The organism is Cupriavidus sp. 05T42 (assembly GCF_056396345.1).
Window position 1 is genome coordinate 1 of record NZ_JBFTLH010000011.1, and the last position, 114731, is coordinate 114731.

Consider the following 114731-nt stretch of genomic DNA (forward strand, 5'->3'; position numbering starts at 1 on the left):
GGCTGCGGCGGCGGCAGGCTGATTGGGTGGCATCGGTCCGCCCTACGCGTCCACCAAAGTTCGGCGCGGAAGGCGGCATGAAGGCGCGGGGCCCGACCGGCGCCGATCTTGCGACAGTTACGTAGTCGGCCACGGTGGTGGCCAGGGCGTCGATCGGCACCGCATGGGGCGTGTTGCCCCGGCCATTGCCGGGCGGCTTGCCCGGTGTGATCTGATGCGCTTTGGCCCACGCGCCGGCGTCAAACGGACGCATGTGCAGTTCGCGCAGCGGCTTGCCGGCGGCTCCTCGGTGCGCGTCCATGACGGTCCGCGTCCATTGCACGTCGGAGTAGCCAAACCAGACAATGCCAGCCTGCGTAGCATCGGCGATGCCGATGCAGCCAGCCAGTTCCACGTGGACGGCGTCACTGCAGGGCTTGAGCGACCTCGAGCTTTCCGTTATGCCGGCCTCCGCAGGAAAGCTCGTGTAGTAGCCCTCCTCCGTGATCCAGTACCCCGTCATCCAATCGCGCTTTTCGTCGTACACGTACAGATAGCCGCAGCGCAGCAGGCGGGTGGTGTAGCGGGCGCTGCCATGCAGCGTCAGGTCCTGCTTCTGGCCTTTGCCGACGCTACGGGCGGAATCTTCCACCTTCAGTGGCGCGGTCACCGCCGGCAGGCCCATGTCGATGGGTGCGACGGCATAACGCACGGGCAGGATGAGCAGGCCACGCTTGTCGCAATAGTTGCACTTCTTTTCGATGGCCATAGACGTCAAATCCCCAAGGTTCGCGTGTGCGAGGTATCCGCAGACAGCAAGGCATTACGCCTTGCGCGCTGCAAGATAAACGCTCTTCTTTGGAAGGGGGAATGCCTTTGACGGTGAATTCAGCCGTTCCTTGTCCAGGATCGACCGTCACGCCACATTGAGACTTGTCTTATGTGGCAACCACATTGCGTGTGCTAGAAGCCGCGAATCGACTAGGCGACCGCGGAAGCCGGCAAGCCGAATTCCTCGCCCAGCGCCCGGCGGGCGGCTTGCAGCGCGCGGCGGGCTGCCGCGGCGTCCTGGCCCAGGCGCAGCAGGCCGGGCAGGTGATGGGGGGCCTTGAGCAGGCCGATGAGGATGGCGCCGATATCGGTGCTGCCATCGGCGCCCATGCCGGCCACGGCCAGCGGTGGCACGGGGCGGTCGGCCGGGTCCACCACCACGCGCAGCGCGGTGAAGGGCAGGCCGTGCGCGCGGGCTATGCGGGCGGCGATGTGCGATTCCATGTCTACCGCCAGCGCGCCGTGCAGGCCATGCAGCGCGGCCTTGTCCGCCACGGTGGTCACGGCGGTGTCGGCGCCGGCCAGCAGGCCGGGCACCGCCTGCGGCAGCGCGCGGCGTAGGGCGGCGCTCCAGAACGGGTCGGTGCGGAACGATTCGGCGCCCGCGCGCACGCCGGTGGCCACGATGACCGTGCCCGGCGGCAGCGTCGGGTCGAGCCCGCCCGCCACGCCAAAGCTGATCACCCCCGCGAAGCCGCCCGCGCGGCCATGCTTCAATGCCTGGTCGAGGGCCCGCGCCAGCGCGGCGTCACGGCGGCCGTACAGCGTTTCGATACCGGGGCCGGCTGCGATCTGCGCCTCGAAGCGCATGCCGCTCACCGCCAGCACCGGGGCGTGGGCGGGGCTCACAGGCCCCACGCCACGGCGTGGTTACCCTCGCGCAGCAGGTTGCGGAAGCGCGCCAGCGCCCACAGCGGGAAGAAGCGTGCATAGCCGTGGTAGCGCAGGTAGAACACGCGCGGGAAGCCCACGGCCGTGAAATACGGCTCGTCCCAGAAACCATGGCTGGCCTGCGTGCGCAGCAGGAATTCCACGCCGCGCACCACCGCCGGATGGTCGCCGGCGCCGGCTGCCATCAGGCCCAGCATGGCCCAGGCGGTCTGCGAGGCCGTGCTCGGCGCGCGCTCGTAGCCGCGATAGGCGATCTTGTAGCTGTCGCCCGACTCGCCCCAGCCGCCGTCCGGGTTCTGGATCGACAGCAGCCACTTGGCCGCGCGCTGCACTTCGGGCGCGTTGGCGCCGATGCCGGCGGCGTTCAGGCCGCACAGCGCGCTCCACGTGCCATAGATATAGTTGGTGCCCCAGCGGCCGAACCAGCTGCCGTCCGCTTCCTGCTCGTCCAGCAGGTAGCGCAGCGCGCGCGCGGCGGGCTCGCTGTTGGCCGGCATCTGGCCGAGCTGGCAGAGCATGGCCAGGCAGCGCGCCGAGACATCGGCCGTGGGCGGGTCCAGCAGCGCGCCGTGGTCGGCGAACGGGATGTTGTTCAGGTAGAGATGGGTGTTCTCGGGCTCGAAGGCGCCCCAGCCACCGTTGCTGCTCTGCATGCCGACGACCCACTCGCAGGCACGCGCCACGGCGGTCTTGTAGCGGTCGGTCCGGTCGCCCTTGTCGGCGCGGTCCATCGCGGCGGCCACCACGGCGGTGTCGTCCACGTCCGGATAGTGGGCATTGGCGTACTGGAAGGCCCAGCCGCCGGGCCGCACGTCCGGGCGGCGCACGATCCAGTCGCCCTTGAGGTCGAGTTCCTGCAGCGGCACCAGCCAGTCCAGGCCGCGCACGGCGGCGGCGATGGCGCGCGGCTCGCCCACTTCCAGCAGCGCGTGGCTGGCCAGCGAAGTGTCCCAGACCGGCGACAGGCAGGGCTGGCAATAGGCTTCATCGTCGCGGACGACCAGCAGCTTGTCGATCGAGCGGCGCGCGATGGCGCGGTTCGGGTCGCTCTCGGGCACGCCGAGCACGTCGAACATCAGCACCGAGTTGACCATTGCCGGGAAGATGGCGCCGAGGCCGTCTTCGCCGTTCAGGCGCTCCACGGTGAACGTGCGGGCGCGCTCGATGGCCCGCGCGCGCAGGCTGCGCGGGAACAGCGGCTCGGCCACGCGCACCACGGCGTCCAGCGCGCGGAACACGCCCACCCAGAGCGGGCTCTGGTGCGGCGCGCGCGCCGGCAGCCGGGTGGACTGGGCCGGGCGCAGGAACAGTTCGTCGATGCCGATCTTGCGCGGGTTGCGCGCCCGCGGACGCAGGCTGTTCAGCACCAGCAGCGGCACGATCACCGTGCGCGCCCAGTACGAGACCTTGGAGAGATGGAACGGGAACCACTGCGGCAGCAGCATGATTTCCACGGGCATCATCGGCACGGCCTGCCACGGCATCACGCCGTACAGGGCCAGCAGGGTGCGCGTGAAGACGTTGCTCGCCTCGGCGCCGCCCATCCCGTGGATGGCGGCGCGGGCGCGGCGCATGTGCGCGGCCTCGGGGTCGTCCCCGGCCATCTTGAGCGCGAAGTAGCCCTTCACGCTGGCGCTGATGTCGGAGGCGCCCGCGTGGAACAGCGGCCAGCCGCCATCGGCGTTCTGGATGCGGCGCAGGTAGTTGGCGATCTTGCCCTCGAGCACCGGGTCGGCCTGCTCGCCGAGGTAATGCACCATCAGGATGTATTCGGCCGGGATGGTGGCGTCGGCTTCCAGCTCATAGACCCAGTGGCCATCGGCCTGTTGCTGGGCGAGCAGGGTATCCACGGCATGAGCGATGCCGGCGTCGAGCGGGTCCGGCAGGGCAGGCTGGGCGAGCCGGTTCACGCTGGCAGCCAGCGCGTCGGTGGTGGCGAATTCGGGGCGGGTGATCGTTGCGGCCTGGTTCATCAATTCTGGGGGCACTTCTCTCTCTGCGGATGGCGCGCCGGGCGGCGGCCCATCCTCTTCCATATTAGGTGTGTCGGGTCAGGCAATGGCATGCCGGAGCAGGATCCACACGAGCTTGGCCTTGGGCACGCGCACACGCGTGCGCGGCGGCTGCCAGCCACGCGCCAGCAGGCGCGTGAGAATGCCGTGGTAGACCTCGAACATGATGCGCGGCGAGCGCACCACGCGCGCCGGGCAGCGCGCCATGATGGCGGCGGAGGCGTCGTAGTGAGCCTGCGCTTCCCGCGCCAGGCCCTGGCAGACCGTGCCGATGGCGGGGTGATGGATCACCGCGTGCGGCGTGCCGATCGGGATGCCGGCGGCGGCCAGCGCCTCGGCGGGCAGGTACAGGCGGCCGATGCCGGCGTCCTCGTCGATATCGCGCAGGATATTAGTCAGCTGCAGCGCGCGGCCCAAATGGTGCGCCAGCGCAATGCCGGGTGCTTCGTCGATGCCGAACACGCGTACGGCCAGCCGGCCCACGGCGCTGGCCACGCGGTCGCAATAGGTGTCCAGCGTGGCGGCGTCCGGCGCGACGATGGTCGACACGACGTCCATGATCATGCCGTCGATGACGTCGCAGAAGTCTTGCTGCTGGAGGTTGAATGCCTGAATCTGCACATTCAGCGGCTCAAGTGCGGCGGGCGCCCGGCCGGCGTAGCAGGCGGCGATGTCCGCGCGCCATTGATCGAGCGCGGCCAGACGGTCGGCGTGCTGGGTGTCGCCATCGGCAATATCGTCCACGGCGCGGCAAAACGCGTAGATCTCGAACATGGCCTGCCGCTGGGAGGCGGGCAGGATGCGCATGGCCGTGTGGAACGAGCTGCCCGATGACACGGCGGCTCCCGCGAGCGGGGCGCCTGGCGTTGCGATTTCAGTACCGGCCACGGGTTTCCTCGGCACGCTTGTCGGGTCCGCGGGGCCTGTCAGACGCCGTCCGGTGGACTGCCATGGAAACTGCGGGATGGCGCTGTGCGGACGGAGCCGCGGGCGGGGCGCGGATTCGGAGTTTTTTGAAGTCGGGCGATTATAACAACTTCATTGCAAGCGAGCGATGTGGCGAAATCCGCACTATATGTGGATGGACGATCACTCTTGCGGCGTGGACTCGCGAACCGGCGCTGCCCGGCGGTGCATCGGCCAGATAACCTGGGCGGCCTCGCCGTCCAGGCGGTAGGCGTGGCAGGTATCCAGCACCCAGGGCTGGGGCAGCGGGGTGCTGCCGTGGAGCTTGGTGTGCCAGGGCGTTTCCTCGCGCTGGATCGACATCATGGTCTGCATCGCCGTGGTGGCCAGCGGGCCGAGCAGGTCGGTCAGGTGCGTGCAACCGCGCACGCCGGCCAGCCGTTGCCGGGCTGCCTGATGAAAGCCCTTGCCGATGCGCAGCCCGATCAGGGTGGCGTAGGCGGCGTTGATCTCGGCGCAGTAAGGCGTGGGGCCGGTCTCGGTACGGGCGGCGAAGTGGTGGATCACCATGCCGGCATCGACGGTCATGGTCAGGTGCATCCGGTGCAGGTGGCCGCCGGCGGGCAGGTCGGTGAACGGCAGCTCGGTGGCGACGGCGGAGATGTCCTGCATCTCGGCCTCGATGTCGTAGCGCCCATCGTCGCGCAGGTAGCCGCGGCACAGGATGCTGCGGGTATGCCGCAGCGTACGGAAGGGGGGCGTGGTGGCGTCTGGTACGGCGTTGGCCATGGTCGTCATCCTTGGGACTGTGGGGGTCTGTCAGGGATGATGCCGTTCCCGGGGGGGTGGGGGTCCCCCCCAAGAACGGGTGGCCGGGGGGCGGTCAGAAGATCTGGCGCACGCCGATCGTGACGCCGACCATGTTCTGCTGGCCAGACATGGTCGGGTACTTGAAGGCGTAGGCCGTGGCCAGGCCGTCGAAGCTCAGCCCGCCGTTGTGGGCGTAGCCGACCGACATATAGACGTCGGTGCGCTTGCTGAAGTTGTAGGTGGTGGTGAAGGTGACCTGCTGCATATTGGGCGGATTGGTCTCGGCCGCCGTGGCCGTGGCGCGCGCGCCCTTCACGTCCGCGTAGTAGTAGGCCAGCGAGAGGCCCCAGGCCGGCGTGGCCTGGTAGTTCACGCCCGCCCACCAGTAGTCGTCACGCAGCAGCGTGGCGCCGCTGGCGAACTCGCCCTTGTTGTAGCGATAGCCAAGCGTGAACTTGAACGGGCCGGTGTTGTAGAGGCCCGCCGCGCCGAGCTTGGTCATCTTGCCCGGTGCGCCGACCTGCGCCGCCGGGCGCCATTCGTCGGCAGCAATCGCCAGGCCCAGGCCGGTGCCGTTCAGGTACATCAGCGAGGCGCCGTAGCCGGTGTTGTCCTTGAAGTTGCCCGGCACCTCGCCGGCGCCGCCGTTGGCCAGGGCGATGGCGGCGTTCTGCACGGCCACGCCGGTGCCGAACGAGAAGTGCGCGGCGGCCTGGATCGGGCCCCACTTGCCGATGTACTTGGCCATGTTGTCTTCGCGGTAGTTCAGGCCCATCCACCAGATGCCCGGCTCGTACGTGGCGGCGAAGCGCATCGGCGCGAAGTTGGCCATGCCCTCGAAGAACGAGGTGTACTGGCGGCCGAAGGTCAGCTTGCCGAAGGCATCGTTCTGCAGGCCGACGAACGACTGGCGATTGAACAGCGGTACGCCCTGCAGGGAACCGCTATCCCACTGGAAGCCACTTTCGAGCACGAACAGCGCCTGGTTGCCGGCGCCGAGGTCTTCCACACCACGCAGGCCCCAGCGCGAGGCGGACAGACCGCCCACGGAGGGCATGCCGACGCGGCTGCCGCCCTGGTTGGGCGTGGCGGCCGAGGCGGCGACCCGGTTGACGTACTCGATGGAACCATCGACCACGCCATACAACGTGACGCTCGTCTGCGCATGGGCCGTGATCGCGAGCGGGGCCAGCGCTGCCAGGGTAATGAACTTCCGTTTCATGCTTGAGGGTCTCCTTATCGTTCTAGGAACCAGCGCATTGGCTGGCTGCGCGTCCGCTTTCACGGCGCACGCACAGTAAAGCGCGGATGCCCTTCAAACCTGCCCACTCCCGATGGGCGGACTGTGGCATTTGCGCACTACCCATCCGTGCAGACCCTTACCTCCTTCGCACGCTGTCTTGCCCAACGTCGCCCAAAAAAATCCGACCCTGAGGTCGGAGTAAAGGCCATCGCCGGAACCGACATCCAGCGATGGAGGGCCTGTTCAGGAAAGCTTCAGCGGTACAGCGGGGCCGCATGCCGGGCGGGTACCACGGCCCAGACGGCAAACGGTTCGAACGGGGGCACGCGCCGCACCCATTGCGTGGCGCAGGTGCCGCAGCGATACCGGCATTCGGCCGCCCCATGGGGCCGGGGCGGCTCGTTGACGCCGTCCCGCGCCAGTTCGGCATGCGGGGTATAGCGGCGGATGTCCTGGCGCAGGTCGTCGCAGTCGCCACACATGTCGGGCGCGACGGCTGGCGATGTCGATGGCGCTGCCACAGACGTCGCCGGGGTGTCGTCGCGCATCGGACGGCTGCCCGGCGCGCGGCTCCATCGCTGCACGCTGGCCCAGTAGAGCGCGCGCAGGGCGCGGTCCGTGGTGCCGGCGGCGGTGCGCCGGCCGATCTCCAGATGCCCCTGCTGGAGCAGCCCCTGCTCCGCGCCGCAGGCCAGGCAGACCAGTTGCCGCCGGCCTTGCGCCTGCCGGATCCACTGGTCGAGCAGCCGCGCGCGCGAGGCCGCCGCATCGCGGCTGGGCATGCCATGCCGCGCCAGCGTGCGGTCCAGTTCATCGCGCACCGCGCGCACCTCCGCGATCAGGGCGGACAGCTTCGGCTGGAGGCGCCCGGCCGGTTGCGGCGCGGCGCCGCGTTGGGTTGCACTCGCCATCACAACGCTCCGCTCAAACCTTGGCGGAAGAACGCCAGACGCTGGCGGCGCCTTGCGCCAGCCCGGCCGCGATTTCGGCCGTATGCTGACCGTGCGTCGGGATGGCGCCCGGCTGGCGCGCTTCGCCGTCGAAGCGCGGCGCCGGCGCGGCCTGGAGCCGGCCTTCGCTCTCCACATAGACGCCACGCGCCACGTTGTGCGGGTGCCTGGCCGCTTCCTCGGGGCTCAGTACCGGGCCGAAGCAGACGTCCGTGTTCTCCAGCAGCGCGCTCCATTCGGCGCGGGTGCGGCTGGCGAACAGTTCCGCGAAGTGCCGGTGCAGTTCCGGCCAGCGCTTGCGGTCCCACTGCCGTGCGAAGCGCGGATCCTCGGCCACGCCGAGCTTTTCCAGCAGCAGCGCGTAGAACTGCGGCTCGATCGACCCGACCGTGATGCAGTGCCCGTCCGCGCAGCGGTAGGTGGCGTAGAAATGCGAGCTGTCGAAGATGTTGTCGCCGCGCTGGCCGGTGACGAAGCCCTTGGCCTGCGTGGCGAGCAGCAGTTGCAGCATGTGCGCCGAGCCGTCGACGATGGCCGCATCGACCACCGTGCCCTTGCCGGTAGCGCGCGCGTTGAGGATGCCGGACAGCAGGCCAATCGCCAGATACAGCGCGCCGCCGCCGATGTCGCCCACCACGGTGATAGCGGAGGAGGGCGGCTCGACCGGCCCGCCGTTGTAGTACAGCGCGCCCGACAGCGAGATGTAGTTGTTGTCGTGCCCGGCGGCCTGCGCCATCGGGCCGGACTGGCCCCAGCCGGTCATCCGGCCGTAGACCAGGCGGGGATTGCGCGCGTGGCAGGCATCGGGGCCCAGGCCCAGGCGCTCCATCACGCCGGGGCGCATGCCTTCGATCAGCGCGTCGGCGTCCTCGATCAGGCGCAGCACCAGTTCGCGGCCTTCCGGCGTCTTGAGGTCGGCCACGACCGAGCGCTTGCCGCGGTTGATCACGTTGCCTGCGGGGGGTGGCGTGCCCGTACCCGTGCCCGCGGGCAGGCTGCGTTCCACCGCGATCACATCCGCGCCGAGGTCTGCCAGATGCATGGCGCAAAACGGCCCGGGGCCAATACCGCAGATTTCCACGATCCTGATGCCAGACAACATGTGTTTCTACCGTTGGATGAAAGGAGGGGCCTAGGTTACGGTCAGGCCCTCCCACCCCCTCCCCCCCGCATCGGGTAGGTAGCGGGGTCAGTCCAGCCGGGCGCCCGTGCTCATCACCAGCCGCTGTTGCACCGGGTACATCGCCTCGTAGTTGGCCAGCGCCTGCTTGCTGCTGTTGCCGATCGGCTCCATGGCGATGGCGCGCATGCGGGCGCGGATCGGCTCCGAGGCAATCGCGGCGCGTGCAGCACTTTCCAGCTTTTCGACGACCGGGGCGGGCGTGTTGGCCGGCACCATCATCACCACGCGGCCGGTGACCTGGAACTCCGGATCGGTCAGGCCGGCCTCGGCCAGCGTCTGCACGTTGGGCAGGCCGGGCAGGCGGCGGTCCGACGCCACCGCCAGCACCTTGAGCTTGCCGGTTTCGACGAACGGCTTGGCGGCGAAGGCGGAGACGAAGGCGAGGTCGATCTGGCCGCCCACGAGGTCCTGGATCATCGGTGCCTCGCCCTTGTAGGCTACGTGCGTGATGTCGGCCTTGCGCGTGCGGGCCAGGTGCGAGCTGACCAGATGGCCGTAGGAGCCCACCCCCCACGAGCCGAAGCTGGCGTGGTGGTGCGCGGTCCAGTCCAGCAACTCCTTCATGTCCTTGGCCGGCACGTTCGGGCTGGCCACCAGCAACACGCCGGCGGTGCAGATCTCGGTGACGAAGGCCAGTTCCTTGCGGGTGTCGTACGGCAGCTTCGTATACAGGAACTGATTGTTCAGGATCGCCTGGGTCAGTGTGATGCTGACCGTGTAGCCATCGGCAGGTGCCTTGGCCACCACATTCGTGCCGATCATGCCGGACGCGCCGGGACGGTTTTCGACGATGACCGGCTGGCCGAGGCGCTTGCCCATGTCATCGGCCAGCGCGCGCGAGACAATGTCGGCGGCGCCGCCCGGGGTGAACGGCAGGACGAAGGTGATCGGGCGGTTGGGGTAGGGCGCTTGCGCCGCCGCGGCCTGGGCGAGGCATGCCAGTACGAGCATGCAGGTCTTCTTGAACATCGTGTCTCCTGGTCGGCGCGGTCAGGCCGCGCATCGTGATTTTTGGCGCTGCGGCGGGAAGGGGATCCCTGCCGCCGACGCCATCATGCACGGCGCCTGCGCGTCACGACCCACCCGGTCCGGGTGGACGTTGGGGAGGCCCGGGCCCCCGTGCGCGCCGGAAACCCAGGCGCGGCGCGGCCTACAGACTGACCCCGATGGTCCGGGTGCTGGCGCGTCTCTATAATGCGGGGTTCCCATCGCGCAGAATCCTGCCTGGGTGACGAGCCCGGCACAATCGACACACATGTCTTCGTATGACCCGGCGCCGAAGCCATTGTCGGAGGCTTCCGCGCGCAACTTCGAGCCCATCGCCGGTACCAAGCTGGTACCGCCACGGCCCGCCCGCCGCCCGCTGGCGCGGGAGGCCCTTGCGGCGCGCCTGCTCGAAGCGCGGCACAAGCGCTGCGTAATCGTTCAGGGGCCGGCCGGGTGCGGCAAGACGTCCGCGCTCGTCAGCTGGCGTCAGTCGCTGGTGTCGCTCGGCTTCGAGGTGGCGTGGCTGTCCTTGTCCGAGGAGGACGACGATCCGGCCCGCTTCTTCGATTGCCTGCTCGCCAGCATCGGCTTGATCGATGCCGACATCGTCCGCGACGCGGCGTCGCTGGTGGGCGACGGCAGCGATGCCTCGGCCATCGAGCATTGGGTGGTCACGCTGATCGAGGCCATTGCCGCGCAGCCCCGCGACCTCGTGCTGATCCTGGACGATGTGCACCTCCTAGAGGACGCCCGCATCTGGCAGATGCTGCAATGGCTGTTCGACTATGCGCCGCCGCACCTGCACATCGTGCTCTGTTCGCGCGCCGCGTTGCCGCTCTCGCTGGCGCGGCTCGATTCGCAGGGACTGGTGGCCACGCTGGACCTGCGCGACCTGCGCTTCAGCCCCGAGGAGTCCGAAGCCTACCTGCGCGACCAGCTCGGCGAGATCTCGCCGCGTGACGCGCGCCGCCTGCACGAACTGACCGATGGCTGGATTGCTGGCCTGCAGCTGTTCGCGCTCGACATCAAGGCCAAGCACGGCACCGGCACGCCGGGCTTCTTCCCCGGTTCCACCAGCACGCTGCGCGACGCCAGCGCCTTTGCCGATTATTTCGAGCACGAGGTGCTGCGCCAGCTCGGCACGGACGACCAGGAACTGCTGACCTGCGTGGCCATCTGCAGCCGCTTCTGCGCGCCGCTGTGCGCCACGCTGGTGGGCGAGCCGCGCGCCGTGGCGCGCATGACCACCCGGTTGGTGCGGCTGGACAGCAGCAACCTGTTCATCATCCAGGTCAGCGGCCACGACCATGAAAGCTGGTATCGGCTGCACCCGCTGTTGCGCGAGGTGCTGCTGGCGCGCGTGGCGCGCATGCCGCAGGCCCGGCAGCATGCGCTGCACGCGGCGGCGTGGCGCTGGTTCGAGCAGCGCGGGCAGGTGGAGGAGGCGGTCCGGCACGCGGTGATGGCCGGCGAGGCCGGCGCGGCGGCCGACGCGATCCAGACCTGCGCGCCCGAGTTGCTTGCGCGCGGTAGTTTCCGCCAGTTGAGTGGCCTGCTGCGCCTGCTGCCCGTCGCGCAGATCGAGTCGCGCTTCGCGCTGCAGCTGATGCAGGCCCACGTGGATTTGCGCTCGCTCAGGCTGGACGCCACCGCGCGGGCCATCCCCCGGCTGGAAGCCCAGGCCGCCGCGCTGGGCGCCCGCGAGCGCTTCGCGGTCATCGTGCTGCGCGGGGCCATGGCGCTGATGCGCGACGATATCGGCGCAGCAGTGGCCCTGCTGCCCGAACTCGAAGCCGCCCCGCCCGATGCCGACGATTTCGTGCTGACCTCGCGCGCCAACGTGCTGGGCTGGCTGCACATGCATCGGGGCGAGTACGAACGCGCCCGCCAGATACTGGCCGATGGCACGCATCACGGCGGTGGCGGCATGCTCAGCAACCTGATCGGGCGATGCCTGTCCGGCCTGAGCCTGTCGATCGAAGGCAGGATGCTCCAGGCCGAGCCCGTGTTCCGGCAGGTGCTGCACGAGGCCGACCAGCTTGGCGCCGAGTACGTCGGCGTGGCCCACATGGCGGCGGTGCTGCTGAGCGAGACGTTCTACGAACTCAACGAGATCGACGCCGTCTGCACGCTGCTGGAGCGGTGGATTGGCCAGCTGGAAACGGTGTCGGTGCCGGATGCGACGCTGCGCGCGCTGCTGATGCTGTCGCTGTCGCACCGCGTGGCTGGCCGGCGGCTGGAGGCCGCGGCCTGCCTGGACCGCCTGGAGGACTACGCGGTGCGCAACAACCTCGACCGCCTGCTGGTAATGGCGCTCAACGTGCGCTCCCGCTGGCAGTTGCGCGAAGGCGAGACCGATCTGGCCGAGGCGACCATCGAGCGCGTGCGCAAGCTGGCCGCCGTCAACGCGGGCCGGACCGATGTGTGGGAGATCGCCGCGCACGCGCAGTTGGCCTGCATCGGCCTGTGCCTGCATCGGCATGATTTCGACGGGGCGCTGGCCCGGCTCCACCCGATGCTCTCCAGCCCGGTGCTGGCGTCGCGCGGCCGGCATGGCGCCATCGTCCATATGCAATGCGCGGTGGCCGAGAACGGCCGGGGCAATGGCCGTGCCGCGCGGGAACATCTGGTCGAGGCGCTGCGCCTGGGCCACCGGCTGGGCCTGCTGCGCAGCCTGCTCGATGCCACCTCGGGCGGCGTCACGCTGCTGCGCACGGTGCTGGCCGAAGGCACGCTCGATCCCGTACTGGCGTTTTATACGAAGCGGCTGCTCGAGGCATCGGGCCGCTGGCGCGAGCGCGAGGCGCCCGCCGCGCCGGCCCGCCGCTCCGCGCCGATCAAGGCCCTGAGCGAGCGCGAGACCGAGGTGCTGACCTTGATCTCCCAGGCGATGTCGAACAAGATGGTGGCGCGCACGCTGGCAGTCTCGCCCGAGACCGTGAAGTGGCACCTCAAGAATATCTTCATGAAACTGGGCGTGAGCGGACGCGACGAGGCGGTGGCGCTGCTGCGCGACCTCGCCGCCGATGCGCCCGCCAGCGGCAAGCCGTCCGCCAGCCGTCCGTCTTCCCAGTAGTTCCGCCGTACCGCTGCACCGCCACCCCCCACCCCCCCGTACCGGGGAGGGGTGACGCCGTCGCACCGCTGTAACGTCCAGATCCGTGGGCGGGCGTCCTTCCGGCATCTCTTTCGGCATGCCCGCCTGTTTGTCCGTCCCATCGCATTTAGAGGTTCAGCCATGAAAGCTGCGGTATTCCATCGTCCCGGCCAACCCCTCAGTATCGAGGACATCGCCATCGCCAAGCCCGGCCCGCGCGAGGTGCTGATTCGCACCCGCGCCGTCGGCGTCTGCCATTCCGACCTCCATTTCGTCGACGGCGTGTTTCCGCACCCGGCGCCGGTGGTGCTGGGCCATGAGGCCGCCGGCGTGGTCGAGCAGGTGGGCTCGGAGGTGCGCACCGTCAAGCCGGGCGACCACGTGGTGACCTGCCTGTCGGTCTACTGCGGCCACTGCGAGCACTGCCTGACCGGGCACCTGTCGCTGTGCGAGTCCCCCGACACCCGCCGGTCCAAGGGCGACGAGCCGCGCCTGGCCTACCAGCACAAGCCAATGCCGCAGTTCGCCAACCTGTCGGCCTTCGCCGAGCAGATGCTGGTGCACGAACACGCCTGCGTGGCGATCCGGCGCGACATGCCGCTGGACCGCGCCGCGCTGATCGGCTGCGCCATCACCACGGGCACCGGCGCGGTGGTCAACACCGCCAAGGTGGCGCCCGGCGAGACGGTTGCCGTGATCGGCTGCGGCGGCATCGGGCTGGCCGCGATCAACGGCGCGGCGCTGGCCGGCGCCGGGCGGATCATCGCCATCGACATGCTCGACAGCAAGCTGGAACTGGCGCGGCAGTTCGGCGCCACGGACCTGATCCAGGCGAAGGACATCGACGTGGTCGCGGCCGTGCGGGAGCTGACCGGGCAGGGCGTGCACCACGCTTTCGAGTGCATCGGCCTGAAAGCCACTGCCGAGCAGGCCTTCGGCATGCTGCGGCGCGGTGGCACCGCCACCGTCATCGGCATGATCAAGCCGGGCACCAAGCTGGAGATCGATCCGTTCCATCTGCTGTACGAGCGCCGCATCCAGGGCTCGATGATGGGGTCCAACCGCTTTCCGGTGGATATGCCGCGCCTCGTCGATTTCTACATGGCGGGCAAGCTCCATCTCGACCAGATGATTTCACGCCGCCTGCGGCTCGAGCAGATCAACGAAGCCTTCGACGAGCTGCGGCGCGGCGAACTGGCGCGCTCGGTGATCGTGTTCGACAGCTAAACCGCCCCGCACGTCCGCGCGGGGCTGCATTCCCACGACGATAAAACGAGGAGACAACCATGCAACCTGCAGCAACCGCCGTCGCCGAAGACGCGCCCCCCGCGCGGACCCCCGCCCAGGACACCGAAGCCTGGCCGTTTGGCGTGCGCCGCTCCACCCCGACGATCGGCGCCGAGATCACCGGCATCGACTTCGCCCGGCCGCTCGATGAAGAGACCCACCTCGCCCTGCGCCGCGCGCTGCTGCTGTACAAGGTGCTGTTCTTCCGCGACCAGCACATCACGCCGGCGCAGCACGTGGCCGCCGCGCGCCGATTCGGCGAGCTGGAGGTCCATCCGATGATCCCGCACCATCCGGAGCACCCGGAGCTGGTGGTGTTCGGCCGTGACGGCAGCGCGCGTGGCCGCGAAAACCTCTACCACTCCGACGTGACGTGGCGCCAGGTGCCGTCGATGGGCTCGATGCTGCGCTGCGTGAGCTGCCCGGAGGTGGGCGGCGACACCATCTGGGTGAACATGGTGGCGGCGTACGAGAACCTGCCGGACGAGATCAAGACGAAGATCGCCCGACTGCGCGCCGTGCATGACGCCATGCCGACCTTCGGCCAGGCCCTCTCCGACGCCAAGGTCGAGGAACTGCGCAAGCTGTATCCGCCGATGGTGCATCCGGTGGTGCGCACCCATCCGGAGACTGGCGAGAAGATCCTGTTTGTCAATGAAGGCTTCACCACCCATTTCGACAACTTCAGCAAGGTGCAGCCGTACCGCATCGGCTCTGATTTCCGTCCCGCAGAGCTGGACCTGCTGCAATACCTGTTCCGCCAGGCCGCCGCGCCCGAGTATCAGGTGCGCCTGAAGTGGGAGCCGGACACCATCGCGCTGTGGGACAACCGCTCCACGCAGCACTATGCGGTGCAGGACTACTTCCCGGCGCCGCGCCATATGAACCGCGCCACCATCATCGGCGACCGCCCGGTCTGAGCGCGCGGGGCAGGGAATGAAAAACGGGGCGCATGCCGCAGTGGCATGCGCCCCGTTCTCATTGGAGCGAGGGGATCAGAACCCGCCGCGCCCACCGCCGCAGATGATGGTCTGGCCGGTGACGTAGTCGGACTCGGGGATGCAGAACATGAAGACCGAACCGGCGGCTTCCTCGGGCGTGCCCGGGCGGCCCAGTGCGATTTCCTTGCTGGCCTGCACGATGCGGTCCGGGTTCACGCCGACCTTGATGTCGCGCCCTTCGATGCTGACGGTCTTCTCTTCGGCGGTCGGCTCGGTCAGGCGCGTGGCGATGAAGCCGAACGCCACGCAATTCACGTTGACCTTCATGCGGCCCCACTCGCGGGCCAACGTCTTGGTCATGCCCATCACGCCGGCCTTGGCGGCCGAGTAGTTGACCTGGCCGGCGTTGCCCTGCGTGCCGGAGGTCGACGAGATATTGACCACCTTGCGGAACACCTCGCGGCCGTCCGCCGCCTCGGCCTTGCTGGCCTCGCGGAAGTAGGGCTGGGCGGCGCGCAGCAGGTTGAAGGGCGCCTTGAGGTGGCAGTCAAGAATCGCGTCCCACTGCTCGTCGCTCATCTTCTGGATCACGTTGTCCCAGGTGTAGCCGGCGTTGTTGACGATGATGTCGATGCCGCCGAACGATTCCAGCGTGGCCTTGACGAGGCGGTCGCCGAAGTCCGGCGCCGTGACGTTGCACGGAAAGGCCAACGCCTGGCCGCCGGCGGCGCGGATCTCCGCCACGACTTCGTTGGCCGGGGCGGCGTCGAGGTCGTTGACGACCACGCTGGCGCCCTCATTGGCGAATTTCAGCGCGATGCAGCGGCCGATGCCGCGTCCCGCACCGGTGACGATGGCGACCTTGCCTTCCAGTTTCCTGCTCATGGTGTGACTCCTCTTTTCTCTTGTAGATGGGTAGCGTCAGTTCTTGCCGTAGAGCGTGACCACGCACGCACCGCCAAGACCGAGGTTGTGTTGCAGGGCCAGGCGCGCGCCTTCCACCTGGCGCTTGTCGGCCGTGCCGCGTAGCTGGTGGGTCAGTTCGTAGCACTGGGCCAGCCCGGTGGCGCCGAGCGGGTGCCCCTTCGACAGCAGGCCGCCGGACGGGTTGGTCACGACCTTGCCGCCATAGGTGTTGTCGCCGTCCATCACGAACTTCTCGCCCTCGCCGGTGGGGCAGAAGCCGAGCGCCTCGTAGCTCAGCAGCTCGTTCTGGGCGAAGCAGTCGTGCAACTCGCATACGTCGATGTCCTGCGGGCCGATGCCGGCACGCTCGTACACCTGCTTGGCGGCGGCGCGGGCCATATGGCCGCCGACGTAGCTGATCATCGAGGGCGGATCGAACGATTCCACCGGGTCCGTCGTCATCGACTGGGCCACGATGACCACATCCGAACGCAGGTTGTGCTTGCGGGCAAAGCGCTCCGAGACGATCAGCGCGGCGGCGGCGCCGCACGTCGGCGGGCAGGCCATCAGGCGGGTCATCACGCCGGGCCACATCACCTTGTCGTTCATCACGTCTTCGGTGGTCAGCACGTTGCGGAACAGCGCCAGCGGGTTGTTGGCGGCGTGGCGGCTGGCCTTGGCGCGGATGGCGGCAAAGGTCTCCATGCGCGTGCCGTAGCGCTGCATGTGCTCGCGGCCCGCGCCGCCGAAGCTGCGCAGGGCCTGGGGAATGTCCGTGACGTCCTCGGTCAGCTTCTTCAGGATCGGCTGGAAACGCGCGCGCGTGGGCGGGCGGTCGTCCCAATGGGACTTCAGCGCGCCGGCCTGCATCTGCTCGAAGCCGAGCGCCAGCACGCAGTCGGCATCGCCCAGCGCCACGGCCTGGCGGGCCAGGTACAGCGCGGTGGAACCCGTCGAGCAGTTGTTGTTGACGTTGACGATGGGAATGCCGGTCAGGCCCACCTCGTACAGCGCGGTCTGGCCGCAGGTGGAGTCGCCGTAGACGTACCCCGCATAAGCCTGCTGGACCAGCTCGTAGCCGATGCCGGCATCGGCCAGCGCGCGGCGCACGGCTTCGGCGCCCATGTCGGTGTAGCTGGCGCTCGCGCCGGGCTTGGCGAACGGGATCATGCCCACGCCGCCGATGATGACTTTCTCGCTCATATCTATCCTCTCTCTATAGGGGGGAGCCGCCCGCCGTTACAGCTTGCGGGCAATCAGGTCGCGCATGACCTCGTTGGCGCCGCCCACCACGCGTGAGACGCGGTAGTCGGTAAAGGCCCGCGCGATGGGGTACTCGAGCATGTAGCCGTAGCCGCCATGGAGCTGGACCATATCGTCCAGACACTTCCACAGCGTCTCGGTGGCGTGCATCTTGGCGATGGCCGCCTCGTTCACGGTCAGCTTGCGGCGCAGGTGCTCGCCGAGGTAGTAGTCGACCATGGTGCGGATGGCCACGGCATGCGCCTTGGCGTCGGCCAGCTTGAAACGGGTGTTCTGGAAGTCCCAGATCGTGCCGCCGAAGGCCTTGCGCTCCTTCACATAGTCCACCGTGATGCCAAGCAGGCGCTCCAGCGCCACGGCGGCGTAGAGCGCGATGATCAGGCGCTCCTGGGCCAGCTCCTGCATCAGGTAGCCGAAGCCCTGGTTCACCTCGCCCAGCAGGTTGCTGGCCGGCACGCGTACGTTGTCGAAGAACAGTTCGGCGGTGTCCGCGGCGGGCTGGCCCACCTTGTGGAGCTTGCGGCCCCGGCGGAAGCCCGCGCGGTTGGTCTCCACCATGATCAGGCTCACGCCCTTGGCGCCGGCCGCCGGATCGGTCTTGCAGATCACCATGATCATGTCGGCGCTCGTGCCGTTCGAGATGAACGTCTTGCTGCCGTTGATGACCCACTCGTCCCCATCCCGGACTGCCGTGGTGCGGCAGGCCTTGACGTCGGAGCCGCCACCGGGCTCGGTGATCGCCACGGCGAGGATGGTCTTGCCGGCGCAGATGTCGGGCAGCCAGCGCTGCTTCTGTTCCTCGGTGCCTAGCCGCGCGATGTAGGGCGCGACGATGTCCGAGTGCAGGGAAAACCCCGAACCCGAGATCCCGGCGCGGTGCGTTTCCTCGAGCACGACCGCCGAGTGGCCGAAATCGCCGCCGCCGCCGCCGTATTCGGTGGGGATGGCCACGCAGAGCAGTCCTTCGCGGCCGGCCTTCAGCCAGCTCTCGCGGTCCACGCGGCCGTCCGCGTCCCACTGCGCCTGGCGCGGGGCGCATTCGCGCTCGAAGAAGCGCCGCGCGCTCTCACGGAGCATTTCGTGGTCTTCACGGAAAACGGTACGGGTTACTTCCACGGCACACCTCCTCTTCTGGTTATGGTCGGCGCGGCGTTGGGGGCACGCGCGGCCTGACGGAGATGATGGAGGGGGGGAAGGGGGGTGCGGCCTCCCCGGTTTGGGGAGGGGCGCGGCGCCGGGGGGCAGGGCGGTGGCGACTACCCGATTCGGGGAGGGGTGGTGCGCAATGCGGCCCCGCATCATTTCGCTCACCGCAGGCAGCCCGGGAGCCGCCAGGCGCTTGTCAATTCCGAACAGGAGAGTCTTCGTGGAAGTCGTTCGTAATGTTTATCGTGAAGATCACGAGCAGTTCCGCACCACCGTGCGCCGTTTCCTCGAGCGTGAATGTCTGCCGCGTCAGGAATCCTGGCTGGCCGACGGCATCGTCGACCGCGAGACCTGGCTGAAGGCCGGGCGCGAAGGCTTGCTGGGCACGTCCCTGCCGGAAGAGTATGGCGGTGGCGGTGGCGACTTCGGCCACGCGGCGATCATCGCCGAGGAAATGGCCGACGTGGGCGTCAGCGTGAGCTTCGGCCTGCATTCGGACATCGTCGCGCCCTACATCGCGCGGCTGGGCACGGAGGAGCAGAAGCGGCGCTGGCTGCCCGGCGTCTGCGCCGGCGAGACCATTCTCGCCGTGGCGATCACCGAGCCCGGCGGCGGCTCCGACGTCAAGGCTTGCCGCACCACGGCGGTCCGGGACGGCGACGAGTGGGTCATCAACGGCAGCAAGACGTTCATCTCGAACGGCTTTATCTCGGACATGGTGATGGTGATCTGCAAGACCGATCCCGCCGCCGGCGCCAAGGGCGTGAGCCTGATCATGGTGGAGACCAACCGCGAGGGCTTCCGCCGGGGCCGCAAGCTCCACAAGGTGGGCATGCACTCGCAGGACACCGCCGAGCTGTTCTTCGACAACGTGCGCGTGCCGGCCAGCAACCTGCTGGGCGAGGTCAACAAGGGCTTCGGCTACCTGATGCACGACCTGGCGCAGGAGCGCTTCATCATCGCCGTGGGCGCCGCCTCCAAGCTGGAGCGTCTGCTCGCCCAGACCGTCGAGTATGTGAAGGATCGCAAGGCCTTCGGCGGCACGATCTGGGACTTCCAGAACACCAAGTTCAAGCTCGCCGATATCAAGGCGAATGCCGTGGCGCTGCGCACGATGGTGGACTACTACCTCGGCGAGCACATGCGCCGGGGCCTCTCGGGCGAGGAAGCCGCGATCGCCAAGCTGTACTCGACGGAGGTGCTGTGGAAGTGCATCGACGACATGGTGCAGCTGCACGGCGGCTACGGCTACATGCTTGAGTACCCGATCGCCCGGGCGTTCGTGGACATGCGCATCGCCCGCGTCTATGGCGGATCCAATGAAGTCATGCGTGAACTCATCACGCGCAAGATGTAAGCACAACAAGACCAGCGAGGAGACAAGGCAATGTCAAAGCATGCAGTGGTTGCCGGGGTCGGCATGATCCCGTTCAAGAAGCCCGGCCAGAGCGAGTCGTACAGCGTGATGGGCGCCACGGCGGCGAAGCTGGCGCTCGAGGATGCGGGCCTGCCGTACGACAAGATCCAGCAGGCCTTCGTCGGCTACGTCTATGGCGATTCCACCTGCGGCCAGGCCGCGCTGTACAAGGTGGGCGTGACGGGCATTCCCATCGTCAACGTCAACAACAACTGCTCGACCGGCTCCAGCGCGCTGTTCCTGGCGCGCCAGGCCGTGGAGTCGGGCGCGGTGGAATGCGCGCTGGCGCTGGGCTTCGAATTCATGCAGCCGGGCGCGCTGAAGGGCAAGTGGGATGACCGCGAGGGTCCGCTCGATGGCTTCACCGCGATTGGCGGCCACCTGATCCAGGACGCCGTGGATGCCGGCGTACCGCGCGCGCTGACGCTGTTCGGCGGCGCCGGCCGCGAGCATATGGAGCAGTACGGCACCAAGCTGGAGACCTTCGCCCGAATCCGCGCCAAGGCCAGCCGTCACGCCGCCAACAACCCGCTCGCTGTGTTCCGCGACGTGGTGACGCCGGAAGACGTGATGAACGAGAAGGTGATGTGGCCGGGCGTGATGACGCGCTCGATGGCCTGCCCGCCGACGTGCGGCGCTGCCGCCGCCATCGTCTGTACCGAAGCGTTCGCGCGCAAGCACAACCTGCGTACCGACGTGCGCATCCTGGCGCAGTCGATGACCACCGACGTGCCGGACAGCTTCGCGCCGCCGTCGATGATCCGCCTGGTGGGCTTCCACATGGCGCAGAACGCCGCCAAGGCCGTCTACGAGCAGGCTGGCGTGAGCCCGTCCGATATCCAGATCTGCGAGCTGCACGACTGCTTCGCGCACAACGAGCTGCTGACCTATGAGTCGCTCGGGTTCGCCAAGGTGGGCGAGGCCGAGAAGATGGTGATGGACGGCGACAACACCTACGGCGGCAAGGTCGTCACCAATCCGTCGGGCGGCCTGCTCTCCAAGGGCCATCCGCTGGGCGCTACGGGTCTCGCCCAGTGCTACGAACTGACCAACCAACTGCGCGGCACGGCCGACAAGCGCCAGGTGGAGAACGTGCAGCTCGCGCTGCAGCACAACCTCGGCCTGGGCGGCGCCTGCGTGGTGACGCTCTACGGCCGCGGCTGAACCGTCCAATCGAAGAGGAGACAAGAACATGGCAGACAAGAGCATGATCGGGCTCGGCCTGGGCAAGGGCTCGATAGAGGTCGAGAAGGGGCGCCTGCGCTTCTTCGCCAAGGCCATCGGCGAGACCGATGCGATCTACACCGACGAAGCCGCCGCGCGGGATGCCGGACATCCCACGCTGCCGGTGCCGCCGACCTTCCTGATGTGCCTGAACAGTGACGTCTCGGCAGGCGTGGACCGCATGGGCCTGCTGAAGCTGGACCTCGCGCGCATCCTGCACGCCGAGCAGGCGTTCGACTATCACCAGATGGCCTACGCCGGCGACACGCTGCATTTCGAAACCACCGTGACCGATGTGTACGACAAGAAGGGCGGCGCGCTGCACTTCGTGGTCAACACGACGCGTGTGACCAACCAACGTGGCGAGCACGTGGCCGACATGCGCGGCACGCTCGTGGAACGCCGTGGCTAAGGAGACAACGACCATGCAAGCCCCCCGTTTCAACGATGTGAAGGTTGGCGACCAACTCCCGCCGCTGGCCCTGCCGGCGATCAACCGCACCACGCTGGCGCTGTACTGCGGCGCCTCCGGCGACCACAACCCGATCCACATCGATCTGGACTTCGCCCGCAAGGCGCGCATGCCGGACGTGTTCGCGCACGGCATGCTCTCCGCCGCCTACCTGGGCCGCCTGCTGACCGGCTGGGTGCCGCAGACGCAGGTGCGCAATGTGGCCATCCGCTTCACCGGCATCACGCACCTGGGCAACCAGCCCACCTGCACCGGCGTGGTGACCGAGAAATTCGAGGCCGATGGCGAGCAGCGCGTGAAGGTGGCGCTGCGCTGCGCCAACCAGTATGGCGAGGACAAGCTGCTGGGCGAAGCCATCGTCGCCCTGAAGTAAGCCGGCTCCCCATCGCACCCCAGACGAATCGATACAGGAAGAACAGACATGAGCAAACTCGCAGGCAAGTCCGCCATCGTCACCGGCTCGGGCCGTGGCATTGGCCGTGAAGTGGCGCTGAAGCTGGCATCCGAAGGTGCCCGCGTGGTGGTGAACGACCTGGATGCCGATCCGGCCGCCGAAGTGGTGGAGCTGATCCGCGCGCAGGGTGGCGAAGCCGTGGCATGCGTCGGCAGCGTCACTGCTCCCGATTTCGCCGACCGCCTGGTCAAGACAGCCGTCGAGCACCACAAGGGCATCGACATCATCATCAACAATGCCGGCTACACCTGGGACAACGTCATCCAGAAGATGACCGATGAGCAGTGGTATGCCATCCTTGACTGCCACCTGACCGCGCCGTTCCGCATCCTGCGCGCCGCCCAGCCGGTGATCAGCGCCGCTGCCAAGGCCGAAGCGGCCGAGGGCCGCGAGGTGTTCCGCAAGATCGTCAATATCTCGTCCGGCGCGGCTGGCGGCAACCCGGGCCAGTCGAACTACTCGGCAGCCAAGGCCGGCATCCTGGGCATGACCAAGACCCTGGCCAAGGAATGGGGCCGCCTCAAGGTCAACGTGAACGCAGTGGCCTTCGGCCTGATCGAAACGCGCCTGACGCAGGCACTGGCCGGCGACCAGAGCAAGACCGTCACCATCGAAGGCCGGGAGATCAAGGTCGGTGTGCAGCAGGCGATGCTCGACGGCGTGAGCCGCATGACGCCGCTGGGCCGCGCCGGCAAGCCGGAAGAAGCGGCTGGCGCCGTGTATCTGTTCTGCACGCCGGAGTCGAACTTCCTGTCCGGGCAGGTCGTCTACTGCGGTGGTGGCCCCGGCGGCAATTTCTAAGCCCGGCTGCACCCGGAAGACCCACAGAGCGGCCCGACAAGAGGCCGCTACCGCCCCTCTCGGTTGGTGACGGAGACACATCGCATGTACATGACACAATCGCTGCACAGATCGCTGCAGCAACGGCCGGACAAGACGGCCGTGCGTTTCCAGGGCCGCAGCCAGACCTATGCCGAACTGGCCGACCGCGTGGCGCGGCTGGCCGGCGCGCTGAAGAAGCTCGGCGTGACCGACGGCGAGCGCGTGGCGATGTTCTCGCTCAATTCGGCCCGCTATATCGAGTACTACATGGCCGTGCCGTGGGCCGGCGCGGCGCTCAATCCGGTGAACACGCGCTGGAGCGCGGCCGAGATCCTGTATTCGTTCAATGACTCGGGCACCGCCGTCCTGATTGTCGACGACCCCTTCACGGTCGTCGCCCGCAAGGTGGCCGCCGAATGCCCGACGTTGCGCCACGTCATCTACGCCGGCGACGGTGAGACGCCCGAGGGCATGCTGAACTACGAGGCACTGGTCGCCGACAGTGAGCCGGTGGAGGACGCCTACCGCCACGGCGACGACCTGGCCGGCATCTTCTACACGGGCGGCACCACGGGCTTCCCGAAGGGCGTGATGCTCAGCCACACGAACCTCGTTTCCTCGGCTTGCAACCAGCCGATGACGGGCACTTTCGACGAAACCATCGTGATGCTGCACGTCATGCCGATGTTCCACCTGGCGTGTTTCGCGGCGATCAACGCCGTCTTCCTGGTCGGTGGCACGCACGTGCCGATGACGGCTTTCGATCCGGGCCAGATGCTGGAGACCATTGCGCGCGACCGCGTGACCTCGGTGCTGCTGGCGCCGACCATGATCCAGATGGGGCTCGACTGGCGCGAACAGAATCCGCAGCGCTCGGCCGATCTCGACCTGTCGTCGCTCGGCCTGATCCGCTACGGCGCTTCGCCGATGACGCCCGCGCTGCTGGCCCGTACCCGGGCCGCGTTCCCGAACGCGCAGTTCGCGCAGGGCTATGGCATGACCGAATTGGCGCCGGTGGCCACGCTGCTCGGCCCCGAGTATCACAGTGAGGCCGCCCTGGCGAGCGGCAAGATGCACTCGGTGGGACGCCCCGCGCCGATGGTGGAAGTGAAGATCGTCGACCAGCAGGGCCGCGAGGTGCCGCGCGGCACGGTGGGGGAGATCGCCGTGCGCGGCCCCAACGTGATGCTCGGCTACTGGAACCAGCCGGAAGCGACCGCGGAGGCCGTGCGCAACGGCTGGATGCATACCGGCGACGGCGGCTACATGGACACGGACGGCTTCGTGTTCCTGGTGGACCGCATGAAGGACATGATCATCAGCGGTGGCGAGAACGTCTATTCCGCCGAGGTGGAGCGCGCGCTGGCGAGCCACCCGGCGGTGGCGCAAGTCGCCGTGATCGGCGTGCCGCACGAGAAGTGGGGCGAGTCCGTGCATGCGGTGGTGGTGCTGAAGGCGGGCGCGGAAGCCACGCTCGAGTCGATCCAGAACCATTGCCGGGAGCTGATCGCGGGGTATAAGATCCCGCGCAGCGCCGAGTTCGTCGACGGCCTGCCGCTGTCCAGCGTCGGCAAGGTGCTCAAGAACGAGCTGCGCAAACGCCACTGGAAGTCGTAGACGTCGATGGTCGCGTCTCCCTGCATCCTGCCCAAGATCGTGCCGCCGCGCCCCGCAAGCGACGCGATCTCGCGCGATCGGCTGATCGGCCGGCTGCAGGCCGCCAGCGACCGCAAGCTGGTGCTGCTCACGGGCGGCGCCGGCTTCGGCAAGACGACGCTGATGGCGCAGTGGCGCCAGCGGCTCGACAAGGCCGGCGCGCGCGTGGCCTGGCTCACGCTGGCCATGCAGGATGGCGCATTGCCGACGTTCCGCGCCATTCTGGCCGGGGCGCTCGGGCACGCGGGCCTCGCCATCGAGGCTGGCGAAGGCGGGGAGGGTGGGGAGGGCAGCGAGGCGTTGATCGCGTCGCTGCTGGAAGTGCTCGCGCGCACGCCGGCCGACCTGTACCTGATGATCGACGATTTCCATCATGTGCAGGACCCCGCCACGCTGACGCTGGTGCAGGCGTTGACCGACGCCATCCTGCCCGGCCTGCATCTGGTGATCGCCTCGCGCACCGTGCCTGCGTTGCGGCTCGGGCGCCTGCGGGCCATGGAAGAGTTCGTGGAAATCGACGGGGCCGAGCTGACGTTCGACTTCGACGAGACGGCGGCTTTCCTGACGGCGCGTGCCGGCGTGCCGGCCAATGCCGAGGTGGCGCGGCAGGTGCACGAGATTACCGAAGGCTGGCCGGTGGGCGTACGGCTGGCGGGCCGCACGCGCGACGCCGCCTGCGATAGCGCCGGCGATATGCCGGCCCGCGTGGGCGACGGCGGCAACCTGGAGGCTTACCTGTCGGAGGAGGTCATCGACGAACTGCCGGCCGAGTTGCTCGACTTCATGCTGCATGTGTCGGTGCTGCGCAGCTTCCAGGCTGACCTCGCGGCATTCGTCACCAGCCGCGACGATGCCGCGACCCTGATCGACCAGATTCTGGGGCGCCACGTGTTCCTGCGGCGCGTGGACCGCCGCGACGAGCTGGCGTGGTATCGCTTCCATCCGATGTTCGTCGCCTACCTGGACAAGCGCCGGGCGCAGGCGGGCATCGACCCGAAGCCACTGCACCGCCGCGCGGCGCTCTGGTTCGTGCAGCAGGGGCGGTTCGCCGACGCGATGCGCAGCGCCGCGCTCTGCGACGACCTGGAGCTTGCCACGCAGCTGGTCGATGGCGGGCTGCCGCCGGCGCATTCGCTGGCGCACCTCGGCGTGGTGGCGCGCTGGACCGAAAGCATAGGCGGCAACCGCATGGCGGCCCATCCGCGCCTGTTGCGCATGGGCGCGTGGGCGTCCGCGCTGACCGCGCGCATGGACCTTGCCGAACGCTGGCTCACGCGTCTGGAGACCACGGCGGAAGCCGACGGCCTGGCCGAAGACCCCATCGAGCTGCGCCATCGGCTGCTGCTGCGCGCCGTGCTGGCCACCCATGGCGACGACGAGCCCAGCGCGCGCGCCGCCTTGCAGGGGCTGGATGCGATCCCGGCGCGGTCGCTGCCGGGTGGGCTGGAGGATGTTGAACTGGCGGTGCGCCTGCACTGGCTCTCGGCACAGGGCCACCATCTGGCGGCGCGCTGCCTGTACAGCGCCCCGGCGGCACGCGCCACGCGCACCGGCCGTGGCGAGCTGGCGCTGGTGGCGGCGGCCGCGGCGGCCAACGTGGCGATGCGCGAAGGCAACGCACTCGAGGCGGAGCGCATCGGCGCCGCCGCGCTGCGCCGCGCGCGGACCATCCACGGCAGCGGGGCGCTCTGCGCGACCCTTTGCGCCGGCGTGGTGGCGCAGGCATGGTTCGAACTCGACCGCCTGGACGAGGCGTACGCCGCGCTGGCGGCGTGCCGGGTGCGCCTGCGCGGGGCCTCGGCGGAACTGAAGGTGCGCGCCGCGCGCGTCTTCGGCCGCATCCAGGCCCTGCGCGAGGCCCCGCAGGATGCGCTCGCCTACTTCACGCGCGCGGAGGCGCATTTCCGGGCGACGGGCATGGATCGCGGCGTGGTGGCAATGGTCGCCGAACAGCAGCGGCTGGTGCTGTCCTATGGCGACCGCCGTCACGCGCAGGCCCTGCAGGCGGTGCTCGACGGCTACGCGGCACGGCATCCGGGCGATGGCATTCACGATGTGGAGATTGGCGCGACGGCGGCGTTGGGACGCGCGCGGCTGGCGCTGGCGCAGGACGCTCCGCAGGAGGCGCTGTCCGCGCTGGAGACGCTGCGACGGTTTGCTGCCGTGCGCGGGTGCGAGCGCCTGCAGGCCGTGGCCGACCTGCTACAAGCCCGCGCGCTTGAAGCGCTGGGCCGCAGCGCACAGGCCCAGGCTTGCGCGCAGTCGGCCGTGGCCACGTGCTACCGGCTCGGGCTCCATCGCACCTTGATCGAGGAGGGCGCCGGCCTGCACCCGATGCTGCTGCGCGCCGCCACGCATGGTGGCGCGGCGCTGGTCGACCATGTGCGCGCGCTGCTGGGCGAGTCGGGCGGTGTCTCGGCGCCAGCCATGGCCCCCGCGCCCGTTTCGACCGTTTCGACCGCTTTGCCCGCCTCACCCCCGCCGGCACCCGCCGCGCCGGTGCGCACCATCGCCGCCACGCCGGGACTCACCCGGCGCGAACAGGAGGTGCTTGCGCTGCTCGAACAGTCCATGTCGAACAAGCGGATTGCGCTGACGCTGAACATCAGCGTGCAGACGGTCAAGTGGAACCTCAAGAAGATCTTCGTCAAGCTGCAGGTGACCAGCCGCTACGAAGCCATCGTCGCGGCCCGCAAGCTCGCCACCTGCGAGCAGTGAGCCGGGCATCCTCGTTTCAAACACCCGAAGTCCAACCCTCAGGGAGACACAGCGCATGTATCAGCTCGACCATTTCTATATTGGCGGCCAATGGGTGGCGCCAGCGGCGGGCGCCGGCCGCTTCGACATCGTCAATCCGGCCACCGAGGCGGTGATTGGCCACGTGGCCATGGGCGGCGCGGCCGATGTCGATGCCGCCGTGGCGGCGGCCCGGGCGGCCTTCCCGGCCTGGTCGGCCACCACCCGCGAAGCCCGCGTGGACGTGCTGACGCGGCTGATCGCGCTGTACAAGACGCGCATGGACGATATCGCGCTGGCCATCCACCACGAGATTGGCGCGCCGCAATGGCTGTGCAAGGTCAAGCAGGCGCCGCTCGGCCTGCAGATGCTGGAGTCGGCGCTGGCCGCGCTGAAGGAAGCGGACTTTACCCGGCAGCTGGGTGGCACCGAGGTGGTCAGCGAGCCGATTGGCGTGGCCGCGCTGATCACGCCGTGGAACTGGCCGGTGACGACGATCGCCACCAAGGTGGGTTCGGCGCTGGCGGCGGGGTGCACGGTGGTGCTGAAGCCGTCGGAGCTGGCGCCGCTCGATGCGCGGATCTTCGCCGAGATCGTGCACGCAGCCGAGGTGCCGGCGGGGGTCTTCAATATGGTCTATGGCGATGGGCCGACGGTCGGCGCGGCGCTGTCGCGCCATCATGACGTCGATGTGATCTCGATTACAGGCTCCACGCGGGCCGGGATCGAGGTGGCGGCGGCTGCCGCCGGCACGGTCAAGCGCGTGCTCCAGGAGTTGGGCGGCAAGTCGGCCAACGTGATTCTGGACGATGCGGACCTGCGCGCGGCGGTCTCGGACGGCGTGATCAGCTGCATGATCAACTCCGGCCAGACCTGTGTGGCGCCTACGCGTATGCTGGTGCCGCGCCATCTGCACGAGCAGGTCGTGGCCATCGCGGGGGCCACGGTCGCCGCGCTGAAGGTGGGCGACCCGACGCAGCCCGACAGCAAGGTCGGTTCGATGGCCAACCGGGCCCAGTTCGAGAAGGTCCAGCGCCTGATCGGCATTGGCATCGAGGAGGGCGGGCAGGTGGTGGCGGGGGGTGTCGGCCGGCCCGAAGGGCTGGCGTCGGGCTATTTCGTGCGGCCGACCGTCTTCGCCAACGTCCGCAACGACGCCACCGTGGCGCGCGAGGAGATCTTCGGCCCGGTGCTGGCGATCATTCCTTATGACTCGGAGGAAGAGGCGATTGCCATCGCCAACGACACCGAATATGGGCTCGCCGCCTATGTCTGGTCGGGCGATCCGGCCCGGGCGCGCCGCGTGGCGGGACGTCTGCAGGCTGGCATGGTGCGGATCAACGGCGCCCAGCCGCACAGCGGCGCGCCATTCGGCGGATACAAGCGGTCTGGCAACGGCCGCGAGTTCGGCAGCTACGGGCTGGCTGAATATATGGAGGTCAAGGCCATCGCGGCCTGACTGGCGCCTGCTCCGGGTCTGGCGCCGGCTGGCGTCGGGCCCGATCTGAGACAGGGGCGCCGAAGATTTCTGTCCCGGCAATGCGCGTAGTCATTCCCGCGACATGGAATATGGGTATGCGAGAACTAAAACAGATGCCCCGGGAAACGTTCCCAAAGCCATACATTATCAAGAGTGCAAAAAGCAGAAAGCCCCGCCAGTGGCGGGGCTTCCCAGGCAAGATATTGCCGGGCGCTTCAGGCGGTTATCAAACTGCCTGAATCTTCGTGGCCTGTTCGCCCTTCTGGCCCATTGCCTTGACGTAGCGGACCTTCTGGCCTTCCTTCAGCGACTTGAAGCCATTGCCTTCAATCGCCGAGAAATGCGCGAACAGGTCGTTGCCGCCTGCGTCCGGGGTGATGAAGCCGAAGCCCTTGGCGTCGTTGAACCACTTAACGGTACCGGTTTCCATATATCTTTCCAACCTTGAATTTCAGATGAGCGTAATCGCCCGACGAGGCATGATCTTCGCAACAGCCCGCGTCGAAAAATTCGTTAGAGGGCAGTGCGCATGCGAGGACCCATTCTGCCGGTTTTTTTTCGCGTGTCAATCGGACTAAGCCCCTAACGGTATTTCGGCATGCAAACAGCAGATATTAGAGTTTTCTACATCGAACACGGTTTTGTCTGACATCTCAACACCTTGGACGATGGTAAGACAGGGTTATCCGCATACCGAGTATCGATAGTCGGTACGAATTCGCGCGATTCCGTTCCGCCGGGCAGTTCGGTGGCCCCCTTCCCGCCATGGCGCCGAATGCTTCAAACTCCTGTACTCCATATGGACTATGGCATTTGGCGGAGGATGCCACGACAATTGCCGCCAATAGAAAACAACGTCGTCTGGACACCAGGCGGCGCGCGCCCAAGGCGCAATTTGAACGTAGAACGGGGATTTTCATGTCAATCGAGCCATAGCCTGGCCGACCGGACGTGCATGCGCGCGTCGCCAGGGTCGGCCTGCCTCGGTCCACATCGGCCCATATCCGGGCTGGACGGACTCCCGCCACAATTTTTCACAATCCATTCCCAGCGAATGCCCTAGCATCGCCCCTTGCCCGGCACATTAGGGAAAATCCCGTATCGATGGCCACGGGGACGGGCATCGCGCGGGCAGCGCCGCCAACGGCGCGCCCAAGGCATAACAGAAGAAGCGGATAACAGCCAGTGAAGCAAGTGCAACGTTCAATCCGGGGACTTTTCGGCCATGCCGGCGATGCCGGCCAGGCGCCGTCACGGGCCGCCGCCCCATGGCAACGCGCCATGGCGGTCGTGGCGGTGCTGGCGTCCGCGCTCGGCGTGGTGCTGGGCACGCTGACGCCTTCGACGGCGGTTCAGGCCCAGCCGGCGGCCGATCTGGCCCGGCCGGCCGCGCCCAACGTCGCCTTCCATTACGGCAGCAAGCCCCCCGTGGACGCCCTGCAGGCCTTCGACGTGGCCGTGGTGGAGCCCGACAGCGGCTTCGATCCGCGCCGCGTCTCCACGCCGCAGACGGCGTGGTTCGCCTACGTGAGCCTGGGCGAGGTGCTGCCCAGCCGGGCCTACTTCCCGGACATCCCCAAGAACTGGCTGGTGGGCAGCAACGACGCCTGGCAGGCCCGCGTGGTCGACCAGGCCGCCGACGGCTGGCCGGCATTCTATGTCGACAAGGTCATCGCCCCGCTGTGGGAGCGCGGCTATCGCGGCTTCTTCCTCGATACGATGGATTCCTATCACCTCGTGGCCAAGACCGACGCCGAGCGCGCCCGGCAGGAAGCCGGCATGGTGCGTGTGATCCAGGCCATCAAGGCCCGCTACCCCGAGGCCCGGCTGCTGTTCAACCGGGGCTTCGAGATCCTGCCGCAGGTCCACAGCCTGGTCTACGGCGTGGTGTTCGAATCGCTGTTCCGGGGCTGGAACCAGGCGCAGGGCCGCTATACGGAAGTCAGCCAGCAGGACCGCGACTGGCTGCTGGCGCAGGCCCGCGTCATCCGCGAGCAGTACAAGCTGCCGGTCATTTCCATCGATTACTGCCCGCCGACCGACCGCCGCTGCGCCCGTGACACCGCGCGCCGCATCCGCGCGCTCGGCATCACGCCGTACGTGACCGATTCCGGCTTGCAGACCGTGGGCGTCGGCCAGATCGAGGTCATGCCGCGCCGCGTGCTGGTGGTGCAGGAGAGCGAGCCCGGCGTGGCCATCGACAACACGGAAGGCGTGCGTTTCGTCTCCATGCCGATCAATTACCTGGGCTACCGGGTGGACTTCGCCGAGACGCGCGATCCGTTGCCCGAGATCGGCCCGGACCGCTATGCCGGCGTGGTGGTCTGGTCCAACGGCTATTTCACCCAGCAGCCCGGCCGTTTCCTGGCCTGGGTGGAGAAGCAGATCGCCCAGGGTGTGCCCGTGGTCTTCATGAACGGCTTCGGCGCCCCCGTGGCCGGCTCGCTGGCGCGTACGCTGGGGCTCAAGCCGGTGAAGGGGCGCGTTTCCGGGCCGGTGTCGATTGTGTCGAAGGACCCGATGGTGGGCTTCGAGATGCCGGTCGCCCCGGACCGCACGGAGGCCGTGCCGGTGCAGGTGCAGGACGGCGCCGCCAACACGCGGTCGCTGCTGCGCATGCGATCGGGCACGCTGACCTTCGACGCCGCTGCCATCACGCCATGGGGCGGATACGTCACAGGCCCATACGCGGTGCGCCAGAACGTGGCGACCGACCAGGACCGCTGGACCATCCAGCCGCTCCAGTTCCTGCGCGAGGCGCTGCGCCTGCCGCAGATGCCCGTCCCCGATTCCACGACGGAGAGTGGCCGCCGCCTGCTGACCATCCATATCGATGGCGACGGCTTTGCCTCCAAGGCCGAGATCCCCGGCGGCGGTTTTTCGGGCGAGGTGCTGTTCCGCGAGATCTTCGACAAATACCGCCTGCCAATGACGATGTCCGTGATCGAGGGCGAGGTGGGCAAGTCGGGCATGTACCCGAAGCTGACGGCCGAGCTGGAGCCGATCGCCCGCAAGATCTTCGCCCAGCCCTACGTGGAAGTGGCCAGCCACACCTACTCGCACCCGTTCGAGTGGGGCCGCACCGTGCCTGGCCACGAGAACGACGCCCGGATCCAGGAGGGCGACGAGGCCTATCACCTGGCGATTCCCGGCTACAAGATGGACCTGAACCGCGAGATCGGCGGGTCGATCGACTATATCAACAAGGTGCTGGCGCCCCCGGGCAAGCCGGTGAAGATGGTGCTGTGGCCCGGCGACTGCCAGGCCCCGCCCGAGGCGCTCAAGCTGACCGAGCAGGCCGGCGTGCTGAACATGAATGGTGGCGACACCATGATCACGCGCAGCAACCCGAGCTGGACCGCGATTGCGCCGCTGGGCATCCACAAGGCCGACAACACCTTCCAGGTCTTTGCGACCAACCAGAACGAGAACATCTACACCAACCTGTGGCACGGCCCGTACTACGGCTTCGAGCGCGTGATCGAGACCTACGAGCTGACCGAGAAGCCGTACCGCTTCAAGGCCGTGAACATCTACTACCACAGCTATTCGGGCACCAAGGTGGCGTCGCTGCGGGCGCTGCGCAAGGTCTATGACTACGTGCTCACGCAGCCGCTGCTGCCGATCCATTCCACCGACTACGTGCTCAAGGTCATCGACTGGCAGGGCATGGCCGTGGCGCGCGAGCTGGGCGAGGGCGCGAATGGTGAGAATGGTGAGATGGGCGCGCCGGCCGCCGGGGCCTGGGTGGTGCGGGGCGATGGCAACCTGCGCAACCTGCGCTGGAACGGCACGGGCGTGCCGGACGTGGCCACCGCGCGCGGCGTGACCGGCTCGTCGCCGGCGCCGGGCGGCGGTACCTACGTCCACCTCGACGGCGGCAATGCACGCTTTCAGATCGTGCCGGCCGCCACGCGCGCCGTGCCCGAGATCCCCGAGGCCAACGGCCTGGTGCGCGACTGGCAGCGCGACGGCCAGGTCACGCGCTTCCGTTTCAGCGGCTACTACAAGCCCTTCTTCCGGCTGGCCAACGCCGGCCAGTGCAGTGTGACGGTCGACGGCAAGCCCGTGGCCGGTGTGCGCGAGCGCAACACGCTGCGTATCGATACCCCCGCGGTGAATGATCCGATCCATGTCCAGCAACAAGTCGAAGTCCGCTGCGCCGGCTGAGCGCGAGCGGCTGTTGCCGCCCGCACTGGTCCTGACCTTCACCGCCATGGTGGGGGTGGGGCTGGCGCTGATGTTCCCGCGTGAAACGCTGCGCGAGCGCCTGCTCGGCCAGGGCCGCACCGTCGACGGCCTGACCGTGGCCTACCTCGAGGCGTGGTCGCGCGTGGCCCCCAACGACACCAGTTTCATGGGTGTGCTGGCGGAGCAGTACGCCCGCAGCGGCCGGCTCGATGACGCCGAGGCCATGCTCGCCCGCATGCAGGCGGTGCAGGGCGCGGACCTGAGCGGCCCGATCCTGCGCACCCGGATCGAGATCTCCCAGCAGCGCGCCTACGCGGCGCTGCCGGAGACGCCCGAGCGCGCGCGGCGGCTGGCGATGATGAACGACCTGCTGAAGGACGCCACCACGCCGGCGCAGATGCGCAAGTGGTCGCTCGCCGATCTGCAGGCGCTGGCCACGCAGTCGCGCCAGATCGGTGCGGCGGACCCGGCCGGCAAGCTGTTCCGCGAACTGGCCTTGCGCGACCCCGGCAACGCGGACTTCTACAACAAGCAGCTCGCCGGCATCGCGCTGGCCGGCGGCAACTATCGCGACTCCGCCCAGGCGCTGTTCGACGCCCAGGCGCGCGCCAAGAACCTGTACGAGCAGCGCACGCTGTTCCTGCAGGCGCTGCAGACGCTGCAATCGGGCAACCTGCTCGACGAAGCGCTGGCGGAAGCCGAGCGTCGGGGCGGCAAGCTGCTCGACGATGCCGAGGTGCTGCGCTACCTGACCAAGCTGGCGCTGGCGGCGGGCAAGCCCGAGGTGGCGGCGAAGTACGTGGAGCGGCTGCTGAAGCTGTCGGCCAACAAGCCGATGGGCGCGACGCTGCTCGCGCAGGCCCATCTGCGCCGTGTCTCCGACACCGAGCCGTGGCTGGCCCGCGAGGTGGTGTTCCTCGACGGCCCGCGCGGCGTGAAGCTGCGCGACAAGCTGGCGGCAGCCGGCGAACTTGGCGTGCGCCACGTGGCGGACACCGGCAATGTCTCGCAGGCCGACGCCCAGGCGGCGGCCAAGGCCGAAGTGGCGGCTGCGGCAGCCGAAGGCAAGGCGTTCAATGCCGACGACTACGATCTCGCCTATCGCGTGTTCCTGGCCGCCGGCAAGCTCGACCAGGCGCAGCGCGTGGCGCAGACCGCCGTGCAGAAGCTGCCGAACGAGCCGGTCTGGCGTGAGCGGCTGGCGCAGGTGGCCGAATGGAACCGCCAGCCGATGATCGCGCTGCAAAGCTGGCTCCAGTACGCCCAGGCCACCAACGACGAGCGCGCGTGGAACAACGTCATGCGGCTGGCCCCGGGCCTGTCCGACGACCGCGCCTATCTGGCGGCGCTGCGGCACCGCGCCGGCGGCGGCGACCTGAAGACCATCGACGAGGTGGTGGCTGCCTACGAGCGGCTGGGCGAGCCCGAGGCCGGCATGGCCTTCCTCGATTCCCTGAGCAGCGGCCCGCACGCCCGCGAGGTGATGGAGCGTAACGCGCAGCTGGCCGAGCGCGCAGGCCGCGACGGCCGTGCCTTCGAGCTGTACGGCCAGCTGCAACAGCGCTTCGGCCCCCGGCCCGAGTACGCGCTCAAGCGCGCCAATATGCTCTACGTGGGTGGCCGGCTGACGCAGGCCATGGACGCGATGCTGCCCGCGCGCGCCAAGGCCGGCCCGCGCGACCTGCTGTACTGGCGCACCTACACGGACCTCGCGCGGCTGACGCAGCGCGACGACCTGCTCGCGGACGGTTACCGCCAGATGATGATCGCGGTTAGCAACACGCACGACGACCATTGCATGACGATGCCGCCCGGCGCCGCGCGCAACGACTGTCTGGCCGAAGTGCGCGATACCGAGGAAGCCGATTTCTCGAACCTGATCCAGTACTACGACAAGACGCCGATCGATGCCGGCCGGATTGCCGAGGCCGGCTGGCGCAAGGGCGGCAAGCGCGAGCAGCTCGAACTGGCCATCTATTACTACACGCGTGCCCATGCCTACGTGCGCGTGGAGCGGCTGTTCGCCAGCCTGACGCCGGAGCAGAAGCGCGACGCCGAAGGATCGGCCACGTTCCTGATGCGCCGCGCCGAATACTGGCGCCTGACCGGCGACCGCGAGCACGCGCTGGCCGACCTGCGCCACGCGGTGGGCCAGCCCGATGCGGACAGCGAGACCTTCGCCGCGCTGCTGTGGGCGCTGGTCGACATGGGCACGGACAGCGAAGTGCGCGCCGTGATGCTGCGCCTGAAGCCCGAGGCCGAGGACGATCCCGGTCTCTGGGGCGCCTACGCCGCCGGCGCCATGCGCTTCCAGGACGGCCGCACGGCGCTGCACTACCTGCACAAGATCCAGATGGGCAAGAGCGCCGATCCGCTCTGGCTGGGCCTGCTGGCCGATGCGTACGAGGCCATTGGCCAGACGCAGATGGCGTGGCGCATCCGCAAGCAGGCGTGGATCGACCTTCACAAAGCGTGGTCGCCTGCCGGGCTGCAGGGTGCCGATGCACCGCAGGCCGGCGAGGAGGACGACGCGGCCACTGACCCCGAAGACGAGGAAAACGCGCAGGGCGCCCCGGCGCGCGCGGACCTGCGCCGCCAGACGGTGGCGCTGGGCCAGGTGTTCGCGTCGGGCGATGTCTCGCGCAGCCTCGTCATCGAAATGCTGCGCCGCGACCGCGCGGAAGTGGCTGCGCGCCGTCAGTCGCCGGGGGATCTGCCGTCGGTCACCGGTGCGTCGAAGCTAGGCGAGGTGCCGGGCCTGCCGCCGCTGGTGGTGGCGCCGCCCGCCGAACTGACCGAGCGCGAGCGCCGTCGCCAGAGCCTGATCTCGGCCGCCAGCCGCGAGGTGGCGCTAGCCTGGGCGATGTCGTCGGAGTCGAACGAGCTGGCCCGCGCGTGGCTGGCGCGGCAGTACGTCAAGACGCTCCAGCGGCCGGCGTACGCCGAAGTGTCGATCGCGCTCGACAACAACGACCTGAACGCGCTGGACCGCATCATGGAGCGCCAGGCGGGCCGCGTGCCCGTGGCGAGCCAGATCGAGGCCAATCGCCAGCTTGACCGCATCTCGGCCGCGCAGACCCAGGCGTTCGAGACCCAGGAGCTGGCCCGCACCGACGACACCCTGCAGGAGACCCTGCAGGATGCGCTGCTGTTCAACGCGCAGGCCATCGAGCCGCGCGTGACCTTCCAGCACCAGAAGCCGCTCGAATACTTCGAATACAGCCTGGGCGCCGGTGCCCGGCTGTGGGACGGCTACGCGGTGGGCCTGCGCGGCGTGTTCCGCGACCAGCGCAGCACCGATCCGACCCAGCTGGCCAACGTGCCGGCGGGCGACCGCCGCGCCGAGCTGACGCTGGACTACCGCGACTCGCAGAAGCGCTGGCTGGTAGGCGTGGGCCGCCGCGACGGCCTGGAGAGCTTCACCACCGCGCGCATGACCGGCCAGTGGAATCTGGAAAGCCGGGTGTCGTTCACGACGCTGGCCGGCTACAACCAGCAGGCCGACGAGTCGTCGCAACTGCGCGTGGGCGGCATGAAGGATGTGCTGGGCGCAGGCGCCACGTGGCGACTGGGCCTGCGCGAGTTCATCAGCGGACGCTTCGAGTACAGCCATTTCTACGGCCAGGACCGCAGCGCGCTGGGCCATGGCCTGCTGTTCGACGTGGAGGCCGGCTACCGCATCCGCACGCAGTATCCGGACTACACGGTGCGCGCCGTGGCCACGCGCGGCATCTACACCCGCAACAGCGGCACGCTCACGCCGGCCCTGCAGCGGCTGATGCCGGCCGATGACGACGAGGCGAACACCGCGTTCTACATGCCGCAGAGCTTCACGCAGACCGGCGTGCTGTTCGGCTTCGGCACCGATCTGCTCGCCGAATACACGCGCAAGTGGCGGCCGTTCGCGGAGGTGGGGGCGCTGTACGACTCGCGCGCCGGCCACAACTTCCACGGGCAGGCAGGCCTGGCCGGGTCGGTGTTCGGCAACGACCACCTGGCGCTGTATATCTCGCACGACACCGCGGCCCGCACCAGCGGGACGCCGCTGACCGAGGTCGGCCTGCGCTATCGCTGGCTGTACTGACGATTGACGACGAAGGTTTTCAAGGTAAACGAGGGGAATCCCATGAAAAAGACAATGACTGGCAAGGGCCGCATCGGGCGGATGGCAGCATGGATCGGTGCCGTTGGCGCGGCACTGTGGCTGGCGGGTTGCGCGGTGACGGATGTGGGCCGTGCGCCGCAAATGTCGCCCGGCGACACGGTGGCGGTGCTGCCGATTGTCAACTACACCGAGACGCCGCAGGCCGGCCTGCGCGCCGAAGCCATCGCCGAATCGCTGCTGAAGACCGGCGGCATCGCCAACCTGAAGCGCTACCCGGCTTCGCTGAACCCGGAAACGCTGTTCGAGCCGGCCGAGCGCGAGTCGGTGGGCAAGGCGCTGGAATGGGCCCGGGGCGAGCGCGCCCGCTACGCGCTGACCGGCGCGGTGCAGGAATGGCGCTATAAAGTCGGCGTGGATGGCGAACCGGCAGTGGGCATCTCGCTGCAACTGATCGACGTGGCCAGCGGCCAGGTGGTGTGGTCGGCCACGGGCAGCGACAGCGGCTGGAGCCGCGCCTCGCTGTCGGGCACCGCGCAGAAGCTGCTGCGCCGCCTGCTGGCACCGCTGATGCAGGGTTGATCGCGTTTTCGGACGCTGTAGAAAAGGACAGGTGACACGCGTGGGGAATTCTGCGGAAAAAAGGCGCCAGGGGCAGGGGATCGGCCTCGGCGGGCGCTATGCGCGCTGGCTGGCGCCCGCGGTGAGCGGGCCGGCTGCGGTGCTGGAGTTGATCGCCACGATGGTGGTCGCGATGGGGCTGGCCTATCTGGTGCTGCCGCAGAACCCGCTGCTGCTCGGCATGGGCTTTCCCTGGGCGTGGCTGCTGCCGGTGATCCTGGCGCTGCGCTATGGCACGCTGATCGGCGTGGGCTCGGTGCTGATGCTGCTGGGCGGCTGGTTTGTCTTCGAAGCGCTTGGCAGCTACACCAGCGCGTTCCCGCGCATGTTCTTCCTGGGCGGCCTGCTGCTGGTGCTGATCTCGGGCCAGTTCGGCGATGTGTGGGGCACGCGGCTGGCGCGCGCTCGCGCCGTCAACCGCTATCTGGACGAGCGGCTGGCCGCGCTGACCAAGAACCACTACCTGCTGCGCATTTCCCACGCGCGGCTGGAGAACGACCTGCTGGCACGCCCGACCACGCTGCGCGACACGCTCTCGCAGATGCGGGCCGTCGCCATGGGCGACGCGGCCCGGGGTGGGGTGGACCAGCCCGAGACCACGCTGCCCGGCGCGCAGCCGATGCTGCAAGTGGTGGCGCAGGCCTGCCAGATCGAAGGCGCGGCGCTGTTCGCGTGTGATGGCGAGCGCATCTCGCCGCAGGCCGCCGCGAGCATCGGGCCGGCCTTCGAACTGAACCTGGACGACCCGCTGGTGCGCCATTGCCTCGACACGCGCGAGCTGGCCCACCTGCGTTCCTCGGGCCTGCAGCAGGACGCCGAGACCCGCTACGTGGCCGTGGCGCCGGTGCTGGCTGGTTCCGACCGCCTGATCGGCGTGCTGGTGGTGGAGCGCATGCCGTTCCTCTCGCTGACCTATGAAAACCTCCAGCTGCTGATGGTGCTGATGGGCTACTACGCCGATGGCGTGGAGCACGGGCAGGCCACGCACGGCATCCAGGCGCTGATGCCGGCGATTCCGTACGCGTTTGCGCTCGACTACGCGCGGCTATCGCGGCTGCGCCAGGAAACCGGCGTCGAAAGCTCGGTGGTGGCGCTGGTGTTCGACCTCGACGAAGCCCGCGACGCGCTGTTCGAACAGGTGGTGCGCAGCCGCCGGGCGCTGGACGTGGCCTGGCCCGCGCGCAGCCCGCGCCAGCGCGCCATGCTGACGCTGATGCCGCTGTCCGACAGCCAGGCCGTCTCGGCCTATCTGGTGCGGATCGAAGACATGCTGCGCGCGCAGTTCGGCACCGATTTCGCCACCTCGCACATCGGCGTGTACTCGCTGACCGTGCCGGCCACCGGCGCCGAAGACGCGCTGGTGCGGCTGTTGCAGCGTTGCCAGATCGATGGCGCCACGGCGACCGATGCCACGGCGCCGCGCTCGGTGGCCCCCGGCGTGGTAGCTGGCGCCGCCGGCAACAACGCTCCGGTGCCGGCTTCGGCCGGCACGCAGGCGGGCTGACGCATGGGCAAGCTGACCTTCGGCGGCACCGCCTTCCAGATCGCCGCGCTGGCGCTGCTGTTTCAGGGCGGCACGGGCCTGCCGCTGCTGCTGGCATTTTTCGCCCTGCAGGCGGCGGCCTCCGGGTTGCTGGGGCTGGCGCTGTGGCGTCTGCTGCCGCGCCGCTTCCGCGCGCCGTTTGCGTGGACCTACGCCTACCTCGCCGCGTTCTGCTTCTTCGTGCCGCTCGGCGGCACGCTGGTCTGCCTCGGCAGCCTGCTGTTCGCGCGGCTGTTCCCGGGCCGGCGCGATGCGTCCGGCATTGCCTCGGTAGCGCTGCCGGCCTTCGTCACCCACCTGATCCAGCGCGTGACGCACGGTGGCGGGGCGCGCCTGCGCGCGCAGCTTGGCAATACCCGCGCGCCGCTGCCGGAGCGCATGAACGCGCTGGTGGCCATGCAGTCCATGCCCACGCGCACGGCCAGCCCGGTGCTGCGCGAACTGCTGGCCGATAGCACGGACGATATCCGCCTGCTCGCCTACGGCATGCTCGACGGCGCCGAGAAACAACTGACGCAACAGATCTTGGCCGAACTGCCGCGCCTGGAAGCCGCCGACACGCCCCAGGCGCGCGGCGAGATCAACAAGCGGCTGGCCGACCTCTACTGGGAACTGATCTACCAGAACCTGGTACAGGGCGATGTCTACCGCTATACCGCCAGCCAGGTGGAGCGCTACGCCAGCGCCGCGCTGGAGACCGACGACACCAACGCCGCGCTCTGGTACATGCGCGGCCGGCTGGCGCTGACGCGCAATGCGCCGGCCGAGGCGCGCGCGTGGCTCACGCGGGCCGAGTCGCTTGGCTTCGCGCGTGAGCGCGTGCTGCCGCTGCTGGCGGAAGCCGCCTACCTGGAACGCGACTACGCCGCCGTGCATCGCCTGATGGCGGCTTTCGACAGTCCTTCGCCGCTCCCACTGGTGCGGCCCCTGTTGCGGTACTGGCAATCATGAGTGAAATACTGGTCAAGGGAACGTCCGCCGACGTCATGCTGCTGCTGGAAGGCACGTTCCCGTATGTGAGCGGGGGCGTGTCCAGCTGGGTCAACCAGATGATCCGCGCTTTCCCGGACATCCGCTTCGGCATCGTCTTTATCGGCAGCCGCCGGCAGGACTATGGCGAGATGGCCTACGCGCTGCCGGACAACGTCGTGCATCTGGAAACCCATTTCCTGTACGACTTTCCGCCGCCGCCGATGGTGCACGGCAGCGCGGGCGACCCGAAGGCTTTCGAGAAGTCCGACGCGCTGCACGAAATGCTGCGGGAGCCCGGCAAGGAGCAGGAAGCGGGCGAGCTGATCCGCGAACTGATGCCGGCGCTGCGCGAGGGCGGGGCGCTGTCGGAAGATGCCTTCCTCTACAGCCGCCGCGCCTGGCAGACGATCACCGAGCAGTATCGGCAGTTCTGCACGGACCCGTCGTTCACGGACTACTTCTGGACCATCCGCATCATGCACAAGCCGCTGTGGCAGCTGGTGCGGATTGCCGACTCGCTGATCCCGGCGAAGATGTACCACACGGTGTCCACCGGCTACGCGGGCTTTCTGGGCGCGATGCTGCGCTACCGCAGCGGGCGGCCGCTGCTGGTGTCCGAGCACGGCATCTATACGAAGGAACGCAAGATCGACCTGTTCCAGAGCCAGTGGATCCGGGACAACCGCAACATCTTCGAGCGCGACATCTCCCAGATCAGCTACTTCCGCGAGCTGTGGGTGCGTTTCTTCGAGACGCTGGGCCGGGTCTGCTACGACGCCGGCGACGAGATCGTGGCGCTGTACGAGGGCAACCGCCGCCGCCAGGTGGCCGATGGCGCGGTGGAAACCCGCACGCGCAATATCCCGAACGGCATTAACCTGCCGCGGCTGTCGGCGCTGCGCACGCAGCGGGCGCCGGGCGTGCCGCCGGTGCTGTGCCTGATCGGCCGCGTGGTGCCGATCAAGGACATCAAGACCTTTATCCGCGCGATGCTGACCGTGGTGCGCGAGTATCCGGACGCCGAAGGCTGGATCGCCGGCCCCGAGGACGAGGATCCCGAGTACGCGCAGGAATGCCGCAGCCTGGCGGAAAGCCTGGGGCTCGGCCAGAAGGTCAAGTTCCTCGGCTTCCAGAAGATCGACGAACTCCTGCCGAAGGTGGGCGTGCTGATCCTCAGCTCGATCTCGGAGGCGCTGCCGCTGGTGGTGCTCGAGGGCTTCGCGGCGGGCGTGCCGTGCGTGACGACTGACGTGGGCTCGTGCCGCGAACTGATCTTCGGCCTGCCGGGCGAGGATGCAGCGCTGGGCGCGGCGGGCGGCGTGGTCCGTATCGCCGATCCGGCCGCACTGGCTGGTGCCGCGCTGGAACTGCTCACCGACCCGCCGCGCTGGCAGGCTGCCCAGGCGGCCGGCATCTCCCGGGTGGAGCGCTACTACACGCAGGAACAGATGGTGGGCAGCTATCGCACGCTGTATGCGTCGCTGATGGACAAGCCCGATCACGCGGGGCGCACGGATGGGGTCGCGCCCGCCGGCAATCCGGCAAAGTGCCCCGTGCACGGAGGACGCTGACATGGCCGGGATTGGTTTCGAACTCCGCAAGATGCTCCGGCGCGACAGCCTGTCCGGCATGCTGAGCGCCTACGCCTACGCCGGCGTGATCAGCTCCGGGCCGTGGGTGCTGTCGATCCTCGGCATCCTGCTGATCGGCCTGCTGAGCATCGGCTTCGTGATTCCGGGGATGCTGATCACGCAGTTCCAGGTGTCGGTGACCTACCTGATTGCCTGCAGCCTGATCCTGACCGGGCCGATGCAGCTGTCGTTCACGCGCTTCACCTCGGACCGGCTGTTCGAGCGGCGCGACCACCTCGTGCTGTCGAACTACCACGCGGTGGCGCTGCTCTCCACCGGGCTGGCCGGCGCCATCGGCGTGGGCTGCGCGGTCTGGGCGTTCCCGGAGCAGTCGGTGCTGTACCGGCTGCTGATGATCGCGGGCTTCGTGATCATGAGCAATATCTGGATCGCGGCGATCTTCCTGTCGGGCATGAAGCAGTACAAGGCCATCGTGTGGACGTTCTTCGTCGGCTACACGATCACGGTGCTGGGCGCGCTGGCGCTGCGCTCGCGCGGGCTGGAGGGGCTGCTGGCCGGCTTCGTGGTGGGGCAGCTCTGCCTGCTGGTGGGCATGATCACGCTGATCTACCGCAACTACACCAGCCAGCGCTTCATGTCGTTCGAGGTGTTCCAGAAGCGCTACGCCTATCCGAGCCTGGTGGCCATCGGCCTGTTCTACAACCTCGGCATCTGGATGGACAAGTTCATGTTCTGGTACGCGCCGTCCACGGGCCAGCAGGTGATCGGCCCGCTGCACGCGTCCATCATCTACGACATCCCGGTGTTCCTGGCCTACCTCGCCATCATCCCGGGCATGGCCGTGTTCCTGGTGCGTATCGAGACCGATTTCGTCGAGTACTACGACGCGTTCTACAACGCGGTGCGCGGCGGCAGTTCGCTCGAGCACATCGAGGACATGCGCAACACGATGGTCCAGACCATCCGCCTGGGGCTGTACGAGATCGTGAAGGTGCAGGCCATCGCGGCGCTGCTGCTGTTCGTGGTCGGGCCGTGGGTGCTGCGGCTGCTGGGCATCTCCGAGCTGTACCTGCCGCTGCTCTATGTCGACGTGATCGGCGCGAGCTTGCAGGTGGTGCTGCTCGGCGTGCTCAACATCTACTTCTACCTGGACCGCCGGCGCGAGGTGCTGCTGCTGACCGGGACCTTCGTGGTGCTGAACTTCGTGCTGACCCGACTCACGCTGGAGCTGGGCCCGGCCTGGTATGGCTACGGGTTCGCGGTGTCGCTGCTGATCGTGGTGGCGCTGGCGCTGTACCTGCTGGACCGCAAGCTGGAGCGCCTGGAGTACGAGACCTACATGCTGCAGTAGGGCGGAGCGGGCAGGGGAGGGTTGTTGTAGCTTTTACACGCGGCGGGGCGCTTGCGTGCGCCTCGCCAGCCATCGTTTCAAACGTGCCGGCCCAATGTGGCCCAATGTGGCCCTATGGCTGCGCTTGCCGCGCGCCATCCCCCGCCGTCGCGGCGGCGCCGCAACACTGGTGCATGCCCCCCGAACGGAGCCTCGACGCGCCATCGTGCGTTTGGGTAACATGACGCGGCCGCGCCACACATCGGCGGTAGTCATCAGAGGGATGTATGAGAATTGCCTCCGTGGAGGACGACCCCAGCCAGGCCGCACAGATCCGACAACTGCTCGAGGAGGCCGGCTTTACCTGTACGAGCTTCGCCGCCGGATCGGATTTCCTGCGCGCGCTGCGCGACCAGGTATTCGACCTGCTGGTCATCGACTGGCAACTGCCCGACATGAGCGGCTACGAAGTCGTGAACTGGGTGCGCCAGCATGCCGGCCGGCTGCCGCCCATCCTGTTCCTGACCAGCCGGATCGATGAATCCGACATCGTCGCCGGCCTCGCCGTGGGCGCCGACGACTACCTGGCCAAGCCGGTGCGCCCCGCCGAATTCGTGGCCCGGGTGCGTGCGTTGCTGCGCCGCGCCTATCCGGCGGTGCCTCATGACGATCAACTGCTGCGCCAGGGCCGCTATGTAGTGGATGCGCGCCGTCGATCCATCACGCTGTCGGGCACGCTGGTGGAACTGTCGCCGCGCGAGTTCGATCTCGCGCTGTTCCTGTTCCGCAATATCGGCCGGCTGCTTTCGCGCGAGGTGATCGAGCAGGCCGTCTGGGGCCGCGCCATGGAGGCCGGCTCGCGCACGCTGGACACCCATATCTCGCGGCTGCGCATCAAGCTGGAGATGCGGCCCGACAACGGCGTGCGGCTGATGTCCGTCTACTCGCACGGCTACCGGTTCGAGGAGGCCAGCACGCTGGCCGCAGGGCAGCCTGATGCGTAGCCAGGCGCCGCCGTTGCCCCGGTATCTCGACGGCCTCGAGAACCTGCCCGAGGCCACGGTGATCGTCGATATCGACGGTGGCATCCTCGTGGCGAACCGCCGCGCGGTGGCGCTGGCGCCTGCCATGCTGTCCGGCATCGAGGATCTGGCGGCGGGCGCATCCCTCGATTTCCCTGATTTCCCCGAAGATGCCTATGGCGGCCTCGCGCCGCCGGGCCTGCCGGACCTGATCGAAGCGCTGTTCCCGGTGCCGGGCCCCGGCCTCGCCTACTGGGACGGGCTCTGCGCGGTGCTGGATTCCCACGCGCCGGTCATGTCGTCCGACGATTCCCAGGGCGTGGAACTCGCCACCGAGGACGATCGCCGCTTCCTGCTCCACGGCGCGCCGCTGCAGGGCGAGGCGGGCTGCCCGCCCGGGGCCATCGTCAGCCTGATCGACATCACCACGGTGCGCCGCGCCGAGCGCCAGCGCGCCCAGATGCTGCATTTCCTGTCGCACGACATGCGTTCGCCCCAGGCGTCGATCCTGGCGCTGATCGACATGCAGTCGCGGCCCAACCGCGCGCTGCCGCCGGAGGTGCTGCTGGCCCGCATCGCCGAGCACGCTCACCGCACGCTGGCGCTGGCCGATGACTTTATCCGGCTGGCGCAGGCCGACTCGGAGCGGCTGGAATTTGCCGAGGTGGAGCTGACCGGGCTGGTGCTGGATGCCACTGATGAACTCTGGGCGCTGGCCAAGGCGCGCGGCATCGAGCTGCAACTGAGTCTGGAGGCGGAGGGTGAGACCCTGCGTGCCGCGCCGGTGCTGCTGGTGCGCGCCATCGCCAATCTGGTCAGCAATGCCATCAAGTTCGGGCCGCCGGGCAAACCGGTGTCGGTGCGATTGCGGCGCATGGGGCCGTTCCTGGCGGTGGCGGTGTCGGATTCCGGCCCTGGGATTTCCTACGCGGATCAGGCACGCCTGTTCGAACCGTTCCGCCGCGTGCATGCGCCGGGCGCCGATGCGCCGGGCGGCAGCGGGCTGGGGCTGGTGTTCGTGAAGACCGTGGCAGAGCGGCACGGCGGCCGCGTCATGGTGGACAGCGCCGCCGGCGCCGGGGCCACCTTCACGCTGTTGCTGCCGTTGCGCCGCCGCGCCGGCTGATCCGGCCGCGCCGACACAATTGTTGGCAATCGGCAGAGCCGAACTTGCCTACGATGGGTGGGGCCACGGACTCCGCATCCGAGGCTTTAGTGTCCGCGCTGGCCTCGGCGCGGACACGGCTTTTTTTACTTCGCCATCCCCGGTGCAGGCGCCGGCGTGGCGGCCGGCACCGGTGGGGTGGGTTCGGGCTTGGCGCCGTCGGCGTCCGGCTTGGCCGATGCATCGGGGGAAGCCGGCGTATCCGGCTTGATCCGCTTCGGCACGTCCGAAGGCGTGCCCTCATCCTCATCGTCATACGACGGCAGATCGTCGCCGCCCTGGCCCAGCAGGTAGCGGCGGCGCTGCAGATAGCCATCCCGCACGAAGGAATACTTGTCCAGCGCCGCCAGCGAGAGCAGGTCCGTCGCGCCGAGCAGGTTCGTCCGCACGTTCACCACGTTGAGCGCGAACAGCGAATTGCGCCATGCCGGGTCGAGGTAGTGCGCTGGGTCGAGGTAGAAGCTGCCGGCCAGCCCGATGCCATCGCGCACCGTGCTCGGCCCGAACAGCGGCAGCACGATGTACGGCCCCTGCGGAAAGCCCCACACGCCCAGCGTCAGCCCCAGATCCTGCGAATGGCGCTCGATGCCGGCCGCCGTGGCGATGTCGATCAGGCCGCCGATGCCGAGCACCGAGTTGATCGCCACGCGCATCAGCGTCTCCGCCGCGGCGGTGCCCTTGCCTTGCAGCAGGTTGTTGGCGAAGTTGCCGACGTCGGCGAGGTTCGAATAGAAGTTGGTCACGGCCAGCCGCACCGGCTCGGGCGTCACGGCCTTGTAGCCCTTGGCGACGGGCACGGCCACGTACTGGTCCACCGTGTCGTTGACCTTGAAGGTCACGCGGTTCATCGGCTCGAGCGGATCGTCGGGGTTGGCTTGCGGACCGGAGGCGCAGCCCGTGATCAGGGCGGAGAGGGCGGTAGCGGCCAGCACGCTGGCGATCCGCGAGCGGCCCATCGAGCGGGGAACAGAGGGGGAAACCGGAAGATGGCGGGCGCCGGGCATGAGCGGGAGACGGGAGAGCATGGTGAGACGGTTGGTCTTTCTTGATTTCTTGTGGTTATGGGGGCCGGCCGCCGGTACTTCAAGGGCGGCGGCAGGCAACAATACCGCATCACCGCCACTTACCGCCTGGTATTCCCGTTGTCTGCCCCATGGTGGTTATCGGCGGAATTCCCCAGCGTCGTAGCCACCGTCAAGGGGGGTAGCGAGGGGCCGAGCGGGTCATGGCGCCCCACCGGCGCCCGGCGCGGCCGGCCCATCAGGATCGGCTGGAAGAACACCGCGCCCGCCAGCGTGGTCACCAGCGCCAGCGCCAGCAGCTTGCCCATGCTCGCCGTGCCCGGGTGGTGCGACAGCCAGAGGCTGCCGAACGCCGTGGCCGTGGTGGCGGCGCTGAACAGCACCGCATGCGTCAGGCTCGATTGCAGCAGCTTGGTCTTGCCGTTGCGCCACGCAATCACGTAGTAGATCTTGAACGCGACGCCGATGCCGAGCAGCAGCGGCAGCGCAATCACGTTGGCGAAGTTCAGCGCGATGCCGAACACCACGCACAGCTCCAGCGTGACGATGCCGGACACCAGCAGCGGAATCAGCGTGCGCAGCACGTCGCCGATGCGCCGCAGCGTGATCCAGAGCAGCACCGTGATCGACAGCACGGCCCATAGGCCAGCATGGCTGAACGCGGTCATGATCGTGTCCGCCGAACCGCGGATCGCGATCGGGCCGCCCGTGGCATCGGGCTGCACGCGGGCCATCACGTCCAGGAAGTGGTCGAGCGCGGCGGCGCGCGCGGCCTCGTTCTTGACGCCTGGCGGTGGCAGCTTGGGCGTAACGCTGAGCAGCGCCTTGCCGTCCGGGGCCAGCCAGTCGCGCAGGAGTTCAGGCGGCAGGGTCTGCTGCGACACCGGCTCCGGCTGCAGCGAACGTTGCAGCGTGGCCAGCGCAAGCCGCAGCGGCAGGGCGATGGCGCGCTCGGCACGATCGCGCGTGGCGGGTTCGGCATCGGACAGCTTCTTCAGGGAACGCGACAGATGCGCGGCGGCTTCCGCGCCCGGGCCGGGATGATCGAGCGCGGCCAGGTCGAGCTGGCGCGAGGCGTTGCGCAGTGATGCCACGCGCCGCACATCGTCAGCCGGCGCGGATGGGGTTTGCGTCAGCGCCGGCATCATCGTCTTCGCCAGCCCGGCGATGATCGCCAGCTTCGGCGCCTGGTCGTCAGGGATGAAGGTGCGCAGCGTGACCACGCGCTCCACCTCGGGCAGGGCCTTGAGCTTGTCGGCGGTGCGCTGGGCGGCGGCCAGGGACGGGGCCAGCACCTTCACGTCGTCGGTGCCGGCCTGCGGGGCATCCTTGAGCGCCAGCAGCGTGGACATCGACTCGGAATGCGGGTCCTTCAGGTGCAGCGGATCGAAATCGAACTTCAGGTGCGGCAGCAGCGGGGCGCCGCCGATGATCAGCACCAGCACGCCCACCAGCACGCCCTTGCGATGGCGCTCGAAGAACGCATCGGCCGGGGCCAACCAGCCGAAGCCGGGCAACTCGGCTTCGCCCTTGGGGCGCAGCACGCGGATCAGGGCCGGCAGCAGCGTGAACGTGGTGGCGTAGGCGATGAACATGCCCACGCCGGCGATCTTGCCCAACTCCGCCACGCCCCGGTAGTCGGTGGGCAGGAAGCAGAAGAACGCGGCGGCAGTGGCGGCGGCGGCCAGCGTCAGCGGCGTGCCGACGTCGCGCGCGGTCAGCCGCAGGGCTTCGTCGAGGTCGTCGTGCTCGTGCCGCTCGGCACGGTAGCGCACGCCGAACTGGATGCCGAAGTCCACCCCCAGCCCGACGAACAGCACGGCGAACGCCACCGAGATCATGTTCAGCGCGCCCACCATCATCAGGCCCAGCGCGGCCGTCATCAGCAGGCCGGCCACCAGGCTGGCCAGCACGGCCACGATCAGGCGCGCGGAACGCAGCGCCATCCAGAGAATGCCGATGACCACCACCAGCGTGAGCAGGCCGTTGAGCACGGCACCTTCGCTCACGGATGCGAATTCGTCGTCCGCCAGCGGCTGCGGGCCGGTGAGACGGACGGCGGCGCCATAGCGCTGGTCGAGCTTGAGATCGGCGGCGGCGCGACGGATGGCCTCGCTGGCGCCGGCGCCGGCCTTGAGGTCGCTGAAGTCGAGCACCGGCGACAGCGTGACGAAGCTGAACGCCCGGCCATCGGCATTAGGCTTCAGGCTGTCGTCGACCAGCCCCATCCAGGACAGCGCCACGGGTTTGTTGGCCAGCACGCCGTCCACGGTGGTGGCGCTGGCCGCCAGCAGCTTCTCCATATCGCCCAGCTTGATCTGGCCCAGTTGCAGCGGCAGGGTCAGCGTGGTGGTCAGCAGGTCGGACAGCCCACGCAGCGTGGGGTCATGGGCGAGGTTGTTGATCAGCGGTCGCGCCTGGGTGAGCTTGGCGGCCATGTCGTTGACCGAAGCCGTATCGGCGAACAGCAGGCCGTTGCGCTCGAAGAAGGCGCCCGCGCCGGGCTGGCCTACTGCGCGGAAGCGCTGCGGCTGCTGGCGCAGGGCGTCGGCCAGCTCGTTGGCGGCGGCGTCGGCCAGTTCCTTGGCCGGGGCCTGCACCACGGCCAGGATCATTTTGTCGCGCTGCGGAAACGCGTCGCTGATGGCCGCGTCGTTCTGCGCCCACGGCGCGTCGGACTCCAGCAGGCGGCTGATATCGGTATTGATGGCGAAGTTGCGCGCCATGTAGACGCCGCTGGCAATGGTGAGCAGCAGCGAGACGCCGATCACGGTCCAGGCGCGAACGGTGGAAAACTTGACGATACGGGTCAGCGTGGATCTGATCATTTGCGTGGGGTTCTGGCACCCGGCCCGGCCGGGGCGCACGGAGGCGGCAGCCCGGAGTATAGCCGCTGGCAGCGGCTTCTCCGCACCCGCCGCGGTCCGGCCGCGCCGCGATCCGCTATATACTGGGCCGACTGGCCCTGTGGTCGATTATCCCTGCATCGGAGACTCATGAACCGACAATTTCCCAGCGCCATCATTGCTCCCGCGATTGCCCCCGTTGCCGTGGCGATTGCGGCCGTAGCGATGATCGGCACCGCGCACGCCCAGACGTCACCTGACAAGCTCGTGCAAACCGCCGTCGAAGGCGTGATTGCCAAGATCAAGGCCGATCCCGAGACGCGCAGCGGCGATCTGGCAAAAATTACCGCCGTCGTGCAGCGCGAGTTCCTGCCTTACACGGATTTCGGCCGCACCACCCGCCTCGCGGTCGGGAATGCCTGGAAGCAGGCTACCCCTGAACAGCAAAAAACACTCCAGGAGCAATTCACGGCCCTGCTGGTGCGCAGCTACGCGGTTTCGCTCTCGCAACTGCGTGACCAGAGTCCCAAATTTACCTACAAGCCGGCCAAGGCTGGCAGCAGCGCCAACGACTCCGTGGTGGCCACCCGCGTGCTGAACAATGGCGACGAGATGCTGATCGACTACCGCCTCCAACGCGGCAACGACGGCTGGAAAATCTACGACATCAATATGATGGGCGCGTGGCTGATCGAGGTGTACCGCAAGCAGTTCGCCGACATCGTCGCCCGCGACGGCGTGGACGGCCTGATCAAGTATCTGACCAATCACAACGCCCGGGCGGCGGCTTAATCGGTCCTAGGTAGCTTGAGCGGTGAAGGGCGGGCCTCGGTGGCCGTCATCCCAGCAATTGGGGATGATGACCCCGGAGCCAGCCGGTCACGTCATCCAGTAGTTCCGCGGCGCAGGCGATACATTCGCGCACGGCGGACAACGGCACCAGATCCCCTGAATAGTCGGAAAGGTTGCGCTGTTTGCGCAGTGCATCAAGCACGATAAGCCGCTCGGCGGGCAGGCTGATGGTCAAGGCTCAGTCCCAGCAGATTCTCCAAGGTCATCGTCGTTGCCGATCAGGAAAAGCTTCGGTTTCGCAACCACATCCACGACGAACGGATCCCGGCGCTGGACGAGTGATTGCCATTCCTCCGCGGAGAACACCTTTGCGTTGATCTCGCGGGCGAGCGACGACTGTACCGGATACAGCAGCTGAACACTGTCCCGAAAGGTAATAGACCCGATGATGGCGACGTCGATGTCACTGTCGGCCACGTCACGGCCCGCTGCCACGGAACCGAAGATGAACGCCGCCTGGATTGAGGCGGCGACTGGCGCGAGGGCAAGCGTCAAGGCCTCGACTGCGCCGGACGTCTTGCGCATGATCCCGGCCAGTTCCTCGAACACCGGGGAAGCCCGGTTCGCGCGATAAAGCACCTGGTTGCCCTGGGGCGTACGCGTGAGGATGCCGGCTTCCGCCAGCTTGCTCAGTTCTTTATGGAGGGTGCCGGGCGCCGTGCCGGTCAGGCGGGCAATCTCTCGGACGTGATACGACGCCTCCGGGCGCAGCAGAAGCAGGCCCAGAACACGGCGCCGGTATTGGCTGAAGAGGGTGTCGGAAAGAGATTGAAGCATTTTCGGCTACGATTGTAGCCAAAAATGCTTCGACTGCGGGATTGCGCTCAATGCGTCGCTTGCACGGCTTCGGCGCGGCTGCCCTGAGCCTTCTTCAGGTTGCCGATCTCGGCCAGCTTGATCTCGACGTGGCGCGAGAACACGTAGTCGGCCGGGCGTTGCTTGTCCAGCGAGATGTCCGGGGCCATGGCGCCGGTCGTCTTCACGCCGCGCAGGGTCACGCCCAGCGCCTTGAGCGGATGCGAGAACGTGTCGGCCACGGCGGTGGCTTCGAAGCCGCTGTGGACCATGCAGTCGGCGCACTTTTCATAGTTGCCGACGCCATAGGCGTCCCAGTCCGTGTCTTCCATCAGTTCCTTGAAGGTCTTCACGTAGCCTTCGCCCACCAGGTAGCACGGGCGCTGCCAGCCGAACACCGTGCGCGCCGGGTTGCCCCAGGGCGTGCACTTGTAGGTCTGATTGCCGGCCAGGAAGTCCAGGAACATCGTCGACTGGCTGAATGCCCAGTTCTTGCCCGCACGGCCGCGCGACAGGATGTCGCGGAACAGCTGCTTGGTCTTGTTGCGGTTCAGGAAGTGCTGCTGGTCCGGCGCGCGCTCGTAGGCATAGCCCGGCGACACCGTGATGCCGTCCACGCCCATCGCCTTGACCGAGTCGAAGAACTTGGCCACGCGGTCCGGCTTGGCGTCGTTGAACAGCGTGCAGTTGATGTTCACGCGGAAGCCGCGTTCCTTGGCCATGCGGATGGCTTCCACGCAGCGGTCGTACACGCCTTCCTGGTTGACCGAGTGGTCATGCATCTCGCGGTCGCCGTCGAGGTGGATCGACCACACGAAGTACGGGCTCGGCTCGTACTGGTCGATCTTCTTCTCCATCAGCAGCGCGTTGGTGCACAGGTAGACAAAGCGCTTGCGGGCGATGATGCCGCGCACGATCTCGGGCATGTCCTTGTGCAGCAGCGGCTCACCGCCGGCGATGGACACCACGGGCGCGCCGCACTCGTCCACGGACTGCAGGCATTCCGCCACGGACAGGCGCTGGTTCAGGATGGGATCCGGATAGTCGATCTTGCCGCAGCCGGAGCAGGCGAGGTTGCAGCGGAACAGGGGTTCCAGCATCAGGGCGAGCGGGTAGCGCTTTTGCCCGGAGAGGTGCTTGCGAGCAATATAGGCGCCAACGCGGGCGACCTGCAGAAACGGAATGGCCAAGGGGTGCTTCCTGTGAGGGTTCGGCGGTGCGGTTCAGCCTGCCGCCGTCTGGTCGGCGAGGCGCGCATCGCGCTGTTCGGTTGTCTTGCTGGCGGGTTGTGCCAGTGCTGTGTCGGCCAATTCGGCCGGCAGGCGGAATTCCGCGTGTTCCACGATGCCTTCCATGGTCGATACCTCGACCGGCCCGAGTCGGCGTAACGCCGCGATCACGTCTTCCACCATCGCCTCGGGCGCCGAGGCCCCCGCGGTAATGCCCACGACATCGGCGTCCCGAACCCAGGCGGGATCCAGCTCGCTGCCATCGGCAATCAGGTAGCTCGGCACGCCGCTTTCCGTGCCAATTTCGCGTAAACGGTTGGAATTGGAGCTATTTGTCGCCCCGATCACGAGAATCACATCCACCCGCGACGACATCTCGCGCACCGCACTCTGGCGGTTTTGGGTGGCGTAGCAGATGTCGCGCGTGTTCGGCCCGACCAAATTGGTGAAGCGCGCCGCGAGCGCCGCAATGATATTACGGGTGTCGTCCACGGACAACGTGGTCTGCGTGATATAGGCCACGGGGGCATCTATCGGCAGGTCCAGCGTGGCGACTTCCGCTTCATTCTGGACCAGGATCACCTTGCCGGGGATCTGGCCCATCGTGCCTTCCACCTCCGGGTGCCCGGCATGGCCGATCAGGATCACGTGACGGCCGGCCGCAGCATACTGGCGGCCCTGGGTATGCACCTTGATGACGAGCGGGCAGGTCGCGTCGATGGCGTGCAACGCTCGGTGCCGGGCGTCCGCCACGACTTCCCGCGAGACTCCGTGGGCGCTGAAGATGGTGACGGCGCCACCGGGCACTTCTTCCAGTTCCTCGACGAAACGCGCGCCTTTCTGCCGCAAGCCTTCCACCACGTGCTTGTTGTGGACAATCTCGTGCCGGACGTAGACGGGAGCGCCATGCTTGACCAGCGCGCGGTCGACGATCTCGATCGCACGGACCACGCCGGCACAGAAGCCCCGAGGCTGGGCGAGTATTACCTGCATAGGGACGGCCCCCCGACCCACTGACGAATATTCAACATTTTCTTATCTTGGTATGCCGGCATCACTTTCCGGCTCACGGTGGTTACTATATACCGGTGCAGAAATTTCTGTCTGGCACGTTGGCTGCGGCCAACACGGGCTTTTGGGTCACAATGCGCGTGGTTTAGGGCCTTAACGGCCCAAAATGGCAATCTGTAGACAGGGGAACTGAAATTAACAATTGCATTTTGGTGACAGGCGCGTCGGGTTTTCTTGGCTCTTCTGTGATGCGGCAGGCCCTCGACCGGGGTTTCCAGGTCCGGGTGCTGGTGCGGGCCACCAGCCCGCGTGCCAACCTTGCCGGGTTGCCTGTGGAGGTGGTGGAGGGCGATATGCGCGACGCGGCGTCCATGTCGCGCGCGATGGCGGGCGTGCGCTATCTGTTCCACGTGGCGGCCGATTACCGGCTCTGGGCGCCCGATCCCGAGGAAATCGTCCGATCCAACGTGGATGGCACCGTCACCGTGATGGAAGCCGCCCGGCACGCCGGCGTGGAGCGCATTGTATACACCAGCAGCGTGGCCACGCTCCGGGTGGCCGGCGCCACGGCGCCCGTGGACGAGACGGCTGCCATGGCCGGCCACGAGGCCATCGGCGCCTACAAGCGCAGCAAGGTGCTGGCCGAGCGCGAAGTGGAGCGCCTGGTCGCCGAGGGTTTGCCGGCGGTCATCGTCAATCCGTCCACGCCGATCGGCCCGCGCGATGTACGGCCGACGCCCACCGGGCGGATCATCGTCGAGGCGGCCACGGGCAAGATCCCGGCGTTCGTCGATACCGGCCTGAACCTCGCCCATGTCGATGACGTCGCGACGGGCCACTTTCTGGCGCTGGAGCGCGGCAAGATCGGCGAACGGTACATTTTGGGTGGTCAGGACGTCACTTTGCAGCAGATGCTGCAGGACATCGCTGGCATGACCGGCCGCAAGCCGCCCACCGTGCAACTGCCGCGCTGGCCGCTGTACCCGCTGGCGCGGGTGGCCGAGACCGTGGCGCGTTTCACCGGAAAGGAGCCGTTCGTGACCGTTGACGGCCTGAAGATGTCCCAATACCGGATGTTCTTCACGTCGGACAAGGCGCGGCGCGAACTTGGCTACACGCCGCGGCCGTATCAGGAGGGGCTGCGTGACGCCCTGACCTGGTTCCGCGAGGCCGGCTATCTCAACTAGCACTATTAGATACAGATAGGGCGATCGCGCTCACGAGCGGATCGGCGCCTGGGCGCGGCCTTTCCACTGGCCGCCCCGGCGTAGCCAGTAACGGCGCGCCGAATCCAGCGTCGCGCCCAGATAGAACAGCGCGGTGAGCGGCAGCAGCGGTGCCAGCCAGGCCGGCTGCCGGTATTCTCGCAGCATCGGCCGATAGCTGACCGCCATCAGGATCCACGCCAGCCACGCCGGCCACAGCGCGGCGCCACCGGCCAGCGCCAGCACGGGTGGGGCCAGGTAGGTCAGGATCATGCCGAGCGTGGCGCCGGCCAGCATCCAGGGCGAGTAGTGCAACTGGGTGTAGGCGCTGCGCGCGATCATGTTCCAGAGGCTTTCCCAGTCGTCGTAGGGACGCAGCGAGATGCTGTCGTCCGCCAGATCGAGCCGGATCGGGCCGCCTTCCTTGATCCGCGCCGCCAGGCTGCAATCGTCGATCAACTCCCCGCGAATGGCATGGAAACCGCCGATACGGGCCAGCGCCGAGCGCCGCGCCAGCATGCAGCCACCCGCCGCCGCCGCAACGCGGCTCGACGGGTCTGCCACCCGCGCGAACGGGTAGAGTTTGGCGAAGTAGAAGACAAAAGCCGGCACGATCATGCGTTCCCAGGCTGATTCACAGCGCAGGCGCACCATCAGCGAAACGAGATCGCGGCGCTCGTGCTCGGCGCGGGCCACCAGTTCTGTCACCGTTTCCGGGCCATGCCAGATGTCGGCGTCGGTGAGGAAGGCGAAGCCGGCGTCCGGCATCTGCACGTCGGCGGCGGCCAGCCCCTCGGACTGCGCCCAGACCTTGCCGCTCCAGCCGGCAGGCAGGTCGCGTGCCGCCACCACGGTGAGCTGGTCGGCCTTGCCGATCGACAGCGCAGCGGCGCGGGCGATATCGGCGGTGCCATCGCTGCTGTGGTCGTCCACCACGATCAGGTGAAGCCGGCCCGCGTAGTGCTGGCCCAGCACGCCGGTCACGGCGCGGCCGATCACATCGGCCTCATTGCGGGCGGGGATGATGCCGACGACGGGCGGCCACGCGGCCGGGCGGGGGGAGGGCGCGGGCTTGCGCACGCGCCAGAAGCCGGCGCGGGCGAAGACCAGCACGCACCAGATCAGCAGGACCAGCAGGGACAATCCAAACGCCATGGCGTGCGTCAATTCCAGATTCATTTGAGAAAGCGGCGCACCAGCCGGGCCAGCCGGGGCACCGTGGTCGGGCGCAGAAGCCGCGCATCATACCCCGCCATGCGCCGCGCGTCCTCGGCCAGGCAGAGGTCGATCATGGCGCCGGGGGAGAGCGTCTGGCCCAATGTGTCGGCGGCGTTCATCGGAAAATTCGCATCCTGGGCGGCGCCGTCCACATCCACGTCAATGCCGCGCGCGATGCCGATGCGCTCGCGGATCAGGAAGAACCAGACCCGCCAGACCTTCCAGGCGAAGGCGGGCTTGCGCCACCACGGCAGGCTGGCGCGGTACCACGCCACCCAGTTCGCAAAAAACAGGATATGGCGGCCTTCTTCCTGGATCACGGGCTCAAATGTCTCGACCAGCTCGGCCGGAAAGAAGCCGGAGTCCTTGGCGGCGGCGAACAGCCCGAACGCGGCGAAGCTGTCGATGCACTCGCTGTAGCCGGTCACCAGCCAGCCCCATTCGGGGTCGGCGGGCGGCAGGTACTCGGGTTCGGGCGCCAGCGTGATGCCATACGCCTCCACCAGCTTGGCCAGCACCACCTTGTGGCGCGCTTCCTCGTCGGCATCCATCTCCAGCGCGCTGCGCAGCAGCGGGTCGCGCACGGTGCGGGCATAGCTGTGCACGCGGATGGACGCACGGCCCTCGGTCTGCACGGCGATGTCCCAGATCGGCAGCGAGGTCACCCGGCGCAGCGCATCGGGCGGCAGCACCGGCCAGTCGATCACGGACGGTTTGTAGGGGTTGTGGGTCTGCAGCAGCATGTTGCAGAACATGCGCAGGTGTTCGGGAGAGCCGATGCGGAGCCGGTCCGGCAAGGGATCGGTCCAGTGGCGCATCGCATGGTCGGCCTGCTCCACCGCTGTGCGGGCGATGGTCGCCGCCACGGCGGCGGCACGCGCCTCAGCGCTGGCGGGGGCAGACGGGCTCGGCGAACTGGCGGTGTCGGCAGGGGCGGATGGCAGGTCCGCGACGCTGCCATCGGCTTCGAAAGCTCTTTTCATTGGCGCTCCGGGCAGGGGATGCGGAGGCCATTGTATCTAGGGCCGGTCAATATCGCAGGCCAGGGTGGCCTGATTTTTTCGGGGGCGCACTGCCGGAAGCGGGATTTCGGCGAATTGTCTTACCGCGCACGCGATTCGTGTCCGGGGCGGCGATGCGGGTCGGGCGGGAATTCGGGGAAGACATCGCATTCGCCCCGCACGATGTTCTCGATGGTGGCACAGATGCCCTCGGTGCCGCGCGGGCCCACGCAGACCAGGCTGCGCGGATGGTCGGAATGCGGCGGGATGGCGTAGACGTGCATCCCTTCACGATAGAGAGGATGCCGGGCGAGCCGCTCGTTCATCAGTTCGACAAAGCGGCGGGGGCTGACAGTGGGCTTGTCCATCGCTTTTCTCCGAGAGGCATACGGGAAAAAACGGGACAAAGCGTCCCGTGCCGTGTGCCGCCACGCTTTCAGACTAGGCCGGCGGCCACGGTGGATCAAGGGCAAACAAGCGCTAACGTCGCTTAATGCCTGCCAAACGGATGTTCGATGCGTCTAATGGCGCATGTCCTTCGGATACATGCCGGGCAGTTCGCTTGCCGCGCGCTGGCCGTCGAGCATGCTGTTGCCGGCGGCCCAGCAGGCCGCTTCGGCCTCAGCCTGGGAGCCGTAGTCGGTGGCCGCCTCGATCATGCTGTCGCATTCGGCGCCTCCGCATTTCTCCTCCACCACGATGCGCCATGTATAGCGTCCGGGTGGGTCTTCCATCACATGCATCACGAGGGTGCGACGGTGGTCGGCGATTGTCGTGGGATGAGCGGACATGGCGGTTCTCCCGGAGGGCAGAGTTACGACCGGTGGTGGACTTTCAACATAGCACCGCATCGCCGCTTTGCCAGTGTCATCTGCCGGCGTGCGGCGCGCGCGGCGCCTGGCGCCTTCCGCCGCCCTGTCATTTCCAGTATCTTGTGTCGCCTGGGCAGTGGCCGCGCAACGCGGCAGCGCCCGCATTTCGCTCACCCCCAATGCTCGCCTCTCCGACACTTTCCGAACGGATCGCCTCGCTGATCGCCCATTTCGACACGGCCATTCTGCCCGCCTGGACCGGTCCCGGCTGGCGGGCAGACCTCCGGCTGGCGCATGAGGCGCTCGATGGCGCCACCAGCCAGCCCTTGCCAGACAAGCGTTTCCGGGCGATGGCCTGCGCGCGGCAACTGTACGTCTTCGCCACCGCCGGCCACCTCGCGCATGCCGATACGCTGTTCGCCTCGCTCCAGCACTATTTCGGTGATGGCGCAGGCGGCTGGATCTACAGCACCGATGCCGATGGCGCGCCGCGCGACACCACGCGCGACCTCTACACCCACGCCTTCGTGGTCTTCGCCTGCGCCCACTACCATCGCGCCGGGGGCAGTGCGGCGGCGCTCGAGACCCTGCGCCGCACCGTGGATGTGATCGAGAATCGATTCGGCGACGGAAACGGCCTCTATCACGCGGCTTTGTCGCCCAACTTTGCGGTCAACGGCGGCGGCGTGCTCCAGAACCCGGTCATGCACCTGACGGAGGCCTACCTCGCCGCGTGCGAGGTCACGGGCGATAGCTGGTTCACCGCCCGCCTGCCAGAGATGGCGGCGGCCGTGGCGGAGCGTTTCGTCGATCCCGCCAATGGCTGCGTGGCCGAGCAGCCGCAGGGCACGCCCGGCAACCGGATCGAGCCGGGACATCAGTTCGAGTGGTATTCGCTGGTGATGATGGCGCCGGCCCTGTTCGCCGATACGCCGTTGCCGGCCTCGCTGCGCCGCGCGTACGACTTCGCACGCACCCATGGTGTGATCAATGACACACTCGGTGTCAGCGCAGCGCTGGATCTCGACGGCACGCTGCAGGACGGTACCCAGCGGATCTGGGCCCAGACCGAATTCGCCCGCGCGTTGGCCGTAAAGGGCACCGTGGAGCAAGACGCGGCGCCGCTGATCGAACTCGAGCAGTGGGTCGACCGCTTCCGCAGCCGTTTTCTCCATGCCGATGGCTGGCACGAATGCGTGGCGCCGGACGGCGAGGTGGTGCGCGCCGAAATGCCGTCCACCACGCCTTACCACCTGCTCACGGCCTATCAGGCGATGCGCACGCTCGGCTGAATCGGCGACGAAGCGGGCTGCTGACGCCTCAATCCATGCGCGATGCGCGCAGATCACTCTTGCGCAGCAGCGTCAGCAGCGTCTCCGCCGGCTCCGACAGGCGGCCAGCCGCCAGCGAGATAAATTCCACTTCTGGCAGCGCCGGCAACTCCTGACTGTTGACGGGCGGCACCAGCCCGCGCCCCGCCAGCGCATGCGCCCGCACGGTGATGCCGAGCCCGCCGCGCGCGGCCGCGATGCAGCCGGAGTGGCTGCTGCTGGCGCAGACCACGCGCCAGGGCCAGCCGGCCTTGGCCAGCGTGGCGAGCACAATCGAGCGCGTGACGCTGGGCTCGTTCACCAGAATCAGCGGCAGCGGCTGGCGCACGTCGATCACCGTGCCCGGCCGGGCCAGCCATTCCAGCGGCCCCCGGAACAGCGACACGCCGCGCCGGTCGCCCTCGCGCCGCTTGCCGATCATCAGATCCAGCATGCCGGCATCGACCAATTCATAGAGCTTGCCGGTCATGCCGATGGTGATTTCGAGTTCCACGTCGGGATGGGTGTCGCGGAACGCCGCCAGCACATTGGGCAGCGGGCCCTGGGCGAGGTCGTCCGAAGTGCCCAGCCGCACGCGGCCGCGCAGCCGGGGCGCGCTGAACTGCGATTCTGCGCGCGCCAGCGCCTCCAGGATTAGCCGGGCGTGGACCAGCAGCGCTTCGCCATCGGCAGTCAGACGCAGGGAGTGGGTGTCGCGCACGAACAGGCGCCGCCCCACGCTGTCTTCGAGCCGGCGGATATGGTCGCTGACCGACGATTGCGAGAGGCCGAGCTGGCGGCCAGCATCGGTAAAACTGCGCGCCGTCGCCACGGTGGCGAAGGTCTGGATCCAGACGGGATTGAGCATCGGGCCATTGTCATCGGCTTTTCCGATTGCAGTCAATAACGCCAGAGGGGTTCCCGATGGGCAGCCCGGTGTTTACCATAGGGTCCATTGTTCCTGGCCACTGCCGACCAGGGATTACAAAGAATCACCATGACCACCGCTTCAGCCCCCGCCAGCCCAGCCGCCGCCTCGCAGAAGGCCATGCTGTGGATCGTCTTCGCCGGCTTCTTCATGCAGACGCTGGACACGACCATCGTCAACACCGCGCTGCCCTCGATGGCGCACAGCCTCGGCGAAAAGCCCCTCGACCTCAAACCGGTGGTGGTGGCCTACACGCTGACCATGGCGATGCTGACCCCCGCCTCCGGCTGGCTCGCCGACAAGTTCGGCACGCGGCGCGTGTACTTCTGCGCCATCCTGATCTTCGTGCTCGGCTCCATCTACTGCGCCACAGCCCATACGCTCACGCAACTGGTGATCGCGCGGGTGCTGCAGGGCGTGGGTGGCTCGATGCTGCTGCCGATCGGCCGGCTGGCCGTGCTGCGCAATATCCCGGGCGAGCAGTACATCGCCGCGCTGGCGTTCGTGTCGATCGCCGGGCAGGTGGGGCCGATCTTCGGCCCGGTGCTGGGCGGCTGGCTGGTGCAGAGCGCGTCCTGGCACTGGATCTTCCTGATCAACGTGCCGGTGGGGCTGGTGGGCCTGCTGGCGGTGCGCCGCTACCTGCCGGCGGGGGAGGCCGGCGTGGCGCCGCCGTTCGACTGGGTCGGCTGCGGGCTGCTGTCGCTATGCATGGTGGCGTTCTCGCTGGCGCTGGACGTGCCGCACGGCGCATCCCACGCGCTGCTGTGGAGCCTGGGGCTGGCCGCCGTCAGCATCGTCGCCGCGCTGCTTTATATCCCGCATGCACGCCGGCACGCCACGCCGCTGTTCCGGCTGGCGCTGTTCCGCGAGCCGAACTTCAGCGTGGGGCTGGTGGGCAACCTGGTCTGCCGCATCGGTTCCGGCGCGGTGCCGTTCCTGCTGCCGCTGCTGATGCAGTTGCAGCTCGGCTATTCGCCGTTCCATTCGGGCCTGATGCTGCTGCCGGTGGCGGTGGCCGGGACCGTGTCCAAGCGCTGGATCGTGCCGCTGGTCAACCGCTACGGCTACGACAACTTCCTGCTGGTGAACACGCTGATCGTGGGGGCCTCGATTGCCTCGTTCGCGGCGATGTCGCCGGGCTGGCCGCTGGCCCTGTCCATCCTGCAACTGGCCACGTTCGGGGCCTCGAACTCGATGCAGTTCGCGGCCATGAACAGCGTGACGCTGAAGGGCCTCTCGCGCGAGGACGCCGGCAGCGGCAACAGCCTGTTCTCGATGGTGCAGATGCTGGCCATCGGCCTGGGCGTGACGATTGGCGGCGGGCTCGTCAGCCTGTTCTCGAACGAGCTGGGCGTGGCCGCGCCCGCCTATCGGCTGGCCTTCCTGGCGGTGGGCATCATCACGCTGCTGTCGGCCTTCGTGTTCCGGCGACTGGACGGCGAGGCACTCAATCCGGTGCGCCGCGCGGTCTGAGCCCGGTCTGAGCCCTAGCTCTCACTCGGTCACGCCGTTCTCATGAAGCAGCCGTTCGCATTCGTCCAGCATGTCATGGGCGAAGGCGGACTGGTAGTTCGGATCGAGCGCTTCCATCATCTCGTGCGTCGCGTAGAGGCCGGCTTCCCGCGAGAGCGATTCGGACAACTGGCGCGCGAACTGATCGCTCAGCTCCGAGAGCAGGCGCCGTTCCGATAGCGCCAGTTGCAGCTTGGAGCGCGACAGCCACATCCCGGCCAGCGTGGCGCCCTGCGCGTCGGTCATCCATTTGCCGTGTTCGTAGAACGCTGCCAGCCGCTCGGCCGTCAGCGCGAACAGCAGCGCCTTGCGGGTGTTGAAATCGATGCGGGGCGGGGGCGTGGTGGGAATCATGCCAGCCGCTCGCGCAGCCACTGGCCGATATCGGCAATTTCTTCCAGGCAGACCGAGTGCGGCATGCGGTACGTGTGCCAGGCCACCGGCTGCTCCCGCGCGGTGAGGAAGTCCCGGGCGCGCGTGCCCAGGCCCAGCGGCACCACGTCGTCCTCCGTGCCGTGCGCGGCGAACACCGGCGTGGCGGCATTGGCGGGCGTGGCCTCGGCGGCGATCAGGTCCGGCGAGGGGATGTAGGTCGAGAGCGCGATCACTCCGGCCAGCGTCTCCGGGTGCGTCAGCGCCGTGGTGTAGGCGATGGCGCCGCCCTGCGAGAACCCGGCCAGCACGATGTGGCTGGTCGGCACGCCGCGCGCGTTCTCGCGCGCGATCAGCGCGCGGATGGCCTCGCACGAGGTGCGGATGCCCGCCTCGTCGGCGCGCCGGCCGGCTTCGTCGAGCGAATAGATGTCATACCAGGCCGGCATGACGTAGCCGTTGTTGCAGGTGACGGGAATCGCCGGGGCATGCGGGAAGATGAAGCGCACCGCCAGCGTGGCGGGCAGGCCCAGTTCGGGCACGACGGGGACGAAATCGTTGCCATCGGCGCCAAGGCCGTGCATCCAGATCACGCTGTGCGTGGGGTTTGGCGCGGTCTCGAGGTCAATCGCGGGTAGAAGGGTGCTCATGGGCCGGTTCCTTGAAGTCTGGTGCAGACGTGCGCATGCCGCCCCGGAGTGGGGGCGGCATGGCATCGAACGCGGCGAGTATCGCACAGCCGGACATGCCGGCCGGGCGAAGGAACGGTCAGGCGGCCGAGGGTACGATGGGGACGGTGGTCAGGCCCGGCGCCACGCGCGCGGGCTGCGAGGCCGGCGGCAGGGCGGGTGCTCCGGGGGTGGGCGACATGGCCGCATGGCGACGGTCCGCCACGCCTTCGACACCGGTCGCGCCCACTTCCTCGAGGAACGAGATCATGTTGCGGTAGTAATCGACTTGCATCTGCGCTTCCAGCAGGCGACGCTCTGCCTGAAAAAGCGTCAGCCTCATGTCTTGCAGTTCCTTCTCGGCGATCTTCTCTGGCGTCGGCGGACTGAACAAGTTGGCAAGCGAACGCATGGCAGTTACCTCCAGGGCTGTCTTACGGCTGGGTGATTCGGGATGTGCGCGCCATAGGTCAAATATAGTCGATTCGCCGCGAGGTACACGATGGGTCACCACAATGCATGTGGCGTCGCCCACAAGGATGATTGCCGCCACTTACCTGGATGAGTAGATTGTTCGCCCATTGGCCTCCCGCCTCGTGATTGCGGGGATCCGGGCGCGATCCGGGGCGATTCCGGCGCCATACTTTGTGATTACTACCGGCGGCTGTGTGACGTAATTGCCTGTCATGGTCAACATTGCAAAGCGGACCGCCGGCGCCCATCCGATGAAAAAAACAACACCCGCGTGGGTGGCGCGCAACAGCAGGTGATCTGCACGCATCAAACATACGTACGAATGGCGCGCGGCTGCCGCATCCACTGCGGGTAAAATGCCGGGCCAGCCGCTTCCGCGATGTGCAGTGTGCTGCCCGTCATGCCATCCTACCCCCTCCGAGTGACTCCCCATCCTGCCGTCGCCCGCTGCCTGCGCCTGTGGCTCGCGCTGCTCTGCTGCCTGCTGCTGCCCACTTCGGTGGGGGCTGCAGTCGCCGCGGTCGCTGCCGCGCCGGTGCGCGTGCTTGTCGTCACGTCGAACGCCCACCTGCTGCCCGCCGCCGAAGCCGCCTTCCGCGCTGCGCACGGCAACGCGCTGGCCATGTTCACCTTCCGCACCGATGCCCCGGACGCCGCAACGCTGGCGCACGCCGATGTCATCTATGCACGATTCGCCCCGACCGCGGTGCTGCGCGCGATGGCACCCGGCGTGCGCCAGGCCGCCGCGCGTGGTGCGCTGGTCTTCGGCGCCCCGGCGGAGAGCGTCGATGCGGCGTGGGGCCCGGTAGCGGCCCGGCGCGATGTTGCCGATGCCGCGCAGCCCTATTGGGAAGCGGGCGGCGTGGACAACCTCGCCGCCTTCCTCGCTCTCGCCGTGGCGGCGCGGCAGCGCATGCAAGGGCTGCCGGCGCAGGACGTGATCGCCGTGCCCGCCGTGCGCCCTGCGCCGGCGGCCGGCATCTACCATCCGCGCGCGGCGCAGCCGTTCGCGTCGCTGGCGGACTACCTCAAGTGGTACCGGCAGGCCGGCATCGTTGCCGACGGCGCGCCGCTGGTCGGCATCGCCTTCTACGCCACCCACTACCGCCAGCGTGACCTCGCCCATATCGACGCCCTGATCGCCGCGCTCGAGCGCCAGGGCGTGGGCGCGGTGCCGGTGTTCGGCTGGCCGCTTTCCGGGCTCGATGCGCTGGTCACGCAGGATGGCGTGTCGCCGTTGCGCGCACTGCTGGCGCTGAACCTGACCATTCCGCGCGCCGAGGACAAGGACTGGCTGGCGCGGCACGGCCTGCACACGATCAACCTGATTTCCACGCGCGACAGCGAAGCCGGCTGGCGTGCCGATGTACGTGGCATCGCCGGGGAGCGGCTGCCGTTGCTGCTGACCGCGCCCGAGCGCAGCGGGGCGACCGAGCCGATCCTGTTCGCCACGCAGGAAGGCGGGGAGGGGAGCCAGCGCAGCGCGGCGGTGCCCGAGCGCGTGGACGCCATCGTGGCGCGCGTGCGCCGCTGGATCGCGCTGCAGGACAAGCCGCCCGCCAGCAAGCACGTGGCGGTGCTCTACTACAACAACCCGCCCGGGCGCGGCAATCTCGGCGCCAGCTACCTGGCCACGCTGCCGTCGCTCACGCAGATCCTGCAGCGGCTGCGCGCGGCGGGTTATCAAACGGGCGATGACCTGCCAGACACCGCCACGCTGACCGCGCTGCTGGAAGCGAACGGGCGCAACATCGAAACCTGGGCGCCCGGCGAGCTGGCGCGCATGGTGCGCGGCGGCCACGTCACGCTGCTGCCGATGGCGCAGTACCGGCGCTGGTTCGACGCGCTGCCGCCCGCCTTCCGCGCCGCCGTCACGCAGGCCTGGGGCCCGCCCGAGCGCAATCCGCTGATGGTGGCGCGCGACCCACAGGGCGAGCCGGCCTTCGTGATTCCGGGCCTGCGTTTCGGCAATGTGTTCGTCGGCCCCCAGCCGCTGCGCTCGACCTTCGCGCGCGCGATGGACACCTCGCACGACACCATCACGCCACCGCCGCATTCCTACCTCGCCGCCTATCTCTGGTACCGCCATGCCTTCGGCGCCGATGCCATGGTGCACGTGGGCCGGCACGGCACGCTGGAGTGGCTGCCGGGCAAGCAGGTGGGGCAGGCCGGTGACGACAGCGCCGAAGTGCTGCTCGGCGACCTGCCCAACGCCTACGTCTACATCCAGGATGGCGGCGGCGAGGCGGTCCAGGCCAAGCGCCGCAGCGCCGCCGTGCTGGTGAGCCATCTGTCGCCGCTGCTGGCCAGCGCCGGCCAGCCGCCCGTGCTGGCGCAGCTCGACGAAGCCATCGAGCAGGCCGAGGCCACGCGGGACAGCTCGCCCGAGCTATCGGCGCAGTACCGGCAGCAGGCCATCGCCCAGATGCGCACGCTGAAGCTCGACCAGCAACTGGGTCTCGATGCCGACGCGCCGTGGGCGCAGATCGAGCCGATCCTGCACGCCTTCCTGCACAAGGTGGAGGCCGAGCCGATGCCGCTGGGCATCCACGCGCTCGGCGAGATGCCGCCCGAGGCCGATCAGGCGGACGCGCTGGCGCTGCTGCTGTCGTCCCAACTGCGCAATTCCGCCCATGACGCCCGGGTGCACGGCTGGGCCGAGGATCTGGTCGCCGGCCAAGCGCCGTCGCTGGACGGACTGGCCGACGATCAGGCGCCTGCTGTGCGGGCCGCGCTCCAACTCGCCCGGCAATGGCTGGCCGATCTGCGCGCATCGTCCCGGGGCGAACTGGATGGCCTCGTCACCGTGTTGTCGGGCCGCTATCTGCCGACCGGGCCGCTCGGTGACCCCGTGCGCACGCCCGACGGCCTGCCCACGGGCCGCAACCTCCATGCCTTCGATGGCGCGAAGATCCCCACGCCGGCAGCGTGGGCGCTCGGCAAGACCATGGCCGCGCAGACGCTGGCGCGCTATCGGCAGGAAACGGGGCGGCTGCCGGAGTCGGTGTCGATGGTGCTCTGGTACGGCGAAACGGAACGGCATCAGGGCGCGATGGAGGCCGAGGCGCTCTGGCTGATGGGCGTGACGCCGGTATGGAACGCGCGCGGCGGCGTGGAGGACGTGCGGCTGATTCCCGATGCCGAACTGGGCCGGCCGCGTGTGAACGTGCTACTGACGATTTCCGGCATCTACCGCGATGGGTTTGGCGACAAGGTGGCGCTGCTTGACAAGGCCGCGCGGCTGGCCGCTGCCGCCGGCGACAACGCCATCAGCCGTCACGACCGCACGGTGGCCGCCGCGCTGGTCGCCCGGGGCACGGACCCGGACACCGCCGGCAAACTGGCCCGCGCCCGCGTGTTCGCCGCCAAGCCCGGCAACTACGCCATCGGCGTGCAGCAGATGGTGGAGCAGAGCCGCGATGCGCAGGACGGCCCGGACGCCCTCGCGCGGCAGTACCTGCGCTACATGAACTTCGCCTATTCGGCCGAAGGCTGGGGCGCCAGCGCGCCGGATGCGCTGGCGAGCCATCTGGCCTCGAACGAGGCCGTGCTGTTCTCGCGCACCAGCACGCTGTACGGCGCGCTGGACAACGACGATACCTACCAGTACGCCGGCGGCCTGACCGCCGCCACGCGCGCGGTGCGCGGGCAGGCGCCGCGCTTCTGGCTGCACAACCTGCGCCGCGCCGGCGAGACGGATACCGTGGATGCCCGCACGTGGCTGGCCACGGAGTTGAACGCGCGGCAATGGAACCCGAAGTGGATCGGCGCGATGCAGCGCTCGGGCTATGCCGGCGCGCGTGAGATGTATAAGGAGATCGAGCATCTTTACGGCTTCCAGGCCACCGTGCCGGAGCAGATGCCGGGCGAGTTCTGGCAGCGCACCTATGACGTCTACGTGGCCGACAAGCTCGGCCTCGGCATGGACGCCTTCTTCCGGCAGGCCAATCCGCACGCGCAGCAGGGCATCCTGGCGCGGCTGCTCGAGGTGGACCGGCAGGGCAGCTATCGCTTCACGGACGAAGAACGCGCCGAACTGCTGCGGCGCTACGCGGATGCCGTGCGGCGGGACGGCCTCTCCTGCACGGCCAATACTTGCGGCAACCCGGTGCTGATGGCGCACATCGCGCAGGCGGGCCGGGCCGCGCGGGTGGACCCGGCGCTGCTGCGCGCGCTGGGCCGGGAGTTGGCCGATGCGGTGGTGGCGCCGGGGCCGGTGGCGCGGCCGTCGATGACGGCGAAGGCTGCGCCGACGCCGACGCCGACGCCCGCGCCCGCGCCAGCACCCGCCCCATCGCCACAGGCCGACCGCGCCCAGTCGGTGATGGGTCAACACCTCGTTCCGCGCGTGGCGCCGGTAGCGGCGGCATCGCCCGCCCGCTCGCACCATGGCCCGATAGCGCTGGCGCTGGCCTTGCTCGCCATCGCGCTGGGCGCCTTCCGGGAATGGCGTCGGGCGCGGCGCGCGGCGCCATCACCGTCGTCCGCCGCCGATGGACAGCCACCCCACATCTCTTTATCCTGATCGCCTTCACGCGACCCGCCCCGCCACTGGATTCCGCATGCACACCGCCATGATCCCCGCCACCCTCGTCGCCGGCTTCCTCGGCAGCGCCGCGCTGTCGGCGCGCTGACCCATGCACCTGCTGTCCACCCGGCCCGGCGGCTTTGTCGAGGACAGCGCTGTCGTGCTGCGCATCGCGCAGACGCCCGGCGAGATCGTCGTCCTGAGCGCGGCAGATACCACGCTGTCGCTGCTGGCCGGCGCGGTGCCGCGCCTCGGCCCCGGTTACCCGTCCGTGCGGCTGGCCAACCAGATGTACCTGCGCCAGCCGGCCTCGCTCGATCTCTATATCGACGAAGTGCTCCAGCACGCGCGCGTGGTGGTGGTGGACCATCTGGGCGGCGTCAACGACTGGGCTTACGGGCTGGAGCGGCTGCCGGAACTGGCCCGCGCGCGTGGCCAGTTGCTGGTGATGGGGTCCGGCGATCTGGCCGAGGACGACAACCTCGCCCGGCACGGCAACGCGCCCGCCGCGCTGTCCCATCAGCTCTGGCACTACCTGCGCGAAGGCGGCGCCGGCAACGCCGAGCAGTTTTTCCGCTGTCTGGCTCACCATGCCTTCGGCTGGGGCACACCCGCGCTGCCGCCGCAGGTGCTGCCCGAAGCCGCCATCCATCACCCGGAACGGACGGTCGCCACCGTCGAGGACTGGGCCGCGCGCTGGGCCGCCCACGGGCTGGCCGACGACGCCCCCGTGGTGGCGCTGCTGTTCTACCGCTCGCACCTGCAGGCCGGCAACACGGCCGTCTTCGACGCCATCGCCGATGCCTTGCTCGATGCCGGCCTGCGCCCGCTGCCGCTGGCGGTGACCTCGCTGAAGGCACCGCTCTGCCGTGAAGTGCTCCAGCGCCTGTGCGATGCGCACGAGGTGGCGCTCGTCCTCAACACCACGGCGTTCGCCGTCGCCTCGCTCGACAGCGTCGATGGCGAGGCGGACGCCCCGCTCGCCAACGATGCCCCGGTACTCCAGGTGATCCTGAGCGGCGGCAATCGCGAGGACTGGCTCGCCGACAGCCAGGGGCTGGGCACGCGCGACGTGGCGATGCACATCGCGCTGCCCGAGGTCGACGGGCGGATCATCACGCGCGCGGTCAGCTTCAAGGGGCTGGCCTACCGCTGCCCGCACACCGAGGCGGACATCGTGCAATACCAGCCGGACGCGGAGCGCGTGCGCTTTGTGGCGGAACTGGCGCACCGCTGGTGCCGGCTCCGCACGCTGCCCAACGCCGGGAAGCGCGTGGCGCTGGTGCTGGCCAACTATCCGGCCAGCGAAGGGCGCATCGGCAACGGCGTGGGGCTCGATACGCCGGCGTCGGTCGTGCACATCCTGGCCGCCCTCCATGCCGAGGGCTACGCCATCGACGCGCTGCCGGAGAACGGCGATGCGCTGATGCAGGGCCTGACGCGCGGCATCACCAACGACCTCGACCAGCACGCCGTGCGGCCCGCGTTCCAGAGCGTGACGGTGGACGACTACCGGCGCTGGCTGGCGGCGCTGCCGGCGGCGCTTCAGGACGCGATGACCGCGCGTTGGGGCGCGCCCGAAGCCGACCCGATGGTGCGTCAGGGCCGCTTCATGATCGCCGGCGTGCGCACCGGGCAGGTGTTCGTCGGCATTCAACCCGCGCGCGCCTATGGGGTGGACGGCGATGGCCTGGATGGCTACGCCAGCTATCACGATGCCGAACTCGTGCCGCCGCACGGCTACCTCGCGTTCTACTTCTGGCTGCGCCACGTGTTCGGCATCGACGCCATCGTGCACGTGGGCAAGCACGGCAACCTCGAATGGCTGCCGGGCAAGAGCGTGGCGCTCTCCGACGCCTGCTGGCCGGACGCCATCCTCGGTCCGCTGCCGCACCTGTACCCGTTTATCGTCAATGATCCGGGCGAGGGCGCGCAGGCCAAGCGCCGCACGCAGGCCGTGATCATCGATCACCTGATGCCGCCGCTCACGCGCGCCGAGAACTACGGGCCGCTGCAGGATCTGGAGCGGCAGGTGGACGAGTACTACGAGGCGCTGACCGTGGACGCGCGCCGCGCCCGGCTGCTGCGCAAGGAGATCCTGGCGACGATTGTCGGCCAGCAGCTGCACACGGAACTGGGGCTGGCGGCGCCGGCCGGCGGCGAGGAGGAAGACGCGCTGCTGAATCGCACCGATGCGTGGCTGTGCGAACTCAAGGAGTCGCAGATCCGCGATGGCCTGCACGTGTTCGGCCAGTCTCCGGCCGGCGTGCAGCGCCGGGACACGCTGGCGGCGCTGGCGCGTTTTCCGGTGGGCGATGGCCGGGACGCCCGGGCGGGGCTGCTGTCGGCGATGGGCGCCGACCTCTCGCTGGGCGACGACTTCGACCCGCTCGACGCCGACTGGGCCGCGCCGTGGCTGGGGCCACGCCCGGCGCTGCTGGCGGACATCGACGCCGGCCCGTGGCGCCACCATGGCGACACGCGCGAGCGGCTGGAAATGCTGGCACTGCGCCTGCTTGACGGGGGGCTGGACGACGAGGCACCCCTGCCGCACACCGCGCAGGTTCTCGCCCGGCTGCGCCAGGAAGTGGCGCCACGGCTGGACGCCTGCGGCGCACAGGAACTGACGCAGCTAATGCGCGGCCTCGCCGGGCGCTTCGTGCCACCCGGCCCGAGCGGGGCGCCCTCGCGCGGCCGGCCGGATGTGCTGCCCACCGGCCGCAACTTCTATTCGGTGGATACCCGTGCGGTGCCCACGCGCACGGCGTGGACGCTCGGCCTGCGCGCGGCCAACCTGCTGATCGAACGGCACCTGCAGGAACACGGCGAATATCCGCGCGCGGTGGGCCTGTCGGTCTGGGGCACGGCGACCATGCGCACCGGCGGCGACGACATCGCCCAGGCCATGGCCCTGCTCGGCGTGCGGCCCAAGTGGGCGCAGGGCAGCCATCGCGTGGTGGACTTCGAGATCCTGCCGATGGCCAACTTCGGCCGCCCGCGCGTGGACGTGACGCTGCGCGTGTCCGGCTTCTTCCGCGATGCCTTCTCCAACCTCGTGGCGCTGTTCGACGCCGCCGTGCGCGCCGTGGCGGATCTCGACGAGCCGGCGGACGTCAACCCGATCCGCGCCCGCGTGCTGGCGGAGCAGGCGCGGCTGCAAGCCGAGGGCGCCGCGCCGGACGAGGCGCGCGAGCGCGCCGGGTGGCGCGTCTTCGGCGCAAGACCCGGCGACTACGGCACCGGCCTCCAGGCCCTGATCGACGGCCGCCAGTGGCAGGACGACGCGGACCTCGCCCACGCCTACCTGCACGCGGGTGGTTACGCCTACGGGCAGCGTGCCGATGGCATCGACGCGCGTGACGCCTTCGCCACCCGGCTGGCCGAGATCGACGCCGTGGTGCAGAACCAGGACAACCACGAGCACGACCTGCTCGACGCCAACGACTACTACCAGTTCCAGGGCGGCATGGTGGCCGCCGTGCGGCATCTGGGCGGCGAACAGCCGGCGATTTACCACGGCGATCACGCCAACCCGGCCGCGCCGCGCGTGCGTACGCTGGGCGAGGAAATCGCCCGCGTGATCCGGGCGCGGGTGGTCAATCCCAAGTGGATGGATGGCGCGCGCCGGCACGGCTACAAGGGCGCGTTCGAGATGGCCGCCACCGTGGACTACCTGTTCGGCTACGATGCCACGACGCGCGTGGTGGGCGACCACCAGTACGCGCTGGTGGCGGACGCCTACGTCCACGATCCCGTCAATCGCGAATTCCTCGCCCGGCACAATCCGCGCGCGCTGCAAGGCATCTGCGAGCGGCTGCTGGAGGCCATGGAACGCGGGCTCTGGCAAGAACCGGGCGCCCAGCGCGGCCGGATCGAACAACATCTGCTCGATAACGAGCAGCGCATCGAAGGTCAATCCTTATGAGTCCCGTCACCGTCGTGCGACATCCGTTTCCGTTCAGCGCCCTGGTCGGCCAGGCGCGGCTGCAACAGGCGTTGCTGCTGGCTGCCGTCGATCCCGGCATCGGCGGCGTACTGGTCACCGGGCCGCGCGGCACGGCCAAGTCCACGGCGGCGCGCGCGCTGGCGGAGCTGCTGCCGCATGGCCACTTCGTCACGCTGCCGCTGGGCGCCAGCGAGGAACAGCTAACCGGCACGCTGGACCTGAGCCACGTGCTGCAGCAGGGCGAGGTGCGCTTCGCGCCGGGCCTGCTGGCGCGCGCGCACGAGGGCGTGTTGTATGTGGATGAGGTCAACCTGCTGCCGGACCCGCTGGTGGACCAGCTGCTCGACGTGGCGGCCAGCGGCGTGAACGTGGTGGAGCGCGATGGCGTGTCCCATCAGCACGCGGCGCGCTTCGTGCTCGTCGGCACGATGAATCCGGAGGAGGGCGAGTTGCGCCCGCAGCTGCTCGACCGCTTCGGCCTCGCGCTGGCGCTCGACAACTACGCCGACCCGGCCACGCGGCAGGCCATCGTGCGCGCCCGGCTGGCGTTCGATACCGACCCGGAGGCGTTCCGCGCCGCCGTGGCGACGGCCCAGCAGGCGCTGGCGGCGCAGGTCGCCCGGGCGCGCGGCGCGCTCGGCGGGCTGGATTTCTCCGATGCCGTGCACGCCCATGTCAGCGCGCTGTGCCTGGCGGCGGCGGTGGATGGCGTGCGGGCGGACCTCGTCATGCTGCGCGCCGCACGCGCGCTGGCCGCGTGGGACGGCGCCCCGGCGGTGACCGTGGCGCATGTGGATGCCGTGGCGGAGCTGGTGCTCCATCATCGTCGCCATGCGGGGTCGCCGGCATCCCCCGAAGCTGGCCAAGTGGAATCGGCCGGGGAGCGTGCCACGGCGCCCGCGCCGCAGGACAACCCGTGGGGCGCCATGCCGCCCCCGGCTGACACCGCCGCCGGCATCGCCAGCATCAAGCCGCTGCGCGCCTTCGGGAATCGCCCGCCAAAAAAAGCCTGAGCCACCGGCAGGCCGCCGGGCAGGTCCGGCAAGGCGGCAACCGGTGGCAGACTCCGCGTCCGATGCCACGTCCCGCCACACCGGGCGCGGGCGTGCCCGGGGCGCGCATCCACTGGCCGCGCACGCTGGCGGCCAAGCGGCAGGCGCGGCTGGCCGCCGAGCACCTGCGCCACCGGCGGGCCGATGCACGCGCTGGCGTGCTCCACTGCGTGGCGCTCGACTGTTCCGGCTCGATGACGCAGGGCGAGCAGCTCGCGCTGGCCAAGGGCGTGCTCGTGCGGCTGCTGGAGCGCGCCTACCAGTCCCGCGCGGACGTGGCGCTGGTCTGCTTTGCCGGACAGCAGGCCGAAGTGCGGCTCGCGCCGTCGCGCGCACGGTACTGGAACGCCGACTGGATCCGCCCGATTGCCGGCGGCGGCGGCACCCCGCTGGCGCTGGGCGTGGCGCGCGCCGGCCAGTTGCTCGAGGCGCAGGCCCGCCACCGGCCGATGCAGCGGCGCTGGCTCTGGCTGCTGACCGATGGGCGCAGCGGTGAACTGCCGCCCCGGCCCGCCTGGGCCGATCACGTGGTGGTCGTCGACGTGGAGCGACGCGCCGTGGCGCTCGGCCGCTGCCGCGCGCTGGCCACGGCGTGGGACGCCGACTACCGCGACGCCGCCGCATTGATCGACTAAGTTCGACTAAAAGCCACCCTTGCGCCACATCCCCCTTCCGTGGGGCATGCCCGGCCTAAAGTCCCGGACCCGACTGGCCGTTAGCCCATCGATAGCCCCGACACGCAACGACGAACAGCGGGGCACTACGAGGAGCGGACGGCATCATGGCTTGGGACAACTTGAGTATGCGTACGCGGCTGGGCGCGGCGTTTGGCGTGGTCGTGCTGTTGGTGGCGGTCATGATGACACTGGCGCTCGGGCGCATTGGCGAGCTGGAGCAGCGCGCGGCGGCCGCGCCGGACAAGCCCGCCGCCACGGCTCAGGCTGTGCCCCCGAACGAGGACAACACCCGCACCTGGATCTGGGGCCTGGGCGGCGCCGTGCTGCTGGCTAGCGTGGTGTGCTGGTTCCGCCTGACGCGCGCCATCGAGATCCCGCTCAAGGAGGCCGAGTTCATCGCCGAAACCGTGGCGGCGGGCGACCTCAGCAAGGAATTCGAGACCGAGCGGGGCGGCGATTTCGGCCGCCTGCTGGGCGGGCTGGGCGAGATGGAGGACATGCTGACGGACCTGGTCACGCGCATCAAGGCGTCCAGCGATTCGATCTCGTCGGCGTCGCACCAGATTGCCGCTGGCAATACCGATCTGTCCCAGCGCACCGAGGAACAGGCCGCCACGCTCGAGGAAACGGCATCCAGCATGAGCGAGCTGACCGCCATGGTGAAGCAGAACACCGAGCGCGCACGCACGGCCAACGGGCTGGCGGCGTCCGCGTCTGGCGTGGCCGAGCGCGGCGGCGCCATCGTCGGCAATGTCGTGGAGACCATGCAGGCCATCAGCGCCAGCTCCCGCAAGGTGACGGACATCATCGCCGTGATCGAGGGCATCGCCTTCCAGACCAATATCCTGGCGCTGAACGCCGCCGTGGAAGCGGCACGCGCGGGTGAGCAGGGGCGCGGCTTCGCCGTGGTGGCGGGCGAGGTGCGCACCCTGGCCCAGCGCAGCGCGGCGGCGGCCAAGGAAATCAACGTGCTGATCAACGATTCGGCGCGGCAGGTGGAGTCGGGCTCGTCGCTGGTGGGGCAGGCCGGTCAGACCATGGCGGAAATCGTCCAGTCGGTGCGGCATGTGACCCAGATCCTGGGCGAGATCGCCGAGGCCTCCGAGCACCAGAGCGGCGGCATCGAGCAGGTCAACGAGGCGGTGGCGCAGATGGACGAGGTGACGCAGCAGAACGCCGCGCTGGTGGAAGAGGCCGCCGCGGCGTCTGCGGCGCTGGCCGAGCAGGCCCAGCAACTCCAGCATGTGGTGGGCGAGTTCAAGCTCGACGACGAGCCGGTCCGGCCGGCGGCACGCCAGTCGCTAGGCGTCCAGGCCAGGCTGGCGCGCGCCTGACTTTACTCATATCTGATACCTAATATCTAAGGGGCGATGTCCGGCGCGGCGGCGACGCCCAGGTCGCCGCTCTGGAGATAGGCGATCACCGGCGCCCAGAACGCCTGCGCGTGCGCAGGTTCGATGGCGGCGTTGTGGGGCAGGTCCTCGAAGATCTCGAGCCGGCTCGGCGCGCGCGCCATCCGCGCCAGATATTCGCCATGGCTGAACGGGATGGTCTGGTCCTGCCGGCTGTGGATCAGCAGCAGCGGCATGCGCAGCTTGCGGATGCGCGCGGCGTTGTTCCACGGCTCCGGCAGCATCCACGCCAGCCACGCGGGCACCCGCCCCGTGACCACCGCCGCCGCACGCGCGGAGCGGAAACCGGCGCCAATCACGGCGCCGTCCGGGCTGGGCCGCAGCCGGCCAATCACATCGAGCAGAATCCCACTTCCCAGCGAATAGCCCATCACGTGGCGCCGCGCCGCAGCCGGCGTGGCGGCGATGAACTGGAGGTAGCCGGCCAGCGCGTCCTGACGCAGGTTGCGCACCGAGGGCCGCCCGGTACTCGCGCCATAGCCGCTGTAATCGAACACGAAGGAGCCGATGCCGGCCGCGTGGAGCATGGCCTGGACCGGCGCCCAGTCGGTCAGGGATTCGGAATCGCCGTGAAACACGCACAGCGCCGGGCCGCTCGGATCGGGCGCGGCGACGAACGAGGCGTGCAGCGTGCGATCCCCGCTGGCGAAGGTGTACTGGCGGGACGGCACGCCGAGGTGGTCGGGGGTGACATCCCCGATCGGGATAGTGACGAAAGCGTCACTTTCCATCATCCGGAAGACCAGCCAGCGGCCTAGACTTGCGGCCACTGCGACGCCAGCCACGCCGGCAACCCAGCGTTTCAGGGGACGGGAGCCAGCAGCGGGCGGAGTGGGCAGCGGGGCAGACATGGCGGGCCGGGGCGCGGGGGATGTGATAAGCCTAGCACCCGATGGGCCGGGGCGCCGGCCGCAAGAGAGACAGGCTATCGGCCTCATAAATAAGTTTTCGGCGCGATCCCCAGATTCGCCTTGCTTGTCTATCTACCAGTAGATATTATCCAACCCATGGACTCGCCGCACAAACCAAGCGGTGGTCTGAGCAAGACCTCGAACGGGGCCTTCCAGAGCCAAAATATCTATCTAGTGGTAGATAGCATCGGAAGGTAGCCCCGGCAAACGCAGCCAATACAAGGAGCTTCACCATGAACGCCAAGACCATCCTCAGTGCCGCCGCTCTCGCCGCCGCCTTCGTCACGGGCGCTGCCCAGGCCGCTCCCGCCAGCAACCAGACCGGTGAAGCCTACGGTTACGGCTACCGCGTGAACGACGCACGCAGCCCGTACAGCGACGGTGCCCGCGACGTACATCGCCCCCGCAACCCGTTCGTGGACGGCGCCCGCGTGAATGATCAGCGCAGCCCGTTCTCCGATGGCGCCCGCGCCGGCAAGTTCGACCCGTACACCGACGGCACCCACACCGTGGCCGGCCGCGACCGCACCGGCGTCTCCGCCGAACCGGGCCGCGCGGATGATTCGGCTGTCGAAACCGCTTAAAGCATTTCTACCATCGCCCCGCCGCGGATCGCGGCAAGCGGTACCGGCCGGCGCCCCAAAAGGGTGCCGGCCTTCCTGACGTTGACATCGGGGTAATCCCGGTTGAGTATCTATCTGCGTGTAGATAAACTTTGCCCCATGAAAACCCAACCCGTCCGTGAGCAGCTGCTCGAACACACGCTGGTACTGATTCGCCGCCGTGGTTTCAATGGCTTCAGTTACCGCGATCTGGCCGAGCTGGTGGGGGTCAAGACCTCCAGCATCCACTATTACTTTCCGTCCAAGGACGACCTCGTCCTGGAAGCGGTGAAGGAATACAGCGCGCGCATCGTCGAGCGCCTGCGCAATATCGACCCCGAACTGCCGGTGCTGGAACAGGCCCGCCAGTACCTGGAGCCGCTGCGCGCCACCTGCGGATCTGACCAGATCTGCCTGGCCGGCATGCTCTCCACCGAGGTGCTGTCCCTGCCCGAGCCCGTGCACAAGGTGCTCAAGGATTTCTATCACATCAACGAGGCCTGGCTCGCCAAGCTGCTCGAACGTGGCCAGGAGCAGCGCGAGACCTTGTACCCCGTGCCGCCCGAAATGCTCGCGCAAGTACTGTATGGCGCGCTCCAAAGCGGCCTGATCGCCGCGCGCCTGTTCGGCACGCAGGAGCGCCTCGAAGCCGCCGCCGAAACCCTGCTCGGCGCCCTGTGCAACAAACGCGCCGCCGCACTGCTCGGCAAGACCTGCGCCTGACGTAGTCGCTGCATAAAAAACCGCCGGATGGCCGCAAGGCCTCCGGCGGTTTTTGTTTCTCGAACTGGGAATTGCACCCGAACAGGCAACGCGCCTCGACGCCGTGTCCCGGCAGCAGATCAAAGAGGACCGTTCTTCTCGACCATCGCGCACAACCACCCCCCATCGTCATGCGGCAGGTCATGTCCCGCCCACGGGTGGCGGAGGTGCTGCGCCTGCCAGGCCGCCGCGATGCGGGTCGAGCAGATCGGGTTGACCAGACGGTCGGCGTCCGAGGAGAGGATCAGCGTGGGGCAGGGCGGGGCGGAGGGGGCCGCGCGGTAGCGGGCGGCGGCCAGCAGTTGGCGGAGGGCCGCCGCGCGGGTGACCGGGGCGGATTGGCCGATGGTGACCCACGTCGCCAGGTCGGCGTCGCGGGTGTCCATCCGTTCGCAGGTCAGCCGGTGGACCGTGCGCTCGCAGCGGGCGCGGTCGTGCCAGTGGTTGGCCATGCCGATGAGCGCGGCCCAGTTCTGGGGGCGCAGGCGCTGCGGCATGGTGCTGAAGGGACGCATGCTCGTGTTGATCAGCACCAGTCCGGCCACTTCCCCGGGGTAGCTTTGGGCCCATTCGGTGGCGACCATGGCGCCGAGCGACATCGCCAGGATGCGGCATGGCGCGGCCACCCCGTCGGCGCGGGCCGTGGCGCGTACGGCTTCCATGATGCCGCGCACGTCGACGGGCACCATCGCGTGGCGGGCGGTGCCGTTGCCGGGCAGGTCGATCAGGGACGGGTGGCCCAGGCCGCGAGCGGTCCATAGCGCCGGCAGGTCGCCCCAGTGCCGCGATTCGCGGGTGAGGCCGCGCAGGAAGATCCACGGGTTCATGGTGCCGGTTTCCGGTCTTGCCAGTGCGCGCTTGCCTGCGCCAGCAACTGCTGTCGATGGTCGCCCCGGGGCAGCCATCGCTCCGGGGCGAAGGCGGTGCGCCCGAGGAAATCGAACAGGCTCACATGCCGGCGCAGCACGCGCGCCGTGCGGTGAGCCTTGATGGGATTGAAAATGCCCGCGCGCGAGAAAAGCTGGCGGGGATTCTTCTTGATCCACAGCCACGAGCCCAGCTCCAGCGTCATCGGCAGGAACAACGTGCCCGCCGGCGCGCGGTCGTAGGCGTAGTCCCACAGGTCGCCGTGCAGCAGGTACTGATGGCTCTGGGGTTCGAAGGCGTAGCCGTGGTGCGGGTGGGCCTGCTCGAACATGGTCTTGAGCAGGTACATCTCGGGCAGGTGCGCCATCGGCGCGTGGGTGCGCGCGTAGGGGAACCAGATGCTGTCGCGCCAGCCATAGCCGGAATGGCAATCCACCGCGAAACTGAGCGGCCGGCCCAGCAGTTCGTCCTCCACCACGCGCAGCAGCGCGGCAGCCTCGGGCTCCATCGGCGCGCCGGCGCGGCCGCGATACCACGGCAGCCAGGCGCCGAGGCGCTGCCCGCCGGCCAGGAAGGGCACGCGCGCATCGGCGTTCTGCGGCGCGTTGCGCATCAAGTCCACACCCCGGGGATTGGCGCGCGTGGCCGCGTACATGCCGCCGGGGTTGACGATCGGCATGAAGACCAGCTTCACGGCCTGTAGCTCGCGGTGGAGCAGTTCGTCCCATTGCAGGCGGCACAGCAGCGAGCGCATGTAGTCCAGCACCAACTGAGTGCCGATGCGCTCGAGCCCGTGAATGCCGCCGAAGATGCCGATGGCCGGCGCGTCGGGCGCGTCCGTGCCCAGCGCCGCCACATGGACCCCAAATGAGCGGCCGTCCACGGTTACCTCGCACGCCACGCGCGACCGGAACCACGGGGCGCCCAATTCCAGCAGCGTCAGCAACTGGTCGTACTCGGGAAAGCTGGGGCGGCCCGGGTCGGTCATCGGCGGAGGGGGTCCTTGGGGGCGGTGCGGTGGGGGCGTGAGGCTCAGGTCAACTCAGGTCAACTCAGTCAACTCAGGTCAACTCAGTTCAATATAGGTGCAGGTTGCAGAACCTCGCAATGCCGTTGCGCCGCGCTGCCCGGCAGGACCAGGCAATCCAGCAGCGCGCGCACCAGCCGTGTCCCGCTGCGGATCTTGAGGCTGTAGAGATATTCGTGGATGACCGGCGCCTGGCTGGCGAAGGGCACCACGCAGAGCGCGGGGTCGCGCGGGACCTCGCCCACGGGCATCACGCTGGCACCGAGGTTGTGCCGGATCGCCTCGCAGATGGCTTCGCGGCTGCCGATCACGGTATGGGGCGGGAGGTCGATGCCCACCGCGCCCAGCGCGGCCTCGGTGGCCTCGCGGGTCATCGACCCTTGTTCGCGCACGATCAGGTGGCAGGTGGCCAGTTCGGCCACCTCCACACGCGGACGGCGCGCCAGCGGGTGGAGCGGATGGGCGACCAGCACCATCGGGTCGGCGGCGAGCATGACGCGGGAGAGCCGGTCGTCGTCCACCGCGTGCGACGACACCGCGGCATCGATCCGGTATTCGAACAGCGCGTCGAGCATCTGCCGGGAATTGCCGATCTCGATGCTGATCGCCACGGCCGGGTAGCGCTCCCGGAACGCGGCCACGCTGCGCAGGATGTAATAGGGGCCAGTGGCGCCAATCCGCAGGCTGCCCAGCCGCAGGTTGCCGGCGTTGCGGAGCAGGAAATCGGCCTCGCCCTCCTGCTGCATCATCTGCTCGGCCAGCGGCATGAGGGCCACGCCGACGTCGCTGAGGTCGAGCCGGCTGGCGCGGCGGTGGAACAGTTCCACGCCGTAGAGCACTTCCAGCTGGCGGATGCGGCCGGTGACGGTGGGCTGGCTGAGGCGCAGCTGCCGGGCCGCGCTCGTGATGCTGCCTTGTCGCGCCACTTCATAGAACGTCATCAGCAGATCGCCAAGCATGGGGCTCCCATCGAGTTCAGGACGAACCCGCGAGCCTAGCCCGGCAATGTGACAGTGGTGAGTATGACGGCGTTCCCCCCTCCCCAAAGGGAGAGGGGAGAACGCCGGACGCTGGTTTAGCTCCCCATCGCCGGATCGGACACCGTGTGGGTGCCGTTCTCCAGGCGGCCGGCAAAGCGGCGCGAGAAGCCGCCCTGCTGGGTGGTCACCGTGAAGTCATACCAGTTGCCCTGCGACTTCACCGGGAAGGGCTGGTCGAGTTCCTTGCCGGCGGGCAGCTCGAAGGTCCACGGGCCGTCCGTGCGGTAGGCGTTGGGCACCACCGTGAACGTACAGGCCGTCGTGCCGCGGTTGATCAGCGTCAGCCAGACCTTGGGCTCGTCGGATTCCTCGTAGCACACGCGGATCTCCGGCGCGGCGCCGCCGCCGGCTTCCTTCTGGGCGCTCACGTCGCCGATAAAGGCGCGATGGTAGCCATTCGGGCCCAGTACCCAGAGGTCATAGCGGCCGCTGTCCGTGGCGTAGACATCCCAGGTGGCGTCGATGCCCTTGCCCGCCTCCACCGCATAGCGGCGCGGCACGCTGCCCAGGTGCAGGCGATCGTACACATGGAACACTGCGGCCTGCGTGCCGTCATTGCGGAACTTGAGGACCATGGCGCGGTTGACCGGATCTTCCAGCCCGCTGGTGTGCAGCGTGTACGGCAGCGCGCGCGAGGGCCGCGTGCCGCTGGCCTGCGTCGGCATGGTCTGCGCCGCCACGGTCGGGGTGGGAATCTGCGCCAGCGCTTCCTGCTGGGTGCGCTGGGCGTCCGCGCCGGTCTTGTCGAGGCCCGTGAAGGAGATCGACGTGGTGCCGTTCGGGTTGATGAAGTCGAACGCAGTCATCATGTCGCCCATCACCGCGCGGCGATAGGGGCTGATGTTGGTCTCCTGCACGCCGAATCGCTGTTCGAGGAAGCGCAGCACCGAGGTGTGGTCGAACGCCTGCGAGTTGACCCAGCCGCCACGGCTCCACGGCGACACCACGTACATCGGCACGCGCGGACCGGGGCCGAACGGGGTCTTGTCCACGCTGTAGTACTCGGTGGCGGCGTCCATCGTGGTAGCGCCGACGGGCTTGCCCGCCGCATCCAGCGCCGGCGCGCAGGGCGGCGGCACGTGGTCGAAGAAACCGTCGTTTTCGTCGAAATTGATCAGCAGGACGGTCTTGCTCCAGATGTCCGGGTTGGCCGTCAGCGCGTTGAGCACCTCCTGGGTGTACCAGGCGCCCTGGACCGGGCTCGACGGCCCCGGGTGCTCCGAGTACGTGGCCGGTGCCACGATCCACGATACCTGCGGCAGCGTGCCGGCGGCGATGTCGTCGCGCAGCGCCTGCAGGAAGCCGCCGTCCGGCATGGTGTTGGCGATGCCTTTGAACAGCGGGTTCACGGTGTCGTTGGCCGCCGTGTAGGCCGGGTAGGGCGCACCGTTGGCCGCGTTGCCGAGCGCGGCGTTGGCGGCGCGGTACTGGGCGAAGCCGGCCAGCGGGTTGTCGGTGAAGTTGTCCGGCATGTTCTGGTAGACCTTCCAGGTCACGCCGGCGGTCTGCAGGCGTTCCGGGTAGGTCGTCCAGGTGTAGTTGATGCCGGTGGCGTCGAGCGAGTCGCCGCTGTTGTCGATCACCGGGCCGCCCTTCTGGCCGAACGGGTCGTTGGTGCCGGTCCAGTGGAACAGGCGGTTGGTGTTGGTGCCGCCGTGGAAGCTGCAGTGGTAGGCATCGCACAGCGTGAAGGCGTCGGCCAGCGCGAACTGGAATTCCACCTCCTTCTGCTTGTAGTAACCCATCGACTGGCGCTGCTTGGAGGTCGGCCAGGCGCTCATGCGGCCCAGGTCCCAGGCGGCCTGGCCGTCCGGCTGGCTGTGCGGGGTGCCGCTCACGCGCTGGGCGTTGCCGGCGGTGCTGTCCAGGTGGTACGGCAGCACCACGCGGTTGGTGTTGCCGCTGGCGTAGGTCTGCTGGAAGACGTTGCGGCCGCCCGGCAGCGGGATCGGGAAGCGGTCACCGAAGCCCCGCACGCCCTTGAAGGTGCCGAAGTAGTTGTCGAACGAGCGGTTTTCCTGCATCAGGATCACCACGTACTGCACGTCCTGGATCGACTTGTTGACGTTGTTGGCCGGAATGGCCAGTGCGCGGCGAATAGCCGGCGGAAACGCGGCGAGCGCGGCGGTTGCGGCGGCACTGCCGCCTGCCATCTTGAGAAAATTGCGTCGGCTGCTGGAGTTCATGTCGAGTTCTGCCCTGAGCGGTTCTGGATTCGAGGAGGTGGGATCGCGGCGCTTCAGGGCGCGCACTTCATCTGGGGCTTGACCGTGGGCTCGCCCGGCTGGGTCGGGGTGCCGCCGCCCGGTTGTCCGGGGGTGGGCGGGGTGTCGTCGCCGCCACAGGCGGTCAGCGCCGCGCAGAGCAGCAGGGCGGCGGCCAGCCCGGCCAGGGGGCGCGGGGCTTTGGGTGGCCGCACGTGGGCAAGGCGTGCAAGGGTGCGGATGTCGTGCATGGTCTGGATTCTCTTGCGGTGGGGAGGGACGGGGGCCGTCAAGCGCCCTATGCGTTGCTCGCGTCGTTCGCGTGGCTCGCGATGCGCTTCGCAGCGTACGGTCCCGCCTTGTCCCGGCGGTGACATATGCCCCAAGAATCCTGATACGGACATTCGCGGATTTGGCCCCAAAGGGCGCCTGACGCACATTTGACGGCGTCAGTTGCTGCGTCGCACCAAGTCCTGTGCTATGGTGTTTGGAAGGTTTCCTCCAATTTGCCCCCGAATCCCGTTTACCTGTCAGACTGCCGGACTCGGGAAGATCCTTGCCCAGACCGGGCTGCAGGACCGGCACATTGGATAGCCCCCCCCACAAACGCATTTTTGTTGCACTTGCAACGTGGCATGACCTTGCTTGTTAGCAAGGCTTTCCGCCCCCATTCTGCAATGCGGAAGGGCTTGCAGGAGCGGTACATGAACACCGAATCACGTTACGTCTGGCATTACACCGTGGGTACGCCACTGGCCGCAATTGCGCGGTCGGGACGGCTGCGGCCCGCGATGGCCCACGGCCGTCCCGCGCGTCCGGGCGAGCACGACATCCTCTGGTTTTCGCGCAATCAGCAATGGGATCCATCCGCCACCCAGGACGATGGCCTGAGCGAGGCGCGTCACGCGCTCTCGCGGGCTGCCCTGCATGCGCGCTTTGGGCTCTACCGGTTTGGCATCGCCGCCAATGACTCGCGCCTGCTGCCGTGGCCGACGGTCACGCGCGTGGCCGATATCGAAGTGCCCGATGCCATGGCGATGGTCGCCGCCGGCCTGCGCTGCGGCGCCGCGCCCACCGACTGGATCGGCACGCTGACCGAGATTCCGCTGTCCGAACTGCGCTTCGAGGCGTGGACCGGCCGCGAATGGACCACGGCCGATCTCAACGAGCTGGCCGCCCAGCTCGCCTAGCTCACCCCGTCAGCGGCTGAAGCCGCGCGCGGCCACCGGCCACACCGCTTCCACCACGCCGCCGCGCACCGTCACCAGTGCATCGTAGAGATTGAGGGTCGGGTCGCAATGACCCGGCACCAGCAGCACGCGGCTGCCCAGCGCCGGCAGGGCGGCGACGTTGCCCGCCTGGCGGGGTTTGACGATGCCATGCTCGTCGTTCGCCGCCACGTACTCCAGCGCCTCGGACGCCGCGCCATCGGCCCAGATCCACGGCAACCCCGAATCCACCGCCATCGACTTCAGCCCCGCATCGAGGATGACGCGGTCGCCGGCGGCCACGCTCATCACCGTCGTGGCGATAAACAGGCTGTGTTCGAAGCGCAGCGCACCGGGATAGGCGTTGCTGCCGTAGTCGGCATCCATGAACACGTACGAGCCCGGCTGGATCTCGGTGTAGACGCCGCTGCCGAGGTCGAACTCCACGCTGCCGCTGCCGCCCCCCGTTACCACCTCGCACTGCACGCCCGCTGCCGCCAGCTTCGCCAGCACGGCGCCGGTGCGTTCGGCAGCTTGCGCGGCGGCGTCGCGGCGGGCCGCCCAGTCGCGCAGATGCTGGATACCGCCGTGGTACGCCTGCAAACCGCGCAGGGACAGGCGGGGCTGGGCGGCGATTCTTTCCGCCAGCGCGATGGCCGCCGGGGCATCGGCCACGCCGCAGCGGCCCTGGCCGACATCGATCTCGATGAAGACATCGAGCTGTGTGCCGGCGGCTTCGGTGGCTACCGCCAGGGCGTCAATTTGTGATGCATCGTCCACACACACGCTGAGGCGCGCATGGCGGGCCAACTCGGCCAGCAGCGCCGCCTTGGCCGGCGACGCAATCTCGTTACTGATATGGATGTCCGTCACGCCGGCCGCCACGAAGGGCACGGCCTCGCTGACCTTCTGGCAGCAGATGCCCACCGCGCCGCGCGCGATCTGCGCCAGCGCAATCTCGGGGCACTTGTGCGCCTTGGCGTGCGGGCGCAGCTTCACGCCGGCGCGGTCGGCGGCGTCCTGCATCCGCGCCACGTTGCGCGTGAAGGGGTCGAGGTCGACGATCAGGGACGGTGTGTCGATGGCATCGACGGACTGGCCAGGGGTGGCGGCGGGCGGCAAATCGAAAGGCAGGGGCATGAGCAGCGAAGATGTGATGAATGGGGCCGGAGCGGAAGCGTAGCACGCGCGATTCCACTACGATGAGGAAGTCCGCGCCGATGCGGACCCAAACCGGGAGGGCGCCATGGCACATGATGCAAGAGGCCTGGAGGTCACAGCTGATCATCCCGAAGCGCTCGCGCACTACGAGACCGGGCTGGCGCTTCTGCATGGCTACTACGGCGATCCACTCGCGGCGGTCGATGCCGCCCTGGCCGAACACCCCGACTTCGCCATGGGTCACGCGCTGCGCGCCGCGCTGATGGTGACCTCGGGCGACGGCACCGCCGTGCCGCTGCTGCGCGAGAGCGTGGAGGCAGGCGAGGCATTGGGCGACCGCGCCAACCCGCGCGAGCGCCGCCATCTGGCCGCCGCGCGCGCCTGGCTGGATGGGCGGTTCGCCGAGTCGGTGCAGGCCTACGGCGACATCGCCATCGACTATCCGCGCGACATCCTCGCCGTGCAGGTGGCTCATCTGGGCGATTTCCTGCTCGGCCAGTCGTCGATGCTGCGCGACCGCATCGCGCAGGTACTGCCCCACTGGGATAAGCATGTGCCCGGCTACGGCTACCTGCTCGGCATGCATGCCTTCGGGCTCGAGGAATCCAATCGCTATGAAGACGCCGAGGCGCGTGGCCGCGAGGCGGTGGCGCTGAACCCGCGCGATCCGTGGGCGATCCACGCCGTGGCGCATGTGATGGAGATGCAGGGCCGGCTGGACGATGGCGCGGCCTGGCTGCACACGCGCGTATCGGACTGGTCCGAAGACAACATGCTGGCGGTACATAACTGGTGGCATCTGGCCCTGTTCCTGCTCGAGCAGGAGCGCTACGACGAAGTACTGGCGCTCTACGACGTCCACCTCAACCGGCCCGCGCCGGCCATTGCGCTCGATCTGGTCGATGGTGCCGCGCTGCTGTGGCGCCTGCACCTGCGCGGTGTGGACGCGGGCGCGCGCTGGGCCGCGCTGGCCGACGACTGGTACACGCGCGGCGCCGCCGGCTACTACGCCTTCAACGATGTGCACGCCATCATGGCGTGCCTGGGCGCGGGCCGCGAAGACGCCGTGGCCGAGATCCGCGCGGCCATGGCGGGCGCGGCGATCGGGCAGGGCACCAATGCGATGATGTCGCGCGACGTGGGCCTGCCCGTGGCCGACGCGATGATCGCCTTCGCGCGCGGCGACTATGCCGCCACGGTGACGCTGCTGATGCCGGTGCGCATTCTCACCCATCGCTTCGGCGGCAGCCATGCCCAGCGCGACGTCTTCGCGCTGACCCTGATCGAAGCGGCCCTGCGCGGCCGCCACGCCAACCTCGCCGCCGCGCTGGTGGCCGAGCGTGCCGCGCTGAAGCCGATGAACCCGAGCCTCGCCGCGCTGGCCGGCCGCGCACGGCGGACGTCGCAGGCGCAGGCAGCCAGTTCGACGCTGCACTGATCCATCCACCCTGTATCTACCCGTAGTCACCCTGGAGGTCACCATGCATCTACCGACGTTCCGCTCGAAGCCCCTGCGCCTCGCCGCCGTCCTGCTCGCGATGGCCAGCCTGCCGGCCATCGCCCATCATGGCTGGTCCACCTATGACCAGACCAAGCCGCTGACCGTGACCGGCAAGGTGGTGGAGAGCCACTACGAGAACCCGCACGCCACGATCCGCGTGGATGCGGAGGGCAAGCGCTGGTTCGCCGTGCTGGCGCCGGTGTCGCGCATGGAGTCGCGGGGCGCCACGCAGGAGAAGGTGGCCGTGGGCAAGCAGGTGACCATGGTCGGCTACCAGAGCAAGGAAAAGGCCGACGAGATGCGCGTGGAGCGCATCACGCTCGACGGCGGCCAGACCGTGGAACTGCGCTGAGTGCCGATGGAGGCACTTGGCGAGTGGGGCGCCACGCTCGCCGCGTGGCCGATCTCGGTGGCGCTGCGCGCGTCGTCCTGGGCGTATCCGATCATCGAGATCGTGCATCTGGCCGGCATGGCGCTGCTGTTCGGGTCCATCGTCGTGGTGGACCTGCGGCTGGCCGGGCTGGGGCGCCAGTTGCCGGTCACCACGCTGCTGCGCCATGCGCTGCCGGCCTCGGTGGCGGGCTTTCTCGCCGTGGTGGCCAGCGGGGCGCTGCTGTTCCTGGCGCATGCCGATGAACTGATCGTCAATCGCGCCTTCCTGATCAAGATCGTGCTGATCGGGCTCGGGCTGGCCAACGCGCTCTGGTTCCATCAGGGGCCTTACCGGCAGTTGCATGCCGCGCCCGCCGGCGCGAGCTGGGACATCGGCCGGCCGCCGCCCACGGGGGCGCGCGCCTGTGCCATGGTGTCGCTGCTGACCTGGGGGCTGGTGATCTGCGCGGGCCGGCTGATCGCCTACGTCTGAGCGGTTTGCAATCTCGCAATTTGATGTAACGCAAATGGCGTGCAGGCGTCGCTCAAGGTTTAAGGGGGTGGGTCGTTAAGCCTGATCGGTACTCCATCGATCCAACGAACAACCTGCCCCATGAATAACCTCAGTATTCGCCATGGCCTGCTGGCCACCCTGGTGGTCTTCGGACTGATGATCCTGTTTGGCGCCGCGCTGGGCGTGACCGAGCTACGTGCAGCAAGCGGCGCTTCCGAGCGCATTCACGTGGTGGCCACGCGCGCGCTGCTGATCAACGACGCCTATAAGGACATGACGCGCGCGCGCTCGGCCCTGACCCGCGCGTACAGCTCCGCCAAGGAGTCCGGCGCGGTGAACGCCGACGCCATCGCCAGCGCCGAGAAGTCGATGCGCAAATCCGCCGATGAGCTGAACGCCTTCGAGAAGGCCGCGCCCATCGAGGGCCTGGAAGCCGGCGCGCGCGACGAGATCATCGGCGCCGGCCGTGCCCATATGGATGCCGTCCAGCGCGCGCTCGAGGCACTGCGCAACAATGATCCGGCGGCCTACGCGGCGATCAACGACAAGGACATCACCGCTTCCGGCGGGAAGTACTCGGCCGGCGTGGAGCGCTTCCAGAAATTCGCCGAACAGCATAACGACGAGGCCGTGGCTACGGGCCGCAACCGCTTCCAGCGCGTGCTGGTGCTGGTGGGGATGGGCCTGGTGGCGTCGGTGCTGCTGATCGTGGCGGTGCACGTAGCGCTGCGCCGGCTGGTGGTGGCGCCGCTCAACGCCGCCTGCCAACTGATCATGCGCGTGGCCGATGGCGACCTGACCATGACCGTGCCGCCGGCTGGCCGCAACGAGATTGGGCAACTGCTGGACGCGCTGGCCCGCATGCGTGCCGGCCTGACCGAGACCGTGCGGAAGGTGCGCGCGGGTTCCGATGCCGTGACCACCGGCGCGCGCGAGATCGCGGCGGGAAATACCGACCTGTCCTCGCGCACCGAGGAACAGTCGTCGGCGCTGGAGCAGACCGCCGCCAGCATGGAGGAACTGACCTCCACCGTGGGCAATAACGCGGAGAGCGCCACCCGGGCCAGCGCGCTGGCGCGCGACGCGGCGGACCTCGCCCAGCGCGGCGGCGACGTGGTGCGCGGCGTGGTGCAGACCATGAGCGACATCAACACGAGTTCGCAGAAGATCGTCGACATCATCGGCGTGATCGACGGCATTGCCTTCCAGACCAACATCCTCGCGCTGAATGCCGCCGTGGAAGCGGCGCGCGCGGGCGAGCAGGGCCGGGGCTTTGCCGTGGTGGCGGGCGAGGTGCGCGCGCTGGCGCAGCGCAGCGCCGGCGCCGCCAAGGAAATCAAGGCGCTGATCGATTCATCGGTGGAACGCGTGGACGCCGGCAGCACCCAGGTGGAGCAGGCCGGCAACACCATCGGCGAGATCGTCGGCGCGGTGCAGCGGCTGGCGGCCACCGTCAACGAGATCTCGGCGGCGTCGCAGGAGCAGTCCAGCGGCATCACGCAGGTCAGCGAGGCGGTGTCCCAGATGGAGCAGGTCAACCAGCAGAACGCCGCGCTCGTGGAGCAGGCCGCCGCGGCGGCCGACTCGCTCGAAGCGCAGGCCAACCAGCTGGCGGCGGCCGTGACGGTGTTCCGTCTGGCGGCTTGAAACTGTATTAATTAGCAGGCATTACGCCGCCAGCCGTTCTTCGACGAACAGCAGGCGGTCGTTGCCCCAGAACAGCTCCCCATCGACGATAAAGCTGGGCGCGCCGAAAATGCCGCGCGCCACGGCTTCCTCCGTCACCCGCTTGAGTTCGGCCTTGACTTCGGGGTCATCGAGCATGGCCAGCGCCTGCCGGGGATCCATCCCTGCATCGACCAGCACTTTTCCGATCTCCTGCGGATCGTTGAGGTTGCGGCCGTCCTCCCACATCGCACGGAAGATCGCGTCCACGTAGCGCGCGAAGGCGTCCGGGCCCTGGCGCTGGTAGCCGATGGCGCCGCGCATCAGCGCCAGCGTGTTGATCGGGAAATGGGGGTTGTGGCGGAACGGCACGTCGTAGCGGCGCGCCCAGTGCTCGGTGTCCGTCTTCGACCATTGCGACTTGAGCGGGATGTCGGCCGGGCTGTGGTTGCCGGTCGCCTTGAACACGCCGCCCAGCAGCATCGGGCGCCAGACGATGGTGGCACCGGTGCGGGCCGCCACGCGCGGCAGTTCCTTGTACGCCAGGTAGGAATAGGGGCTACCGAAGTCGAAGAAGAACTCCACCTGCTTGGTCATCGCATGTCTCCGTTGTAGTTTGTGACGGTTGTCCGGGGCGGCGGGGTGGGGCTACCAGTGCTCGATCCACGGGCGGATGTCCAGCTCGTGGGTCCAGGCATCGCGCGGCTGCTGGTGCAGCATCCAGTAGGTATCGGCGATGTGGTCGGGATTGACGATGCCGTCGCGCGCCTTGGCCGCGTAGCGGTCTGGAAAGGTCTCGCGGATAAAGGCGGTGTCGATGGCGGCATCGACGATCAGGTGCGCCACGTGAATGCCCTGCGGCCCCAGTTCGCGCGCCATGCTCTGCGCCAGCGCCCGCAACGCGTGCTTGGCGCCGGCGAACGCGGACATGCCGTCGCGCCCGCGCACGCTGGCCGTGGCGCCGGTGAAGAAGATCGAGCCCCGCTGGCGCGGCAGCATCGCCCGCGCGGCCTCGCGGCCCATCAGGAAGCCGCCGAAGCAGGCCATCTCCCACACCTTGAAGTAGACGCGCGAGGTGGTCTCCAGGATAGGGAAGTTGACGTTGGCGCCGATGTTGAACACGGCCACTTCCAGCGGGGCGATGTCGTGCTCGATGCGTTCGATCAGCGCCACGGTGTCTTCTTCCTTGCGGGCGTCGCAGCCGAATGCGTGGGCCTCGCCGCCTTCGGCGCGGATCTGGTCCACCAGTGGCGCGAGCTTGTCCGCGCTGCGCCGGGTCACGCAGGCGATATAGCCCTCGCGCGCAAAGCGGCGGGCAATGGCCCCCCCTGTGGCGTCTCCGGCACCGACTACCAGGATGGCTTTCTTGTCAGGCATCGCGTCTCCTCCGTGGTTTGCGTCGCATTGTGACAGCAAAGGCAGAATCGCTTTGGGCTTGACTTTATATCGTACGATATATATCTTACGATACGTCGTACGATATATTCGTACCCAAGCAACGGAGTGCAGCATGCGACATCTCTTTGGATTTCCCTTCGGTTCTCCCTTCGGTGACCACCATCATCACCGCGCCCACGACGGCTGCGGCCACCGCTTCGGCAAGCACGCCATGTCCCGCCGGGGCGGCGGTTTCTGGTCGCAGGGGGGCGGCCCGGATTTTGAGGGCGGCGATGGTTTCGATGGCGATAGCTGGCGCCGGGGCCGCAAGTTCAGCGCGGAAGACCTGCAATTGCTGCTGCTGTCGCTGCTCGAGGAAAAGCCGTCGCACGGCTACGAGCTGATCAAGGCGCTGGAGGCGCGCACCGGGGGCTTCTACAAGCCGAGCCCGGGCGTGGTCTATCCCGCGCTGACCTTCCTCGAAGACCTCGGCTACGCCACGGTCATCACCGAAGGCAACAAGAAGCGCTATGAACTGGCCGATGCGGGCCGCGCCTATCTGGCCGAGAACCGCGAGCGGCTCGAGCACATGGTCGCCCGGCTGCGCCACGTGGCGCGCAAGATGGACTTCATGCGCCGCGCCATGAGCGGCGAGCCCCAGCGCGAGCCGGAGCAGGGCGGCTGGCTGCCCGAGTTCGTCGAGGCGCGCCTGCGCATCAAGCGCGCGCTGACCCAGCGCAGCGAGGCCTCCGCCGACGAACAGCGCCGCATCGCCGCCATCCTGGCCCGCGCCGCCGACGAGATCGAAGCCGGCCAGCCCTGAACCCTAATACAAGGTATTCCATGACGATTTCCCGTGACCTGACGGTCCAGCGCGTGCGCCATCCGCTCAAGATGCGCCTGCTCCAGGTGCTGCGCACCCAACTGCTGTCCCCGCAACTGCTGCGCGTGACGCTCGGTGGCGACGATCTGGCCGATTTCACCTCCAGCTCCTTCGACGACCATATCAAGGTGTTCTTCCCCGCGCCCGGCGCCGAGCGCCCGGTGCTGCCGGTGGTGGGCCCGGACGGCATCGTGTTCCCCGAAGGCCAGCCGCGCCCGCAGGCGCGCGACTATACGCCGCGCCGCTACGACCCCGTGGCGCGCGAGCTGGACATCGAATTCGTGCTCCATGGCGATGGCCCCGCTTCCACATGGGCGGCGCAGGCCCGGCCGGGGCAGTATCTGGGCGTGGGCGGCCCGCGCGGCTCGTTCGTGATTCCGACTGAATTCGACTGGCACCTGCTGATCGGCGATGACACGGCGCTGCCGGCCATCGCCCGCCGCGTGGAGGAACTGGGGCCCGATGCCCAGGTGATCGTGGTGGCCGAGGTGCCCAGCGCCACCGCGCAGATCCCGCTGGCCGTGGGGCCGCGTGGGCAGGTGCACTGGCTGCATCGGGAAGACCAGCCCGAAGGTAGTCTGCTGGCGCCGGCGCTGCAATCGGTGGACCTGCCGGATGGCGAGGGCTATGTCTGGGCGGCCGGCGAGGGCGCCGCGATGCGCGCCGTGCGCCAGCACCTGGTGGGCGAGCGCGGCGTGGACAAGGCCCGCATCCGCGCATCGGCCTACTGGAAGCGCGGCAACGCGGCGGTGCACGAGACCCTCGACGATTAAGCGGGTCGGGTTTGGCCGGGCGGCGGGCCTCGCCTACACTGGCGGCATGCCAACCGCCCGGGATGTGCCATGCCGCTGATGCGTCCAACCTTGCTGTCGATTGCTGCTGTGGTGTCGATGACCGTTGCCGCCTGCGCCCCAGACGCCGTGCGCAATGTCGAAGCCAAGGGCTTCAACACCTATCTCGATACGGTGCAGAAGGCATGCGCCAACACCCGCCTGGGCTCGCACCCGCTGGGCGAGTGGCTGCGCAGCGGCGGCGACGACAGCGACAGCGACTACGTGTTCTGGCTCGACCAGACCTCGCGGCTCTACTACCAGCGCATCAGCGTGCCGCAGTACCGGAGTTCCATCGCCGGCGCCATGGGTGGCGACAAGGCCAACGCCGCCGCGCTCGACTGCATCGTCCGCCATCTCCCGGCGGACCGTCCCACCAAGGTGCCCGGCGGGCTGCTGTAGTAAAAAAGCCCGTTGTGCAAACGGGCAAGGCTGGATAAGATCGATTCCCGGTGGCCGAGACAACGGCCGCCGACGTCGCTCGGACGGTTCCGGGCGCTTACGTAAAGGACTCCCGCCATGACTGCCGATTCCGGCAAGCGCCGCTTTGCGCGCATCGATCGCCTTCCCCCGTACGTCTTCAACATCACCGCCGAGCTCAAGATGGCCGCCCGCCGCCGTGGCGAGGACATCGTCGACATGAGCATGGGCAACCCCGATGGCGCCACGCCGCCTCATATCGTGGCCAAGCTCGTGGATGCCGCGCAGCGGCCGGACACGCATGGCTATTCGGCCTCGAAGGGCATCCCCCGGCTGCGCCGCGCCATCTCGCACTGGTACCGCGAGCGCTACGACGTGGAGATCGATCCGGACAAGGAGGCGATCGTCACCATCGGCTCGAAGGAGGGCCTCGCCCACCTGATGCTGGCCACGCTGGACCGGGGCGACACCGTGCTGGTGCCGGACCCGAGCTACCCGATCCACATCTACGGCGCGGTGATCGCCGGCGCCGACATCCGCTCGGTGCCGCTGTCGCCGGGCATCGACTTCTTCGCCGAACTGGAACGCGCCATCCGGGGCAGTTATCCCAAGCCCAAGATGATCGTGCTGGGCTTCCCGTCGAACCCGACGGCGGCCTGCGTGGAGCTGGACTTCTTCGAGCGGGTGATCGCGCTGGCGCGCAAGCACGACATCTTCGTGGTCCACGACCTGGCCTACGCCGACATCGTGTTCGACGGCTGGAAGGCCCCGTCGATCATGCAGGTGCCGGGGGCGAAGGACATCGCGGTGGAGTTCTTCACGCTGTCCAAGAGCTACAACATGGCGGGATGGCGTATTGGCTTCATGGTCGGCAACCCGGACCTCGTGGCCGCCTTGACGCGCATCAAGAGTTACCACGACTACGGCACCTTCACGCCGCTCCAGGTGGCGGCAATTGCCGCGCTGGAGGGCGACCAGCAATGCGTGAAGGACATCGCCGCCCAATACCAGTCCCGCCGCGACGTGCTGGCCAAGGGCCTGATCGAAGCCGGCTGGCCGGTGGAGATCCCCAAGGCGTCGATGTACATCTGGGCCCGCATCCCCGAACCCTACCGCGCGCTGGGCTCCCTCGAGTTCGCCAAGCAACTGCTGGCAAAGGCCAGGGTATCGGTATCGCCGGGCATCGGCTTCGGCGACTACGGCGACGAATACGTGCGCTTCGCCCTGATCGAGAATGAATCCCGCATCCGCCAGGCGGTGAGGGGCATCAAGTCGATGTTCCGGGCGGATGGGTTGGTTGGGGTGGGGGGGTAGCCCCGCCAATCAATCGATCCGCGCCCCCGACTGGATCACCACGGGCTTCCACTGTTCGTATTCCGCCAGCACGAATTTGCCGAAGGCTTCCGGGGCCAGTTGCATGGCCTCGGCGCCTTGCTGGGACATCTTCGTGCGCACTTCCGGCTTGTTCAGTGCATCGTTGACCGCCTTGTTGAGCGTGGCGACGATGGCCTTCGGGGTGCCCTTGGGGGCGAACAGCCCGAACCACGCACCGGTGACCAGGTTCGGCACGCCGGCTTCGGCCATGGTCGGGATCTCCGGCAGGGCGGCGGAGCGCTTGCGCGAGGTCACCGCCAGCGGACGCAGCGCGCCGCCGCGGATGTGCGAGATCACCGACGGAATCGTCGCGAACATGAACTGCACGCGGCCGGCCAGCAGGTCGTTCAGGGCATCGGCGCCTTTGTAAGGCACGTGAGTGGTCTTCACGCCAGTGCGTTCGTTGAACAGCACGCCAGAGAGGTGCGCCGCCGTACCCACCCCCGTCGAACTGAAATTCAGGGTGTTGGGGTGGGCCTTGGCGTAGGCCACCAGCTCCTGCACGGTCTTCACCGGCAGCGTGGGGCTGACCACGAGCACATTCGGCACGTCCGCGATGGGCGCCACGGCGGCGAGGTCGGTCTGCGGATTGACCTTGAGCTTGCTGTACAGCGTGGGATTGATCGCCACCGGGCCGACCGAGGTGGCCAGCAGCGTGTAGCCGTCCGGGTCGCTGCGGCCGACGTAGTCCGTGCCGATATTGCCGCCGGCGCCGGGCCGGTTCTCCACCACCACGCTCTGGCCGAGCGTCTGGCCAAGCTGCTGGGCGACTTCGCGCGCCAGGATGTCAGTGGTGCCGCCGGCGGTGAAGGCCACCACCATGCGCACCGGCTTGGACGGGTAGGGTTGCTGGGCGCCCGCCGTGGCGGCGCAGCACAGCAGCAGGCCGGCGGCCGTGCGCCGCAGGATCTTGTTCATGGCTGTCTCCGAATCGTGTCGTTATGTCAGCCATGTTAGGAAGCCGCCAGCCGCCAGCTTTGAAAAAAGAGCAACGCAGCGTTCTTTGCGCGCATGGCGGAAAACCCTGATCGGGCCGCCCCGGGGGAATGCCCCCTACCTCGGTTTCTGGAAGTGCTGCTCCATCGCCGCGCACCGGCTCAGGTATTCCAGCAGCCGTCCCACGCCCGCCGGCAGGCAGTCCTTGTCGCGCACGCACACGTAGAAATCCCGCACCGCCCAGGCATCGTTCAGCGTCAGCAGGGACAGGCCCATCATCGCCAGATAGTTTCGGGCGATGCCCTCGGGCACCACGGCGATCCCGAGCCCCTCGCGCACCATGCGGCAGCGCGCCTCGAAGTTCGACACCTGCGTCTTCACGGTCAGCGGCCGGGAGATGGTGCCGGACACCAGCGTCAGGAAGGCATCGAAGGTATGCCGGGGGAAGTAGCCGAGAAAGTCGTAGTCGAGCGCCTCTTCCAGCAGCAGCGCGCCCTTGGCCTCCAGCGGATGCCCGCGCGGCACCACCAGCCCCACACGGTCCTTGCGGTACGGCAGCGAGTACACGCCGGGGCTGGGGCTGCGCGCGTGATAGATGCCGATGTCCACGTCGCCGTTGGAGACCATGCGCGGAATATCCATGCTGAAGGACTCCACCAGGTCGATGCGCGCCTCCGGGTCGTGCTTGAGATAGCCGCTGATGTCGGTCGGCAGGAACTGGAGCACTGTGGAACGGTTGGAGGCCAGGCGGATCTTGGCGATGCCGTCGGTGGAGTAGGCCGCCAGCGCATCCTGCGCGAGCTGCACGCTTCGCACGATGGCCTTGGCGCGCTGGTAGAGCATGGCGCCGGCCGGCGTGGGCTCCACGCCCCGGCCATGGCGGCGCAGCAGGGCGGTGCCGGCGCGGCGCTCCAGTTCGGCAATGCGCTTGCTGGCGGCGGAAGTGACGAGGTTCTCGCGCTCCGCGGCGCGCGAGAGGCTTTTTTCCTCGACGGCGGCGATCAGGATGGCGAGCGAGGGGATATCCATGTCCATGGGCGCGGGCGTTCTCCAGACGGAAAGGGTTCCGGGGCGCGCGGCCGGGCGGCGGATCTGGCGATGCGGGTTTTCCCGGAATCGCACGGCATCGGCGCACGGCGCGCCTGCGGAGTATGCACCGGCCCCGCATACCCCGGAATACACGGCGCGGCGCGGGAGCGTTCTCCAAATGTCAAAGCTCGCGCCGGCGGCGTCCCTACCATGTGAGGCATTGAGGCGCCCCGCTTTTCTCCCCTCTCCCGCTTGCGGGAGAGGGGCCGGGGGAGAGGGCAGGAGCGGAATGCGCGGTATCGCATCGACGATACGCCGTCCCTCTCCCCCGACCCCTCTCCCAGAGGGAGAGGGGAGAAAGGCGCCCCGGAACAAGGAGACAACACATGCTGATAGACGAATTCGCTGCCTACGTGGGCCGTGCCGCCACGGCGGAGCTGCCCGCTCCGGTGCTGCATCACGCACGCCGGGCGGTCATCGACTGGTTTGCCGCGCTGCTGGCCGGCGTGCCGATGGCGCCGGGGCAGCCGCTGGTGCGGGCCCACAGCGCGGAACTGGGCGTGGGCGCGTCCACGGTGGTCGGCCACGCCACCACGGCGTTTCCGGCGCTGGCGGCGTGGATCAATGGCAGCGCGTCCCACGCGGCCGAATTCGACGACATTTTCCGCGATGCCGTCTATCACCCGGGCTGCCCGACCATCGCGGCGGCGCTGGCCCTGGCCGAGCAGGCCGACGCCAGCGGCACCGATTTCCTGCGCGCCGTGATCGCCGGCTACGAGGTCTCCACGCGCATCGGCGCCGCGATCCAGCCGGCGCACTATCGCTACTTCCACACCACCGGCACGGTGGGTTGCCTGGGCGCGGCGGCGGCCGGCGCGCTGCTGGCGGCGCCGGGCGATGCACGCGTGGCCGCCGACGCCATGGCCACCGCCACGACGTTCGCCTCCGGCCTCCAGCAGGCGTTCCGCTCCGATGCCATGACCAAGGCGCTCCACGCCGGCCACGCCGCGCAGGTGGGCGTGCAGGCAGCCCAGGCCGCCGCGCATGGTGTGAACGGCGTGCACGACATCCTTGAGGGCGACGCCGGTTTTGGCGCCGCGCTGTGCGGCAAGCCCGACTGGCGCGACGTTACCGCCGGCCTCGGCACCGACTTCAATATCACGCGGATCACCCAGAAGAACCACGGCTGCTGCGGCCACACCTTCGCCGCCATCGATGCCGCGATGCAGATCGTGCGCGACCACGGGCTCGATCCGGCTCGCATCGCCGCCGTACGCGTGGCGACCTACCAGGTGGCGCTCGACGTCACCGGCAATTTCCAGCCGACCACCGCCTTCGAGGCCCGCTTCAGCCTGCCCTACGTGGTGGCGCACGGGCTCTTGCACGGCGCCGTGCGGCTCGATGCCTTCCAGCCCCAGCGCATGGCCGACCCCGCCATCCGCGCGCTGATGGCCCGCATCACGCTGACCGCCGACGCCGACCTGACCGCCGCCTTCCCGCGCCAGCGCGCCGCGCGCGTGGAGATCGAGATGGCCGATGGGAGCCGGCACACCCACTTCGCCCCGTACCGCCGGGGCGACCCCGAGGCGCCGCTCGACGACGCCATGCTGACCGACAAATTCATGGAACTCGGCGCGCCCGTGATCGGCGCCGGCCCCGCCGCACGCCTGCTCGACGCGCTCTGGCAACTCGGCGACCGCCCGGTGCGGGCGCTCGGCCTCGGCCAGCTGCGCGCCGGCTGACCCGCAACCCTACAGACAGATACCGATATGACGAGAGTGGACGAACACGTGGCGCCGGACGCGACGGTGACCGGCAGCGCGCTGGCCCGGGCGCTGTTCACGCCAGCCGCCGTGGCGCTGGTGGGCGCCTCGGCCGACGAGAGCAAGAACACCGCCCGGCCGCTGCGTTTCATGCGCAAGCACGGCTATTCGGGCCGCATCTTCCCGATCAACGCGGGCCGCACCGAGGTGATGGGCCTGCCCGCCTACCCGAGCGTGGCCGCGCTGCCGGAGACCATCGACCATGCCTTTGTGATGGTGCCGGGCCGCCACGTGCCCGAGGTGCTGGAGCAATGCGCCGCGCGCGGCGCCAGCGTGGTGACGGTGTTTTCCGATGGCTTTGCCGAACTTGGCGAGGCCGGCATGGCCGCCCAGCAGGCGCTGGCACTGCGCGCCCGGGAGCTGGGCGTGCGGCTGCTCGGCCCGAACAGCATCGGCGTGGTGGACGTGCACAGCGGCGCCATCCTGTCCGTGAACGCCGTGCTGGAGACCGACACCCTGCACGCGGGCGGCATCAGCGTGATTTCGCAGAGCGGGTCGATGCTGGGCGCGCTGCTGTCGCGCGGCGCGGCGCGCGGGCTGGGCTTCGCCAAGCTGGTGTCGGTGGGCAACGAGGCGGACATCGGCGTGGGCGAACTGGTCGACCTGATGGTCGATGACAGCGCCACCGAGGTGATCCTGCTGTTCCTGGAGACCATCCGCGACGCCGCCGTGCTCGGCCCGGCCCTGCGCCGCGCCCGCGCCGCCGGCAAGCCGGTGCTGGTCTATAAGCTGGGCCGCTCCGCGCAGGGCGAGGCGCTGGCGCAGTCCCACACCGGCGCGCTGGCTGGCAACGACGCCGCCGTGGATGCCTTCCTGCGCAAGCACGGCGCGATGCGCGTGGAGATGCTGGAGACGCTGTTCGAGGCCGCACCGCTGGCGCGCCGCTACGCCAGCGCCATCCCGCCGCTGGACCGCAATCCGCGTATCGCGGTGGTCACCACCACGGGCGGCGGCGCGGCCACGGTGGTGGACCGGCTCGGCCTGGCCGATGTGGAGGCCGTGGCGCCGCCCACGGCGTTCATCGAACACATGGCCGCGCGCGGCCTGAAGATCCGCCAGACGCCGATTCTCGACCTGACGCTGGCCGCCTCGCCGGCGCAGTACCGCGACCTCGTGGAGCAGATGCTCCAGAGTGACTGGTGCGATGCGGTGCTGTGCGTGGCGGGTTCGTCGGCGCAGTTCCACCCGGCGTACGCGGTGCGGCCGATCGTCGAGGCCTCCGCGGTGCAGGGCAAGCCGCTGCTGGCCTTCCTGGCCCCGGAGGCCGGACAGTCGCTGACGCTGTTGCAGGAAGCCGGCGTGCCGGCGTTCCGCACGCCCGAATCCTGCGCGGACGCCCTGGCCTGCCTGTTCCGCGCCGCACGCACGCCGCTGGACGCTGGCACGCCGCCCGAGCCCGTGGCGTGGCCCGCTAGCTTGCCGACGCATGGCGACCTGTCCGAGTTCGAAGCCGCCGCCGCGTTTGGCGAACTGGGCGTGCCGATCGCCCCGATGGCGCTGGTGCAGCCCAACGCGCTGCAACACGCGGTGCCGTACCCGGTGGTTGCCAAGATCTGCTCGCGCGACATCCTGCACAAGACCGAAATCGGCGGCGTGGAAGTGGGCGTGCGGGACAACGAGGAACTGGCCCGCGCGGCGGCGCGGCTGGTCGACAACGCCGGGCGGGGCGCCCCCGCCGCGCGGCTGGACGGCATTCTGGTCCAGCGCATGGAACACCGGCTGCTGGAACTGATGCTCGGCTATCGGCACGACCCGCTGGTCGGCCCGATGGTCATGCTGAGCGCGGGCGGCATCACGGCGGAATTGCACCGGGACGTGAGCCTGCGGCCGGCGCCGGTCAGCCTTGAAGAAGCCCGCGACATGATCGGCGAGGTGCGTTCCACACGCCTGATCCGTGGCTTCCGGGGCCTGCCCCGCGGCGATGTGGATGCGCTGGCGCGCGCCATCGTCGATTTCTCGCGGCTGGCAGTGGTGCAGGGCGTGCGCATCGACGAAGCCGAGATCAACCCCTTGTTCGTGCGCGCCGAGGGCGTGGTCGGTGTCGACTGCGTGCTGCGGCTCAGCGCCACGCCAGATGCGTCGTAATCATCACAAATTTCTAAAATTCGGAGACTCAACATGAACTTCACCCTCACCCCGGAACAGCAGGAGTTTCAGGACGCCGTCAGCCGCTTCGCCGAGAAGGAACTGCGCCCCGGCGCCCACCAGCGCGCCCATACCGATGCCTACCCCTGGGACGTGGCGAAGAAGATGGCCGCGCAGGGCCTGCTCGGCATCACCATTGCCGAGGCCGACGGCGGGCAGGGTGGCACGCTGATGGACGCCATCATCGCCATCCAGGCCGTGGCGGCGCACTGCCCGCGCAGTGCCGACGTGATCCAGGCCGGCAACTTCGGCGCGATCCGCGTGCTGGCCGAGTACGGCTCGGCGGCGCAGAAGGCCAAGTGGCTGGCCCCGCTGCTGGAAGGTAGCGCGCTGATTTCGGTGGGCATGACCGAGCCGGAGGCCGGCTCCGCCGTGACCGAGCTGAAGACGAGCGCCACGCCGGACGGCGCGGGCTTCCGCATCAACGGCAGCAAGGTCTTCACCACACACGGCCCCCATGCGGACGTGATCCTGGCCTACGTGCGCTTCGGCCCGGGCGTGGGCGGCATCGGCTCGGTGCTGATCGACACCAAGGCGCAGGGCGTACGCATCGGCCAGCGCTCGAAGTTCATGTCGGGCGAGGAGTGGGCACAGATCTATTTCGACGATGTGTACGTGGCGCCCGAGGACGTGCTGCTGGGCGAGGGCGGCTTCAAGAAGCAGATTGCCGGCTTCAACGTGGAGCGGATGGGGAACACGGCGCGCTCGCTGGCGCTGGGCCGCTATGCCTACGAGGAAGCGCGCCAGTGGGCCATGCAGCGCAAGCAGTTCGGACGCCTGCTGTGCGAGTTCCAGGGCCTGCAATGGAAGTTCGCCGAGATGAAGATGAAGCTCGACGCCGGCCAGCTGCTGCTCTACCGTGCCGCCGCCAATGCCGACAGCGGCATCCCGTCCGCCGAGGAAACCGCGATTGCCAAGGCGTTCTGCAACCAGGCTGGCTTCGACATCGCCAATGAGGCCATCCAGGTGATGGGCGGCATGGGCTACAGCCAGGAAGCGCTGGTGGAGTACTGCCAGCGCCGCTGCCGCGGCTGGATGATCGCCGGCGGGTCGATCGAGATCCTCAAGAACCGCATCGCCGAATCGGTGTTCGAGCGGACGTTCTCGCAGCGGCCCGAGAAGGCACGGGCCTGATCGCTTCGTCCGTTCGATCAGAAATAGCCGATAAACCGCGCCATGATCGGCGACAGGGCGCCGGCGCGGTGGGCCATCAGGACCCGGCTGCCGGCGTCCGGGCCGGCCAGCGGCAGGTAGGCCACCCCGGGAATGCCGGTGCGCGCGTAGATCTCGGGCAGCACCGACACCCCGGCACCGCTGGCCACCAGCCCGATGATGGTCGTGGCCTCGCGCGCCTCCTGCGCGACGTTGGGCGCGTAGCCGGCCCGGTTGCACAGCGTGGTCACATGGTCGAACAGCCCGCAGCCCAGCCCGCGCGGGAATAGCAGGAAGCGCTCGGCGGATAGCTCGGCGATGTCGATACCTGCCGCGCCATCCCGGTCATCGCTCCCTTCGCGCGCCAGCGCATGGCTGACCGGCAGTACGGCCACGAGGCGGTCTGCCAGCACCTCCCGCACCGTGATGCTGGCCGGTGGCCGAAACTGTGGCGACGGCCGCAGGAAGCCGATATCGATCTCGCCCTGCTCAAGCTGCTGCAGTTGCTGCCCGGTCGACATATGCACCAACTGGAGGGTGGCGTTGCGGTGTGCCTCGCGGAACTGATGCACGGCGCGCGGAAAGACGTCATGCATCGGCACGGATGCCGTGAATCCCACCCGAATCTCCCCGGCATCGCCCGATGCCACCTGCTTCACCACCTCGCGCGCCTGATCCAGCGTGGCCAGCGCATCGCGGGCCTTGTCCAGGAACAGCGCCCCGGCGGGCGTCAGCGCCACGTGATGGCGGGAGCGTTCGAGCAGCGCACTGCCCAATTCCTCCTCCAAAGCCTTGATCTGGATGCTGAGTGGCGGCTGGCTCACATGCAGCTTGCGGGCGGCTTCACTGAAGCTCAACGCCTCGGCTACGGCCACGAAATATCGGAGTTGGCGAAAATCCATGATTCGAAATCGAAATAACAAGCCACCTGAAAACATATTGGACAGTATCACGACGGCTGCACAGAATGGGCGCACTTAAAAGAAACCTGGAGAAGACAATGCGCGGGTCCGCTCGTCGTCGTGTTTCGCAGGGCGCGCGCCGCCCGTTCTTGATCAACTCGCTCGCCACGCTGCTGGCCGCCACCCTTGGCCTGGCCGTCTCGGCCCCGCAGGCCGCCGAGGCGTATCCGGACAAGCCCATCCGTCTGGTCGTGCCGTACGCCGCTGGCGGCGCGGTGGACATCGTGGCGCGCGCCGTCGGCCAGAAGATGAGCCAGGCGCTCAAGCAGCCGATCATCGTCGACAACCGCCCGGGCGCCAGCACCAATATCGGCCTGGACATCGTCGCCAAGTCGCCGGCTGACGGCTACACGATCATGATGGCGTCCAACAGCCTCGCCACCAATTCGGCGCTGTTCGCCAAGCTGTCCTTCAACCCCGCCACCGACTTCGCGCCCGTGGCGCGCGTGGGCGAGGCCTCGCTGGTCGTGGTGGTGCCCGCCAAGTCGAAGATCGACTCGCTGAAGACCCTCGTCGCCCAGGCCAAGGCCCAGCCCGGCAAGCTGGCGTACGCGTCCGCCGGCAACGGCAGTTCCGGCCATCTGGCCGGCGAAATGCTCAAGGACACCGCCGGCATCGACGTGCTGCACGTGCCGTACAAGGGTGGCGCCCCCGCCATCACCGACCTGCTCGGCGAACGGATCACCTTTATGCCGATCAACCCGCTCGAGGTCATCACCCATATCCACGCCGGCACGCTGCGCCCGCTGGCCGTGGCCAGCGCCAAGCGTTCGGCCCTGCTGCCGGACGTGCCGACCTCGCGCGAGGAAGGGTTGCCCAACTTCACCGCTTCGGTCTGGTGGGGCCTCGTGGCGCCCGCCAAGACGCCGCCCGCGATCATCAAGCAGCTCAATGCCGCCGCCAACACCGCGCTGGCCGACGCCGACGTGCGCAAGCAGCTCACCCAACTGGGCGTGACCATCCTGCCCGGCACGCCGGAAGCCTTCGGCCAGTTCGTGCGCACCGAAACCACGACCTGGGCGGGCGTTATCCGCAAGGCCGGTATCACGGCCGACTGAGTCTCACCCTGACTGGTATTAGGTATGTCCCAAAACACTGCTCCTTCCACTGCCACGGCCGCGGCTACCCAGCCGTCCATCCTGGTTGTCAGCGCCCACGCGGCTGACTTCGTCTGGCGCGCCGGCGGCGCCATCGCGCTCTACGCCGAGCGCGGCTACCACGTGCGCATCGTCTGCCTGTCGTTCGGCGAGCGCGGCGAATCGGCCAAGATGTGGCGCCAGCCGGGCATGACGATGGACCGCGTGAAGGCCGCCCGTCATGAAGAGGCGCAGCGCGCCGCCGAGATCCTCGGTGGCACGCTGGAGTGCTTCGACCTCGGCGACTATCCGATGCGCGTGCCCGACGAGGCGCTGCTGCGTCTGGCCGACATCTACCGCGACATCCGTCCCAAACTGGTGCTGAGCCACTCGCGCGAGGACATCTACAACTTCGACCACCCGCTCGCCACGCATGTGGCGCAAGAGGCGCGTGTGATTGCCCAGGCCCACGGCTACAAGCCCGAAGTGCCGGTGATCGGCGCGCCGCCGGTGTTCCTGTTCGAGCCGCACCAGCCCGAGCAGTGCAACTGGAAGCCGGACGTGCTGCTGGACATCTCCTCTGTCTGGGAGAAGAAGCAGCGCGCGTTCACGACCATGGCCGCGCAGGAGCACCTGTGGGAGTACTACACCCGGGTGGCGCTCCAGCGCGGGGCGCAGGCCACGCGGAATTCCGATCGCAAGGTGCAGTACGGCGAAGGCTATGCACGCGTGTTTCCCCAAGTTTCGGAGGTGCTGGCATGAAGACGATTGCCTACCGCAATATCCTGCGCGCGGCACCCGCCGCGATCGAGTCGCTCGGCAAGCTGGGCGTGGCCACGGTGCATGAGGCGCAGCGCCGCACCGGCCTGATGAAGCCGTACCTGCGGCCGATCCAGTCCGGCACGGCGATCTCCGGCAGCGCCGTGACCGCGCTGATGCACCCCGGCGACAACTGGATGATCCACGTGGCCGTGGAAATGATCCAGCCGGGCGACGTGCTGGTGGTGGCCCTGACCAGCGACTGCACCGATGGCCTGTTCGGCGACCTGCTGGCCACGTCGCTGAAGGCACGCGGCGCGCGCGGCCTGATCATCGACGGCGGCGTGCGCGATGTCAGCACCCTCAACGCGATGGGCTTCCCGGTCTGGTCCCGCGCCGTGCACGCGCAGGGCGCCGTGAAGGAAACCGTGGGTGCCGTGAACGTGCCGGTGGTCTGCGCCGGCGCCACTGTGCGGCCGGGCGACGTGATCGTGGCGGACGACGACGGCGTGGTCGTGGTGGCGCGCCCGCAGGCGCAGGACATCGCGCAAAAGGCGGCCGAGCGCGAGGCGCTGGAGCTGTCCAAGCGCGACAAACTCGCCTCCGGCGTACTCGGCGTGGACATGTACAACATGCGCCCGGCCCTCGCGGCCAAGGGTCTGGTCTACCTCGACCAGACCGTGGACTGGTACAGCGGCGCCGACGAAGCCTGACGGCGCCCGGGGTGCCCGCGCCACGCGCGGCCCCCGTACATCTGGTATAAGACCCCGGAACAACAGGTCGAATCCCGCCGGCGCGGCAGGGATCCGCGAGAACGGGGGAGACCGATGGAACTGCGCCAGCTTCAGTATTTCGTCCGGGTGGTCGAGCTTGGCAGCATGAGCCGTGCCGCGCTCGAGCTGGACATGGTGCAGTCGGCCGTCAGCCAGCAGATCAGCCGGCTCGAAGGCGAGCTTTCCACCCGGCTGTTGCGCCGAACGCCGCAGGGCGTGACCCCCACCGAGGCCGGCCTGGCCTTTTTCCACGAAGCCCAGCTGACGCTGCGCCATGCCGAGCAGGCGCGGCGCGCGGCCCATCACGCGCGCCTTTCCGGCACCGTGAGCGTGGGGCTGGCGCCGACCACGGCGTCGGTGATCGGCGTGCCGCTGATCCGCGCCATGCGGGAGCGTTACCCCGATGTGCGCCTGCATATCGTCGAAAGCCTGTCCGGCCACCTGACCGCCATGCTCAACGCCCGCCAGCTCGACCTCGCGGTGCTGTTCGACACGCATGCCGCCCGGCGCTGGACCGTGCTGCCGCTGCTGGAGGAGACGCTGTTCCTGATCCAGTCCCGGCAGGCGCTGCCCCAGGGCAAGGCGGAGCCGCCCACCCAGCTTGGCATGGCCGACCTTGCCGAGGTGCCATTGATCATGCCGACCGGCGTGCACGGCCTGCGCAGCACGCTGGACGCCGCGTTCGCCCGCGCCAAGGTGGCGCCGCGCGTGATCCAGGAGGTGGACTCGCTGGCGATGCTGATGTCCGCCGTGGACATGGGCTTCGGCGCCACGCTCCAGCCCTGGGCGGCGGTAGGACGGTACCCGGACGCCGCCACGCGCTTCCACCTCGCCCAGATCGACGACCCGAGCGTGGGCCGGCGCAACCTGCTGTGCAGCCTGTCCGACGACGAACTGTCGCCCGCCGCCCTGGCGCTGCGGGTGGTACTGGCCGACACCGCCCGCGGACTGGTGAAGTCCGGGGGGTGGAGAGGGGCGCGGTTGATCGAGGGGTGACATGCGGCTCAGTCTGGAACGCGGCGGAAGCCAGGCACGCGTGACGCGCGCCTGTCGAACGTGTAGATGAATCTGCATCTCATGCTCTGGCAGCTTTCCAGAATGACGCAATCGCCGAAGTCGATGCCTGTCTTCCCGTAGCGGACCATGGCACGGCATACGGTTGCGTACGATTCCAGGACGATCCAGTGGGATTCGAGGAAGGCCACCAGCACGCGCGTGATGCGCTTGCGGGTGAAGGCGTATCGCTTCTTGAGCACCCAGACGAGTTCAACGAGGGCGGCCAGCGGCACAAAACCGCGGCACCCACTGGAAAACGATGCGATCACGCGGCTGGCGTGTCGAGCCTGAGGGGTATCGTCTTGCGTGAAGTGCCGGACTAGCACACAAGTGTCGAGTCCTATCATTGGCGCTCCTCCGCAGCATATCTCTGCAACACCTTTTCCAGCCGCGCCTCAATGTCCGCGATTTCCTCGGGGCTCAGCGGCCCGTCATCCGGATCGTCCTCGTACGGCCCATTGAGTTTCCGGAGCACCGATTCGACGATGGCGTCGCCGATGGCATCGTCTATTTCCTCAATCGTCAAGGGTTTGGGCGGCTCGGGAAGGGTGGCCGGGTCGGTGGGATGTTCGTTCATGGTCTTGGACTCCAAAAGTCGGGGAAGCGGGCACCTGGAAGGTGCCGCCAACGCAACTTTCCCCCACCGCGAGCCCCTTGCCTATGAGACAGCTCTGAAATTTCCCCGGACTGGCCCGGAACTTCCCCGGACCCCCATCACAAATCGTGATACCCCCATGCCCGTCAAGGGGTTAGCAGCGGTCCGGCGGGCGGATACAGTCCGGCTCAGACTCCCGAAGCCATAGAAAAAGTCGTGTCCAACCCCACTCAAACACCCCGCGAGGGCGCCCGGCCATGATCGACGTCCTTGTGATTGGCGGCGGCAACGCTGCCCTGTGCGCTGCGCTGATGGCCCGCGAGGCCGGCGCCAGCGTGATGCTGCTCGAATCCGCCCCGCGCGAATGGCGCGGCGGCAACTCCCAGCACACCCGTAACCTGCGTTGCATGCATGACGCGCCGCAAGACGTGCTGATCGATGCCTACCCCGAGGAGGAGTACTGGCAGGATCTGCTCAAGGTCACCGGCGGGCTGACCGACGAGCGGCTGGCCCGGATGGCCATCCGGGCCTCGTCGAACTGCCGTGACTGGATGCGCAGCCATGGCGTCCACTTCCAGCCGCCGCTCTCGGGCGCGCTGCACGTGGCGCGCACCAATGCCTTCTTCATGGGCGGGGGCAAGGCCCTCGTCAACGCTTACTACCGCAGCGCCGAGCAGCTCGGCGTGCAGATCCGCTACAACGCGCCGGTCGATGCCATCGAGCTGGATGGCGGCCGCTTCGTGGCGGCGCGCATCGGCGCCGAGCGGATCGAGGCCCGCGCCTGCGTGCTGGCCGCCGGCGGCTTCGAGTCGAACCGCGAATGGCTGCGCGAGGCCTGGGGCCAGAACGAGCGCGGCGAATGGCCGGCGGACAACTTCCTGATCCGTGGTACGCGCTTCAACATGGGTGTGCTGCTGAAATACATGATCGAGGCGGGCGCGGATGCCATCGGCGATCCGTCCCAGTCGCACTGCGTGGCCATCGACGCCCGCGCGCCGCTCTACGACGGCGGCATCTGCACGCGGATCGACTGCGTGTCCCTGGGCGTGGTGCTGAACGCCAATGCCGAGCGCTTCTACGACGAAGGCGAGGACTTCTGGCCCAAGCGCTATGCGATCTGGGGCCGGCTGGTGGCCCAGCAGCCGCAGCAGATCGGCTACTCGATCATCGACGCCAAGGCCGTGGGCCGCTTCATGCCGCCAGTGTTCCCGGGCGTGAAGGCCGACACGCTGCCGGAACTCGCGCGCAAGCTCGGCCTCGACGAAGCCACCTTCATGCGCACGATCAACGACTACAACGCCGCCTGCCGCGTGGGCAAGTTCGACCACACCGTGCTCGACGACTGCCACACCGAGGGCGTGACCCCGTCCAAGACCCACTGGGCCCGCCCGCTGGATACCGCGCCGTTCTACGGCTACGCGCTGCGCCCCGGCATCACCTTCACCTACCTGGGTTTGAAGGTGAACGAGGATTCGGCCGTGCATTTCGGCGGCCAGCCCAGCGACAACCTGTTCGTGGCCGGTGAGATGATGGCCGGCAACGTGCTCGGCAAGGGCTATACGGCCGGCGTGGGGATGGCCATCGGCACGGCGTTCGGCCGCATCGCCGGCACGCAGGCAGCCAAGGCGGCACTCGCCCCGGCAAAGGGCCAACGCGCCCGTGCATCACAGGAATTCGACCATGCAACATCTTGAAGCGCTGACGCGCGAGGCGGCGGCGCTGGCACAGGGCGTGCTGCCGCTGACCGCCGACGAGGGCGAAGTCGCCCGGACCCTGCAGATCTGCAACGCCTGCCGCTATTGCGAGGGCTTCTGCGCCGTGTTCCCGGCCATGACGCGCCGGCTGGAATTCCCGAAGGCGGACATCCACTACCTGGCCAACCTCTGCCACAACTGCGGCGCCTGCTACCACGCCTGCCAGTACGCGCCGCCGCACGAGTTCGCGGTGAACATCCCCCAGGCGATGGCCAAGGTGCGCGTGCAGACCTATGGCGACTACGCGTTCCCGGCTGCGCTGGGCGGGCTGTACCGCCGCGCCGGCCTGACCACGGCGCTGGCGCTGTCCGGCGGGCTGGCGCTGTTCCTGCTGATGGTGCTCGCCATGCGCGGCAGCCTGCTGCATGCACCGCTGGCCGGCAATTTCTACGCGATCTTCCCGCACAACCTGCTGGCGGCGATGTTCGGCGTGGTGTTCCTGTTCGCGATCTGCGCGCTGGGCGTGGGTGTCACGCGCTTCTGGCGGCAGGTCTCGCCGGGCACGCGGCCGGGCGAGTCACGCGGTTCGGCTGTTGGCGGCGCCGCGCACGACGCGCTGCGGCTCAAGTACCTCGACGGCGGTCATGGCCAGGGCTGCAACAATGCCGACGATGCCTTCACGCTGGCGCGCCGCCGCTTCCACCATTTCACGTTCTACGGCTTCATGCTGTGCTTCGCCGCCACCACGGTGGCCACGCTGTACCACTACCTGCTGGACTACCACGCGCCGTACCCGGTGACGAGCCTGCCGGTGCTGCTGGGCATCGCGGGCGGCATCGGGCTGCTGGTCGGCCCGGCCGGCCTGCTGTGGCTGAACCTGCGCCGCGACCCCAACACGGGCGATGCCAGCCAGCGCCCGATGGACCGTGGCTTCATCGCGCTGCTGTTCCTGACCAGCGCCAGCGGCCTGGCGCTGCTGGCCTGGCGCGACACGTCCGCCATGGCCGCGCTGCTGGCCGTGCACCTGGGCATCGTGATGGCGCTGTTCCTGACGCTGCCGTACGGCAAGTTCGCCCACGGCATCTTCCGCAGCGCGGCATTGCTGAAGTGGAATATCGAGAAGCGTCGGCCTAGCGATCTCGCGCTCGGCGCAGACTGACAAGCTCGCACAGAATCCAACCATCCCCAAAGGAGACTCATCATGACAAAGCCCGGTGTGCTGAACATTCCGTCGATGCGCGGCCAGTGCAGCGAGGCGGAGTGGCAGGCCCGCGTGGACCTGGCCGCCTGCTACCGCCTCGTGGAGTTGTATGGCATGGCAGACATGATGGCCAACCATATCTCGGTCCGCGTGCCGGACGAGGAGAACGCCTTCCTGATCAATGCCTACGGCATGATGTACGAGGAGATCACCGCGTCCAGCCTGATCAAGGTGGACCACGACGGCAAGATCCTCGCCAAGCCGGACTTCGGCGACCTCGGCTACGGCATCAACAAGGCCGGCTACGTGATCCACAGCGCCGTCCACCACGCGCGCCCGGAAGTGGCGTGCGTCATCCACACCCATAGCTGGGCATCGATGGCCATTTCCTCGCTCGACTGCGGGCTGCTGCCGATCACCCAGACCGCCATGCGCTTCCTGAAGATCGGCTATCACGAGTACCAGGGCGTGGTGCTCGACACCGCCGAGCAGGAATCGCTGATTGCCGACCTGGGCACGGGCGAGGCGCTGATCCTGCGCAACCACGGCGCGATGACCGTGGGCAACACCGTGGGCGAAGCCTTCAACTGGATGCACCGCCTGGAGCTGGCCTGCCGCTCGCAGGTGGCCGCGATGTCGTGCAGCACGCCGCTGCGCGATGTGCCGGCAGACGTGCTGCAGGAAACCTGGAACAACTACCAGCCCGGCACGCGCCGTCCGTACGGCGTGATGGAATGGCCGGCGCTGCTGCGCAAGCTCGATCGCCTGGACCCCAGCTACCGCGACTAAGACGTAAATCAGACGGCGGCGGAGTCCCCCAGGGGCCGCATGGAACGGGATTGCAGGGCGGCCTCGCCTTGAACGATGAATCAGGTCAGAAGAAAGCCCTGAACGGAGTGAGATGTATGAAACGCAGAACCCTGCTGGCGCAAATGCTTGCGCTCGGCGTCGCCCCCTATGTCATGTCGGCCCGCGCGCAAGGCGGCCTGCCCAACAAGCCGATCACGCTGGTCGTGCCGTTCGCCCCGGGCGGCAACCTGGACGTGGTGGCCCGCGCCATCGCCCCGGCGCTGGAGCAGAGCCTCGGCCGCAACGTCATCGTCGATAACCGGCCCGGCGCTGGCGGCGTGATCGGCGCGACGGCGGTCTCCCGCGCCGAGCCGGACGGCAGCACGCTGCTGGTGACCACGCCCAACGCCATCGTGGTGCTGCCGAAGATGACGCGCACCAGCTTCAAGCTGGCCAGCTTCAGCCCGGTGGGGCTGGTGTCCACCACGGCGCTGGTGATCGTGGTGAAGGGCAACGACACGCGTTTCAAGGACATCGGCGCGCTGCTGGCCCACGCGCGTGCCAACCCCGGCAAGACCACCACCGGCCACGCCGGCCCCGGCACCACCAACCACATGGCCACGCTCCAGCTCGAGGACGCCGCCAGGATCCAGTTGAACGAGGTGCCCTACAAGGGCTCCGCGCCGGCGCTGATCGACCTCATGGGCGGCCAGATCGACATGGTGGTGGACCAGCTCACCAGCTCGGCACCGCATATCCAGTCCGGCGCCCTGCGTGCGCTGGCCGTGATGTCGCGCGAGCGCGATGCCGCGCTGCCGAAGGTGCCCACGCTGCGCGAATCCGGGCTGGCCAACTTCGAGGCGACCACGGCTACGGGCCTGCTGGCCCCGGCCGGCACGCCGGCAGCGGTCATCGAGGCGCTGAACAGCGCGCTGCGCAAGGTGCTGGCCGAAGGCGCCGTCAAGAGCCGCCTGCTGACCGTGGGCAGCGTGGCGCAGGCCTCGTCGCCGCAGGAACTGCTGGCCTCGCTGCAACGCGAGGATGCCCGCGCGCAGACGCTGGCCGCCGCCGGGCGCCTGAAGGCCCCGGAATAACGCCGAACGTATCGACCGGACGCCATCGACCATGACCCGCCCCTGCCTGCCCCCGCTCCAGACCCTCACCGCACCGGTGTTCCGCGCGCCCGCCGGCGCCTGTGACAGCCATGCCCACGTGTTCGGCCCGTTCGCGCGCTATCCGCTCGCGATGGACCGCAGCTACACGCCGGCCGAGCATCCCGCCGACGCCTTTATCGCCCATCTGGACGAACTCGGGCTCACGCGCGGCGTGCTCGTCACGGCCAGCGCCAGCGGCACCGACAACAGCGTGGTGACCGACGCCCTGCGCCAGTACCCCACGCGCCTGCGCGGCATCGTGGTGCCGTCGCCGGACACCACGGACGCCGAGCTGGACGCCTGGCACGCCGCCGGCGTGCGCGGCGTGCGCATCAACCTGTATCAGGTGGATGGCCACGCCGTGTATCGCAACGGCGTGGGCATCGAGGTGCTCGAAGCGCTGGCCCCGCGCCTCGCCGCGCGTGGCTGGCACGCGCAGATCTGGATCCATGCGCCGGACCTCGTCACGCTAGGCCCGCGCCTCAAGGCGCTGGGCCTGCCGCTGGTGATCGACCACATGGGCCGCATGGCCACCTCGCGCGGGGTAGCGGACCCCGGCTTCCAGGCGCTCTGCGCGCTGCTGGCGGAAGGGGTGGCCTGGACCAAGATCTCGGGTGCTGACCGGCTCCAGCCGGCCGGCGCGCCGTACGAACAGGTCGATCCCTTCGTCGCGGCGCTGATGCAGGCCAACCCGGAGCAGGTGGTGTGGGGCTCCGACTGGCCGCACATCAACTACTTCGAGTCCGCCCAGATGCCTGACGACGGCGTGCTGTTCAACCTGCTGGCGCGCTGGCTGCCGGACGCCGCCAGCCGCGAGCGCGTGCTGGTGCACAACCCGGCACGGCTGTACGACTTCGGCTAAGCATTGATTTTTGCGTCTTATCACCACGACGGCGGCCGCGAAGACGGCTGCCGCATCAACAGGAGAACCAACATGCCTCGATTCGCCCCCGGTCGATGGTTGACCCCCTACCTGAGCGCGGCACTGGCTGCCGGCGCCGCGCTGGTCACCCTGGCCGCCCCCGCCCAGGCCGCCGACGAATACCCGACCAAGCCCGTGCGCGTGGTGGTGGCCTTCACCGCCGGCGGTACCACCGACATGCTGGCCCGCAGCGTGAGCCAGCACCTGGGCCAGCGCTTCAAGCAATCGTTCGTGGTGGAAAACCGCCCCGGCGCGGGCGGCAACATCGGCACCGAGTACGTGGTGCGCGCCCCGGCGGACGGCTACACGCTGCTGGTGGACTCGGTCGGCCCGATCTCGATCAACCAGACGCTCTACAAGAAGCTGAACTACGACCCGCTGGCGGACCTCGTGCCGGTGGTGCAGATCGCCGACGTGCCGAACGTGCTGGTGGTGCATCCCTCGGTGCCAGCCAAGACCTTCGAGGAGTTCGTCGCCTACATCAAGGCCAATCCGGGCAAGCTGAACTATGGCTCGACGGGCGTGGGCACCTCGTCGCACCTGTCCGGCTTCATGCTGTCGGAGCGCATCGGCGCGCCGGCCACGCACGTGCCCTACAAGGGCGCCGATGCCCTGAACGACCTGCTGTCCGGCCGCATCCAGTTCATGTTCGCGACGATTCCGTCGGTGATCTCGCACATCCAGGCCGGCAAGCTGCGCGCGCTGGCGGTGACCAGCGCCAAGCGCTCGCGCTCGCTGCCGGAGGTGCCGGCAGTGGCCGAGAAGGGCTTCCCGGGCTTCGAGGCCGGCTCGTGGTTCGGCATCTTCGCGCCCAAGGGCACGCCGAAGACCGTCATCACGCAGGTGAATCAGGCCGTGAACGAGGTGCTGCCGTCGCTGCAGGCGCAGATGATCCGCGAGGGCGCCGACCCGGTGGGCGGCACGCCCGAGCAGTTCGGCAAGTTCACGCGCAAGGAGTATGACAAGTGGAAGGTGGTCGTCAAAGCCTCGGGAGCGACGGTAGACTGACGCCATGACTGCATCCGCTGCCTCCTCCGCCTCCGCTGCGCCCGTGCGCATCCTGCTCTCCGAAGCGGCGCTGCGCGCCCATGGCGACGCGATCACCGCCACCATCGCCGCCGCCATGGCAGGCCGGGACTGGGTTCCCGTGGCCCCGCCGGCCGTGGACGACGCCCGGCCCATCGACGCCGACATCGCCTTCGTCTCGCGCGATGTGACGGGGCGCTCGACCAAGCACGAGGTGCAACCGGCCACGCGGCGCTTCTACACCGCGATGCTGGAGGCGCCCTCGCTGCGCTGGACCCACACGCACTCGGCCGGCGCCGACCGCCCGGTGTTCGGCGAACTGCGCCAGCAGGGGGTGACGGTGACGACTTCGTCGGGTGCCAATGCCAGCGTGGTGGCGCAGACGGCGCTGGCCGGGCTGCTGGCGCTGGCGCGGCACCTGCCGCAGATGCTGGCCACCCAGCGTGAACGCCGCTGGGCCCCGCTGATGGGCGCCGACATGCCGCGCGACCTGCACGGCCAGACGGCGACCATCGTCGGCTGGGGGCCGATCGGCCAGCAGATCGGCGCGGTGCTGCGCCTGTTCGGGATGTCGGTGGTGGTGGTGCGCCAGCGCGCCACGCCGGCGGGGGAGGGCTTCGAGACCGTGACCTTCGCCGATGTGCCGGCGGTGCTGCCGCGCACGGACTGGCTGGTGCTGGCCTGCCCGCTGACGGATGAAACGCGCGGGCTGCTGAGCGCCGCCGCGCTGGACAGCCTGCCGAAGGGCGCGCGGCTGGTCAACGTGTCGCGTGGCGAGGTGGTGGACGAGCCGGCGTTGATCGCCGCGCTGCAGGGCGGCCGGCTGGCGGGTGCCTATCTCGATGTCTTCGCCCACGAGCCGCTGCCTGCGGATTCGCCGCTCTGGACGCTGCCCAACGTCATCGCCACGCCGCACAGCGCCGGCTTTTCCGATGGCAACGCGGCGCGCGTGGTCGAGATCTTCCTCGACAACCTGGGCCGCTGGATCACGCAGACGCCGCTCCGCAACGCGGTGTCGTAACAAATCGGACACCATCTTCGGAAATTTCCGCAGCCATTTGCAGAAATTTCCGCACCTCTGCGGCGACTTCCGCAGGCAGGATGACAGCATGTTCTGCCACCTGCCTGCCGCCGCCGTGCCTGCCCCCTCCCAGTCTTCCCAGCTACCCGTTCCCCGCATCGTCGTGGCCGAGGACCATCCGGTCAGCCTGCTGGTGCTGGAGGACCAGCTCGCCGGCATCGGCGGCTGCGTGGCCCAGCCCTGCCGCTCCGGCGAGGAAGCGTGGGCCGCCGTGCAGCAGGACCCACGGCCCGCCTTGCTGCTGACGGACCTGGGCCTGCCGGGGCTGGACGGACTGGCGCTGGCCCGCCGGATCCGGGCGGCGGAGGGCGGCAAGCGCGCCGGGCGGCTGCCCATCGTCGCCATCACGGCCACGGCCGGCCCGGAGGCGCGCCTGGCCTGCCTCCGGGCCGGCATCGATACGGTGCTGTCCAAGCCGGTCAGCTTCCAGACCCTCCGCGCCGTGGTGAGCCGCTATCTCTCTATATAGATATAGAGAGCGGGGGGGCGCGGGCCTCAGCCGTGCCAGTGCGAGCAGCGGATCACGCTGCAGAAATTGCCGCGATGGAAGTGCGGGTCCTTGTCGGCCAGCACATCCGCCTTCACGTTGCCGAACGTGGTGTCCGGCTTGTGGCGAATGCCATCGTAAAACGCTTGAATAATGTCTTCCTTGAAGTGCGGGGTGCGCGGATACGCCTGCACCACGCGCTCGCGGTCTTCATCGGCAAACGTCTCGTAGCGGATGCCCAGCACGTCCATCTCCACGCCAGCCGTCACCAGCGCCACCACCGGGTCCATGAACTCGGGAATGCCGGGCGTGGTGTGCAGCGCGATACCTGTCCAGACTTTGTCGATGTCCGCCTGCGCGATGCCACGGCTGCGCAGGAAGTCCGCCGCCGCGTTGGCACCATCCACCTCGAAGCGCTTGTCCGGGCTGCTGTGCGCCGGCGTCAGGCCCATGTCGTGGAACATCGTGCCCGCGTAGAGCAGTTCGGGGTCGTATGGCAGGCCACGCTGCTTGCCGGCCAGCGCCGCGAAGTAGTACACGCGGCTCGAGTGGTTGAACAGCAGCGTGGATTCGGTGTCGCGGACCAGTTGCGTGATGTCGCGGGCCAATTGGCTGTCAGGGATGGCGATGTCGCCCAGGGTGAATTGCATGGCTGGCTCCTTTCGTTTGGGGTTGAAACGAGTGTAGGAGCGGGAGTACCATGTCTTCAATCGTCGTAGTGCGACGTTTTGGGCCAAACCGGACGGATCGCGACGCGACAGCAATGCTCAGGGATTTTTCACCATGACCACCCCCCGCACCATCGTGCTGCTGGCCATCGAAGGCGTGCAGTTGCTGGATGTCTCCGGGCCCCTCGACGTCTTCGCGGAAGCCAATGCCCAGGCCGGCCGGCAGGTCTATGCACTCCAGGTGGTTGGCGTGCGGCGCGGGCCGATCCGGGCCTCGTCAGGCGTCCGGCTGCTGGCGGATCTGCTGGTCGAGGAAGACCCGCTCGGGGCGGCGCTGCCCCGTCCCCATACCGTGCTGGTGGCGGGTGCGCCACATGCGGGCGAGACCCCGACCGAACCGATCGTGCTGGACTGGATTCGCGCCGTGGCGCCGCGCGCACGCCGCTACGGCTCGGTGTGCAGCGGCGCCTTTCTGCTGGCCGATGCCGGCCTGCTGGAGGGGCGGCGCGTAACCACGCACTGGGCGGGCGCGGACCGGCTGGCGGCGCGTTTCCCGGGCGTGACCGTGGATGCCGACGCCA

Annotated in this window: 98 protein-coding genes (1 of these 98 running past the window's edge); 56 read left to right on the forward strand and 42 right to left on the reverse strand. The window is 68.6% G+C overall.

The features are described 5' to 3' along the window. From AC1EJR_RS16210 to AC1EJR_RS16250, 9 genes are all read right to left on the reverse strand, one after another. A partial coding sequence (locus AC1EJR_RS16210) for a toxin VasX (protein ID WP_477147303.1) occupies positions 1–748 on the reverse strand: 748 nt, incomplete at its 3' end. Between the two features lie 212 nt (positions 749–960). Further along, positions 961–1659 carry a phosphorylase gene (locus tag AC1EJR_RS16215; protein ID WP_477110418.1) on the reverse strand — a complete coding sequence of 233 codons (699 nt, stop codon included), beginning with the start codon at positions 1657–1659 and terminating at the stop codon, positions 961–963. Beyond that, positions 1656–3674 (reverse strand): squalene--hopene cyclase, encoded by a 2019-nt coding sequence (shc, locus tag AC1EJR_RS16220; protein WP_441644298.1) that lies wholly within the window; start codon positions 3672–3674, stop codon positions 1656–1658. The genes AC1EJR_RS16215 and shc overlap by 4 nt, the downstream gene beginning before the upstream one ends. 78 nt (positions 3675–3752) lie before the next feature. Continuing rightward, a complete protein-coding gene (hpnD, locus tag AC1EJR_RS16225) occupies positions 3753–4601 on the reverse strand; it encodes a presqualene diphosphate synthase HpnD (RefSeq protein WP_092297016.1) in 849 nt (282 codons plus the stop codon). 201 nt (positions 4602–4802) lie between these two features. Further along, positions 4803–5408 carry a DUF2889 domain-containing protein gene (locus tag AC1EJR_RS16230; RefSeq protein WP_092297429.1) on the reverse strand — a complete coding sequence of 202 codons (606 nt, stop codon included), beginning with the start codon at positions 5406–5408 and terminating at the stop codon, positions 4803–4805. Between the two features lie 94 nt (positions 5409–5502). Then, the gene (locus AC1EJR_RS16235) at positions 5503–6651 is read right to left on the reverse strand and encodes a porin (RefSeq protein ID WP_092297020.1); all 1149 of its coding nucleotides are present in this window, start codon (positions 6649–6651) and stop codon (positions 5503–5505) included. A gap of 275 nt (positions 6652–6926) precedes the next feature. Then, a complete protein-coding gene (locus tag AC1EJR_RS16240; protein WP_092297023.1) occupies positions 6927–7583 on the reverse strand; it encodes a hypothetical protein in 657 nt (218 codons plus the stop codon). A gap of 13 nt (positions 7584–7596) precedes the next feature. Continuing rightward, positions 7597–8724, reverse strand: coding sequence for a CaiB/BaiF CoA transferase family protein (locus AC1EJR_RS16245; RefSeq protein ID WP_477105642.1), 1128 nt, complete (start codon positions 8722–8724; stop codon positions 7597–7599). Between the two features lie 87 nt (positions 8725–8811). Further along, positions 8812–9774 carry a tripartite tricarboxylate transporter substrate binding protein gene (locus AC1EJR_RS16250; protein WP_092297028.1) on the reverse strand — a complete coding sequence of 321 codons (963 nt, stop codon included), beginning with the start codon at positions 9772–9774 and terminating at the stop codon, positions 8812–8814. Positions 9775–10060: 286 nt separating this feature from the next. Here AC1EJR_RS16250 and AC1EJR_RS16255 point away from each other — a divergent pair, with 286 nt between their 5' ends. From AC1EJR_RS16255 to AC1EJR_RS16265, 3 genes are all read left to right on the forward strand, one after another. Then, positions 10061–12868 carry a winged helix-turn-helix domain-containing protein gene (locus tag AC1EJR_RS16255; protein WP_441592872.1) on the forward strand — a complete coding sequence of 936 codons (2808 nt, stop codon included), beginning with the start codon at positions 10061–10063 and terminating at the stop codon, positions 12866–12868. A 162-nt stretch (positions 12869–13030) separates the two neighbouring features. Beyond that, on the forward strand, positions 13031–14116 hold the full coding sequence (locus AC1EJR_RS16260; protein WP_092297031.1) for a Zn-dependent alcohol dehydrogenase: 1086 nt from the start codon (positions 13031–13033) through the stop codon (positions 14114–14116). Positions 14117–14175: 59 nt separating this feature from the next. Then, positions 14176–15096: a TauD/TfdA dioxygenase family protein gene (locus AC1EJR_RS16265; RefSeq protein WP_441592873.1), complete on the forward strand. Its 921-nt coding sequence runs from the start codon at positions 14176–14178 to the stop codon at positions 15094–15096. A gap of 75 nt (positions 15097–15171) precedes the next feature. Here the strand turns inward: AC1EJR_RS16265 and AC1EJR_RS16270 are convergent, their stop codons facing one another. Genes AC1EJR_RS16270 through AC1EJR_RS16280 form a run of 3 tightly spaced genes read right to left on the reverse strand, consistent with a single transcriptional unit; the run spans position 15172 to position 18402 of the window. Further along, complete coding sequence (locus AC1EJR_RS16270) at positions 15172–16002, reverse strand: SDR family NAD(P)-dependent oxidoreductase (RefSeq protein WP_092297035.1); 831 nt, start codon at positions 16000–16002, stop codon at positions 15172–15174. Between the two features lie 36 nt (positions 16003–16038). Next, positions 16039–17226, reverse strand: coding sequence for a lipid-transfer protein (locus AC1EJR_RS16275; protein ID WP_092297037.1), 1188 nt, complete (start codon positions 17224–17226; stop codon positions 16039–16041). A 36-nt stretch (positions 17227–17262) separates the two neighbouring features. Then, the gene (locus AC1EJR_RS16280; protein WP_477107974.1) at positions 17263–18402 is read right to left on the reverse strand and encodes an acyl-CoA dehydrogenase family protein; all 1140 of its coding nucleotides are present in this window, start codon (positions 18400–18402) and stop codon (positions 17263–17265) included. A gap of 250 nt (positions 18403–18652) precedes the next feature. Here AC1EJR_RS16280 and AC1EJR_RS16285 point away from each other — a divergent pair, with 250 nt between their 5' ends. The 8 genes from AC1EJR_RS16285 (at position 18653) to AC1EJR_RS16320 (ending at position 28672) form a co-directional block, all read left to right on the forward strand. After that, the gene (locus AC1EJR_RS16285) at positions 18653–19789 is read left to right on the forward strand and encodes an acyl-CoA dehydrogenase family protein (protein WP_477113398.1); all 1137 of its coding nucleotides are present in this window, start codon (positions 18653–18655) and stop codon (positions 19787–19789) included. A 30-nt stretch (positions 19790–19819) separates the two neighbouring features. Beyond that, complete coding sequence (locus AC1EJR_RS16290) at positions 19820–21013, forward strand: lipid-transfer protein (RefSeq protein WP_477113399.1); 1194 nt, start codon at positions 19820–19822, stop codon at positions 21011–21013. Positions 21014–21041: 28 nt separating this feature from the next. Continuing rightward, positions 21042–21485, forward strand: a complete 444-nt coding sequence (locus tag AC1EJR_RS16295; RefSeq protein ID WP_092297048.1) for a MaoC family dehydratase N-terminal domain-containing protein — start codon at positions 21042–21044, stop codon at positions 21483–21485. 13 nt (positions 21486–21498) lie between these two features. Continuing rightward, on the forward strand, positions 21499–21918 hold the full coding sequence (locus AC1EJR_RS16300; RefSeq protein WP_092297051.1) for a MaoC family dehydratase: 420 nt from the start codon (positions 21499–21501) through the stop codon (positions 21916–21918). A 48-nt stretch (positions 21919–21966) separates the two neighbouring features. Next, a complete protein-coding gene (locus tag AC1EJR_RS16305; protein WP_441592874.1) occupies positions 21967–22800 on the forward strand; it encodes an SDR family NAD(P)-dependent oxidoreductase in 834 nt (277 codons plus the stop codon). A gap of 84 nt (positions 22801–22884) precedes the next feature. After that, complete coding sequence (locus tag AC1EJR_RS16310) at positions 22885–24438, forward strand: long-chain-fatty-acid--CoA ligase (RefSeq protein WP_092297057.1); 1554 nt, start codon at positions 22885–22887, stop codon at positions 24436–24438. A 6-nt stretch (positions 24439–24444) separates the two neighbouring features. Then, positions 24445–27195 (forward strand): helix-turn-helix transcriptional regulator, encoded by a 2751-nt coding sequence (locus tag AC1EJR_RS16315; protein ID WP_477113400.1) that lies wholly within the window; start codon positions 24445–24447, stop codon positions 27193–27195. A gap of 55 nt (positions 27196–27250) precedes the next feature. Next, positions 27251–28672, forward strand: coding sequence for an aldehyde dehydrogenase family protein (locus tag AC1EJR_RS16320; protein ID WP_092297062.1), 1422 nt, complete (start codon positions 27251–27253; stop codon positions 28670–28672). A 247-nt stretch (positions 28673–28919) separates the two neighbouring features. Here AC1EJR_RS16320 and AC1EJR_RS16325 read toward each other — a convergent pair whose 3' ends face one another. Next, positions 28920–29123, reverse strand: a complete 204-nt coding sequence (locus AC1EJR_RS16325) for a cold-shock protein (protein WP_039009350.1) — start codon at positions 29121–29123, stop codon at positions 28920–28922. 851 nt (positions 29124–29974) lie between these two features. Between AC1EJR_RS16325 and AC1EJR_RS16330 the strand changes: the two genes are divergently transcribed. The 9 genes from AC1EJR_RS16330 to AC1EJR_RS16370 all read left to right on the forward strand — a co-directional run bounded on the left by AC1EJR_RS16330 (position 29975) and on the right by AC1EJR_RS16370 (position 45192). Further along, positions 29975–32863, forward strand: coding sequence for a bifunctional glycoside hydrolase/polysaccharide deacetylase family protein (locus AC1EJR_RS16330; RefSeq protein WP_441592946.1), 2889 nt, complete (start codon positions 29975–29977; stop codon positions 32861–32863). Further along, positions 32826–36968 carry a tetratricopeptide repeat protein gene (locus AC1EJR_RS16335; RefSeq protein WP_477113401.1) on the forward strand — a complete coding sequence of 1381 codons (4143 nt, stop codon included), beginning with the start codon at positions 32826–32828 and terminating at the stop codon, positions 36966–36968. Before AC1EJR_RS16330 ends, AC1EJR_RS16335 begins: the two co-directional genes overlap by 38 nt. Before the next feature lie 42 nt (positions 36969–37010). After that, a complete protein-coding gene (locus AC1EJR_RS16340; protein ID WP_092297071.1) occupies positions 37011–37568 on the forward strand; it encodes a penicillin-binding protein activator LpoB in 558 nt (185 codons plus the stop codon). Positions 37569–37608: 40 nt separating this feature from the next. Continuing rightward, entirely contained in the window at positions 37609–39111 is a 1503-nt protein-coding gene (locus AC1EJR_RS16345) for a PelD GGDEF domain-containing protein (RefSeq protein WP_092297432.1), read from the forward strand. A gap of 3 nt (positions 39112–39114) precedes the next feature. Beyond that, positions 39115–40101, forward strand: a complete 987-nt coding sequence (locus tag AC1EJR_RS16350) for a tetratricopeptide repeat protein (protein WP_092297074.1) — start codon at positions 39115–39117, stop codon at positions 40099–40101. Then, positions 40098–41693 (forward strand): GT4 family glycosyltransferase PelF, encoded by a 1596-nt coding sequence (gene pelF / locus AC1EJR_RS16355; RefSeq protein ID WP_477113402.1) that lies wholly within the window; start codon positions 40098–40100, stop codon positions 41691–41693. Before AC1EJR_RS16350 ends, pelF begins: the two co-directional genes overlap by 4 nt. Position 41694: 1 nt before the next feature. After that, positions 41695–43065, forward strand: a complete 1371-nt coding sequence (gene pelG, locus AC1EJR_RS16360) for an exopolysaccharide Pel transporter PelG (protein ID WP_441592879.1) — start codon at positions 41695–41697, stop codon at positions 43063–43065. 266 nt (positions 43066–43331) lie between these two features. Beyond that, the gene (locus AC1EJR_RS16365) at positions 43332–44048 is read left to right on the forward strand and encodes a response regulator transcription factor (protein ID WP_092297083.1); all 717 of its coding nucleotides are present in this window, start codon (positions 43332–43334) and stop codon (positions 44046–44048) included. Between the two features lie 13 nt (positions 44049–44061). Continuing rightward, the gene (locus AC1EJR_RS16370; RefSeq protein ID WP_441644286.1) at positions 44062–45192 is read left to right on the forward strand and encodes a sensor histidine kinase; all 1131 of its coding nucleotides are present in this window, start codon (positions 44062–44064) and stop codon (positions 45190–45192) included. 125 nt (positions 45193–45317) lie between these two features. On the opposite strand, the gene AC1EJR_RS16375 is transcribed toward AC1EJR_RS16370, so the two are convergent. Both AC1EJR_RS16375 and hpnN read right to left on the reverse strand, forming a co-directional pair. Further along, positions 45318–46187, reverse strand: coding sequence for an MlaA family lipoprotein (locus AC1EJR_RS16375; protein WP_092297090.1), 870 nt, complete (start codon positions 46185–46187; stop codon positions 45318–45320). A 167-nt stretch (positions 46188–46354) separates the two neighbouring features. After that, the gene (hpnN, locus tag AC1EJR_RS16380) at positions 46355–49081 is read right to left on the reverse strand and encodes a hopanoid transporter HpnN (protein WP_477105648.1); all 2727 of its coding nucleotides are present in this window, start codon (positions 49079–49081) and stop codon (positions 46355–46357) included. 168 nt (positions 49082–49249) lie between these two features. Between hpnN and AC1EJR_RS16385 the strand changes: the two genes are divergently transcribed. Then, the gene (locus AC1EJR_RS16385) at positions 49250–49891 is read left to right on the forward strand and encodes an MlaC/ttg2D family ABC transporter substrate-binding protein (RefSeq protein ID WP_092297096.1); all 642 of its coding nucleotides are present in this window, start codon (positions 49250–49252) and stop codon (positions 49889–49891) included. Positions 49892–49937: 46 nt separating this feature from the next. On the opposite strand, the gene AC1EJR_RS16390 is transcribed toward AC1EJR_RS16385, so the two are convergent. Genes AC1EJR_RS16390 through ispH form a run of 4 tightly spaced genes read right to left on the reverse strand, consistent with a single transcriptional unit; the run spans position 49938 to position 52968 of the window. Next, positions 49938–50126, reverse strand: coding sequence for a hypothetical protein (locus tag AC1EJR_RS16390; protein WP_092297099.1), 189 nt, complete (start codon positions 50124–50126; stop codon positions 49938–49940). Then, entirely contained in the window at positions 50123–50728 is a 606-nt protein-coding gene (locus tag AC1EJR_RS16395) for a nucleotidyltransferase domain-containing protein (RefSeq protein WP_477110421.1), read from the reverse strand. The genes AC1EJR_RS16390 and AC1EJR_RS16395 overlap by 4 nt, the downstream gene beginning before the upstream one ends. A gap of 47 nt (positions 50729–50775) precedes the next feature. After that, the gene (gene hpnH / locus AC1EJR_RS16400; RefSeq protein WP_092297105.1) at positions 50776–51936 is read right to left on the reverse strand and encodes an adenosyl-hopene transferase HpnH; all 1161 of its coding nucleotides are present in this window, start codon (positions 51934–51936) and stop codon (positions 50776–50778) included. A 33-nt stretch (positions 51937–51969) separates the two neighbouring features. Continuing rightward, positions 51970–52968 carry a 4-hydroxy-3-methylbut-2-enyl diphosphate reductase gene (gene ispH, locus AC1EJR_RS16405; protein ID WP_092297108.1) on the reverse strand — a complete coding sequence of 333 codons (999 nt, stop codon included), beginning with the start codon at positions 52966–52968 and terminating at the stop codon, positions 51970–51972. A 212-nt stretch (positions 52969–53180) separates the two neighbouring features. Between ispH and hpnA the strand changes: the two genes are divergently transcribed. Beyond that, the gene (gene hpnA, locus AC1EJR_RS16410) at positions 53181–54173 is read left to right on the forward strand and encodes a hopanoid-associated sugar epimerase (RefSeq protein WP_454758144.1); all 993 of its coding nucleotides are present in this window, start codon (positions 53181–53183) and stop codon (positions 54171–54173) included. Between the two features lie 30 nt (positions 54174–54203). Here hpnA and AC1EJR_RS16415 read toward each other — a convergent pair whose 3' ends face one another. From AC1EJR_RS16415 to AC1EJR_RS16430, 4 genes are all read right to left on the reverse strand, one after another. After that, positions 54204–55346, reverse strand: coding sequence for a glycosyltransferase (locus AC1EJR_RS16415; RefSeq protein ID WP_477110452.1), 1143 nt, complete (start codon positions 55344–55346; stop codon positions 54204–54206). Positions 55347–55366: 20 nt separating this feature from the next. Continuing rightward, complete coding sequence (locus tag AC1EJR_RS16420; protein ID WP_211943569.1) at positions 55367–56275, reverse strand: ferritin-like domain-containing protein; 909 nt, start codon at positions 56273–56275, stop codon at positions 55367–55369. 236 nt (positions 56276–56511) lie between these two features. Beyond that, positions 56512–56778, reverse strand: coding sequence for a hypothetical protein (locus AC1EJR_RS16425; RefSeq protein ID WP_092297117.1), 267 nt, complete (start codon positions 56776–56778; stop codon positions 56512–56514). Between the two features lie 153 nt (positions 56779–56931). Then, positions 56932–57201: a hypothetical protein gene (locus AC1EJR_RS16430; protein WP_092297120.1), complete on the reverse strand. Its 270-nt coding sequence runs from the start codon at positions 57199–57201 to the stop codon at positions 56932–56934. Positions 57202–57401: 200 nt separating this feature from the next. Here AC1EJR_RS16430 and AC1EJR_RS16435 point away from each other — a divergent pair, with 200 nt between their 5' ends. Beyond that, a complete protein-coding gene (locus tag AC1EJR_RS16435; RefSeq protein WP_454757689.1) occupies positions 57402–58514 on the forward strand; it encodes an AGE family epimerase/isomerase in 1113 nt (370 codons plus the stop codon). 28 nt (positions 58515–58542) lie between these two features. Here the strand turns inward: AC1EJR_RS16435 and AC1EJR_RS16440 are convergent, their stop codons facing one another. Next, a complete protein-coding gene (locus AC1EJR_RS16440) occupies positions 58543–59400 on the reverse strand; it encodes a LysR family transcriptional regulator (protein WP_441644280.1) in 858 nt (285 codons plus the stop codon). 129 nt (positions 59401–59529) lie between these two features. Here AC1EJR_RS16440 and mdtD point away from each other — a divergent pair, with 129 nt between their 5' ends. Beyond that, positions 59530–60936, forward strand: coding sequence for a multidrug transporter subunit MdtD (gene mdtD / locus AC1EJR_RS16445; protein ID WP_477113403.1), 1407 nt, complete (start codon positions 59530–59532; stop codon positions 60934–60936). 21 nt (positions 60937–60957) lie between these two features. On the opposite strand, the gene AC1EJR_RS16450 is transcribed toward mdtD, so the two are convergent. The 3 genes from AC1EJR_RS16450 to AC1EJR_RS16460 form a co-directional block, all read right to left on the reverse strand. Beyond that, positions 60958–61329, reverse strand: coding sequence for a hypothetical protein (locus AC1EJR_RS16450; RefSeq protein ID WP_177219960.1), 372 nt, complete (start codon positions 61327–61329; stop codon positions 60958–60960). Then, positions 61326–61997 (reverse strand): alpha/beta hydrolase, encoded by a 672-nt coding sequence (locus tag AC1EJR_RS16455; protein ID WP_092297131.1) that lies wholly within the window; start codon positions 61995–61997, stop codon positions 61326–61328. The genes AC1EJR_RS16450 and AC1EJR_RS16455 overlap by 4 nt, the downstream gene beginning before the upstream one ends. Before the next feature lie 118 nt (positions 61998–62115). Beyond that, positions 62116–62427 carry a hypothetical protein gene (locus AC1EJR_RS16460; RefSeq protein WP_092297134.1) on the reverse strand — a complete coding sequence of 104 codons (312 nt, stop codon included), beginning with the start codon at positions 62425–62427 and terminating at the stop codon, positions 62116–62118. Positions 62428–62910: 483 nt separating this feature from the next. On the opposite strand from AC1EJR_RS16460, the gene AC1EJR_RS16465 reads away from it, so the two are divergent. The 5 genes from AC1EJR_RS16465 to AC1EJR_RS16485 all read left to right on the forward strand — a co-directional run bounded on the left by AC1EJR_RS16465 (position 62911) and on the right by AC1EJR_RS16485 (position 74026). Beyond that, the gene (locus tag AC1EJR_RS16465) at positions 62911–67014 is read left to right on the forward strand and encodes a cobaltochelatase subunit CobN (RefSeq protein WP_477113404.1); all 4104 of its coding nucleotides are present in this window, start codon (positions 62911–62913) and stop codon (positions 67012–67014) included. A gap of 112 nt (positions 67015–67126) precedes the next feature. Then, positions 67127–70942 carry a cobaltochelatase subunit CobN gene (gene cobN, locus AC1EJR_RS16470; RefSeq protein WP_454757691.1) on the forward strand — a complete coding sequence of 1272 codons (3816 nt, stop codon included), beginning with the start codon at positions 67127–67129 and terminating at the stop codon, positions 70940–70942. Further along, positions 70939–71976 carry a magnesium chelatase ATPase subunit I gene (locus AC1EJR_RS16475; protein ID WP_092297144.1) on the forward strand — a complete coding sequence of 346 codons (1038 nt, stop codon included), beginning with the start codon at positions 70939–70941 and terminating at the stop codon, positions 71974–71976. The genes cobN and AC1EJR_RS16475 overlap by 4 nt, the downstream gene beginning before the upstream one ends. A 62-nt stretch (positions 71977–72038) precedes the next feature. Then, the gene (locus AC1EJR_RS16480; RefSeq protein WP_092297147.1) at positions 72039–72650 is read left to right on the forward strand and encodes a vWA domain-containing protein; all 612 of its coding nucleotides are present in this window, start codon (positions 72039–72041) and stop codon (positions 72648–72650) included. A gap of 146 nt (positions 72651–72796) precedes the next feature. Further along, entirely contained in the window at positions 72797–74026 is a 1230-nt protein-coding gene (locus tag AC1EJR_RS16485) for a methyl-accepting chemotaxis protein (protein WP_369823496.1), read from the forward strand. A gap of 26 nt (positions 74027–74052) precedes the next feature. Here AC1EJR_RS16485 and AC1EJR_RS16490 read toward each other — a convergent pair whose 3' ends face one another. After that, positions 74053–74874, reverse strand: coding sequence for an alpha/beta hydrolase (locus tag AC1EJR_RS16490; protein WP_477113405.1), 822 nt, complete (start codon positions 74872–74874; stop codon positions 74053–74055). Positions 74875–75248: 374 nt separating this feature from the next. Between AC1EJR_RS16490 and AC1EJR_RS16495 the strand changes: the two genes are divergently transcribed. After that, positions 75249–75599, forward strand: coding sequence for a hypothetical protein (locus AC1EJR_RS16495; protein WP_092297157.1), 351 nt, complete (start codon positions 75249–75251; stop codon positions 75597–75599). Positions 75600–75737: 138 nt separating this feature from the next. Beyond that, positions 75738–76340 carry a TetR/AcrR family transcriptional regulator gene (locus tag AC1EJR_RS16500; protein WP_092297160.1) on the forward strand — a complete coding sequence of 201 codons (603 nt, stop codon included), beginning with the start codon at positions 75738–75740 and terminating at the stop codon, positions 76338–76340. A 119-nt stretch (positions 76341–76459) separates the two neighbouring features. Here the strand turns inward: AC1EJR_RS16500 and AC1EJR_RS16505 are convergent, their stop codons facing one another. From AC1EJR_RS16505 to AC1EJR_RS16525, 5 genes are all read right to left on the reverse strand, one after another. Continuing rightward, the gene (locus AC1EJR_RS16505) at positions 76460–77206 is read right to left on the reverse strand and encodes an alpha/beta fold hydrolase (RefSeq protein WP_477113406.1); all 747 of its coding nucleotides are present in this window, start codon (positions 77204–77206) and stop codon (positions 76460–76462) included. Continuing rightward, positions 77203–78234, reverse strand: coding sequence for a M14 family zinc carboxypeptidase (locus AC1EJR_RS16510; RefSeq protein WP_092297165.1), 1032 nt, complete (start codon positions 78232–78234; stop codon positions 77203–77205). Before AC1EJR_RS16510 ends, AC1EJR_RS16505 begins: the two co-directional genes overlap by 4 nt. 83 nt (positions 78235–78317) lie before the next feature. Beyond that, entirely contained in the window at positions 78318–79232 is a 915-nt protein-coding gene (locus AC1EJR_RS16515) for a LysR substrate-binding domain-containing protein (protein WP_092297168.1), read from the reverse strand. 116 nt (positions 79233–79348) lie between these two features. Further along, complete coding sequence (locus AC1EJR_RS16520; RefSeq protein ID WP_441644272.1) at positions 79349–81499, reverse strand: phosphocholine-specific phospholipase C; 2151 nt, start codon at positions 81497–81499, stop codon at positions 79349–79351. A 53-nt stretch (positions 81500–81552) separates the two neighbouring features. Beyond that, positions 81553–81768, reverse strand: a complete 216-nt coding sequence (locus AC1EJR_RS16525; protein ID WP_255370894.1) for a hypothetical protein — start codon at positions 81766–81768, stop codon at positions 81553–81555. A gap of 453 nt (positions 81769–82221) precedes the next feature. On the opposite strand from AC1EJR_RS16525, the gene AC1EJR_RS16530 reads away from it, so the two are divergent. Further along, positions 82222–82707, forward strand: coding sequence for a hypothetical protein (locus AC1EJR_RS16530; RefSeq protein WP_092297174.1), 486 nt, complete (start codon positions 82222–82224; stop codon positions 82705–82707). A 9-nt stretch (positions 82708–82716) separates the two neighbouring features. Here the strand turns inward: AC1EJR_RS16530 and AC1EJR_RS16535 are convergent, their stop codons facing one another. Continuing rightward, positions 82717–83865, reverse strand: a complete 1149-nt coding sequence (locus AC1EJR_RS16535; protein ID WP_477113407.1) for a DSD1 family PLP-dependent enzyme — start codon at positions 83863–83865, stop codon at positions 82717–82719. A 106-nt stretch (positions 83866–83971) separates the two neighbouring features. Between AC1EJR_RS16535 and AC1EJR_RS16540 the strand changes: the two genes are divergently transcribed. From AC1EJR_RS16540 to AC1EJR_RS16555, 4 genes are all read left to right on the forward strand, one after another. After that, positions 83972–85324, forward strand: a complete 1353-nt coding sequence (locus AC1EJR_RS16540) for a tetratricopeptide repeat protein (protein ID WP_477113408.1) — start codon at positions 83972–83974, stop codon at positions 85322–85324. A gap of 43 nt (positions 85325–85367) precedes the next feature. After that, positions 85368–85739 (forward strand): DUF6152 family protein, encoded by a 372-nt coding sequence (locus AC1EJR_RS16545; RefSeq protein ID WP_441592897.1) that lies wholly within the window; start codon positions 85368–85370, stop codon positions 85737–85739. Between the two features lie 6 nt (positions 85740–85745). After that, positions 85746–86252, forward strand: coding sequence for a hypothetical protein (locus AC1EJR_RS16550; RefSeq protein ID WP_092297187.1), 507 nt, complete (start codon positions 85746–85748; stop codon positions 86250–86252). Positions 86253–86372: 120 nt separating this feature from the next. Then, entirely contained in the window at positions 86373–87920 is a 1548-nt protein-coding gene (locus AC1EJR_RS16555) for a methyl-accepting chemotaxis protein (protein WP_454757696.1), read from the forward strand. A 21-nt stretch (positions 87921–87941) separates the two neighbouring features. On the opposite strand, the gene AC1EJR_RS16560 is transcribed toward AC1EJR_RS16555, so the two are convergent. Then, complete coding sequence (locus tag AC1EJR_RS16560; RefSeq protein WP_092297192.1) at positions 87942–88535, reverse strand: 2-hydroxychromene-2-carboxylate isomerase; 594 nt, start codon at positions 88533–88535, stop codon at positions 87942–87944. A 51-nt stretch (positions 88536–88586) separates the two neighbouring features. After that, the gene (locus tag AC1EJR_RS16565; RefSeq protein WP_092297195.1) at positions 88587–89315 is read right to left on the reverse strand and encodes an SDR family oxidoreductase; all 729 of its coding nucleotides are present in this window, start codon (positions 89313–89315) and stop codon (positions 88587–88589) included. A gap of 133 nt (positions 89316–89448) precedes the next feature. Here AC1EJR_RS16565 and AC1EJR_RS16570 point away from each other — a divergent pair, with 133 nt between their 5' ends. From AC1EJR_RS16570 to alaC, 4 genes are all read left to right on the forward strand, one after another. Continuing rightward, complete coding sequence (locus AC1EJR_RS16570; RefSeq protein WP_092297198.1) at positions 89449–90138, forward strand: PadR family transcriptional regulator; 690 nt, start codon at positions 89449–89451, stop codon at positions 90136–90138. A gap of 20 nt (positions 90139–90158) precedes the next feature. Next, positions 90159–90971 (forward strand): siderophore-interacting protein, encoded by an 813-nt coding sequence (locus AC1EJR_RS16575; protein WP_477113409.1) that lies wholly within the window; start codon positions 90159–90161, stop codon positions 90969–90971. Between the two features lie 69 nt (positions 90972–91040). Then, on the forward strand, positions 91041–91430 hold the full coding sequence (locus tag AC1EJR_RS16580) for a hypothetical protein (RefSeq protein ID WP_441644264.1): 390 nt from the start codon (positions 91041–91043) through the stop codon (positions 91428–91430). A gap of 117 nt (positions 91431–91547) precedes the next feature. Continuing rightward, the gene (alaC, locus tag AC1EJR_RS16585) at positions 91548–92762 is read left to right on the forward strand and encodes an alanine transaminase (protein ID WP_477113410.1); all 1215 of its coding nucleotides are present in this window, start codon (positions 91548–91550) and stop codon (positions 92760–92762) included. 9 nt (positions 92763–92771) lie between these two features. Here alaC and AC1EJR_RS16590 read toward each other — a convergent pair whose 3' ends face one another. Together AC1EJR_RS16590 and AC1EJR_RS16595 are read right to left on the reverse strand one after the other, a co-directional pair. After that, complete coding sequence (locus AC1EJR_RS16590; protein WP_441592900.1) at positions 92772–93740, reverse strand: Bug family tripartite tricarboxylate transporter substrate binding protein; 969 nt, start codon at positions 93738–93740, stop codon at positions 92772–92774. 135 nt (positions 93741–93875) lie between these two features. Beyond that, positions 93876–94787, reverse strand: a complete 912-nt coding sequence (locus AC1EJR_RS16595; RefSeq protein WP_092297444.1) for a LysR family transcriptional regulator — start codon at positions 94785–94787, stop codon at positions 93876–93878. A 386-nt stretch (positions 94788–95173) separates the two neighbouring features. Between AC1EJR_RS16595 and AC1EJR_RS16600 the strand changes: the two genes are divergently transcribed. The 3 genes from AC1EJR_RS16600 to AC1EJR_RS16610 are packed head-to-tail and all read left to right on the forward strand — an operon-like array spanning position 95174 to position 99889. Beyond that, positions 95174–96529 carry an MmgE/PrpD family protein gene (locus AC1EJR_RS16600; RefSeq protein WP_477110427.1) on the forward strand — a complete coding sequence of 452 codons (1356 nt, stop codon included), beginning with the start codon at positions 95174–95176 and terminating at the stop codon, positions 96527–96529. Positions 96530–96556: 27 nt separating this feature from the next. Next, entirely contained in the window at positions 96557–98695 is a 2139-nt protein-coding gene (locus AC1EJR_RS16605; protein ID WP_092297217.1) for an acetate--CoA ligase family protein, read from the forward strand. A 33-nt stretch (positions 98696–98728) separates the two neighbouring features. Beyond that, the gene (locus tag AC1EJR_RS16610; RefSeq protein ID WP_441592902.1) at positions 98729–99889 is read left to right on the forward strand and encodes an acyl-CoA dehydrogenase family protein; all 1161 of its coding nucleotides are present in this window, start codon (positions 98729–98731) and stop codon (positions 99887–99889) included. 17 nt (positions 99890–99906) lie between these two features. On the opposite strand, the gene AC1EJR_RS16615 is transcribed toward AC1EJR_RS16610, so the two are convergent. Further along, a complete protein-coding gene (locus tag AC1EJR_RS16615; RefSeq protein WP_441592903.1) occupies positions 99907–100809 on the reverse strand; it encodes a LysR family transcriptional regulator in 903 nt (300 codons plus the stop codon). A gap of 98 nt (positions 100810–100907) precedes the next feature. Here AC1EJR_RS16615 and AC1EJR_RS16620 point away from each other — a divergent pair, with 98 nt between their 5' ends. The 4 genes from AC1EJR_RS16620 (at position 100908) to AC1EJR_RS16635 (ending at position 104473) form a co-directional block, all read left to right on the forward strand. Next, the gene (locus AC1EJR_RS16620) at positions 100908–101927 is read left to right on the forward strand and encodes a Bug family tripartite tricarboxylate transporter substrate binding protein (protein ID WP_092297225.1); all 1020 of its coding nucleotides are present in this window, start codon (positions 100908–100910) and stop codon (positions 101925–101927) included. Between the two features lie 24 nt (positions 101928–101951). Continuing rightward, the gene (locus tag AC1EJR_RS16625) at positions 101952–102707 is read left to right on the forward strand and encodes a PIG-L deacetylase family protein (RefSeq protein WP_477113411.1); all 756 of its coding nucleotides are present in this window, start codon (positions 101952–101954) and stop codon (positions 102705–102707) included. Further along, positions 102704–103417 (forward strand): 4-carboxy-4-hydroxy-2-oxoadipate aldolase/oxaloacetate decarboxylase, encoded by a 714-nt coding sequence (locus AC1EJR_RS16630; protein ID WP_092297231.1) that lies wholly within the window; start codon positions 102704–102706, stop codon positions 103415–103417. The genes AC1EJR_RS16625 and AC1EJR_RS16630 overlap by 4 nt, the downstream gene beginning before the upstream one ends. A 114-nt stretch (positions 103418–103531) precedes the next feature. Then, the gene (locus AC1EJR_RS16635) at positions 103532–104473 is read left to right on the forward strand and encodes a LysR family transcriptional regulator (protein ID WP_092297234.1); all 942 of its coding nucleotides are present in this window, start codon (positions 103532–103534) and stop codon (positions 104471–104473) included. A gap of 8 nt (positions 104474–104481) precedes the next feature. On the opposite strand, the gene AC1EJR_RS16640 is transcribed toward AC1EJR_RS16635, so the two are convergent. Both AC1EJR_RS16640 and AC1EJR_RS16645 read right to left on the reverse strand, forming a co-directional pair. Then, the gene (locus tag AC1EJR_RS16640; RefSeq protein WP_144196992.1) at positions 104482–104880 is read right to left on the reverse strand and encodes a PIN domain-containing protein; all 399 of its coding nucleotides are present in this window, start codon (positions 104878–104880) and stop codon (positions 104482–104484) included. Then, positions 104877–105110, reverse strand: a complete 234-nt coding sequence (locus AC1EJR_RS16645; RefSeq protein WP_092297239.1) for a hypothetical protein — start codon at positions 105108–105110, stop codon at positions 104877–104879. Before AC1EJR_RS16645 ends, AC1EJR_RS16640 begins: the two co-directional genes overlap by 4 nt. Before the next feature lie 275 nt (positions 105111–105385). Here AC1EJR_RS16645 and tcuA point away from each other — a divergent pair, with 275 nt between their 5' ends. The 8 genes from tcuA to AC1EJR_RS16685 all read left to right on the forward strand — a co-directional run bounded on the left by tcuA (position 105386) and on the right by AC1EJR_RS16685 (position 113464). Next, positions 105386–106822: an FAD-dependent tricarballylate dehydrogenase TcuA gene (tcuA, locus tag AC1EJR_RS16650; RefSeq protein WP_092297242.1), complete on the forward strand. Its 1437-nt coding sequence runs from the start codon at positions 105386–105388 to the stop codon at positions 106820–106822. After that, entirely contained in the window at positions 106809–107981 is a 1173-nt protein-coding gene (gene tcuB / locus AC1EJR_RS16655) for a tricarballylate utilization 4Fe-4S protein TcuB (RefSeq protein ID WP_477105660.1), read from the forward strand. The genes tcuA and tcuB overlap by 14 nt, the downstream gene beginning before the upstream one ends. Before the next feature lie 42 nt (positions 107982–108023). Next, complete coding sequence (locus AC1EJR_RS16660; protein ID WP_092297248.1) at positions 108024–108812, forward strand: class II aldolase/adducin family protein; 789 nt, start codon at positions 108024–108026, stop codon at positions 108810–108812. A 116-nt stretch (positions 108813–108928) separates the two neighbouring features. Continuing rightward, positions 108929–109906, forward strand: coding sequence for a Bug family tripartite tricarboxylate transporter substrate binding protein (locus tag AC1EJR_RS16665; RefSeq protein ID WP_477105661.1), 978 nt, complete (start codon positions 108929–108931; stop codon positions 109904–109906). Between the two features lie 31 nt (positions 109907–109937). Next, a complete protein-coding gene (locus AC1EJR_RS16670; protein WP_092297254.1) occupies positions 109938–110828 on the forward strand; it encodes an amidohydrolase family protein in 891 nt (296 codons plus the stop codon). 72 nt (positions 110829–110900) lie between these two features. Next, on the forward strand, positions 110901–111896 hold the full coding sequence (locus tag AC1EJR_RS16675) for a Bug family tripartite tricarboxylate transporter substrate binding protein (protein ID WP_092297257.1): 996 nt from the start codon (positions 110901–110903) through the stop codon (positions 111894–111896). 4 nt (positions 111897–111900) lie between these two features. Continuing rightward, positions 111901–112935: a D-2-hydroxyacid dehydrogenase gene (locus tag AC1EJR_RS16680; protein ID WP_092297260.1), complete on the forward strand. Its 1035-nt coding sequence runs from the start codon at positions 111901–111903 to the stop codon at positions 112933–112935. A gap of 88 nt (positions 112936–113023) precedes the next feature. Then, positions 113024–113464 carry a response regulator gene (locus tag AC1EJR_RS16685; protein ID WP_092297447.1) on the forward strand — a complete coding sequence of 147 codons (441 nt, stop codon included), beginning with the start codon at positions 113024–113026 and terminating at the stop codon, positions 113462–113464. A 26-nt stretch (positions 113465–113490) separates the two neighbouring features. On the opposite strand, the gene AC1EJR_RS16690 is transcribed toward AC1EJR_RS16685, so the two are convergent. Then, positions 113491–114132 (reverse strand): HD domain-containing protein, encoded by a 642-nt coding sequence (locus AC1EJR_RS16690; RefSeq protein WP_092297263.1) that lies wholly within the window; start codon positions 114130–114132, stop codon positions 113491–113493. A gap of 133 nt (positions 114133–114265) precedes the next feature. Between AC1EJR_RS16690 and AC1EJR_RS16695 the strand changes: the two genes are divergently transcribed. Further along, on the forward strand, positions 114266–114731 hold the beginning of the coding sequence (locus tag AC1EJR_RS16695; protein WP_092297267.1) for a GlxA family transcriptional regulator. Its footprint extends 521 nt past the window's final position; 466 of the gene's 987 nt are visible here — the first part of the coding sequence; its start codon is at positions 114266–114268; its stop codon lies beyond the right edge, outside the window.

Bases quoted from the DNA above. Each gene is read 5' to 3' on its own strand.
- shc (WP_441644298.1), bottom strand. From the start codon at position 3,674: ATGAACCAGGCCGCAACGATCACCCGCCCCGAATTCGCCACCACCGAC.
- AC1EJR_RS16230 (WP_092297429.1), bottom strand. From the start codon at position 5,408: ATGGCCAACGCCGTACCAGACGCCACCACGCCCCCCTTCCGTACGCTG.
- AC1EJR_RS16235 (WP_092297020.1), bottom strand. From the start codon at position 6,651: ATGAAACGGAAGTTCATTACCCTGGCAGCGCTGGCCCCGCTCGCGATC.
- AC1EJR_RS16240 (WP_092297023.1), bottom strand. From the start codon at position 7,583: ATGGCGAGTGCAACCCAACGCGGCGCCGCGCCGCAACCGGCCGGGCGC.
- AC1EJR_RS16245 (WP_477105642.1), bottom strand. From the start codon at position 8,724: ATGTTGTCTGGCATCAGGATCGTGGAAATCTGCGGTATTGGCCCCGGG.
- AC1EJR_RS16250 (WP_092297028.1), bottom strand. From the start codon at position 9,774: ATGTTCAAGAAGACCTGCATGCTCGTACTGGCATGCCTCGCCCAGGCC.
- AC1EJR_RS16255 (WP_441592872.1), top strand. From the start codon at position 10,061: ATGTCTTCGTATGACCCGGCGCCGAAGCCATTGTCGGAGGCTTCCGCG.
- AC1EJR_RS16260 (WP_092297031.1), top strand. From the start codon at position 13,031: ATGAAAGCTGCGGTATTCCATCGTCCCGGCCAACCCCTCAGTATCGAG.
- AC1EJR_RS16265 (WP_441592873.1), top strand. From the start codon at position 14,176: ATGCAACCTGCAGCAACCGCCGTCGCCGAAGACGCGCCCCCCGCGCGG.
- AC1EJR_RS16270 (WP_092297035.1), bottom strand. From the start codon at position 16,002: ATGAGCAGGAAACTGGAAGGCAAGGTCGCCATCGTCACCGGTGCGGGA.
- AC1EJR_RS16275 (WP_092297037.1), bottom strand. From the start codon at position 17,226: ATGAGCGAGAAAGTCATCATCGGCGGCGTGGGCATGATCCCGTTCGCC.
- AC1EJR_RS16290 (WP_477113399.1), top strand. From the start codon at position 19,820: ATGTCAAAGCATGCAGTGGTTGCCGGGGTCGGCATGATCCCGTTCAAG.
- AC1EJR_RS16295 (WP_092297048.1), top strand. From the start codon at position 21,042: ATGGCAGACAAGAGCATGATCGGGCTCGGCCTGGGCAAGGGCTCGATA.
- AC1EJR_RS16300 (WP_092297051.1), top strand. From the start codon at position 21,499: ATGCAAGCCCCCCGTTTCAACGATGTGAAGGTTGGCGACCAACTCCCG.
- AC1EJR_RS16305 (WP_441592874.1), top strand. From the start codon at position 21,967: ATGAGCAAACTCGCAGGCAAGTCCGCCATCGTCACCGGCTCGGGCCGT.
- AC1EJR_RS16310 (WP_092297057.1), top strand. From the start codon at position 22,885: ATGTACATGACACAATCGCTGCACAGATCGCTGCAGCAACGGCCGGAC.
- AC1EJR_RS16315 (WP_477113400.1), top strand. From the start codon at position 24,445: ATGGTCGCGTCTCCCTGCATCCTGCCCAAGATCGTGCCGCCGCGCCCC.
- AC1EJR_RS16320 (WP_092297062.1), top strand. From the start codon at position 27,251: ATGTATCAGCTCGACCATTTCTATATTGGCGGCCAATGGGTGGCGCCA.
- AC1EJR_RS16325 (WP_039009350.1), bottom strand. From the start codon at position 29,123: ATGGAAACCGGTACCGTTAAGTGGTTCAACGACGCCAAGGGCTTCGGC.
- AC1EJR_RS16330 (WP_441592946.1), top strand. From the start codon at position 29,975: ATGGCGGTCGTGGCGGTGCTGGCGTCCGCGCTCGGCGTGGTGCTGGGC.
- AC1EJR_RS16335 (WP_477113401.1), top strand. From the start codon at position 32,826: ATGTCCAGCAACAAGTCGAAGTCCGCTGCGCCGGCTGAGCGCGAGCGG.
- AC1EJR_RS16340 (WP_092297071.1), top strand. From the start codon at position 37,011: ATGAAAAAGACAATGACTGGCAAGGGCCGCATCGGGCGGATGGCAGCA.
- AC1EJR_RS16350 (WP_092297074.1), top strand. From the start codon at position 39,115: ATGGGCAAGCTGACCTTCGGCGGCACCGCCTTCCAGATCGCCGCGCTG.
- pelF (WP_477113402.1), top strand. From the start codon at position 40,098: ATGAGTGAAATACTGGTCAAGGGAACGTCCGCCGACGTCATGCTGCTG.
- pelG (WP_441592879.1), top strand. From the start codon at position 41,695: ATGGCCGGGATTGGTTTCGAACTCCGCAAGATGCTCCGGCGCGACAGC.
- AC1EJR_RS16365 (WP_092297083.1), top strand. From the start codon at position 43,332: ATGAGAATTGCCTCCGTGGAGGACGACCCCAGCCAGGCCGCACAGATC.
- AC1EJR_RS16375 (WP_092297090.1), bottom strand. From the start codon at position 46,187: ATGGGCCGCTCGCGGATCGCCAGCGTGCTGGCCGCTACCGCCCTCTCC.
- hpnN (WP_477105648.1), bottom strand. From the start codon at position 49,081: ATGATCAGATCCACGCTGACCCGTATCGTCAAGTTTTCCACCGTTCGC.
- AC1EJR_RS16385 (WP_092297096.1), top strand. From the start codon at position 49,250: ATGAACCGACAATTTCCCAGCGCCATCATTGCTCCCGCGATTGCCCCC.
- AC1EJR_RS16395 (WP_477110421.1), bottom strand. From the start codon at position 50,728: ATGCTTCAATCTCTTTCCGACACCCTCTTCAGCCAATACCGGCGCCGT.
- ispH (WP_092297108.1), bottom strand. From the start codon at position 52,968: ATGCAGGTAATACTCGCCCAGCCTCGGGGCTTCTGTGCCGGCGTGGTC.
- AC1EJR_RS16415 (WP_477110452.1), bottom strand. From the start codon at position 55,346: ATGGCGTTTGGATTGTCCCTGCTGGTCCTGCTGATCTGGTGCGTGCTG.
- AC1EJR_RS16425 (WP_092297117.1), bottom strand. From the start codon at position 56,778: ATGGACAAGCCCACTGTCAGCCCCCGCCGCTTTGTCGAACTGATGAAC.
- AC1EJR_RS16430 (WP_092297120.1), bottom strand. From the start codon at position 57,201: ATGTCCGCTCATCCCACGACAATCGCCGACCACCGTCGCACCCTCGTG.
- AC1EJR_RS16435 (WP_454757689.1), top strand. From the start codon at position 57,402: ATGCTCGCCTCTCCGACACTTTCCGAACGGATCGCCTCGCTGATCGCC.
- AC1EJR_RS16440 (WP_441644280.1), bottom strand. From the start codon at position 59,400: ATGCTCAATCCCGTCTGGATCCAGACCTTCGCCACCGTGGCGACGGCG.
- mdtD (WP_477113403.1), top strand. From the start codon at position 59,530: ATGACCACCGCTTCAGCCCCCGCCAGCCCAGCCGCCGCCTCGCAGAAG.
- AC1EJR_RS16450 (WP_177219960.1), bottom strand. From the start codon at position 61,329: ATGATTCCCACCACGCCCCCGCCCCGCATCGATTTCAACACCCGCAAG.
- AC1EJR_RS16455 (WP_092297131.1), bottom strand. From the start codon at position 61,997: ATGAGCACCCTTCTACCCGCGATTGACCTCGAGACCGCGCCAAACCCC.
- AC1EJR_RS16460 (WP_092297134.1), bottom strand. From the start codon at position 62,427: ATGCGTTCGCTTGCCAACTTGTTCAGTCCGCCGACGCCAGAGAAGATC.
- cobN (WP_454757691.1), top strand. From the start codon at position 67,127: ATGCACCTGCTGTCCACCCGGCCCGGCGGCTTTGTCGAGGACAGCGCT.
- AC1EJR_RS16475 (WP_092297144.1), top strand. From the start codon at position 70,939: ATGAGTCCCGTCACCGTCGTGCGACATCCGTTTCCGTTCAGCGCCCTG.
- AC1EJR_RS16480 (WP_092297147.1), top strand. From the start codon at position 72,039: ATGCCACGTCCCGCCACACCGGGCGCGGGCGTGCCCGGGGCGCGCATC.
- AC1EJR_RS16485 (WP_369823496.1), top strand. From the start codon at position 72,797: ATGGCTTGGGACAACTTGAGTATGCGTACGCGGCTGGGCGCGGCGTTT.
- AC1EJR_RS16495 (WP_092297157.1), top strand. From the start codon at position 75,249: ATGAACGCCAAGACCATCCTCAGTGCCGCCGCTCTCGCCGCCGCCTTC.
- AC1EJR_RS16500 (WP_092297160.1), top strand. From the start codon at position 75,738: ATGAAAACCCAACCCGTCCGTGAGCAGCTGCTCGAACACACGCTGGTA.
- AC1EJR_RS16505 (WP_477113406.1), bottom strand. From the start codon at position 77,206: ATGAACCCGTGGATCTTCCTGCGCGGCCTCACCCGCGAATCGCGGCAC.
- AC1EJR_RS16510 (WP_092297165.1), bottom strand. From the start codon at position 78,234: ATGACCGACCCGGGCCGCCCCAGCTTTCCCGAGTACGACCAGTTGCTG.
- AC1EJR_RS16515 (WP_092297168.1), bottom strand. From the start codon at position 79,232: ATGCTTGGCGATCTGCTGATGACGTTCTATGAAGTGGCGCGACAAGGC.
- AC1EJR_RS16520 (WP_441644272.1), bottom strand. From the start codon at position 81,499: ATGAACTCCAGCAGCCGACGCAATTTTCTCAAGATGGCAGGCGGCAGT.
- AC1EJR_RS16525 (WP_255370894.1), bottom strand. From the start codon at position 81,768: ATGCACGACATCCGCACCCTTGCACGCCTTGCCCACGTGCGGCCACCC.
- AC1EJR_RS16530 (WP_092297174.1), top strand. From the start codon at position 82,222: ATGAACACCGAATCACGTTACGTCTGGCATTACACCGTGGGTACGCCA.
- AC1EJR_RS16535 (WP_477113407.1), bottom strand. From the start codon at position 83,865: ATGCCCCTGCCTTTCGATTTGCCGCCCGCCGCCACCCCTGGCCAGTCC.
- AC1EJR_RS16540 (WP_477113408.1), top strand. From the start codon at position 83,972: ATGGCACATGATGCAAGAGGCCTGGAGGTCACAGCTGATCATCCCGAA.
- AC1EJR_RS16545 (WP_441592897.1), top strand. From the start codon at position 85,368: ATGCATCTACCGACGTTCCGCTCGAAGCCCCTGCGCCTCGCCGCCGTC.
- AC1EJR_RS16550 (WP_092297187.1), top strand. From the start codon at position 85,746: ATGGAGGCACTTGGCGAGTGGGGCGCCACGCTCGCCGCGTGGCCGATC.
- AC1EJR_RS16555 (WP_454757696.1), top strand. From the start codon at position 86,373: ATGAATAACCTCAGTATTCGCCATGGCCTGCTGGCCACCCTGGTGGTC.
- AC1EJR_RS16560 (WP_092297192.1), bottom strand. From the start codon at position 88,535: ATGACCAAGCAGGTGGAGTTCTTCTTCGACTTCGGTAGCCCCTATTCC.
- AC1EJR_RS16565 (WP_092297195.1), bottom strand. From the start codon at position 89,315: ATGCCTGACAAGAAAGCCATCCTGGTAGTCGGTGCCGGAGACGCCACA.
- AC1EJR_RS16570 (WP_092297198.1), top strand. From the start codon at position 89,449: ATGCGACATCTCTTTGGATTTCCCTTCGGTTCTCCCTTCGGTGACCAC.
- AC1EJR_RS16575 (WP_477113409.1), top strand. From the start codon at position 90,159: ATGACGATTTCCCGTGACCTGACGGTCCAGCGCGTGCGCCATCCGCTC.
- AC1EJR_RS16580 (WP_441644264.1), top strand. From the start codon at position 91,041: ATGCCGCTGATGCGTCCAACCTTGCTGTCGATTGCTGCTGTGGTGTCG.
- alaC (WP_477113410.1), top strand. From the start codon at position 91,548: ATGACTGCCGATTCCGGCAAGCGCCGCTTTGCGCGCATCGATCGCCTT.
- AC1EJR_RS16590 (WP_441592900.1), bottom strand. From the start codon at position 93,740: ATGAACAAGATCCTGCGGCGCACGGCCGCCGGCCTGCTGCTGTGCTGC.
- AC1EJR_RS16595 (WP_092297444.1), bottom strand. From the start codon at position 94,787: ATGGATATCCCCTCGCTCGCCATCCTGATCGCCGCCGTCGAGGAAAAA.
- AC1EJR_RS16600 (WP_477110427.1), top strand. From the start codon at position 95,174: ATGCTGATAGACGAATTCGCTGCCTACGTGGGCCGTGCCGCCACGGCG.
- AC1EJR_RS16605 (WP_092297217.1), top strand. From the start codon at position 96,557: ATGACGAGAGTGGACGAACACGTGGCGCCGGACGCGACGGTGACCGGC.
- AC1EJR_RS16610 (WP_441592902.1), top strand. From the start codon at position 98,729: ATGAACTTCACCCTCACCCCGGAACAGCAGGAGTTTCAGGACGCCGTC.
- AC1EJR_RS16615 (WP_441592903.1), bottom strand. From the start codon at position 100,809: ATGGATTTTCGCCAACTCCGATATTTCGTGGCCGTAGCCGAGGCGTTG.
- AC1EJR_RS16620 (WP_092297225.1), top strand. From the start codon at position 100,908: ATGCGCGGGTCCGCTCGTCGTCGTGTTTCGCAGGGCGCGCGCCGCCCG.
- AC1EJR_RS16625 (WP_477113411.1), top strand. From the start codon at position 101,952: ATGTCCCAAAACACTGCTCCTTCCACTGCCACGGCCGCGGCTACCCAG.
- AC1EJR_RS16630 (WP_092297231.1), top strand. From the start codon at position 102,704: ATGAAGACGATTGCCTACCGCAATATCCTGCGCGCGGCACCCGCCGCG.
- AC1EJR_RS16635 (WP_092297234.1), top strand. From the start codon at position 103,532: ATGGAACTGCGCCAGCTTCAGTATTTCGTCCGGGTGGTCGAGCTTGGC.
- AC1EJR_RS16640 (WP_144196992.1), bottom strand. From the start codon at position 104,880: ATGATAGGACTCGACACTTGTGTGCTAGTCCGGCACTTCACGCAAGAC.
- AC1EJR_RS16645 (WP_092297239.1), bottom strand. From the start codon at position 105,110: ATGAACGAACATCCCACCGACCCGGCCACCCTTCCCGAGCCGCCCAAA.
- tcuA (WP_092297242.1), top strand. From the start codon at position 105,386: ATGATCGACGTCCTTGTGATTGGCGGCGGCAACGCTGCCCTGTGCGCT.
- tcuB (WP_477105660.1), top strand. From the start codon at position 106,809: ATGCAACATCTTGAAGCGCTGACGCGCGAGGCGGCGGCGCTGGCACAG.
- AC1EJR_RS16660 (WP_092297248.1), top strand. From the start codon at position 108,024: ATGACAAAGCCCGGTGTGCTGAACATTCCGTCGATGCGCGGCCAGTGC.
- AC1EJR_RS16665 (WP_477105661.1), top strand. From the start codon at position 108,929: ATGAAACGCAGAACCCTGCTGGCGCAAATGCTTGCGCTCGGCGTCGCC.
- AC1EJR_RS16670 (WP_092297254.1), top strand. From the start codon at position 109,938: ATGACCCGCCCCTGCCTGCCCCCGCTCCAGACCCTCACCGCACCGGTG.
- AC1EJR_RS16675 (WP_092297257.1), top strand. From the start codon at position 110,901: ATGCCTCGATTCGCCCCCGGTCGATGGTTGACCCCCTACCTGAGCGCG.
- AC1EJR_RS16680 (WP_092297260.1), top strand. From the start codon at position 111,901: ATGACTGCATCCGCTGCCTCCTCCGCCTCCGCTGCGCCCGTGCGCATC.
- AC1EJR_RS16685 (WP_092297447.1), top strand. From the start codon at position 113,024: ATGTTCTGCCACCTGCCTGCCGCCGCCGTGCCTGCCCCCTCCCAGTCT.
- AC1EJR_RS16690 (WP_092297263.1), bottom strand. From the start codon at position 114,132: ATGCAATTCACCCTGGGCGACATCGCCATCCCTGACAGCCAATTGGCC.